The sequence below is a fragment of the Lysinibacillus capsici genome (assembly GCF_020217405.1).
Taxonomy (GTDB): domain Bacteria; phylum Bacillota; class Bacilli; order Bacillales_A; family Planococcaceae; genus Lysinibacillus; species Lysinibacillus capsici.
The window spans coordinates 3,690,978-3,806,320 of the sequence record NZ_CP084108.1; the positions used below are offsets into that span (position 1 = coordinate 3,690,978).

112 protein-coding genes, 5 pseudogenes and 1 riboswitch (2 of these 118 cut by a window edge) are annotated in these 115,343 nt (G+C 36.3%); of the genes and pseudogenes, 35 read left to right on the forward strand and 82 right to left on the reverse strand.

Annotation, left to right across the window (positions count from 1 at the left end):
- The 4 genes and pseudogenes from LCP48_RS18275 to LCP48_RS18290 form a co-directional block, all read left to right on the forward strand.
- Positions 1–953, forward strand: the 3' portion of a protein-coding gene (locus LCP48_RS18275) for a sulfate ABC transporter substrate-binding protein (protein ID WP_202342502.1). Its footprint begins 100 nt before the window's first position; the window shows 953 of its 1,053 coding nt (coding positions 101–1,053); its start codon lies beyond the left edge, outside the window; its stop codon occupies positions 951–953.
- 11 nt (positions 954–964) lie between these two features.
- Positions 965–1,798: a sulfate ABC transporter permease subunit CysT gene (gene cysT, locus LCP48_RS18280; RefSeq protein WP_004228356.1), complete on the forward strand. Its 834-nt coding sequence runs from the start codon at positions 965–967 to the stop codon at positions 1,796–1,798.
- A gap of 10 nt (positions 1,799–1,808) precedes the next feature.
- Complete coding sequence (cysW, locus tag LCP48_RS18285; protein ID WP_225340411.1) at positions 1,809–2,684, forward strand: sulfate ABC transporter permease subunit CysW; 876 nt, start codon at positions 1,809–1,811, stop codon at positions 2,682–2,684.
- A 15-nt stretch (positions 2,685–2,699) separates the two neighbouring features.
- Positions 2,700–3,769, forward strand: a pseudogene (locus LCP48_RS18290) (sulfate/molybdate ABC transporter ATP-binding protein).
- Between the two features lie 44 nt (positions 3,770–3,813).
- Here LCP48_RS18290 and cysI read toward each other — a convergent pair.
- From cysI to LCP48_RS18325, 7 genes are all read right to left on the reverse strand, one after another.
- The gene (cysI, locus tag LCP48_RS18295) at positions 3,814–5,529 is read right to left on the reverse strand and encodes an assimilatory sulfite reductase (NADPH) hemoprotein subunit (RefSeq protein ID WP_004228351.1); all 1,716 of its coding nucleotides are present in this window, start codon (positions 5,527–5,529) and stop codon (positions 3,814–3,816) included.
- 123 nt (positions 5,530–5,652) lie between these two features.
- The gene (locus LCP48_RS18300) at positions 5,653–7,446 is read right to left on the reverse strand and encodes an assimilatory sulfite reductase (NADPH) flavoprotein subunit (protein ID WP_225340412.1); all 1,794 of its coding nucleotides are present in this window, start codon (positions 7,444–7,446) and stop codon (positions 5,653–5,655) included.
- Positions 7,447–7,489: 43 nt separating this feature from the next.
- On the reverse strand, positions 7,490–7,639 hold the full coding sequence (locus tag LCP48_RS18305) for a YezD family protein (protein WP_004228347.1): 150 nt from the start codon (positions 7,637–7,639) through the stop codon (positions 7,490–7,492).
- Entirely contained in the window at positions 7,639–8,379 is a 741-nt protein-coding gene (locus tag LCP48_RS18310) for a sirohydrochlorin chelatase (protein WP_004228345.1), read from the reverse strand. The genes LCP48_RS18305 and LCP48_RS18310 overlap by 1 nt, the downstream gene beginning before the upstream one ends.
- A gap of 12 nt (positions 8,380–8,391) precedes the next feature.
- Complete coding sequence (cobA, locus tag LCP48_RS18315; protein WP_004228344.1) at positions 8,392–9,165, reverse strand: uroporphyrinogen-III C-methyltransferase; 774 nt, start codon at positions 9,163–9,165, stop codon at positions 8,392–8,394.
- 352 nt (positions 9,166–9,517) lie between these two features.
- Positions 9,518–9,721: a hypothetical protein gene (locus LCP48_RS18320; RefSeq protein ID WP_004228341.1), complete on the reverse strand. Its 204-nt coding sequence runs from the start codon at positions 9,719–9,721 to the stop codon at positions 9,518–9,520.
- Between the two features lie 135 nt (positions 9,722–9,856).
- Positions 9,857–11,365 carry a leucyl aminopeptidase gene (locus LCP48_RS18325; protein WP_225340413.1) on the reverse strand — a complete coding sequence of 503 codons (1,509 nt, stop codon included), beginning with the start codon at positions 11,363–11,365 and terminating at the stop codon, positions 9,857–9,859.
- 123 nt (positions 11,366–11,488) lie between these two features.
- Here LCP48_RS18325 and LCP48_RS18330 point away from each other — a divergent pair, with 123 nt between their 5' ends.
- Positions 11,489–11,971: a divergent PAP2 family protein gene (locus LCP48_RS18330; RefSeq protein WP_009371963.1), complete on the forward strand. Its 483-nt coding sequence runs from the start codon at positions 11,489–11,491 to the stop codon at positions 11,969–11,971.
- 90 nt (positions 11,972–12,061) lie between these two features.
- Here LCP48_RS18330 and LCP48_RS18335 read toward each other — a convergent pair whose 3' ends face one another.
- From LCP48_RS18335 to LCP48_RS18355, 5 genes are all read right to left on the reverse strand, one after another.
- Positions 12,062–12,391 (reverse strand): YuiB family protein, encoded by a 330-nt coding sequence (locus LCP48_RS18335; RefSeq protein ID WP_004228336.1) that lies wholly within the window; start codon positions 12,389–12,391, stop codon positions 12,062–12,064.
- A 244-nt stretch (positions 12,392–12,635) separates the two neighbouring features.
- Positions 12,636–14,429, reverse strand: coding sequence for a carbon starvation CstA family protein (cstA, locus tag LCP48_RS18340; protein WP_225340414.1), 1,794 nt, complete (start codon positions 14,427–14,429; stop codon positions 12,636–12,638).
- 117 nt (positions 14,430–14,546) lie between these two features.
- Positions 14,547–15,290, reverse strand: a complete 744-nt coding sequence (locus LCP48_RS18345; RefSeq protein ID WP_004228331.1) for a LytR/AlgR family response regulator transcription factor — start codon at positions 15,288–15,290, stop codon at positions 14,547–14,549.
- Positions 15,291–15,296: 6 nt separating this feature from the next.
- Entirely contained in the window at positions 15,297–17,048 is a 1,752-nt protein-coding gene (locus LCP48_RS18350) for a sensor histidine kinase (RefSeq protein ID WP_009371964.1), read from the reverse strand.
- Between the two features lie 25 nt (positions 17,049–17,073).
- The gene (locus LCP48_RS18355) at positions 17,074–17,571 is read right to left on the reverse strand and encodes an NUDIX hydrolase (RefSeq protein WP_009371965.1); all 498 of its coding nucleotides are present in this window, start codon (positions 17,569–17,571) and stop codon (positions 17,074–17,076) included.
- Between the two features lie 160 nt (positions 17,572–17,731).
- On the opposite strand from LCP48_RS18355, the gene LCP48_RS18360 reads away from it, so the two are divergent.
- A complete protein-coding gene (locus tag LCP48_RS18360; RefSeq protein ID WP_004228323.1) occupies positions 17,732–18,283 on the forward strand; it encodes a hypothetical protein in 552 nt (183 codons plus the stop codon).
- Here the strand turns inward: LCP48_RS18360 and LCP48_RS18365 are convergent.
- A complete protein-coding gene (locus LCP48_RS18365; protein ID WP_082431457.1) occupies positions 18,242–18,460 on the reverse strand; it encodes an NUDIX hydrolase in 219 nt (72 codons plus the stop codon). The two genes, LCP48_RS18360 and LCP48_RS18365, sit on opposite strands and share 42 nt — an antisense overlap.
- Positions 18,461–18,625: 165 nt before the next feature.
- On the opposite strand from LCP48_RS18365, the pseudogene LCP48_RS18370 reads away from it, so the two are divergent.
- From LCP48_RS18370 to LCP48_RS18385, 4 genes and pseudogenes are all read left to right on the forward strand, one after another.
- Positions 18,626–19,143, forward strand: a pseudogene (locus tag LCP48_RS18370) (GNAT family N-acetyltransferase).
- A 222-nt stretch (positions 19,144–19,365) separates the two neighbouring features.
- Complete coding sequence (locus LCP48_RS18375; protein ID WP_225340415.1) at positions 19,366–19,761, forward strand: hypothetical protein; 396 nt, start codon at positions 19,366–19,368, stop codon at positions 19,759–19,761.
- 218 nt (positions 19,762–19,979) lie between these two features.
- Positions 19,980–20,384, forward strand: coding sequence for an NUDIX hydrolase (locus LCP48_RS18380; protein ID WP_004228319.1), 405 nt, complete (start codon positions 19,980–19,982; stop codon positions 20,382–20,384).
- 506 nt (positions 20,385–20,890) lie between these two features.
- Positions 20,891–21,244, forward strand: a complete 354-nt coding sequence (locus LCP48_RS18385; RefSeq protein WP_263643101.1) for a DUF3139 domain-containing protein — start codon at positions 20,891–20,893, stop codon at positions 21,242–21,244.
- Positions 21,245–21,430: 186 nt separating this feature from the next.
- Here the strand turns inward: LCP48_RS18385 and LCP48_RS18390 are convergent, their stop codons facing one another.
- Entirely contained in the window at positions 21,431–21,805 is a 375-nt protein-coding gene (locus LCP48_RS18390) for a HesB/IscA family protein (RefSeq protein WP_009371985.1), read from the reverse strand.
- 186 nt (positions 21,806–21,991) lie between these two features.
- Between LCP48_RS18390 and LCP48_RS18395 the strand changes: the two genes are divergently transcribed.
- Positions 21,992–22,684: a DUF2225 domain-containing protein gene (locus LCP48_RS18395; RefSeq protein ID WP_004228303.1), complete on the forward strand. Its 693-nt coding sequence runs from the start codon at positions 21,992–21,994 to the stop codon at positions 22,682–22,684.
- Between the two features lie 47 nt (positions 22,685–22,731).
- Here the strand turns inward: LCP48_RS18395 and LCP48_RS18400 are convergent, their stop codons facing one another.
- Complete coding sequence (locus tag LCP48_RS18400) at positions 22,732–22,968, reverse strand: NifU family protein (RefSeq protein ID WP_004228295.1); 237 nt, start codon at positions 22,966–22,968, stop codon at positions 22,732–22,734.
- Between the two features lie 83 nt (positions 22,969–23,051).
- Here LCP48_RS18400 and LCP48_RS18405 point away from each other — a divergent pair, with 83 nt between their 5' ends.
- On the forward strand, positions 23,052–23,387 hold the full coding sequence (locus LCP48_RS18405; RefSeq protein WP_004228290.1) for a YuzD family protein: 336 nt from the start codon (positions 23,052–23,054) through the stop codon (positions 23,385–23,387).
- A 54-nt stretch (positions 23,388–23,441) separates the two neighbouring features.
- Here LCP48_RS18405 and LCP48_RS18410 read toward each other — a convergent pair whose 3' ends face one another.
- Complete coding sequence (locus LCP48_RS18410; RefSeq protein WP_004228288.1) at positions 23,442–24,506, reverse strand: NAD(P)/FAD-dependent oxidoreductase; 1,065 nt, start codon at positions 24,504–24,506, stop codon at positions 23,442–23,444.
- A gap of 269 nt (positions 24,507–24,775) precedes the next feature.
- On the opposite strand from LCP48_RS18410, the gene LCP48_RS18415 reads away from it, so the two are divergent.
- Positions 24,776–25,012: a YuzB family protein gene (locus LCP48_RS18415; RefSeq protein ID WP_004228286.1), complete on the forward strand. Its 237-nt coding sequence runs from the start codon at positions 24,776–24,778 to the stop codon at positions 25,010–25,012.
- 79 nt (positions 25,013–25,091) lie between these two features.
- Here the strand turns inward: LCP48_RS18415 and LCP48_RS18420 are convergent, their stop codons facing one another.
- A complete protein-coding gene (locus LCP48_RS18420; protein ID WP_004228283.1) occupies positions 25,092–25,844 on the reverse strand; it encodes a TIGR01457 family HAD-type hydrolase in 753 nt (250 codons plus the stop codon).
- The gene (locus tag LCP48_RS18425) at positions 25,841–26,293 is read right to left on the reverse strand and encodes a DUF86 domain-containing protein (protein WP_009371987.1); all 453 of its coding nucleotides are present in this window, start codon (positions 26,291–26,293) and stop codon (positions 25,841–25,843) included. Before LCP48_RS18425 ends, LCP48_RS18420 begins: the two co-directional genes overlap by 4 nt.
- 88 nt (positions 26,294–26,381) lie before the next feature.
- On the opposite strand from LCP48_RS18425, the gene LCP48_RS18430 reads away from it, so the two are divergent.
- Positions 26,382–26,648: a DUF3055 domain-containing protein gene (locus LCP48_RS18430; RefSeq protein WP_009371988.1), complete on the forward strand. Its 267-nt coding sequence runs from the start codon at positions 26,382–26,384 to the stop codon at positions 26,646–26,648.
- Positions 26,649–26,726: 78 nt separating this feature from the next.
- Here the strand turns inward: LCP48_RS18430 and LCP48_RS18435 are convergent, their stop codons facing one another.
- The 17 genes from LCP48_RS18435 to LCP48_RS18515 form a co-directional block, all read right to left on the reverse strand.
- Entirely contained in the window at positions 26,727–26,921 is a 195-nt protein-coding gene (locus LCP48_RS18435) for a hypothetical protein (protein ID WP_175400780.1), read from the reverse strand.
- Positions 26,922–26,972: 51 nt separating this feature from the next.
- On the reverse strand, positions 26,973–27,500 hold the full coding sequence (locus tag LCP48_RS18440) for a D-glycero-alpha-D-manno-heptose-1,7-bisphosphate 7-phosphatase (RefSeq protein WP_009371990.1): 528 nt from the start codon (positions 27,498–27,500) through the stop codon (positions 26,973–26,975).
- Between the two features lie 114 nt (positions 27,501–27,614).
- Positions 27,615–27,962, reverse strand: coding sequence for a YutD family protein (locus LCP48_RS18445; protein ID WP_004228271.1), 348 nt, complete (start codon positions 27,960–27,962; stop codon positions 27,615–27,617).
- A 33-nt stretch (positions 27,963–27,995) separates the two neighbouring features.
- Positions 27,996–28,913: a lipoyl synthase gene (lipA, locus tag LCP48_RS18450; RefSeq protein WP_004228269.1), complete on the reverse strand. Its 918-nt coding sequence runs from the start codon at positions 28,911–28,913 to the stop codon at positions 27,996–27,998.
- Positions 28,914–29,020: 107 nt separating this feature from the next.
- Positions 29,021–29,818 carry a sporulation protein YunB gene (gene yunB, locus LCP48_RS18455; protein WP_048394406.1) on the reverse strand — a complete coding sequence of 266 codons (798 nt, stop codon included), beginning with the start codon at positions 29,816–29,818 and terminating at the stop codon, positions 29,021–29,023.
- Between the two features lie 23 nt (positions 29,819–29,841).
- The gene (locus tag LCP48_RS18460) at positions 29,842–30,951 is read right to left on the reverse strand and encodes an HD-GYP domain-containing protein (protein ID WP_004228267.1); all 1,110 of its coding nucleotides are present in this window, start codon (positions 30,949–30,951) and stop codon (positions 29,842–29,844) included.
- Between the two features lie 33 nt (positions 30,952–30,984).
- Positions 30,985–32,352 (reverse strand): bifunctional metallophosphatase/5'-nucleotidase, encoded by a 1,368-nt coding sequence (locus LCP48_RS18465; RefSeq protein WP_004228265.1) that lies wholly within the window; start codon positions 32,350–32,352, stop codon positions 30,985–30,987.
- Between the two features lie 20 nt (positions 32,353–32,372).
- A complete protein-coding gene (locus tag LCP48_RS18470) occupies positions 32,373–33,197 on the reverse strand; it encodes a sulfite exporter TauE/SafE family protein (protein WP_009371993.1) in 825 nt (274 codons plus the stop codon).
- Positions 33,197–34,054, reverse strand: a complete 858-nt coding sequence (locus LCP48_RS18475; protein ID WP_225340416.1) for a DUF72 domain-containing protein — start codon at positions 34,052–34,054, stop codon at positions 33,197–33,199. Before LCP48_RS18475 ends, LCP48_RS18470 begins: the two co-directional genes overlap by 1 nt.
- A 181-nt stretch (positions 34,055–34,235) precedes the next feature.
- Positions 34,236–35,234 carry an ABC transporter substrate-binding protein gene (locus tag LCP48_RS18480; RefSeq protein ID WP_225340417.1) on the reverse strand — a complete coding sequence of 333 codons (999 nt, stop codon included), beginning with the start codon at positions 35,232–35,234 and terminating at the stop codon, positions 34,236–34,238.
- Between the two features lie 245 nt (positions 35,235–35,479).
- Complete coding sequence (gene sufB, locus LCP48_RS18485; protein WP_009371995.1) at positions 35,480–36,877, reverse strand: Fe-S cluster assembly protein SufB; 1,398 nt, start codon at positions 36,875–36,877, stop codon at positions 35,480–35,482.
- A 99-nt stretch (positions 36,878–36,976) separates the two neighbouring features.
- Entirely contained in the window at positions 36,977–37,402 is a 426-nt protein-coding gene (gene sufU, locus LCP48_RS18490; protein WP_004228252.1) for a Fe-S cluster assembly sulfur transfer protein SufU, read from the reverse strand.
- The gene (locus tag LCP48_RS18495; RefSeq protein WP_004228251.1) at positions 37,392–38,621 is read right to left on the reverse strand and encodes a cysteine desulfurase; all 1,230 of its coding nucleotides are present in this window, start codon (positions 38,619–38,621) and stop codon (positions 37,392–37,394) included. The genes sufU and LCP48_RS18495 overlap by 11 nt, the downstream gene beginning before the upstream one ends.
- Positions 38,621–39,928: a Fe-S cluster assembly protein SufD gene (gene sufD / locus LCP48_RS18500; RefSeq protein WP_009371996.1), complete on the reverse strand. Its 1,308-nt coding sequence runs from the start codon at positions 39,926–39,928 to the stop codon at positions 38,621–38,623. Before sufD ends, LCP48_RS18495 begins: the two co-directional genes overlap by 1 nt.
- 18 nt (positions 39,929–39,946) lie before the next feature.
- Positions 39,947–40,726 (reverse strand): Fe-S cluster assembly ATPase SufC, encoded by a 780-nt coding sequence (gene sufC / locus LCP48_RS18505; protein WP_004228249.1) that lies wholly within the window; start codon positions 40,724–40,726, stop codon positions 39,947–39,949.
- A gap of 477 nt (positions 40,727–41,203) precedes the next feature.
- Positions 41,204–41,968: a response regulator gene (locus LCP48_RS18510; RefSeq protein WP_004228246.1), complete on the reverse strand. Its 765-nt coding sequence runs from the start codon at positions 41,966–41,968 to the stop codon at positions 41,204–41,206.
- Positions 41,940–44,837 carry a histidine kinase gene (locus LCP48_RS18515; protein WP_225340418.1) on the reverse strand — a complete coding sequence of 966 codons (2,898 nt, stop codon included), beginning with the start codon at positions 44,835–44,837 and terminating at the stop codon, positions 41,940–41,942. The genes LCP48_RS18510 and LCP48_RS18515 overlap by 29 nt, the downstream gene beginning before the upstream one ends.
- Positions 44,838–45,039: 202 nt before the next feature.
- On the opposite strand from LCP48_RS18515, the gene LCP48_RS18520 reads away from it, so the two are divergent.
- A complete protein-coding gene (locus tag LCP48_RS18520; protein WP_004228242.1) occupies positions 45,040–45,942 on the forward strand; it encodes a glutamate biosynthesis transcriptional regulator GltC in 903 nt (300 codons plus the stop codon).
- 38 nt (positions 45,943–45,980) lie between these two features.
- Here the strand turns inward: LCP48_RS18520 and LCP48_RS18525 are convergent, their stop codons facing one another.
- From LCP48_RS18525 to LCP48_RS18590, 14 genes are all read right to left on the reverse strand, one after another.
- Complete coding sequence (locus tag LCP48_RS18525; RefSeq protein WP_009371997.1) at positions 45,981–49,160, reverse strand: hypothetical protein; 3,180 nt, start codon at positions 49,158–49,160, stop codon at positions 45,981–45,983.
- Positions 49,157–50,578 carry a glycosyltransferase family 2 protein gene (locus LCP48_RS18530; RefSeq protein ID WP_004228239.1) on the reverse strand — a complete coding sequence of 474 codons (1,422 nt, stop codon included), beginning with the start codon at positions 50,576–50,578 and terminating at the stop codon, positions 49,157–49,159. The genes LCP48_RS18525 and LCP48_RS18530 overlap by 4 nt, the downstream gene beginning before the upstream one ends.
- Entirely contained in the window at positions 50,579–51,622 is a 1,044-nt protein-coding gene (locus tag LCP48_RS18535) for a HEAT repeat domain-containing protein (RefSeq protein WP_004228238.1), read from the reverse strand.
- Positions 51,619–52,479, reverse strand: a complete 861-nt coding sequence (locus LCP48_RS18540) for a response regulator (RefSeq protein WP_004228237.1) — start codon at positions 52,477–52,479, stop codon at positions 51,619–51,621. Before LCP48_RS18540 ends, LCP48_RS18535 begins: the two co-directional genes overlap by 4 nt.
- Before the next feature lie 206 nt (positions 52,480–52,685).
- Entirely contained in the window at positions 52,686–53,537 is an 852-nt protein-coding gene (locus tag LCP48_RS18545) for a MetQ/NlpA family ABC transporter substrate-binding protein (RefSeq protein ID WP_004228236.1), read from the reverse strand.
- A 68-nt stretch (positions 53,538–53,605) separates the two neighbouring features.
- Positions 53,606–54,274, reverse strand: a complete 669-nt coding sequence (locus LCP48_RS18550) for a methionine ABC transporter permease (protein WP_004228234.1) — start codon at positions 54,272–54,274, stop codon at positions 53,606–53,608.
- Complete coding sequence (locus LCP48_RS18555; RefSeq protein ID WP_004228232.1) at positions 54,264–55,292, reverse strand: methionine ABC transporter ATP-binding protein; 1,029 nt, start codon at positions 55,290–55,292, stop codon at positions 54,264–54,266. The genes LCP48_RS18550 and LCP48_RS18555 overlap by 11 nt, the downstream gene beginning before the upstream one ends.
- 82 nt (positions 55,293–55,374) lie before the next feature.
- Positions 55,375–55,478, reverse strand: a riboswitch (SAM riboswitch).
- A gap of 56 nt (positions 55,479–55,534) precedes the next feature.
- Positions 55,535–55,846, reverse strand: a complete 312-nt coding sequence (locus LCP48_RS18560) for a thioredoxin family protein (protein ID WP_225340419.1) — start codon at positions 55,844–55,846, stop codon at positions 55,535–55,537.
- A 14-nt stretch (positions 55,847–55,860) separates the two neighbouring features.
- On the reverse strand, positions 55,861–56,202 hold the full coding sequence (locus LCP48_RS18565; RefSeq protein ID WP_004228229.1) for a toprim domain-containing protein: 342 nt from the start codon (positions 56,200–56,202) through the stop codon (positions 55,861–55,863).
- 91 nt (positions 56,203–56,293) lie between these two features.
- Positions 56,294–56,674, reverse strand: a complete 381-nt coding sequence (gene gcvH / locus LCP48_RS18570) for a glycine cleavage system protein GcvH (RefSeq protein WP_004228227.1) — start codon at positions 56,672–56,674, stop codon at positions 56,294–56,296.
- A gap of 81 nt (positions 56,675–56,755) precedes the next feature.
- Positions 56,756–57,112, reverse strand: a complete 357-nt coding sequence (locus tag LCP48_RS18575; RefSeq protein ID WP_004228225.1) for an arsenate reductase family protein — start codon at positions 57,110–57,112, stop codon at positions 56,756–56,758.
- Positions 57,113–57,293: 181 nt separating this feature from the next.
- The gene (locus LCP48_RS18580; RefSeq protein WP_004228223.1) at positions 57,294–59,078 is read right to left on the reverse strand and encodes an acyl-CoA dehydrogenase family protein; all 1,785 of its coding nucleotides are present in this window, start codon (positions 59,076–59,078) and stop codon (positions 57,294–57,296) included.
- Positions 59,079–59,204: 126 nt separating this feature from the next.
- Positions 59,205–60,377 (reverse strand): acetyl-CoA C-acetyltransferase, encoded by a 1,173-nt coding sequence (locus LCP48_RS18585; RefSeq protein WP_004228221.1) that lies wholly within the window; start codon positions 60,375–60,377, stop codon positions 59,205–59,207.
- Positions 60,378–60,426: 49 nt separating this feature from the next.
- Positions 60,427–62,811: a 3-hydroxyacyl-CoA dehydrogenase/enoyl-CoA hydratase family protein gene (locus LCP48_RS18590; RefSeq protein WP_225340420.1), complete on the reverse strand. Its 2,385-nt coding sequence runs from the start codon at positions 62,809–62,811 to the stop codon at positions 60,427–60,429.
- A gap of 380 nt (positions 62,812–63,191) precedes the next feature.
- Here LCP48_RS18590 and LCP48_RS18595 point away from each other — a divergent pair, with 380 nt between their 5' ends.
- Both LCP48_RS18595 and LCP48_RS18600 read left to right on the forward strand, forming a co-directional pair.
- Complete coding sequence (locus LCP48_RS18595; RefSeq protein ID WP_004228217.1) at positions 63,192–63,509, forward strand: thioredoxin family protein; 318 nt, start codon at positions 63,192–63,194, stop codon at positions 63,507–63,509.
- A gap of 56 nt (positions 63,510–63,565) precedes the next feature.
- A complete protein-coding gene (locus LCP48_RS18600) occupies positions 63,566–64,069 on the forward strand; it encodes a C39 family peptidase (RefSeq protein WP_009373110.1) in 504 nt (167 codons plus the stop codon).
- Between the two features lie 89 nt (positions 64,070–64,158).
- Here the strand turns inward: LCP48_RS18600 and LCP48_RS18605 are convergent, their stop codons facing one another.
- The 9 genes from LCP48_RS18605 to LCP48_RS18645 form a co-directional block, all read right to left on the reverse strand.
- Complete coding sequence (locus LCP48_RS18605; RefSeq protein ID WP_004228212.1) at positions 64,159–65,046, reverse strand: 5'-3' exonuclease; 888 nt, start codon at positions 65,044–65,046, stop codon at positions 64,159–64,161.
- Between the two features lie 115 nt (positions 65,047–65,161).
- The gene (locus LCP48_RS18610; protein WP_009373114.1) at positions 65,162–66,154 is read right to left on the reverse strand and encodes an agmatinase family protein; all 993 of its coding nucleotides are present in this window, start codon (positions 66,152–66,154) and stop codon (positions 65,162–65,164) included.
- 450 nt (positions 66,155–66,604) lie between these two features.
- Positions 66,605–67,597: a polysaccharide deacetylase family protein gene (locus tag LCP48_RS18615; protein ID WP_004228203.1), complete on the reverse strand. Its 993-nt coding sequence runs from the start codon at positions 67,595–67,597 to the stop codon at positions 66,605–66,607.
- A 4-nt stretch (positions 67,598–67,601) separates the two neighbouring features.
- Positions 67,602–68,348: a hypothetical protein gene (locus tag LCP48_RS18620; RefSeq protein WP_004228201.1), complete on the reverse strand. Its 747-nt coding sequence runs from the start codon at positions 68,346–68,348 to the stop codon at positions 67,602–67,604.
- A complete protein-coding gene (locus LCP48_RS18625) occupies positions 68,329–70,002 on the reverse strand; it encodes a GNAT family N-acetyltransferase (protein ID WP_004228199.1) in 1,674 nt (557 codons plus the stop codon). The genes LCP48_RS18620 and LCP48_RS18625 overlap by 20 nt, the downstream gene beginning before the upstream one ends.
- Before the next feature lies 1 nt (position 70,003).
- The gene (locus LCP48_RS18630) at positions 70,004–71,134 is read right to left on the reverse strand and encodes a glycosyltransferase family 4 protein (protein ID WP_225340421.1); all 1,131 of its coding nucleotides are present in this window, start codon (positions 71,132–71,134) and stop codon (positions 70,004–70,006) included.
- Positions 71,135–71,144: 10 nt separating this feature from the next.
- Complete coding sequence (locus tag LCP48_RS18635) at positions 71,145–71,780, reverse strand: sugar transferase (protein ID WP_004228197.1); 636 nt, start codon at positions 71,778–71,780, stop codon at positions 71,145–71,147.
- 141 nt (positions 71,781–71,921) lie between these two features.
- On the reverse strand, positions 71,922–72,371 hold the full coding sequence (locus LCP48_RS18640) for an SACOL1771 family peroxiredoxin (protein ID WP_225340422.1): 450 nt from the start codon (positions 72,369–72,371) through the stop codon (positions 71,922–71,924).
- A 68-nt stretch (positions 72,372–72,439) separates the two neighbouring features.
- A complete protein-coding gene (locus tag LCP48_RS18645) occupies positions 72,440–74,041 on the reverse strand; it encodes a Na/Pi cotransporter family protein (protein ID WP_225341049.1) in 1,602 nt (533 codons plus the stop codon).
- Between the two features lie 224 nt (positions 74,042–74,265).
- On the opposite strand from LCP48_RS18645, the gene LCP48_RS18650 reads away from it, so the two are divergent.
- Positions 74,266–74,883: a hypothetical protein gene (locus tag LCP48_RS18650; RefSeq protein ID WP_004228194.1), complete on the forward strand. Its 618-nt coding sequence runs from the start codon at positions 74,266–74,268 to the stop codon at positions 74,881–74,883.
- A 39-nt stretch (positions 74,884–74,922) separates the two neighbouring features.
- On the opposite strand, the gene LCP48_RS18655 is transcribed toward LCP48_RS18650, so the two are convergent.
- The 3 genes and pseudogenes from LCP48_RS18655 to LCP48_RS23550 form a co-directional block, all read right to left on the reverse strand.
- Positions 74,923–76,536 (reverse strand): GNAT family N-acetyltransferase, encoded by a 1,614-nt coding sequence (locus tag LCP48_RS18655; protein WP_225340423.1) that lies wholly within the window; start codon positions 76,534–76,536, stop codon positions 74,923–74,925.
- 133 nt (positions 76,537–76,669) lie between these two features.
- Positions 76,670–78,358 carry an FAD-dependent oxidoreductase gene (locus tag LCP48_RS18660; RefSeq protein WP_004228191.1) on the reverse strand — a complete coding sequence of 563 codons (1,689 nt, stop codon included), beginning with the start codon at positions 78,356–78,358 and terminating at the stop codon, positions 76,670–76,672.
- A 236-nt stretch (positions 78,359–78,594) separates the two neighbouring features.
- Positions 78,595–78,811: pseudogene (locus LCP48_RS23550) on the reverse strand (glutathione-dependent formaldehyde dehydrogenase); the annotation flags it as partial.
- Positions 78,812–79,018: 207 nt separating this feature from the next.
- On the opposite strand from LCP48_RS23550, the gene LCP48_RS18665 reads away from it, so the two are divergent.
- On the forward strand, positions 79,019–79,705 hold the full coding sequence (locus LCP48_RS18665) for a ZIP family metal transporter (RefSeq protein ID WP_225341050.1): 687 nt from the start codon (positions 79,019–79,021) through the stop codon (positions 79,703–79,705).
- Between the two features lie 40 nt (positions 79,706–79,745).
- Here the strand turns inward: LCP48_RS18665 and LCP48_RS18670 are convergent, their stop codons facing one another.
- Positions 79,746–80,807, reverse strand: coding sequence for an S-layer homology domain-containing protein (locus LCP48_RS18670; protein WP_004228189.1), 1,062 nt, complete (start codon positions 80,805–80,807; stop codon positions 79,746–79,748).
- 435 nt (positions 80,808–81,242) lie between these two features.
- Here LCP48_RS18670 and LCP48_RS18675 point away from each other — a divergent pair, with 435 nt between their 5' ends.
- A complete protein-coding gene (locus LCP48_RS18675; RefSeq protein WP_225340424.1) occupies positions 81,243–82,142 on the forward strand; it encodes a 3-hydroxyacyl-CoA dehydrogenase in 900 nt (299 codons plus the stop codon).
- A 50-nt stretch (positions 82,143–82,192) separates the two neighbouring features.
- On the opposite strand, the gene LCP48_RS18680 is transcribed toward LCP48_RS18675, so the two are convergent.
- Complete coding sequence (locus tag LCP48_RS18680) at positions 82,193–82,384, reverse strand: hypothetical protein (protein WP_004228187.1); 192 nt, start codon at positions 82,382–82,384, stop codon at positions 82,193–82,195.
- 3 nt (positions 82,385–82,387) lie between these two features.
- Positions 82,388–82,936 carry a sigma-70 family RNA polymerase sigma factor gene (locus LCP48_RS18685; protein ID WP_009373124.1) on the reverse strand — a complete coding sequence of 183 codons (549 nt, stop codon included), beginning with the start codon at positions 82,934–82,936 and terminating at the stop codon, positions 82,388–82,390.
- 173 nt (positions 82,937–83,109) lie between these two features.
- Between LCP48_RS18685 and LCP48_RS18690 the strand changes: the two genes are divergently transcribed.
- Positions 83,110–83,265, forward strand: a complete 156-nt coding sequence (locus LCP48_RS18690; RefSeq protein WP_004228185.1) for a YvrJ family protein — start codon at positions 83,110–83,112, stop codon at positions 83,263–83,265.
- 421 nt (positions 83,266–83,686) lie between these two features.
- On the opposite strand, the gene LCP48_RS18695 is transcribed toward LCP48_RS18690, so the two are convergent.
- Complete coding sequence (locus tag LCP48_RS18695; protein ID WP_225340425.1) at positions 83,687–84,184, reverse strand: GNAT family N-acetyltransferase; 498 nt, start codon at positions 84,182–84,184, stop codon at positions 83,687–83,689.
- Positions 84,185–84,292: 108 nt separating this feature from the next.
- Between LCP48_RS18695 and LCP48_RS18700 the strand changes: the two are divergent.
- Positions 84,293–84,839, forward strand: a pseudogene (locus LCP48_RS18700) (DinB family protein).
- 34 nt (positions 84,840–84,873) lie between these two features.
- Here LCP48_RS18700 and LCP48_RS18705 read toward each other — a convergent pair.
- Positions 84,874–85,722, reverse strand: a complete 849-nt coding sequence (locus tag LCP48_RS18705; protein WP_225341051.1) for a pyridoxamine kinase — start codon at positions 85,720–85,722, stop codon at positions 84,874–84,876.
- Between the two features lie 178 nt (positions 85,723–85,900).
- Between LCP48_RS18705 and LCP48_RS18710 the strand changes: the two genes are divergently transcribed.
- Together LCP48_RS18710 and LCP48_RS18715 are read left to right on the forward strand one after the other, a co-directional pair.
- Positions 85,901–86,455 carry an ECF transporter S component gene (locus tag LCP48_RS18710; RefSeq protein ID WP_004228177.1) on the forward strand — a complete coding sequence of 185 codons (555 nt, stop codon included), beginning with the start codon at positions 85,901–85,903 and terminating at the stop codon, positions 86,453–86,455.
- A gap of 132 nt (positions 86,456–86,587) precedes the next feature.
- Positions 86,588–87,028 (forward strand): cell wall hydrolase, encoded by a 441-nt coding sequence (locus LCP48_RS18715; RefSeq protein ID WP_004228176.1) that lies wholly within the window; start codon positions 86,588–86,590, stop codon positions 87,026–87,028.
- 71 nt (positions 87,029–87,099) lie between these two features.
- On the opposite strand, the gene LCP48_RS18720 is transcribed toward LCP48_RS18715, so the two are convergent.
- Together LCP48_RS18720 and LCP48_RS18725 are read right to left on the reverse strand one after the other, a co-directional pair.
- Positions 87,100–88,356, reverse strand: coding sequence for an MFS transporter (locus LCP48_RS18720; protein ID WP_225340426.1), 1,257 nt, complete (start codon positions 88,354–88,356; stop codon positions 87,100–87,102).
- A 133-nt stretch (positions 88,357–88,489) separates the two neighbouring features.
- Positions 88,490–89,950 (reverse strand): amidase, encoded by a 1,461-nt coding sequence (locus LCP48_RS18725; RefSeq protein WP_225340427.1) that lies wholly within the window; start codon positions 89,948–89,950, stop codon positions 88,490–88,492.
- A gap of 130 nt (positions 89,951–90,080) precedes the next feature.
- Between LCP48_RS18725 and LCP48_RS18730 the strand changes: the two genes are divergently transcribed.
- Entirely contained in the window at positions 90,081–90,812 is a 732-nt protein-coding gene (locus LCP48_RS18730) for a response regulator transcription factor (protein ID WP_004228171.1), read from the forward strand.
- A gap of 131 nt (positions 90,813–90,943) precedes the next feature.
- Here LCP48_RS18730 and LCP48_RS18735 read toward each other — a convergent pair whose 3' ends face one another.
- The 6 genes from LCP48_RS18735 to LCP48_RS18760 form a co-directional block, all read right to left on the reverse strand.
- Positions 90,944–91,840 (reverse strand): hydroxymethylglutaryl-CoA lyase, encoded by an 897-nt coding sequence (locus LCP48_RS18735; protein WP_004228170.1) that lies wholly within the window; start codon positions 91,838–91,840, stop codon positions 90,944–90,946.
- A 19-nt stretch (positions 91,841–91,859) separates the two neighbouring features.
- Positions 91,860–93,215: a tripartite tricarboxylate transporter permease gene (locus LCP48_RS18740; RefSeq protein ID WP_004228168.1), complete on the reverse strand. Its 1,356-nt coding sequence runs from the start codon at positions 93,213–93,215 to the stop codon at positions 91,860–91,862.
- Positions 93,212–93,652: a hypothetical protein gene (locus LCP48_RS18745; RefSeq protein WP_004228167.1), complete on the reverse strand. Its 441-nt coding sequence runs from the start codon at positions 93,650–93,652 to the stop codon at positions 93,212–93,214. The genes LCP48_RS18740 and LCP48_RS18745 overlap by 4 nt, the downstream gene beginning before the upstream one ends.
- A gap of 3 nt (positions 93,653–93,655) precedes the next feature.
- The gene (locus LCP48_RS18750; RefSeq protein WP_004228165.1) at positions 93,656–94,912 is read right to left on the reverse strand and encodes a hydroxymethylglutaryl-CoA reductase, degradative; all 1,257 of its coding nucleotides are present in this window, start codon (positions 94,910–94,912) and stop codon (positions 93,656–93,658) included.
- Positions 94,913–95,051: 139 nt separating this feature from the next.
- Complete coding sequence (locus LCP48_RS18755; RefSeq protein WP_004228161.1) at positions 95,052–95,600, reverse strand: helix-turn-helix domain-containing protein; 549 nt, start codon at positions 95,598–95,600, stop codon at positions 95,052–95,054.
- Between the two features lie 251 nt (positions 95,601–95,851).
- Positions 95,852–96,229 carry a DUF3221 domain-containing protein gene (locus LCP48_RS18760; protein ID WP_225340428.1) on the reverse strand — a complete coding sequence of 126 codons (378 nt, stop codon included), beginning with the start codon at positions 96,227–96,229 and terminating at the stop codon, positions 95,852–95,854.
- 393 nt (positions 96,230–96,622) lie between these two features.
- On the opposite strand from LCP48_RS18760, the pseudogene LCP48_RS18765 reads away from it, so the two are divergent.
- Positions 96,623–96,915: pseudogene (locus LCP48_RS18765) on the forward strand (IS3 family transposase); the annotation flags it as partial.
- 559 nt (positions 96,916–97,474) lie between these two features.
- On the opposite strand, the gene LCP48_RS18770 reads toward LCP48_RS18765, so the two are convergent.
- The 3 genes from LCP48_RS18770 to LCP48_RS18780 form a co-directional block, all read right to left on the reverse strand.
- The gene (locus tag LCP48_RS18770; protein ID WP_004228154.1) at positions 97,475–97,624 is read right to left on the reverse strand and encodes a hypothetical protein; all 150 of its coding nucleotides are present in this window, start codon (positions 97,622–97,624) and stop codon (positions 97,475–97,477) included.
- Positions 97,625–98,206: 582 nt separating this feature from the next.
- Entirely contained in the window at positions 98,207–99,430 is a 1,224-nt protein-coding gene (locus LCP48_RS18775; RefSeq protein WP_225340429.1) for a TOPRIM nucleotidyl transferase/hydrolase domain-containing protein, read from the reverse strand.
- Entirely contained in the window at positions 99,431–100,807 is a 1,377-nt protein-coding gene (locus LCP48_RS18780; protein ID WP_225340430.1) for a hypothetical protein, read from the reverse strand.
- A gap of 624 nt (positions 100,808–101,431) precedes the next feature.
- Between LCP48_RS18780 and LCP48_RS18785 the strand changes: the two genes are divergently transcribed.
- Positions 101,432–102,877, forward strand: coding sequence for a DNA sulfur modification protein DndB (locus tag LCP48_RS18785; protein ID WP_225340431.1), 1,446 nt, complete (start codon positions 101,432–101,434; stop codon positions 102,875–102,877).
- A gap of 338 nt (positions 102,878–103,215) precedes the next feature.
- On the opposite strand, the gene LCP48_RS18790 is transcribed toward LCP48_RS18785, so the two are convergent.
- The gene (locus LCP48_RS18790) at positions 103,216–104,061 is read right to left on the reverse strand and encodes a ParB N-terminal domain-containing protein (protein WP_225340432.1); all 846 of its coding nucleotides are present in this window, start codon (positions 104,059–104,061) and stop codon (positions 103,216–103,218) included.
- A gap of 219 nt (positions 104,062–104,280) precedes the next feature.
- The gene (locus tag LCP48_RS18795) at positions 104,281–105,516 is read right to left on the reverse strand and encodes a GTPase family protein (protein WP_225340433.1); all 1,236 of its coding nucleotides are present in this window, start codon (positions 105,514–105,516) and stop codon (positions 104,281–104,283) included.
- Between the two features lie 489 nt (positions 105,517–106,005).
- On the opposite strand from LCP48_RS18795, the gene LCP48_RS18800 reads away from it, so the two are divergent.
- Positions 106,006–106,362, forward strand: coding sequence for a hypothetical protein (locus LCP48_RS18800; RefSeq protein ID WP_225340434.1), 357 nt, complete (start codon positions 106,006–106,008; stop codon positions 106,360–106,362).
- A 272-nt stretch (positions 106,363–106,634) separates the two neighbouring features.
- On the opposite strand, the gene LCP48_RS18805 is transcribed toward LCP48_RS18800, so the two are convergent.
- Positions 106,635–107,108 carry a hypothetical protein gene (locus tag LCP48_RS18805; RefSeq protein WP_225340435.1) on the reverse strand — a complete coding sequence of 158 codons (474 nt, stop codon included), beginning with the start codon at positions 107,106–107,108 and terminating at the stop codon, positions 106,635–106,637.
- 533 nt (positions 107,109–107,641) lie between these two features.
- On the opposite strand from LCP48_RS18805, the gene LCP48_RS18810 reads away from it, so the two are divergent.
- From LCP48_RS18810 to LCP48_RS18830, 6 genes are all read left to right on the forward strand, one after another.
- Positions 107,642–108,010: a hypothetical protein gene (locus tag LCP48_RS18810; protein ID WP_225340436.1), complete on the forward strand. Its 369-nt coding sequence runs from the start codon at positions 107,642–107,644 to the stop codon at positions 108,008–108,010.
- Between the two features lie 14 nt (positions 108,011–108,024).
- Complete coding sequence (locus tag LCP48_RS18815; protein WP_225340437.1) at positions 108,025–108,993, forward strand: hypothetical protein; 969 nt, start codon at positions 108,025–108,027, stop codon at positions 108,991–108,993.
- Between the two features lie 74 nt (positions 108,994–109,067).
- Positions 109,068–109,358, forward strand: a complete 291-nt coding sequence (locus tag LCP48_RS18820; protein ID WP_225340438.1) for a hypothetical protein — start codon at positions 109,068–109,070, stop codon at positions 109,356–109,358.
- A 226-nt stretch (positions 109,359–109,584) separates the two neighbouring features.
- Positions 109,585–109,947: a helix-turn-helix domain-containing protein gene (locus tag LCP48_RS18825; RefSeq protein WP_225340439.1), complete on the forward strand. Its 363-nt coding sequence runs from the start codon at positions 109,585–109,587 to the stop codon at positions 109,945–109,947.
- A 90-nt stretch (positions 109,948–110,037) separates the two neighbouring features.
- Positions 110,038–110,169: a hypothetical protein gene (locus LCP48_RS23375; RefSeq protein WP_263643091.1), complete on the forward strand. Its 132-nt coding sequence runs from the start codon at positions 110,038–110,040 to the stop codon at positions 110,167–110,169.
- A 127-nt stretch (positions 110,170–110,296) separates the two neighbouring features.
- Positions 110,297–110,905 (forward strand): hypothetical protein, encoded by a 609-nt coding sequence (locus tag LCP48_RS18830; protein WP_225340440.1) that lies wholly within the window; start codon positions 110,297–110,299, stop codon positions 110,903–110,905.
- 55 nt (positions 110,906–110,960) lie between these two features.
- Here LCP48_RS18830 and LCP48_RS18835 read toward each other — a convergent pair whose 3' ends face one another.
- Entirely contained in the window at positions 110,961–112,775 is a 1,815-nt protein-coding gene (locus tag LCP48_RS18835) for a helix-turn-helix domain-containing protein (RefSeq protein WP_225340441.1), read from the reverse strand.
- A 433-nt stretch (positions 112,776–113,208) separates the two neighbouring features.
- Between LCP48_RS18835 and LCP48_RS18840 the strand changes: the two genes are divergently transcribed.
- Positions 113,209–113,934, forward strand: coding sequence for a M48 family metallopeptidase (locus LCP48_RS18840; protein WP_225340442.1), 726 nt, complete (start codon positions 113,209–113,211; stop codon positions 113,932–113,934).
- Positions 113,935–113,990: 56 nt separating this feature from the next.
- Here the strand turns inward: LCP48_RS18840 and LCP48_RS18845 are convergent, their stop codons facing one another.
- Positions 113,991–115,343 carry the 3' portion of a DUF262 domain-containing protein gene (locus LCP48_RS18845; RefSeq protein WP_225340443.1) on the reverse strand. The gene runs 588 nt beyond the window's last position, so the window shows 1,353 of its 1,941 coding nt (coding positions 589–1,941); its start codon lies off the right edge, out of view; the stop codon is at positions 113,991–113,993.

Sequence of the window (115,343 nt, forward strand, 5' to 3'; positions counted from 1 at the left end):
GCGGCCAGGAAGACAAGAAGTCTGTAGAGCTACTAAATGTATCCTACGATCCAACACGGGAGCTTTACGATGAGTTCAACAAAGATTTTATAAAAAAATGGAAGGATGATACTGGCCAAGACGTCACAATCAATCAATCACATGGTGGATCTGGCAAACAGGGACGTGCAGTTATAGATGGTCTTGAAGCCGACGTTGTGACACTCGCACTGGCTTACGATATTGATGAAATTGCTCAAACACGTGAGCTGCTGAATAAAGATTGGCAAACCGAATTTGATCATAATTCGACGCCCTATACATCTACAATTGTTTTTTTAGTTCGAAAGAGCAATCCAAAAAACATACAAGATTGGGATGATTTGATTCAAGATGATGTATCTGTCATTACACCTAATCCCAAAACATCTGGAGGTGCACGTTGGAACTACTTAGCTGCTTGGGCTTATGCCGGAAAGTTATATAACAATGATGAGACAAAAATAAAAGAATTTATGACATCACTTTACAGCAATGTAGAAGTACTTGATTCTGGCGCTCGTGGAGCTACAACAACATTCGTAGAACGTAAAATTGGAGATGTCTTAATTGCTTGGGAAAATGAAGCATACCTCTCTCTCAATGAATTAGGTAAGGATGAATTTGAAATCATCACGCCTTCATTAAGTATTTTAGCAGAGCCACCAGTTGCAGTTGTAGACAAAATCGTAGCTAAAAAAGGGACACGTGAAGTCGCTGAAGCTTACTTACAGCATTTATATAGTGATACAGGGCAAGAAATTGCGGCGAAAAATTATTATCGCCCACGTAGTGAAACGATTCTAGCAAAATATAAAGATCAATTCCCACAGCTTGAACTTGTTTCCATCGATGATTTTGGTGGTTGGTCACAAGCACAAGCAACCCATTTTAAAGATGGTGGTACCTTTGATGAAATATACGTACCACAATAAGGAGCGTTTTGATGAGCAGTTTAATCATTCCTAAAAAATCGCATCGAATTATTCCAGGCTTTCATTTATCTCTTGGTTATACAATGCTTTACGTAAGTTTACTAGTGTTATTACCACTTTCCATGATTTTCATTCATACTATGTCCTTAAGCTGGTCAGCATTTATCGATATCATTACAGATCCCCGTGCTGTTGCTTCCTACAAAGTGAGCTTCAGCACTGCACTGATTGCAGGCTTACTAAATGTTTTTTTCGGTACGACTATTGCATGGGTTCTCGTTCGCTATCAATTTCCCTTTAAACGAATCATTGATGGGCTTGTAGACTTACCTTTTGCATTGCCTACTGCTGTCGCTGGAATTGCTTTAACATCTCTTTATGCACCAAATGGTTGGATTGGTCAATTTTTTGATTTTAAAATTGCCTTTACACCTCTTGGCATCATTATTGCTTTAACCTTTATCGGGCTACCCTTTGTTGTACGAACGGTCCAGCCTGTCTTACAAAATATCAGTGCTGAGGTGGAGGAAGCTTCGGCAAGCCTTGGAGCCAATCGTTTACAAACCTTCCGTAAAGTCATCTTACCAGAGCTAGTACCAGCTATTTTAACTGGCTTTTCCTTGGCCTTTGCGCGCGCTTTAGGTGAATATGGCTCGGTTGTTTTTATTGCAGGAAATATGCCGATGAAAACGGAAATTACGCCGTTGATTATTATGACAAAGCTTGAGCAATATGATTATGCGGGGGCAACTGCCATAGCTGTTGTCATGCTTGTGACATCCTTTATTTTGTTGTTCACCATTAACTTGATACAATGGCTAGCCAATCGTCGGTTTGTACATTAGGAGGTACTATATGGAACAATCAACTTTTATTCAGCAGGCTAGTGCAGAAAAAAGGAAAGCAGCTACTCAGTCTGCTGCCTTACAGGAGCCTCGTATTATTCGCTATACGTTAACATTTATTGCCTTAGCTTTTTTAGCTTTCTTTATCGTACTACCTTTAGTATCTATTTTTATTACAGCCTTTCAAAAAGGAGCCGATGTTTACTTTGCTGCGATTACACATCCAGATGCATTAGCTGCTATTAAGCTTACTTTCATCGTCCTAGCCATTACTGTACCCCTCAATGCGATCTTTGGCGTAATGGCTGCCTGGGCACTTACAAAGTTTAATTTTAAGGGGAAAAATCTATTACTTACTATGGTCGATTTACCTTTTGCAGTTTCACCTGTTATCGCAGGTTTAGTGTTTATTTTATTGTTTGGCTCACAGGGACTATTTGGTGATTGGTTGTTTGCACATGATATTAAAATTGTTTTTGCACTACCTGGCATTGTCCTTGCCACAATTTTCGTCACATTGCCCTTTGTTGCACGTGAATTAATACCGCTGATGCAAACCCAAGGTATATCTGAGGAAGAAGCGTCCATTTCATTGGGGGCAAGTGGCTTTAAAACCTTTTGGTATGTCACATTACCCAATATTAAATGGGGACTATTCTATGGTTTGATTTTATGTAATGCACGAGCCATCGGAGAATTCGGGGCTGTGTCTGTGGTATCTGGTCATATCCGTGGCATGACAAATACGATGCCCCTTCATATTGAAATTCTCTATAATGAATATCAATTTGCAGCAGCCTTTGCAGTTGCTTCTTTAATGAGCGTAATGGCCATATTTACATTAATTGTAAAAGACATTATTGCTTGGAAATCAAAATCTAGTTAAAAGGAGATGGTCTGAATGAGTATACAAATTCAAAACGTATCCAAAAAATATGGGTCCTTTCAGGCACTAGAGGATATATCCGTACATATTCAGTCTGGGGAACTAGTAGCACTGCTTGGCCCTTCTGGATCAGGAAAAACCTCATTATTACGTGTGATTGCTGGGCTTGAAACAACGGATGTTGGCAATATTTTATTTGATGGTCAATCCATCACAGATCGCCATCCAAAGGAACGTAATGTGGGCTTTGTCTTTCAACATTATGCGCTTTTTCGCCATATGACGGTCTTTGACAATGTAGCTTATGGCTTGAAGGTACGTCCTCGAAAAAACAGACCTTCAAAACAACAAATCAAAAATAAAGTGATGGAATTATTACAACTTGTGAAGCTTGAAAATTTCTCAGATCGGTATCCAACACAGCTTTCGGGTGGGCAACGACAACGTGTCGCTCTGGCAAGAGCGCTTGCCGTAGAGCCAAAGGTACTGTTACTAGATGAACCATTTGGAGCTCTCGATGCAAAAGTACGTAAGGAGTTACGTCGTTGGCTTCGAAAGTTACATGATGAATTTCATATTACAAGTATTTTTGTGACACATGACCAGGAGGAAGCTCTCGATGTTGCAGATCGCATTGTGGTCATGAACAATGGCAAAATCGAGCAAATTGGTAGTCCAGACGAGGTCTTACAAATCCCAAAAGTCCATTTGTCTATGACTTCTTGGGTAATGTCAATTTATTTAAAGGTCGCTTACATAATGGTAAGCTCATGCAGGGCGAAATTGTACTTGATGTACCTGATGCCCTAACACATTCAGAGGACAATGCGATAGGCTATGTACGTCCACATGATATTCAGATTGAGAAAACAAGTATTCCAGGTACGGTTCCTGTTAAAATCAGCCACATTCATTTACTAGGCCCTATTGTCCAAATTGAGCTACGTCGTGAGGATCTTGATGAATTTTTAGAAGCGGAGTTATCAAAAGAACAATTTCATCTTCTTCAACTGAAGGTGGGCGATCAGGTATTTGTAAAGCCGAAACAATTAAAGGTGTTTATTCCTGAAGATTATTCTATATAAAAAAACCATGTAGCAAAGAAAAATTTGCTACATGGTTTTTATTTTTAATGAAATTCTCTTCCATCATAAACAGCTGTGACATACCCTACACGAATGACAAAGTCTCCAAAATGCTCGCCCTCTAAACGTTCCTTTGAAAAATGCAAAAGAATTGGTCGTAGCTCTGCTAAAATTTCCTCTTCACCAATATTTTCACGATAGATTTTATTTAAGCGATTGCCTGTAAAACTTGCACCAAGGTACATATTGTATTTCCCTGGCCCTTTGCCAATAAAGCCGATTTCACCCATTGCTGCACGTGAACAGCCATTTGGACAACCAGACATACGAATAACAATTTCTGTTTCATTTAAGCCAGCCTCATCAATAATGGTATCAATTTTTGTTATAAGAGAGGGTAAATAGCGTTCTGCTTCTGCCATGGCTAAGCCACATGTCGGTAAAGAAACACAGGCAATAGAATTGCGGCGTAAGGCAGAATAATGTGCACCGTCTGTTAGCTTGTATTGTTCAATAAGCGTATTTATTTTTTTCTTTTTCTGGGGGGCTACATTGCTAATCATTAAATTTTGGTTCGGTGTTAAACGAAAATCACCCGTGTGCACCTTAGCTATTTCACGTAAGCCAGTTAACAACTGATAATCCTCAAAGTCTTTTATACGGCCATTTTGAATAAATAACGTATAATGCCAATGACCATCTGCCCCTTTTACCCAGCCAAATTCATCACCTGTACGCTCAAAAGTATAAGGACGAGCCTGCTGAATTTCCCAGCCTAGACGACGCGTTAATTCTTCTTGGAACCATTCAAGTCCTCTCGCATCAATTGTGTATTTAAATCGTGCATTTTTACGGACAGAGCGATTCCCATAATCACGCTGTATCGTGATTATTTTTTCTGCTGTTTCTAGTAATTTATCTGGCGTTATAAAGCCAATCTCACGAGCAAGCTGTGGATAGGTTTCATGATCACCATGTGTCATGCCCATGCCTCCACCAACCGCTACGTTAAAACCAACAAGCTGATTGTCTTCAACGATGGCAATCAGTCCGATATCTTGTGAAAAAACATCTACATCATTACTTGGTGGAATCGCAATACCAATTTTAAATTTACGCGGCAAATATTGAGCTCCGTAAATCGGTTCAATTTCTACATCCTGACTATCTACTACCTTTTCTCCATCTAACCATAATTCATGATAAGCGCGTGTTCGCGGCAGTAAATGCTCACTTAGTTTCGCAGACCAATTATAAACCTCTTCATGTAATGCAGACTGGTTTGGATTGACATTACACATCACATTACGGTTCACATCTCCACATGCAGCAAGAGAATCCAATAACACCTCATTGATTTCCTGCATATATTTTTTAACATTCCATTTTAAAATGCCATGTACTTGAAATGCTTGGCGTGTTGTTAATTTTAAAGAGCCATTGCCATACTTTCGAGCCATTTCATCCATCACAAGCCATTGCGCTGGGGTAGCTGCTCCACCTGGTGTTCGTACACGTACCATAAATTGATAGGCCGGTTCCAGCTTTTGTTTCTGACGTTCATTCCGAAGATCTCGATCGTCCTGTAAGTAACTGCCATGAAATTTCATAAGGCGATTATCGTCCTCTGGAATACCAGAGCTTAATGGATTGTTCATGGTACGTTCGAGTGTTCCACGTAGGTAATTACTTTCGGTTTTAATACGCTCTACATCGCTTGGTTTCCCAGGCTGTGGAGGTAACACTATTTTTTCAGTCATTCTTTATCGCTCCTTTAATCCATTACACCTCAGCGTATTGGGCATACCTGAGGGTTTACTTGCTAACAAAGAGATCAACTCATTAATAAGGGAAGGATTTTTAGAAATTTGTGTTGAACTGCATTAATAAACGTCACGTTGGTAGCGTTTTTGCTGTTTTAATTCATTCACATAGGCTTTTGCTTCCTCTGGTGTTTTCTGTCCTTGCTGCTCAATGATCTGATGAATGGTTGCATCCACATCAGATGCCATTGATTTTTCGTCACCACATACATAAATGACAGCCCCCTGCTCCAGCCACTCATAAAAACTTGCGGCATTTTCTTGCAATTTATGTTGAACATAGATTTTTTTGTCTGTATCACGTGAAAAGGCTACATGCATGTGACTTAATGTGCCAGCAACGAGCCAACGTTGCCAATCCGTTTGATAGAGGAAATCCGTAACAAAATGCTGATCACCAAAGATGAGCCATGCTTTCCCCTCAATCCCTAACTCTTCTCGCTCCTCTAGAAAAGCTCGATATGGTGCAACACCTGTGCCTGCACCAATCATAATAATTGGCGTTTCATTATTCTCTGGCAATCTGAAATTCGGATTTTTATGAACATAGATTGGTAATGTATCACCTATTTTTAACCGTTCTGCCACACTTCCAGAGCAAACACCAAGGCGTTGTCTACCTGCTGTTTCATAGCTTACCTTGCCAATCGTTAAATGAACCTCTTCGCTATTGGCCTTTTGGCTACTAGCAATAGAATAAAGTCGAGCAGGAATTTTACGCAGTAACTCTACAAACTGCTGGGCATTCCAAGTAAATGGTGTAAATTCCTCTACTAGGTCAAGCAAGTCTCTTCCTTTGGCATAGTCCTTCCATGCTTGTGGTTCTTCAAATAGCTTAGAAAATTCTTTATGCTCTGTATAAGCAGCAATTTTTTCGAGTAACGGCTTAGATAACACTGTAATTTCTAATTTTTTCTGTAGTGCATCTTTTATTGTTATTGTTTCATCAAAAACAGTCACTTCTGTCTCCGAATCAAATTGAAGTGCTGTCAGTAATGCATTGACTAATTGTTCATCGTTCTCTGGCAGAATGCCAATGCTATCACCAGGTTCAAAATGAAAATTAGCCCCCTCAATCGATAATTCAAGATGACGTGTCTCTTTATTGGAGCCACGACCATTTAAATTTATATTTTCAAGTATTTCAGCGTAAAATGGATTTTTTCTTGAATATGTAGATTCTTCAAGTATTTGTGCCCCTTCGTTGTGTGCTGAAGTAGACGTTGCTGAAGTTGTGTGCTGAAGAAATTCCTGTTGAATCGCAGAAAACCACTGTGCAGCTGCGTCATCATAATCTACATCGCAATCTATACGAGGCACAATTCTTGTTGCACCTAATTGCGCAAATCGCTCATCGAAGTCCTTACCTGTCTTACAGAAAAATTCATAGGAGCTATCCCCTAAAGCAAGGATCGAATACTGTAGGTGTCCTAGTTTAGGCGCCCGTTTGCTATGCAAAAATTCATAGAATTGTATTGCTTGATCTGGTGGATCTCCCTCTCCATGTGTACTCACAATAAGTAATAGATTGGTGATCTTTTTTAAATTACTAGCTTTAAAATTCCCTAATGATGAGACAGTTACATCTACCTGCTGTGCTTTTAAAGCTGCTGCATACTTTTCAGCTAATCCTTGACTATTGCCTGTTTGGGAACCATATAAAATTGTTATTGTTTTTGTAATCGGTTGGGCTGCTGGTGGTGCCTGTTCAACAATTGCTTCAAGAGTTGCTTGGGGAGCACTTAGGTAACCGTTTAGCCAAAATTTTTGTTCAATTGTTAATTTAGGGAGAAGCTCGTTTAATAACTTCACCTGCTCTTCATTAAATGGACTGTTTATTACTTGTAATTTCAATCTTTGCCACCTCACGAATCATCATCATTTCATATTTTTTAATTTATCGAAGCCTTATTTTTTCCTTTTTCTCAATCTGAACCACATAGGAATTTTGAACAATCAATGTAATGGATCCGTGGTTCACAGTATTTAACATTTGGCGGACATTATCTAATGCTAGATTTACATTTTCAGTTCTTTTATCTACCATTACGAAACACCTTCCTCTTTAAAATGTAGTAATTCATCAATACGTTCCACTAATACTTTTTTCACATTGTCGTCATAGCCTAAGCTTTCACATAACAAAATGTTTTGACTGTCTAAGCCTTGTAATCGCTTGGCAATACTTTGTCTTAAAATGCCTGTAAATAATAAATAAGGGACAATAAAAACTTGCTGTTGCTTCCCTTTAGCTTGCAGTAACCAGTCTTCAAAGGTTGGTCCCATTCCGTATAAGAAGCATGTATCAACGGCTTTATAGTGATATTTAGTACGTAGCCTTTTGGCAATTTTGGCTAAATCCCTCTTGACGGCTGGATCACTACTCCCGCGTCCTATGAGTAAAACACTCGCATTGCTGTTAGGTTGCAGTTTTTCTATTATCCTAGCTTGTAACGTGTCAATTAATTGTTCATGAATGCCAAGAGGCTCACCATACGTAAACTTTACATATGGATATAGTTTTTGAGCTTTTGCCATTTCTTTCGGAATATCATACTTTGCGTGTTGAGCAGCTAGTAGGAGAATAGGCATTACGGCAATCGCTGTTGCCCCTTTTCGAATACAGCTAGCAATGCCTTCTGCAATGGTTGGTGTTGCCAGCTCTAAAAAGCATATTTCCTGAATAGGCACTGTCACTTCTTGTTGAACGCCTTGAAGAAAGTTTACGGCCTGCTCTACACCCTCCTTTACACGACTGCCATGTGCAATATATAAAATAGCCTGCATAATCCCACAACCTTATCCCGTTATTTGGATTGGCTGTGCTGGGTTTTGCTCAAACCAATGAATGGTTTCTCTTAAGGTCACAACCTTCCCTACTAATATGATGCTAGGGTTTTGAATCTTTTCCACACACACGATTTCCTCAATTGTAGCTAAAGTACCCGTAACAGTTCTTTGCTTAGCAGAAACTGTTCCCCAGTGAATAACAGCCACAGGCGTTTGTTCATCACGGCCATATTTGAGTAATTGTTGACGGATATACGGCAGATTACCAACACCCATATAAATAGCAATCGTATCAATCCCTTTTGCAAGACTTTCCCAACGAATAGCATCTTCTTTTCCGTCCTGCATATGCCCAGTAACCATAGCAAAGCTTGAGCCTAAATCACGATGTGTGACAGGAATACCTGCATATGCTGGAGCTGCTATACCTGACGTAATACCAGGCACAATTTCAAAGGGAATTTGATGCTTCGCTAGCACACCTGCCTCCTCTGCCCCTCTACCAAAAACAAATGGGTCTCCTCCTTTTAATCTTGTGACAACATATCCTTGTTGGGCATAATCAACAAGCGTTTGGTTAATTTGCTCCTGGATCATGGCATGTTGCTGAGGCAACTTCCCGCAAAAGATTAATTTAGCTTCTTTCTTAGCATAGGCTAATAGCTCTTTATTAATGAGTCTGTCATATAAAATGACATCTGCACATTCAATGCAACGTAATCCTTTTATTGTAAGGAGGTCAACATCTCCAGGACCTGCACCGACAATATAAACTTTCCCCATTTTATCTCACTCCTTCTGTCAATTACACCTCGTTGTCATGGCATTTCAGATTGATTAAACTTATTAATAAGAGTCCTCGATTTTCTAAACCTGACACTTTGCTTTCGGTACAAAAGCCTTTACTAAATTAAGATAAAGAAAAAAGGCTAATATTATCCTTAGGCACAAAAATGCCTATGAATAATAAAAGCCTCTAGTTTGCTAGTCAGCCACATATTTAATTCTTAGTAATATAATAAGAATAATAAATAATTTAGTATATTCTGTCAACACTAAATTTGATACTTCGTTAGGCACAATAAAAACCAGTTGTCGATATCAAGATCGACAACTGGCTGATCTAATTATGTGCTTACCATGGTCTACGATATCGCGGACCTGGTCGAAAATATGGACCTGGTGGATATGGTCGATAGTTTGGATAATATGGATTGTAAGGATATTGATTAAATTGAGAGCCAAGTAAACTGCCTAAAAAACCACCAAAAAATGGTGCGCCAAATGGCCAAATAAAGCCTCCAAATCCTCCGCCTGGATAACCTCCGAAATTGCGCATATGCTACCTCCCCTTTTTACTCTATCGTATGAAGGAAGATACATCTATCATATGTAGAATGCCTATACTATCGGGATTAGTGTGTAAATGACAAAAAATCAGCGAGAATAAACTCCCGCTGATTGACACAGTTTATTATTTTTCTTCCCCTAAACGTTGGACAAAATTCGCGAGTGTACGGACCATAACACCAGTACCACCCTTAGGTCCTAAATCATGTACAGCTACTGCATCAGATGTGCCTGCTATATCCAGGTGAATCCATGGTGTATCACCAACAAATTCGCCCACGAAACCGCCGCCGAAAATCATATGACCATCACGACCAGGTGAGTTATTTAAATCAGCTACATCTGATTTTCGAATTCGTTTTTTATCATTCTCTGTTAATGGCATACGCCAAACAAATTCATCTGTCTCTTTTGCAGCTTCCATAAATGCTTCAAAAAATGCATCATCATTTGCAAGTGCACCTGTTTTATCCATACCTAGTGCAGTAATAACACCTCCAGTTAAAGTAGCAACATCGATCAGTGATGTAGCCCCTTGCTGTTTAGCATATGTAGTTGCATCTGCCAGAACTAAACGCCCTTCTGCATCCGTATTTAATACTTCTACCGTTTTTCCACTGTACGTCGTAATCACATCATCTGGTTTAAATGCCGTATCCGACACCATATTATCTGTAGAACCGATAACGGCTACAACATTTTTATTTGGACGTAATTCACCGATAATTTTCATCGCACCTAGTACAGCAGCGGCACCGCCCATATCACCTTTCATACCAACCATAGAGTCCTTTGGTTTTAAAGAATAGCCGCCTGTATCATACGTTACACCCTTACCAACAAGACCAATCGGATCTTCAAAATCTTCAGTCGCTTTATATTTTAAGGTAATTAATCGTGGTTCTTCATAAGAGCCTTGGTTAACACTTAATATACCACCCATACCTAGTTCCTCTAATTGTGCTTTATCTAATATCTCTACTTCAAAATCGTATTCCACAGCTAGAGATTGTGCATAGTTAGCTAAATCCGTAGCTGTTAGTAGATTTGGAGGTAAATTAATTAAGCTACGAGCTTCATTGACAGCATCTGCATAAATCACACCTACCTCAAAGCTTGCTACCACTTCATCTAAATCCTCTGCTGTAGTCACAAGGTGAACAGCATCAATACGTTTATCTACTTCGTTTGAAGTTGTTTTATAATGTGGGACAGCATAATAGCCAAGGCCAATTCCTTCACCCGCTAAAAATGCTACATCTGCTGTTGAAATTGAATCTGTTGTAAATGATTCAAGCCAGATGGAATGCTCTTTTACTTTTAAAGATCTTAATTCTTTTCCCACTAAACCAAATGCTGTGCGAATATCACCTTCTGTGAGGTTTTTACGCTCATCTAAACCTACAAATACAATACGTTTCAGGTTAGCATGGTCTTTCACAAATGGTAATTTCGTTAGTTTCTTTAATTCAGTTGAGACGTCCCCTGCACTAATCCATGTATCAAGGGCTTCACCATAAAAAGATGAAAAGCTTGCCCAGTCCTGCATTTGTTCACGATGTTTTGTGACTCCTACCACTAATAGTTCCGTAGAAATCGTTTCAAATGTTTTTGCTTCTTTTACAATATGCATGTAAATTCCTCCATTCCATATACTATTATAACGAAGTTTCTGAAAAGCGCGTAATATTTGCCTATATCTTCTTTTAGAAAATAATGAATGTTATAATAAAAGCAATTATTTGCAAAGGTTGTGATGAAATTGAGTTTACTCCAAAATACCCCATTACTAATTGCCCTCTTTGCGGTTCTCTTTGCACAGTTTGTTAAAATCCCCATTCATTTTTTAATGACCAGACAAGTAAAATGGGGACTTTTTACGTCAACAGGTGGAATGCCTAGTTCTCACTCTGCTTCTGTCACTGGATTGGCAACCTCAATTGCCTATGAGACCGGATTGGAATCCCCCATTTTTGCGGTAGCCGCCATGTTTTCCATTATTGTGATGTATGATGCTAGTGGTGTTCGTTACCAAGCAGGGCAGCACGCAGCCATTTTAAACCAACTGCGTAAGGATTTCCAAACATTACTTCTTGATTTAAAAAAATGGCCACAGATGGACGGACAAGAAAAATTGGAGGAATTAAAAACATTATTAGGCCATAAACGAAGTGAAGTATTTTTTGGGGCTCTCACGGGTATTTTTATCGCCATCATAACCTACGAGTTTTTTATCTAACAGACATCAACACATCCTCTAGAGGGAGGCTGTGTTTTTTTGTATAAAAAAAGTATTCCCCCTTCAGTTGAAGAAAGAATACTAAGCACGTTAGAACATTCGATAGCCACTTTTACGTAAATAAATCATCACGATACCCGCCACAATAGAACCCGCAAAGCCACCTGATAAAATAGCAATATCCACAAACTGAAGTGCCTGTAATTTATCAATTAATGCTGGGAATGCAGAGCCTGGCTTAAAAATATAATCTAAGAAGCTTACTTCATCTACAATAAAGATGACAACAATTGGATACACAATTGCCATTAACCATGTCATCCGTAACAGCATATTTAACAAGAATCCGATACCAAAGAACATGACGAAAAATAACAAAATAGAAATGATTAACTGTACTAATGAAACTGGACCATCCATGTATGTATAACCTCCGTTTTCCTCTCATTAGTTTACATGATTACGACACCGCTTTCAATGAACATATCCTTGTTTTCGCTTGTTCGTCATATTTGGGAAAATCATTAATCGATCATCTATGGTTGATCTTTAAATTTAGGGGTATTTGCTTCTTCCTCGGGTATTTGCTTCTCCTTTACCGTAGATGCTTTTTCATCAAAAAACTATTGAAGACAAATGCTTATCTTCAATAGTTTCAATAACTTTATGAAGTTGATTGAGCTACTAAAAACTTTGATGATTTCCAAAGCTGTGCCCATTTTTTAAATGCTGTCAGCACAATTAAGAAGCCAAGCATTAGCATGATAACAGATAAAATCCCATTCAACATATTAAAACCTGCAGCGGCTGGATTCCAGTATACATTTTTAATCATCCAATAGCCTGCAACGTTGACAGTAATGTATAAATAAGCTAATGGGATAAAGCATGTCAATGCATAGATGCGTTTATCTGCGACCTTCAATACCATCGTTACTCCACATACTAGACCAATGGCTGCCATTAGCTGATTGGATACACCGAATAATACCCAGATAGAGCTAATATCCCCTGAATACAATAAATAGCCCCACATAAAGCAGGCAAGTGCACTAGCAAAAATTGTACCTGGTACCCAATTGGTACGCTTCAGTGGTTTATAAACATTGCCACCAAAGTCTTGTATTAAATAACGGGCTACCCTTGTTCCAGCATCAATGGCTGTAAGAATGAATACTGCCTCAAACATAATGACAAATTGATAGAAGTATGAAGATAACTCTGCGAACCAAGGAATACCTGTAAAGATATCTGTCATGCCCACTGCTAGCGTTACAGCACCTCCTGTTCGTCCTTCCAAGTCCATGCCGATACTTTGAGACAATGCTTGTAGATGAACAGGCTCCATTCCTAATGTAGCAAACACAGCTGGTGCTGAGTTAATCGCAAAATAGTCGGCTGGATGAAGAGCAGTAGCTGCGATTAAAGCCATCACACCTACTAGTGACTCTACTAACATAGCACCAAAGCCTACAATACGGATGTCCTCCCAACGATCAATCATCTTAGGTGTTGTTCCTGAGCCTACAAAAGCATGGAAGCCAGAAATGGCACCACAGGCAATTGTAATAGAGACAAACGGCCACACAGGACCGGCAATTACTGGCCCACCACCATGAATAAACTCTGTCAATGGAGGGAATTGAATAGCAGGATTAACAAAGAAAACGCCAATAATTAGTGCAATAAATACCCCAATCTTCATGAAACTACTTAAATAATCACGAGGTGCTAATAATAGCCACACAGGTAACGCAGCGGCGAAAAAGGCATAGATCGGTAAGATGATAGCTAATGTATCCCGATCAAATGTTAAAAAATCACCGAATGCTGTGCCTTGAATAAGCGGTCCGATAAATACCCCAATCATTAATAAAATAAAGCCTATAGTAGATGTAACAATTAAATTGCCTGTTTTACGATAGGCAATACCTACTAGCATGGCGATTGGTATCGTAATACCTACCGCAAACGTTCCCCATGGATTGCGCTCTAAAGCACCTAACACCACCATCGAAAGACCGGCCATTGTAATCGTAATAATGAATAGCATCGCAAGGCCTGTACAGAAACCTGCGATAGGGCCTAACTCCTCCTTCATCACTTCCGATAGGGATTTACCACCATGACGCATGGAAGCAAATAAAACAACAGCATCATGAACTGCTCCACCAATTACTGCTCCGATTAATAGCCATAGAAGTCCAGGTAAATATCCAAACTGTGCTGCTAGGATTGGTCCAACTAAAGGTCCTGCTGCTGCAATCGCTGCAAAATGATGCCCAAAGGTTACCCATTTATTCGTCGGAACATAGTCTTTACCATCTTCCAAAGCGTGGGCTGGGGTGGGCGTATCATCTTTTATTTTGAGTACCTTCTTTGTAAAGAAAATGCCATACAAACGATAGCTGATCATCAAAATACAAATAGACCCTATCACTATTGTAATCGCATTCATGCAAACACCTCTTTTACTTTTTCCTCATCATAGCAAAGGAATGTCCCTATTATTCTCAAAATAACTGAAATGTCAGAAATTAAAGTTGAAAGGTAGTATTTGTCCGTTGAAATGCAACTACTTCGATAGGTCAAAAATTTTCCGTACATCCTTCATATACAGCCTACTGACAGGAATGGCATGTCTGTTGTGCACGATTAAATTAAATTTCGAACTACTCCAAGGCTCAAGTTCCACAATATGCTCTAAATTGACAATATATGCACGATGGACACGTACAAAGCCTTTTAAGGTAAGTCTTTTTTCTAACGCAGCCAATGATTCGGAAGCAATAAAGCGCCCCTGCTCTGTCACAACAACCGTTTTACTATCCTCAGAGGTACAATACAAAATATCCTGTATTTTCAGTAACAAAATTCGATCGTTTGCATAAACCGTTAATTTATCGAGCTTGTCCAGCTGCGACACCTTTAACTCCTCCATTGTTTTTGCCTGAGCAGCTCTTTTTTTAGCTAACAGTTTTTCCACGGCCGTTTGTACCCTATGTGCCTCAAAGGGTTTCAATATATAATCGAATGCATTAACTTCAAATGCCTGCAAAGCATAGTCATCGTAGGCTGTAGCAAAAATAATTTCAGGTCTCTGTGCATTCAGTAATAATTGTTTAGCTAAGTCAAGTCCATTGTTCATGCCTAATTCAATATCTAAAAATATACAATCGACTTCTTCAAGCTGTGACGCTTTGCACAATTCCTCAAGATTTTCAGATTCACCACAAACATTCACTAATGCTGTTTGCTCTAATAAATAACGCAGTTCCGCGCGTGCTAAGGGTTCATCATCCACAATATATACATTCAAATTCTTCTACTCCCATCTAGTCGCCTTTAACGGCAGTTGAATCATAATTTTTGTGCCCACATCTAACGTACTTGTTATATGAAAATCCGCTTCAGAACCATAAATTTCATGGATCCTCTGATAAATATTCCAAAGAGCGGTTCCTGTCCCCTGTTCAGATTGCATTATACGCTTGCCAAGTTGTTTTACCTGCTCCTTCCTCATACCACAGCCGTTATCTTCCGTTAACAGGACCAGCTTATCATTCACACGTTGTACTTTGACATAGATTTTGCCTTCATTACGATTTTTAAAGGCATGATAAATAGCATTCTCGACAAGAGGCTGTAAGGTAAATGGAGGAATTTGCACATCAAAAAGTGTTTCATCCATGATAAATTCAACTTCGTAACGATTTGGAAACCGTGTTTGCTCAATAGATAAATAAGCTTCAACATGATCTATTTCATTTTTCAATGGAATGAGCATTTGCCGTGCGCCCTGCAAATTGCTTCTAAAAAATGTACTAAGCTTGATTAATAACGTTCTTGCCTCATCTGCATCTGTCCGAATCAAGCTTGAAATAGTATTTAGACTATTAAAGAAGAAATGTGGATGAACTTGGGCTTGTAAAGCCTTGATTTCAGCATCCTTTAATAATTTTCGCTGTTGCTCAATTTCAGCATATTCAAGCTGAGAGGAAAATAGTCTACTCAAACCCTCTGCTAGCTCCTTTTTCACCCCTGTCAAAGAATCCGCTTTAGTGAAATAAAGCTTTAAGCTTCCAACTGTTCGATGCTGTACCTTCAAGGGCAAGACAATGGCAGCACTTAATGGGCAGCTAGCGTGTGGACATTGAATTTCCTTTTGAGATGTAGCCATTAAAATTTTGCCTTCCTCTAATACTCGTTTTGTCAAAGCTGTCATAATTTCTCGATGAATTAAATGATGATCCTCACCAACGCCAATATGTGCAAGCACCCCATTTTTATCGGTAATAGCAACCGCATCTACTTTTATTTCTCTTTTAATAATTTCTGCAACCGTTTGACATGATTCTTCATTCAAGCCCTTACGAAAATGCTCAATTGTTTGTTGGGCAATTGAAAAAGCTTGATGGGTTTGTAACGCCTTTGTTCGCTCCTCTTCATCAATAAACGTTTTAATAATCATGAAAAATAAAAATATCCCAAAGGCATTCATTAAAATCATCGGCATTGCAATTAATGAGACTAACTGCAAGGCCTGCTCAAATGGCTTCGCAACTACTAAAATCACCAGCATTTGAATCGTTTCCGCACAGATGCCGATGATGACTGCTTTCTTATAGGAAAAAGTTTGACGTATTTTAAAGCGTTTACTTAAACCACCTGTAATAAAGCCAGCTAGAATCGTTGAAACACCGCAGGCTATCGCTGTAAAACCACCAAGTGTAATTCGGTGAATACCTGCAATAATTCCTACACATACACCAACAAGTGGTCCACCAAAAATTCCTGCAATGGCGACACCAATTAATCTCGTGTTAGCAATGGCCTCCTCCGCATTGATCGTACTATGTATCATCTGATTTAAAGGATGGATTGTCCCACTTTCAATTTTAATCCCTGTATAACTGCTGATAATACATAGGCTACTAAAGATAATAATGAGCCATATTTTCTCTTTCGTTCCTTGCTCCTGAAACAGCTTTTCTCGAAAGAGTCGCCATCTTGACATTAAAAAGGCAAACACAATGATCAGCCCAACTCGCTCTAACATAAATAAAAACAGCTCCATCAAAGGTCACCTCCAAAAGGTCATATTATTTTTTAAAGAATAAACGATAAGAGGTATAACCAAAAATATCACCTGGATTAATCCCTTCTATCGCCTCTAATTGATGTCTTTCAAATTGATTGGAAGCCATTTCCTTTAACATAACAGATGTTGATTCATCTTGGGCTAGCTCCTGAGGGTACAACCATTTAGCTTCTAAAATTTCATTTTCCTGAATACATACCTGCTGCTGCTCATCTAGCATTCGGCAATAAAAAATGGCCATATTATCACTGATGTCATCCCGGATGACACCTGTTCTAAATCCAATTAAGCCTGAGACTCTACAATCGATGCCTGTTTCTTCTTTGATTTCACGAATGACCGCCTCATCCACCGTTTCTCCTGCATTAACAAAACCTGCTGGCAATGACCAACGTCCTTTCAATCCGCTATAAGCCTTTTTCACAACTAACCATTGCCCAAGCTCATTCACCGTAACACCTGATACACCCAACCATATTTTCCCTCTATCTTTTCTCATAACCTTCACCTCTATCTACCTATTATACCTGCTCACTTTCTATGGAATGAAGCATTTATTCTGAATTTTACGACCAATTTTATAATATGTATGTAACCCTTTTTTTGTAAATATGTTACACTTAAAATAACTATAAATTCTTATTTAGGAGGTGAATTTTATGTTAAATGCATTCTCACCACGAGCAAAGTACTTTATAGCAGCACTTATGTTAGCGATATTAACTCCTTTTCTAGGCTTTTTTATGCCCTTAACTATATCCCATACATTTTATTTTAATAAAGATAATGTCGTACTAATTACTCCTCCTAGCAACTTTATTATGCTTTTAATAGCCTTCGGATTGATAGTATTAGCTTTGATTGTCCTCGGATTAAAAAGAAATCCATATATTTACGTCATTTCGTCTGCAATCACCTTAAGCAGCTTCGTATTAGGTTATTATTCTTTTTCAAGCTATAGCGCGATACAAAAGGATCAAATCGTTTTTCAACAGTATTACCATCAAACTATTTACAAATGGCAAGATATACATGAGGTTATCTATGAATATGAAATAGGTACAGTGGGAACATATTACTTTCAAACAACAAACAATGAAAAATTTGTAATCATGGAAAACGGACAATTTGGCCTCGACGAAAAAAGAGCAATTTATCAGCTAGCAATGCTAAATGGGGCAAAATTTACTGAGCGTGAAAAGTCTATTTAGCTTAATGGAAAAACGCCTTTTCTTAGAACCTAATACACATTTATCCTCTTTCATCTCTCGAATAGCCGCTTCTTTAAACGTTTCTTCCTTTTCTACACACCCCCCTGGCAACTCCCAACCTCTAGTAGAATCTTTCTTTAAAAGTACTTTATTTTGATGATCTATTATACTGCACACAGTTGTATGATTCTCATCTTCTCAATTGTTTAGAAAAAGTTATTTCCTCTGATAAATAATTACCATATTGCTCCCCTTATTCATTATAACCTGTTACAATTCACAATAGATTTAATATTCTGTTCTTAAAATCTTATTCTCACTTTCTATAGGAAGGAGACTAAAATGATCATTAAAATGAATCATCTAAATATGAAAGACTTTAATAAATGCAACGAGGGTTTCAAGGTCTTTGGAAGAAGTATACCGACCTATGAAAATAATGTTTGGACCTATACAGAAGAAATATTTTCTATACCATACTAAAAAAATATGAAGATGATGAAATAACATTAGTTATGTTGAAGATAAGGGGAAAGCTGTATTTTTTATAACGTTGATCACAACTGTTTTGGAAAAATTAAGCTCCGCTCGAATTGGAATGGATATGGACTTATTGAAGACATTGCTGTTGGAACAGCTTATAGGAAAAATGGTGTTGGAACAGCATTAATCAATCGAGCAATGGAATGGGCAAAGGTGAATAACATGTGTGGCCTGATGCTTGAAACACAAGATATTAATGTATCAGCTTGTAATTTTTATGCAAAAAAAATTTTGTTATAGGCACAGTTGATACGATGCTCTATTCAAACTTCCCTTCAGCTAATGAAATAGCGATTTTTTGGTATTATAAATTTTAAATATTCTGTCGTCATGAACAAAGAGGCTCGATAGTTATGTTGTTTTTCAAGTATTATACAAACATTTTTTTCTTCTATTTATCCCATAAAAAATAGCTCGAATGTAAACTAACCACCCTGGAATTTAAACAAATTTTATATTTTTCTTGAGAGAATTTTCTACCAAAGCATAGAGTAAACCTACAATTGGTGAAGAATTTTGGTGTCATTTAATTTAATGAGGTGATTTTTTTGAAACCACAAGATTCTCTTTTTTTAATTTTGATTGCAGTAATTATTTCAATACCTGTCGCTTTATTATTTATAGTTTTTCGAAAAAGAAAAAAGATTGCACGAATTATCGTTAGTATAATTGTCAGTAGTTATATTGTTTTTGTCGCAATCTATCCTACTATACTTTCAAACCTTCATGCAAAACGATATGATGAATTAGAGGAATATTTACAGAACACATATCCAAATGAAGAGTTTATTATTTATTCAAGAAACTACGACGATGCCATTCAATTAGGTGATTATGATGTAAGTAATAAGTCTACACCAAAAATAGGAGTGACTTATCGTGTAACAAAAGATGGAGAAATATTTCAACTTGATAGCAAATGGTATAGTAAATAATGTTTTAAGAAATAGTATCTTGTACTTTCTATACGACCACAATTGAATTACGTTCCCAAACCAAAGTTAGATAACAAAACTTTGTTTGGGGAGCATTTCTTGTTCAAACGGGGGCTTTACTTAAAGATTATTGAGTTGCATAAGCAGCTCTTTTTTTCTTATTGAACTAACGTGGCAGTTTAGTTCAAGATAGATAATGATATGGAGGTGGTGTTTCTATGAATCGATTTATTATTACATCAGGTGCGATAGTTCTTGATGAACATAAGAGGATTTTATTAAAAAAGGATCCTAATCGGGGTTGGGAGTTACCAGGTGGGATTGTAGAAGAAAATGAGAATATAAAGAGTGCAGTGATTAGAGAGGTTAAAGAAGAAACAGGAATAAACATTGATATTATTGGATTTTGTGGAGCCTCACAAGAGTTAGAAAGAAATATATGTAATATGTGGTGGTTAGGAACACCTATAAATGGACGTTTAAAAACAAGCAAAGAAAGTTTAGAGGTTGGTTTTTTTAGCATGGAAGAGGCACTAAAACTGATAAGAAATGATGACTTTAAAGAGGAACTTTTAATATGTTTAGATAAAAATAATCATCCATTTTTTATTACATTTAAATAGACTTTTTATTACGCTAACGAGGGGCTTTAGTTCAATAAGATTAGGACTTGTGTTTATGATTGAATTTTCATATATGCAAGTCCTTTTGTTATGCCCCTAGGCTTACTCCTGTAGTGCTTCACAAATGGCATTGTAGCACCAATAAACTAACACTCTTCTACTCTACTATCAACCCCTATAGGCTGTTAAATGTAGATAGAATTATAATTACCAATTGACTAAACACCGAAATGGTGTAAAATTACACAAAAAGAGATACTTTAGTTGGTAAATTGAGCAAATGGTTTGTAGCTTCAATTTCACTCGGAATAATAGGGGGTATTTTCATTTTTCAATAAGCGAAACAAAGTCTATCACATATCAATCAAGGACTTGTGCGTAAATCATGATTATTCCGTTATTAAAGAGAAGGAAAAAACAATTTTTAGGGGGATGTAAGATGAATAAAAAAAAAGATATTAATTATAACTAGTACCCTAATCGCTGTTATTGTCTTTGCACTGCCAATAGGTTTTATTTATGTTCTAAACAACGGTAATCCATATACAAAATACATTGCTAATAAGTATGTTCCAGAATATTTAGAAGAGAAGGGATATATAGACGAAGAAATTGAAGAATCACATTTTGTTGAACCCAAGCACTTAATAAATAAAGATTTTTATCACGGACATTATATGGTTATTTTTAAAGATGAACCTAATACAACCTATTATTACGGAATAACTAAAAAAGGAAAACAAGTTCAGCAATTTTGTGAAAAAGACAGACTTTCATTAGATGGTGTTACTGAAATATTTGAGGGTGAGACAAAATATAGTGAAAAGGAATGTAAAAATTCTCTTGATAATAGAGATTAATTTGCTTTGGACTATCAAAAAAGCCTCCTTAATTCGTAATGTTTTGCAACATACAAATCAAAAAGGCTTGGTATTCACAACCCTAAATACGCTAATTTAGAGTTGTGTTTACATATAATCGGGATTGTGACACTCAGGTTTTCACTGCAATTTACAATCCTTGTTCTACATTTATATTACGTTGAATTACTCACAAACCTCAGGTGTACCTTCACGTTTCGCCGTTTTGAAAGACGTGCCACAGCCACATGATGCGATAGCATTTGGATTGTCGATTGTGAAGCCACCGCCCATTAGCGATTGTTTATAATCAATTTTTGTTCCCATCAAAATCGGCGCATCTTCACGGGAAACAAGAATTGTTAAACCATGCTGTACATCTTCAAAATCATCCTCTTTTTTCTCTTTATCAAAATGCATGCCATAGGATAGCCCGCTACAGCCGCCACCATTCACCACTACACGTAAAAAAGAACCTTGTTCTTCATTATGCTCCATCATTTCATTAATATGAAAGCCAGCAGCCTGTGTCACTTCTATAATTTGCTTTGTACTTGTCATCCCAATCACCTTCCTTCTTACGTATTATCATAACAATTTTGACCATTGTATGACAAACATTCAGCTTCATGTCGATTTTATGTTATAATTCTCATATTTTTCACATTAATAGTATTTTTTATTCATGTTAATAAAAACATCATTGGTATAATAGTTACAACGAATTCTTGGCAGGGGGTAATATATATGGAGATTTCACCATATTACGAGAAAAAGATTCAATGTTTAAATTGCAAAAAAGAATTTCCAACATTAAAAGTGCGTTCAAAATTTATTAAAGTAGATCATACAGAAACAGATTTTCAACCTATTTATGCAGATGAAGTGAATGCTCTTTATTACAATGTTTTTGTATGTGAGCATTGTGGCTTTTCCTTTACAGAAGATTTTACAAAATATTTTGCACCAGGGATCCAAGATCATATACGAACACAAATTACAGAAAAATGGGTGCATCATGATTTCAAGGGTGAACGTACTGTATTTCAAGCCATTCAAGCCTATAAGTTAGCGTTTCTTTGTGGCACGATTAAAAAAGAAAAAAATGTAGCGATTGCTGGACTAACTTTACGTCTTGCATGGCTCTATCGTTCCTTGAACAATAGTGGACAAGAAGAGCGCTTTATGAAATTAGCACGTGATTATTATATGGAATCTTATTCAACCGAGGACTACAGCTCCACACAAATGTCAGCCGTCCGAATTATGTATATGATTGCTGAATTATCTAGACGTATTGGAGATATTGAAAATGCGACACGCTTCTTTTCTAGAGTCATTGAAAAACAAAGTGTCGGTGGTGAGGCAAAAATTATAGATATGGCGAAAGAACAGTGGGCCATTATTCGTGAAGAAAAAGAACATGCGCGTCATATATAGGGATATAAAAAAGTTCTAGCTTAACAGCTAGAACTTTTTAGAAAGGCTTAGAATACTTGCTCTACTTCTACAATACCTGGTACTTCTTCTAATAATGCTCGTTCAATACCAGCTTTTAATGTAATCGTAGAACTTGGGCAACTGCCACAAGCACCTAATAAACGTAATTTCACAACGCCATCCTCAACATCTACTAATTCACAGTCTCCACCGTCACGTAGTAAGAATGGACGTAATTTATCTAATACCTCTTGAACTTGGTCGTTAATTGTTGCTTCTGCCATTTATCTCGACTCCTTTCCTTATAATGATTATAATGTTAGCAACAGAAAAAATCCAATATTGAATCACAAGGAGAGAAAATACTATGCCATCAACAAAACCTATGATTGAAATTTATGGAACAGCTGTCATCTGTGCTAGCTGTGTCAATGCCCCATCTTCCAAGGATACATATGAATGGCTGCAAGCGGCCATCAATCGGAAATATCCAGATCAAGTATATGATATTCGCTATATCGATATTGAAGGGCCAATTGAGAATGAACGCGATCAAGAGTATGCATCACGTATTCAAGATGATGAATTTTTCTATCCTCTTGTCCTTATTAACAATGAGGTAGTTGGAGAGGGCTATGTCCAATTAAAGCCTGTATTTACAGCGCTTGAAAATTTAGGGTTTGTTCCAGACGAAACGGTTTAATGAAAATAAAGGGATTGTATCAAAATGATTTTTGAAACAATCCCTTTTAGCTAATTAATCATTTTGACGTTTGTAATACCATAATAATCCTGATTTCATTAAGCGAGCGATACGCCCAGTTACTGTTGTATCAGCTAAGTATACAAAGCCTTGTTTTTTACCAAGAGCCCCCATGAAGCCTTTTAATTTAATATCTGGCATCTTCTCTGGTAAATGTTCACCTTTCCAACGCATACGAAGTACTTTCACAATTTGCTCCGCTTGTTCCTCTGCTAATTGTGCTGTTGGGGCTAAATCTGATGAAGCACAATCTCCTACAACATAGACATGTTCATCATCCAGTAAATTAAAATACTGTGTGACAAGTGGACGGTCATGTTTATCTTTTTCAACATCCATATCACGAACAATTTTGACTGGCTGAACACCAGCAGTCCAAACCACTGCATCGAGTAAAATTTCATCATCATGGTTAAAAATTTTACCTGGCTCTACTCTTGTAATATTTGAATTGGCAACAACATCAACATTATGCTTAACAAACCAATCCTTTACATACTTACTTAGTTTTTCTGGAAAATCTTTCAATATACGTTGACCACGGTCAAATAGCTTGATTTTTAAATCTGAGCGACTTTCACGTAGCTCACTTGCAAGCTCGATTCCACTTAAGCCAGCCCCTATAATTCCAACTGTAGATCCAGCTGGTAACCCACAAAGTGCTTGGAATGTTGCACGTGATTTGCCCATTGTTTGAATGCTGTACGTATACTCTTCCGCACCTGGTACACCATGATATTTATCTTCACAGCCAAGCCCGATGACTAAATCATCATATTCTATACGTTGTCCGTCTTCAAGAATGACTACTTTTTCCGCACGATTAATTTCAACGACTTCTCCATATACGGCTGTTAAACGTTCATGCTCTGGGAAGCTTACACGAATTTCTTTATCTGTTGCTGTCCCTGCCGCCAATGCATAAAACTCTGTTTTTAAACTATGGAAAGGGGCTCTATCTACTATAACTACCTCTCTGTCTAACGGTAGGCTGTTTAATAGACGAAGCATGACACGCATATTGCCGTAGCCGCCACCTAAAAGTACTAATTTTCCCATAATAGTCTCCTTTTATATCTCTTTTAATAATTGTTCACAAAGTATCCACAAACGAGTATAACCGATTGTGAGAAGTTTCACAATATCAGAATGAAATTTTGTGAAAGATTTCACAAAATAAACGAGAACCTGTTCATTTCTATTGATTTTTAAGCCATTAATAACAAGTTCCCTTTATCTTTTATTAAAAAACGTTTCTTTTCTCTTAAACATAAATAATTGACGAAAATCGTAAAACCGAGTAGCATTACTTTGGTGAGGTGACATGGATGAATCCAATGGTTGAATTTTGTATAAGTAATTTGGCAAATGGCTCTCAAGCAACTTATGAAGTACTCGAACGCGATCCAAACATCGACGTTTTGGAATATGGCTGCCTCAGTTATTGTACAAAGTGCTCAGAATCCTTTTATGCAATTGTAAACGGTGAATTAGTAGAAGCTGATTCTCCTGATGAATTAACGAAAGCCATTTATCAATTTATCGAAGAAAATCCTTTATGGTAGTTTTCTAAAATGCCTATATGAATAAATTTGAACAAATAAAAAGGATGTTATGCTGAAAATTAGCATAAACATCCTTTTATTACTTTAGTACGTCCACTACATATGTAGGTTGGCATTCTTTTTCGAGGACAGTCTTTGTAGGCGTCACCCCAGTATTCACATGAATGGTGTCACAGCCAAAACGAATACCACACATAATGTCCGTATCATAATTATCACCGATCATTACCATGTCTTCTTTGGCAATCCCATGCTCGGTAGCAATTACTTCCAGCATGGCTGGCGATGGCTTACCAATATAGATTGGTTCAACATCTGCAACTTCTCCTACCAAGCGTGCAAAAGAACCATTGCCTGGTAAGAACCCGTATTCTGTTGGGAATTTAATATCCTGATTCGTGGCAATAAAGGTTGCTCCTTGCTGAACAAAAACCGTGGCCCTAGCAAGTGCCATATAATCAAGCGTACGATCAATCCCCATAACAAATACATCGGGCTCATCCTCAACAGGCACAATATTTTCATTTAGTAGTGCCTGACGAATACCATCTGTACCCATCATGGCTACTTTCTTGCTTGGAAAATGTAATGCCACATACTTTGCTGTGACCAATGCACTTGAATAAATATGCTCTAATGGCGCGTTCACACCAATAGACAGTAAAGCTTCTTGCAGTTGTTCTCGCGTCTTCGAAGAATTATTCGTTACATAGAATGGCTCAATTCCTGCATGCTGTAAACGATGAATAAAAGCTACCGCAGAAGGAATACCTTCCTTCCCACGGTAGACAGTTCCATCTAAATCAAAGCAATAGGCCTTATATTGTTTCATTGATGATCCTCTGGCAAAAATGCTGAAACCGGTCCTAATTCATTTGTTAAATAATTATGAACTGCTGGCGAGAACTGCTTTAAAGCTGTTAGATTAGCTGTTAGTACATGGATAACCTCTTGGATATCTACCTCTATAAACTCACGCACAAGCATTTTACGTAAGCCAACAACTGCTTTGTATGGTGCTTCCAAATCAGCAGCTACAACTTTTTCATCGACTAAAATATCAATAATATCCTCGTAGCTTCCTGGATCGCGCATAATGAAACCGTCAATCATTAAATTTCCTACATCCATCATTGACTCCATAATGTTGTGCCCAATTCGCTCGATAGCTAATTTTTTTATATCATTTTGAAGCCAGTTATCTTCTGTCTCCAAAATAGTTAATAGCCCATCTAAGTACTGTAAATTTTTTGTGATTTTATTACGATCTACAAAATACACAAGGAAAGCCCCCATTCAAATCTTTAAAAGTTGATAGTCTTTTCTCTTCTATAGTACCATAACTATAGGATTGGAAGGAGATTAAAAGATGGAACGTTTTTTTTTATATGATGATGTAGAAGATACGAAAACAAGATTTGTTAGTTTTGCTGGACAAAAGCTACGTTATGATTTAGCTATATTACAATCTGGCCGCTTCTTTGGAAAAGTGCTTGTCATGGATATCCAGTTCGGTCGCTTTGCTATTATTGGTCCTGATGATGTAGAAGAGCCTGGTTACTTAGAACATGTGTACAATCGCACAGAGGAAGAAACAATCGAATTACGGGAATACTTGCGTGAATTATTGAACTAACACCCATTTTATTGGGTGTTTTTTTATATAAAAAAATTCCGCTAGCCATGGGCGATTGCGAAATCTTTTTACGGATTGTTATTTATTTAAAGTGGATGGATTATCTTTATTATGGGGCTTGTCTTTATTTTCATTATCATTTTGCTTTTTCGCTTGCTGATTTTGACCAATCACAGCTAAATCGTCTACACTAATATCAAAACCATACCCATATTCCTCTCGATCTAATGGCTTTTTATTGCGTTTTTCTTTTGCCAACATCATCACCTCCATTCATAAATTATCCCTTTTTTAATGATTTATACTTCCTTTTTCTCAATACGTTTAAGCTGTTGCATCCTTGATAATCCACTGGGCAGCGCTTATTAAATCTGGAAAGACAGCATCTGCTAATGAATCTTGTTCCCCTAAGAAAACACCCTTTGATCCTGCCCGTTTCCCTGCAATAATATCCGTATCTGTATCGCCTACCATATAGGATTTTGATAAATCAATGTTATATTTCTTTCCTAAATCCACAATTAATTTGCTATTGGGCTTGCGGCAGGCACAACCTGACTTAGGTTTGTGCGGACAATAAACGACTTCATGGATCACTGCCCCTTTTTTCTTTAGCTCCTTCACCATATGTTCATGTATTTTCTGTAAGCCACTTTCCTTCATAAAGCCTAAACCAACCCCACCTTGATTTGTCACGACAAACACATAATCAAAATGCTTATTTAGCTTTCTGATTGCCTCAGGCACTTGCGGTAAAAAGTACAAATCCTTAGGCTTATTCACAAACTTCACACGATTGGTCAGTACTTCATTGATAACACCATCACGATCTAAAAATACGGCTCTTTTCATTTGCAACACACCTTCGATAAGCTGTTTTGTGCTTTAGTTTTCCCCAATTACACAAAAGCTAACAATGATGAAAAAAAACCTGATGCCTATCACATCAGGTTTTTGTATAAGAGTTTATTCTGCTAAAGGTTCATGGTCTGTTGGCTTTGTTACTTCACTCATATCCACTACTTCTGGCTGTTTCATAACTTTCCCCAATTTACGTAATACGAAATAAGCACAGCCAAAATTACAGTATTCGTATAGATAATCTTGAAGGGTACTTATTTTTGTATCAAAAGTGGATTTTTGATTTTTATCATCAAAAAAGCCCTTTAAACGTAACTGGTTATAGCCCCAATCACCTACAATATAATCGTATCTGGCTAAGATATCTGAGTATCTTTCCTGAAAAACTTCCTCCTGAAAGGCCTCGCGATAATCTTCTATTAGTTCATATTCTAATCCTTCAACTATGATCAAAGTGACACCACCCTTTTCGTTCAGCCTTGACGTTTACACTTCCGCTTGTAATTGACGTTCTTTCGTTGCAGCATTTACTTGTTCGTCTGCATGATAACTACTACGTACAAGTGGGCCAGCCTCACAATGCTTAAAGCCTTTCTCCATGGCAATCTTACGCAGTTTACCAAATTCTATTGGTGAATAGTATTTTTTAACTGGTAAATGCTTTTTCGTTGGCTGTAAATATTGACCGATCGTCATAATATCAACATTATTTGCACGTAAATCGTCCATGACTTCTAAGATTTCTTCATGTGTCTCGCCTAATCCAATCATTAGTGATGATTTCGTTGGAATTTCAGGCTGCATCTCTTTAGCTAAACGCAGGAACTCTAAAGAGCGTTCGTATTTTGCACGAGCGCGCACTCTTGGTGTTAAACGGCGTACTGTTTCAATATTATGATTTAAAATGTCTGGTTTTGCATCCATTAACATTTGAAGGTTCTCCTTCATCCCACCTAAATCTGATGGCAATACCTCAACAGATGTGAAAGGACTTTTACGACGAATTGCACGTACTGTTTCTGCTAAAACTTGCGCTCCGCCATCCTTTAAATCGTCACGTGCTACCATTGTAATAACAACGTGCTTTAAATTCATAATGGCTACTGAATCTGCAACGCGCTCTGGTTCTGCCAAATCTAGTTCATTTGGTAAACCTGTTTTCACTGCACAGAAACGACAAGCACGTGTACAAACGGAACCAAGAATCATCATGGTAGCAGTACGTCTCTCTCCCCAGCATTCATGGATGTTTGGACAACGAGCTTCTTCACATACTGTATGCAGATTTTTCTCACGCATCAGCTTTTTAAGCCCTTTATATTCATCATTCGTGTTTAGTTTTATTTTTAGCCAATCTGGTTTTCTTACATGTTCTTCTTTACTTGTAGGTTTACAAGATGTCATACGAATATCGCCCCTATCAAAAATATACATTTTTTAATATTAACTATCTTCACTGTTGTCAATGTAACATATTAAAGGCACTCCAACAACTATCACAACAAACATTTCTATTTATAAGGGACAGGTATTTCTATGGACGGTTGTGGCGCGTCACTACTATTGGTATAAATGTTTGGAACAGGTCCCCTTGTTAGGCCCATCGCTACAGGTATATCCTGTGCAACGGTAGAAGACTTACTAGCGAAAGGAACAATAATCTGAACATTTACCTCTAAATGAATACCTACCTCCACATAAGCACTATTGATTCCAAATTCTTGAATAGAGGATGTCACATTACTATGAACATTCCCAATCACATGGAAGCGTATCGGGATCTTTGGCCCCAAATTTCCAAGCAAAGGAATATTGGCTGCTTGACCAAGCGGTACAAAAAAGACAATGCCATCACCATCTTGGATCCTGTTAATATCATATTCAACATTATCTAATTCAGGTAAATGGGATAGCTCTCCTTGTTCAGCTTGCTCCAAATACATTTTAACAAGCTCTAATGTCTCTGCTCGAACACGATTAATGATTTCTGTATTAAACTTAGTGGTCATCATTTCAGACGTACCTGGAGGAATATCTTCAATGATATCATTTACATCTAATACATTAGAGGTACGTGAATTAATGGCTTTACTCACAACATATGAGGCAATCTTCGTAGTTTGTACTTCTGCATATTGCAAATAGGTTGGCATGAGCCGTTCATTTAAATAATAAATAAATAATATAAGGCAAACAACCATACTAACAATTAAAATCGTTAATTTATTAAGACGCATTCCCCTTCTACCATATGAGCGTAATTTCATTCTTTTTCGAGGGAAAAACAAAAAAATCTCCTCCTGTTCCATAACGTATGAACAGAAGGAGTAATTTATTCTACTTTTGCGGGAACCACATAATCCGTCTCAACATTCTCAACTGTTACCTCAGGATAATCCACTAAATTAATTTCATATGTAGCTGCAAGCAATTGATCTTGTTCTTCAAAAATACGAATCCATGGTAATGCCGCATCCAACGTGTTTTGTCTAGATACAATCCCACGGCGTCCATCTGATAATTTTAAAATAACACCATTTGGATAATGAACGACAGCTCTTTTTAAAGCTTTTACAATTCGAGCATCATAAAGAGTACCCGAGCCAGCTTCAACAATAGCTAGTCCTTGTGAAGGGAGCATCTTTTCCCGGTATACACGATTCGTCGTCACCGCATCAAAAACATCTGCAACGCCAATTATCTTGGCAAATGGATGAATTTCAAAGTCAACAAGTCCTCTTGGATAGCCACTTCCATCAATACGTTCATGGTGTTGGAAAGCACAGTGTGCCACAAGCAGAGAGATTGAATGTAAATTCCTCAATAAATCAAAACCGTAACGAGCATGCATCTTCATCATTTCAAACTCATCATTCGTTAAACGTCCTGGCTTTGTTAAAATATCTTTCGGTACCATTAGTTTACCGACATCGTGTAATAATGCACCGATTCCGATCAAACGTAAATCCTCAGCAGAGTAGCCAAGTTCTTTGGCAATGGCAATAGAATACAATGTCACTTGGAAAGAATGTTGATATAAATATTCATCAAATAAATAAGCATCTGTTAAAATGGTTAGAATTTCATTATTTCCAGTAACTGCAGAAAGTAATTCATCTACAATCGAAACAATTGTCTTAGATTGCTGATCTAATATATAAGAAGCATTTACTGGATTCAAACCATCAATGGACTGGAACGAATCCTTTATAGTTTTGATGACTTTATTTCGCATAGCAGGTGGAACGGTCTCTTCTACTTCTATACCCTCAGAAATCTCATCGTCAATATATAAATAATGTGTATTTAACTGTTGAAGTCTTTGAATAATACGGTCATTAATGACAACATCTTTCTTTAAAAGCGGATGACCTGCCTCATTCCAAATGGTTCTTCCTAATACCATTCCTTCTTTTAATACATCGATTGAAATTAATCGCATGACTTCTTCCCCATTCCATTCTTTAAACTCTCTCTATTGTTTAAAGAATCTTTGACCATAATCTATCATAATGTTTCGTAAAAATTCAGGTAAAATATATTGTTTTTTTGCATATTTAAAACTTGGATAAAAATAACCAAATGTAAACAGATCCAATGTGACCAGTTTATAAATGTGATTTTGATCTGCTAGCTTACCATTAATTAATAATTGCCGATTTTCATTCATGGAAAATCCATATGTCAATATTTTCCCAAAAATGACGCCTCTAAACCCTAATCCTTTTAGTTCGATATAGGGCCATTCTTCATTTTTGGATTGCATATAAATTTCTTTCATTTCAGCAACGGATAATTCAATTGTACATAAATTAATGGGATGTGGGAAAATTCGGTGCAAATCTAAGGCAGTCACTATTCCCTTAGGAAGACCATCTAAAAATATCCCTGCATTGAATAATGCACAGTCGGCACCACTTTTCTCCAAAATTGCATGTGCAAATAAATCAGATAGCTGTGAATAATGGAACCATTCCTTGTTGTAGGCTTTCTTTGTTGTAAAAACTGGAGTATCCAAAATTTTTTTACCCTCATCCTCCAAAAACTGCACCATGTTTTGTTCATTTTTAACAATTGGCAAATCCTTATTATGAATTAAAGTATCCTTTTTTTCAACAATTTTCCTCAATTTTTTATCATATTCTATGATAAGATGTCCAGTATATTGGCCAAACTTACCTCCACCTGTCAGTAAAACCCCATTAATCATTTTGCCCTCTGGTAGGACATGATGCGTATGAGAGCCGAATATAACATCAATTTCTGGACACTCATCCGCTAAGAGCTCATCCTCTGTAATGCCTAAATGGGATAAGCATACAACAATGTCTACTTCTTCACGTAGTTGATGCGCTAAACGTAGCAATGTACTACGAGCGTCGTCCATATGCCAATTTAATTCTTCATAATATACTTCAAACATGGCCGTGGCTGCAATGACACCCAGCTTCGTACCCATTGCTGTTGTTAATATTACATAAGGTTTCATCCATGCTGGCCTCTTCCCATGTGAGGCATATACATTTGCCACAACGACATCAAAATTAGCATTGTCATACAAGTGAAAGAGCTCTTCATGAGATAATGTAATGCCTTCATTGTTGCCGATTGTCACCACATCGTAACCTGCTTCATTGAGCAATCGCACATTGCCTTTCCCAACTGTTGCTTCTGTATAAATGTTGGACCGATCTAAATGATCTCCAACATCAAACAGATAGCTTGTTTCCCCGATATTCGCCAGATTATTTCTTTTCTCTTTCACATAGCTTTGCATTCGTGGCCAATACTTAAAATGACTATGCAAATCATTTGTGTGAAAAATATGGATCTTTTCAAGCATTAAAGCCACCTCACTTCAAATTAAGCTAATATGCCTTCTATAATAGATCGAATTCCTAATAATAATAGAATAATCCTTAAAGCTAGTACAAGTGTATCGGATTTAATTTTTTTATTTAACGCAGCACCTAGCTTTGCACCTAAGTAAGCACCCGGGATCACAGGGATTGTATAGAGCCAAGGGACATGTCCTAAAGCAATATGGCTTGCGGAATTAACGATGGACGTTAAAAATACCATAAACATCGATGTTGCCACCGCGACATGTGGCGGGAATAAGAATAAAATAATCATTGCTGGCACAATCATGGAGCCGCCACCTATTCCAAATAACCCAGAAGCAAAGCCAATACCAAATGTTAATGTAATGGCAAACCAAATGGGATAGCCATATACATAGGTTTTTCCCTCAGAGTCAGTAAATTCTTGCTGCATACCATTTTTTACAAACCATTTTACAGGCTTCAGTTTGTCCCGCACAAGCAAAATAATCGATAAAATAATAAGTAAAATACCAAAATATAAATTGAAGGATGGTAAATCTAACCCTTTATTGACACATGCGCCAAGAATCGTTCCAGGTATACTTCCAATAAAGAATATAAAGCCACTTTTATAATCCACCGTTTTAGATTTCATATAGCTTAGTGTGGAGGCAAGTCCCGTGAAAATCATCATCACAACTGATAAACCGACTACTTTTTGTGGTGTAATATCTGGGATCATTCCTAAATTTAAGCCGATGTATAATGTTGCTGGTACTAATACTACACCACCACCTAGCCCAACTAATGAGCCAATTAGACCAGCAAGCAATGCAATGATGACTAATAAAATAAACTCCATTATAGTTCCCCTTCAAATATGTTTAATTGTTTAGGTGCCAACCCGACATCGTTAATATTCAACATACCTTGTAGCTCCTTTGCGTTTTTCGCTGCATGATTACCTGAATTATTATTAAATAAAACGAAGAGTTCATTGACCTCTGTTTCAAGCTTTTTCATGCTATCCCCAAGCTGCTGTAATTCTTCTTTATTATAATCATATAAGAAGCGAACTTTACGCCAATTTTCTGCATTTCCTGTGTTCCGCCATCCATGTATATTGCGACCATGGAGACGAATCAACGCTTTATTTGCAGTCACTACAGGATAAAAAGGAACAGATCCTACACCAGCCTGTGGTTCATCACAAATCGTATGGATAAATTGTTGTTCTCGTAAAAAATCTATCGTCTGCTTGACAACACTTTCTGCATACCATGTTTGATTTCGAAATTCAATCGCTACTTCAAAATCCTTTAGCTGTTGTCGGATATACAATAAATATTGCACATTTTTTCCTTGGCAATCAAACCATGGTGGAAATTGTGCTAATACCATGGCTAGCTTTCCATAACGTTTAAATTCATTGGCACATTCAATAAATGCATTGAACATATCATTTTTTGATTCAAAGGGAATCTCTCCACGTAAATGCCCCGTCATGCCTTGGTAAGCTTTCACAACAAAACGGAAGTTTTCAGGTGTATCCTCACACCATTTCCGAACATGCTCTTTGGCTGGTATGGCATAAAAAGAAGTATCTACTTCAACCGTTAAAAAATGACCTGTGTAATCAAATAATTTATCCTTTGAAGTAGTCACTCCACTATAAAGTGAAGGGTGATCGCCCCAACCAGTTAATCCTACTACAATCATGTGACATCCTCCTCTATCTACATAATCATAGCACACAGTATGTCACTACAAATAAACATCATGTAAAAAATATACCTTCTTTTGTCTAAACTAATAGCAGATTGAGCATCTACTTAATTTTGCCAAAGAAAAAGCATGCGTCCATATTCCATTGAACTCATGCTACTTTAACAGGCTACATTTATTTCAAAAGATTTTGCTGAATCGCCTCTAAAAACTTAATCCGGCTGTATGCAGGGCCGCCTTCCATTAATGGATCTAATACATTAACAAATACTTGGTCATTTTTAAATGCAGTAATATTTTGGATGATTGGATTCTTTTTAAAGTCTACTAAAGCATTCGGCGCGTCCGCATTTTCATCTGTTGAAAACTGCACAAATAAATAATCAGGATTCATATCTGCAAGTTGCTCCACAGAAATGGCCTCTTGAGATTTAGCTTTAGCAACTTCATCAGGTACTGCTAAACCAAGCTCTCCATAAAGAACTGCATTTAAAAATACCTCTTTTGGATAAACATACGCTTGTCCCCCTCGAATACGAATAGCCGCCACTTTTTGATCTTGTAGTTTTTCAGTTAACGTGGATTTAGCAACTTCAATACCAGCCTTATATGTAGATAATATCTTCTCAGCATCTGCTTGCTTACCAGTTAGTTCTGCTAGTAAATTCAAATTAGATTCCCAGTTCGTCGAAATATGTGAAACCAAAATTGTAGGTGCAATTTTCTCTAATTTACTTTGTACCTCTTCTGGGAATTTTGTCGACCCTAAAATGATATCTGGATTTAATTCTAATATTTTTTCAAAGTTTGGTTTAATCTTCTCACCAATAGATTCTGCTTTGTCTGTTACAGAAGCATAGAGCTCAGGGAACTTGCCACCAATAGCAATAGCTCCTACTGGGTGAATATCCAGCACAACCATATCCTCCATCGCTTCCATAGCTCCTGTTACAACAATTCTTTCCACTTTTTCTGGCACTTCATAGCTTTCACCAAGATATTCAATCGTTCTTGTGCCATTTTCATTTGTTGATTCTTCTTTTGTCTGTGTCACTTCTTCTTCTTTTGGTGTATCAGTGGAAGATTCCTCTTCTACTGCCTTCTTCTCTCCACATGCGGCGAGAATGAGCATAAATAATGCTATGAAACTAATAAATAAAAACTTCTTTTTCATTTACATATTCTCCTTTGAAGATGATTAACTATCTCATCTGGCTTATTGAAGTACTGAACATCTTCTAGATTTATCAACCCCTTCTTAATTGATATTGATTCTCATTATCATTTTAGTGTGTAATCTTAAAAAAATCCAGTACTATTTCGATATATTCTAAATATCCACTTTCATTCTCAACGTAAAAACACAAAACAAAAAACCCCTAGTCACAATGTATGTTGTGACTAGGGATGACTAATAAATTAACCGATAGAACCTTCCATCTCAAATTTAATCAGACGGTTCATTTCTACTGCGTATTCCATTGGTAGTTCTTTTGTGAATGGCTCGATGAAGCCCATTACGATCATTTCTGTTGCTTCTTCTTCGGAAATTCCGCGAGACATTAAATAGAATAATTGTTCTTCAGATACTTTTGAAACTTTTGCTTCGTGCTCTAAAGATACATTATCATTAAGGATCTCGTTATAAGGAATTGTATCAGAAGTCGATTGATTATCCATAATCAGCGTATCACATTCGATGTTAGCACGTGCACCACTTGCTTTAGGACCGAAACGAACTTGTCCCATATACGTTACCTTACCACCTTGTTTAGCAATCGATTTAGAAACAATTGTTGAAGATGTATTCGGTGCCATATGGATCATTTTTGCGCCAGCATGTTGGTGTTGTCCTTTACCTGCTAATGCAATCGATAATGTCATACCACGAGCACCTTCACCTTTTAGGATACATGCTGGATATTTCATTGTTAATTTAGAACCGATGTTACCATCAATCCATTCCATTGTACCGTTTTCTTCTACAACTGTACGTTTCGTTACAAGATTGTAAACATTGTTCGCCCAGTTTTGAATTGTTGTATAACGGCAATATGCATCTTTACGTACAATGATTTCTACAACTGCTGAGTGTAAAGAGTTTGTTGTGTAAACAGGAGCTGTACAACCTTCAACATAGTGTACGTGAGCGCCTTCATCTACAATAATAAGTGTACGTTCGAATTGACCCATATTTTCTGAGTTAATACGGAAGTAAGCTTGTAACGGTGTTTCTACTTTAACACCTGGTGGCACATAAATAAATGATCCACCTGACCATACTGCTGAGTTTAAAGCAGCAAATTTATTGTCTGTGTAAGGAATCACTTTGCCCCAATATTGTTTAAAAATATCTTCGTTTTCACGTAGAGCAGAGTCAGTATCTTTGAACACAATACCAAGATCTTCAAGGTCTTTTTTCATGTTGTGATAAACTACCTCAGACTCATATTGTGCAGATACACCTGCAAGATATTTTTGTTCTGCTTCTGGGATACCTAATTTATCAAAAGTTGCTTTGATTTCATCAGGTACTTCATCCCATGATTTTTGAGTAGCTTCTGATGGTTTTACATAGTACGTAATTTCATCAAAATCTAAATCTCCAAGATCGCCACCCCATTGTGGCATCGGTTTTGTATAAAATGTTTCAAGAGCTTTTAAACGGTATTCTAGCATCCATTCTGGCTCTTGTTTCATATTTGAAATTTCACGGACGATTTCTTCAGTTAAACCGCGTTTTGAACGGAAAATTGATACGTCCTTGTCATGGAAACCGTATTTGTAATCGCCGATATCAGGCATTTTTTTAGCCATCGTTTCTCCTCCGTTCATTGAGATGTATTTTTCTAGGTAATCATCCCTTGCTTTGAGTGAAGCCATAGTAGCTTTCACTCAAGAACAAGGAAGTAAGATTTATTTCACACCTTTTTCCATTGCTTTCCAAGCCAATGTTGCACATTTAATTCGTGCTGGGAATTGTGAAACACCTTGCAGTGCCTCAACATCCTCAAGGTCATATTTATCACTGTACTCTTCACCCATCATCATTTTAGAAAAAATATCAGAAAGCTCAATAGCCTCTTCTACTTTCTTTCCTTTGATGAGCTGTGTCATCATTGATGCAGAGGACATAGAAATAGAACAGCCTTCACCATCAAATTTTGCATCCTCTACAACACCGTCTGTCACTTTCAATGTTAAGTGAATACGGTCGCCACAAGTCGGATTGTTCATATCGATCGTTACAGCATTCCCATCTAAAGATCCTTTATTACGAGGATTCTTATAGTGATCCATAATGACTGAACGATATAGTTGATCTAAATTATTAAAAGACATCGCCAAAATACTCCTTCGCAGAACGTAACCCTGCAACTAAACGGTCAATATCCTCCTCTGTATTGTACAGATAGAAGCTTGCTCGTGCTGTCGCTACTTGCTGAAGACATTTCATTAGTGGCTGTGCACAATGGTGTCCAGCACGAACAGCAATACCGTTCATATCAAGCACAGTTGCCACATCATGTGGATGTACATCATCGAGATTAAATGTCACTAATCCACAACGCTTCATAGGGTCACGTGGGCCAAAAATTTTCAAACCGTCAATTGTCTCAAGTTGATCCATTGCGTAGCCTGCAAGCTTATGCTCATGCTCTAGAATGTTATCTAACCCGATATCAGTTAAGAAATCAATAGCGGCTCCTAAACCTATTGCACCTGCAATAATAGGCGTTCCACCTTCAAATTTCCACGGTAATTCCTTCCACGTTGATTCATAAAGCCCAACAAAATCAATCATTTCGCCACCAAATTCAATTGGCTCCATCTTTTCAAGGTGTTCCTTTTTACCATATAGTACACCTATTCCAGTTGGTCCGCACATTTTATGCCCTGAGAAACCTAAGAAATCTACATCCAAATCTTGCACATCAATTTTCATATGTGGCGCAGCTTGTGCACCATCGGCTACCATGACAGCACCATTAGCATGTGCAATTTGCGCAATTTCTTTAATTGGATTTATTGTTCCAAGTACGTTTGATGCCATAGACACCGAAACAATTTTAGTTTTAGGTGTGACTATTGCACGTACTTTCTCTAGGCTAAGAGTGCCGTCAGCTTCAAGCTCAATGTATTTTAAAGTTGCATTTTTTTCTTTGGCTAATTGTTGCCAAGGAATAATATTGGAATGATGCTCCATATGAGTAATGACTATTTCATCACCCTCGACAACATTTGCACGTCCATAACTTGTCGCAACTGTATTTAAAGCGGTTGTTGTACCACGCGTAAAAATAATTTCCTGTGTTGATTGTGCATTAATAAACTTACGAACCTTTTCACGAGCACCTTCATATTTATCTGTTGCACGGTTTCCTAGTGTATGCACCCCACGGTGAACATTGGAATTATCAAATTCATAATAAGCTTTAATCGCTTCAATCACTTGAACAGGCTTCTGAGACGTCGCTGCACTATCAAGATATACAAGTCTATGACCATTTACATCCTGATTTAAAATTGGGAAATAGCTTTTAATGTCTTTATTCATCATTAGCGAACTTTCCTTTCAATAACCTCCGTCAGTTGCTTTTGAACGCCTTCAATTGGTAATTGCGTAACAACTGGCGCAAGGAATCCATGGATAACAAGGCGCTCTGCTTCTGCTTTCGAGATACCACGGCTCATTAAATAGTAAAGCTGTAATGGATCTACTCGACCAACAGATGCTGCGTGTCCTGCTGTTACATCATCTTCGTCAATTAATAAAATTGGGTTTGCATCCCCACGAGCTTTTTCTGACAGCATTAATACACGTGATTCTTGTTGTGCATCGGCTTTTGTTGCACCATGCTCGATATAGCCAATACCGTTAAAGATTGACTGAGCTGCATCTTTCATGACACCATGTTTTAAGATATGCCCGTTTGAGTTTTTACCCCAGTGACGAACCTCAGTAGTGAAGTTAAGTTTTTGTTCTCCACGACCAACTACGACTGTTTTTGTATCTGCATGAGAACCGTCACCAATTAGATGAGTAATATTTTCTGAGATTGTATCTGAGTCATTCATTAAACCAAGAGCCCAATCTACTTTTGCGTCACGTGCTAAACGTGCACGACGATTTACATATGTCGTAAAGCCTTTTGCAAGCACATCCACTGCTCCATATGTTACTTGCGCATTATCTTGGACAACTACTTCTGCAATAATATTTGCTTGGCCTTTTGCTTCTTCAACCGTTGAAATATATGTTTCCACGTATGTTACAGCAGAATTTGCTTCTGCTACTATTAAAACATGGTTATATAATGAAGCTTCCGCATTGTCATTAAGGAAAACAACTTGAAGTGGTTGCTCAATGATCACGTTTTTTGGTACGTATACAAACACTCCACCATTAACAAGTGCTGTATGAAGTGCTGTTAACTTATGCTCATCTACTTTAACAGCTTCTGTCATAAAGTATTTTTGTACAAGTTCGCCATATTCACGAACTGCTGTGAAAATATCAGTAAAAATAACACCTTTATCAGCAAGTTCTTGTGATGCCTTAATATATGCTGGTGTATTATTACGTTGAATATATAGGTTTTCTTGTGCTTCAAGGTCAATTAAACCTTTTGCTTCTTCAGGTAGAGCATCCAATGAAGGGAATGCCTCACTATGAACTGCCAACGCTGGGAAGTTCATGAAATCCCATTTTGTAATATTCGTTCTATCTGGTTTTGGCAAATCTAAACCAGTTACTTTGTCTAGTGCTGCCGCGCGAAGTTCTGTAAACCAAGTAGGTTCACCATTTGCTTCTGAGAACGAGCGCACGTCCTGTACTGTTACAGGCAAGTTAAGTTCCACTGTCATGCTAGTTCGTCCTCCTTTTTATGCTTCTTGTTCTTCTGTTTCTTCTTCGATTCCTAATTCTTTTTTAATCCAGTCATAACCTTCTGCTTCTAAGCGTTGTGCAAGCTCTGCACCACCTGATTTCACAACACGTCCTTGCATCATTACGTGTACATGGTCTGGTGTAATGTAGTTAAGAAGACGTTGATAGTGTGTAATCATTAAGCAGCCAAAGCCTTCACCGCGCATTGCGTTGATTCCTTTAGATACTACTTTAAGAGCATCAATATCAAGACCAGAGTCAATTTCGTCTAAAATAGCGATCGTTGGTTTAATCATCATTAATTGAAGAATTTCATTACGTTTTTTCTCACCGCCAGAGAAACCTTCATTTAAATAACGTTGTGCCATATCTTCGTTCATTTCTAGGAATTCCATGTTTTTATCTAATTCGCGGATAAATTTCATTAATGAAATTTCATCGCCTTCTTCACGACGCGCGTTAATTGCTGAACGTAGGAAATCAGCATTTGTAACACCAGCAATTTCAGAAGGATACTGCATAGCTAGGAATAAACCAGCTTGAGCACGCTCGTCTACTTCCATCTCAAGAACATCTTCGCCATCAAGCTCAACAGTACCTGAAGTTACTTCATATTTTGGATGACCCATAATAGCAGAAGCTAGTGTTGATTTACCAGTTCCGTTTGGTCCCATAATTGCGTGAATTTCGTTTGTATTAATTGTAAGATTTACGCCTTTTAAAATCTCTTTTCCGTCGATAGCAACGTGAAGATCTTTAATAACTAAAGTTGACATGAAAATACCTCCATAGTGTTCAGTGAATGGGTCAACCATTCCTTAATTATCATCATTCTAATCTTAACTGAAAATCGTTCTCTATGCAAACCATTTCAATTACTTTCCCATTCCTTAAATAAAATCTTTAAAAATAAAGACTTTGTAAGCATTTTCAGATTATTACTACTTCACCTAAACAATGAGAATAGACTTTCTTCATTTTCAATAAAATATCCCTAATTGAGAATTGATTTCATCTAGCTACATAGTGAAAACCTCGAGAAAAGTGCTAATTGTAGCTGTTTTGTGACAAATTAGCATAAACAACATATCTATACTATAACCTATTTCATTAAAATGGAATCAATTTAAGTTCATATTGGAAGAAAGAAATTTTGCTATAAAAATTAATGGATTGTATCCTCAGAAAAGTAAATTTAGTTAAATGAAAAGACAGAAACGTAGATTGTATCCAACATTTCTGCCATTTCTCCATTAATTTAGATGATATGCCCATAAATATCCTTTTGATTCCAGTAAAAAAGCATCTGACTCTGAGGTAGAAGTGATAACAATTGCATCATTTGTCTTCAGCTCATAGCCCTCATTCACGCGTTCTATTTGAATAGGTAAACCTAGCTCTATAAAAAGCTGACGTAGACGGTAAATCGTATTATAAAGATTAGCTAACGCTTTTTTCTCATCTATATTAGGCCAAATATCATCTAAAATACGATACTTCGATACTACGATTCCTTCATGGACTAATAAATAATAAAATAGCTCCTCCGTAACCTTTGTTCGCCATTTAATAGCTTTGTCATGTATCCTTGTTCCAACCTCACCTTTTAAACTAACTACCAACTTCGTAGTGTTTCGCTGTGTTTGACGCCCATAATATTTTGTAAGTCTTTCATTTACTTGTAGTACAATACTTGGTGTCATGGGCTTTAATACATAGTCTAATGCTTGTACTCGAAAAGCATCAACAGCATATTTTGCATAGGCTGTTGAAAAAATAATAGGGACATCAATGCCTTCTTCTACTAAAATAGCCGCAAGCTCTAATCCATTCATCTTAGGCATTTCTATATCTAAAATTAGCGCATCATATTCACCCTTAATGGACAAAATTTGAGTTATTGCTTCTAAAGGTGATGTAAAGGTGGCAATAACTTGAAAAAGTCCCTCTTTTTCAAGTAATAGCTTGTGCAAATCTAAAATTGGCTGTTCATCCTCTACCATAATAATTTTCCACATGTTGAAGCTCCTTTAAAGGTTGTATAAGTATCATTGTTGTACCTTCATCTTTTTTAGAAGTAATAGAAAGAGTAGCACTCGGCATTTCTTTTACTCGACGTAGAACATTAGTAAATCCGATGCCATTTGAAAATATATTTTCTCCATTGTTTAAAGCTTTTACCTGTTCCTCAGTCATACCAACGCCATCATCTCTCACTTGAATGCTAAGATTATTTTGCTGCCTTTTAATTTCAATAAAGACTGTCCCATTTCCATCCTTTTCAAAAATCCCATGACGAATTGCATTTTCAACTAAAGGCTGTATCAGTAAACTTGGAATTTCTACCTTGGCAGCATCTAATGTCTCTTCTACTGTCAAAATAACCGTTAACTTATCACCAAAGCGTGCTTGTTCAATCTCTACATAGGCATGTATAATTTCAAGCTCTTTCTCTAACGTTGCGCGTTGTCCATCCTTACCTGATTCTAATATATAACGTAAATAGGTAGAAAGCATCGTTAATAAATGCCCTGCTCGCTCTCCGTCTGTATAACAAAACGAAATAATACTGCTGAGTGCATTGTATAAAAAATGAGGATTGATTTGTGCCTGTAGAAAAGCCATTTCATGCTGTATCGCTTTGCCCATCGCATCTTTCGTTAATGCTATAGCCGATAAACGCGAAAGTAACATTTCTTTTGTAGCTGGCTTACGGATATAATCATTGGCTCCTGATTCCAGGATAAGTGAAATATTCGTTGGATATTCATTGGCTACTAACATCATAATCGGTAAATCTATATAGCTATAATACTGACGTATATACTTGGTTAGGGCAATGCCCCCCATTCCAGGCATCACTTCATCTATTAATAAAAAATCAGGTCTTTTTTGCTGAATAACGCTGAGTGCCTCCTCAGGAAAATGCACTACCTCTATCGCATATTGGCCTTGTAGTAATGTTTGTAAAACCTCTGCATGAATGACATCATCCTCAACTATGAGTAATCTTGGCAAATTTTCATTGAACAGTGGCTGATCATTCGTAATGATAAACTTCTCGTTGTCTTTTAGCACTTGCTCATAGCCCCCAAATGGCAAGGTGATGATAAATCGAATGCCATTATGTAATAAATCTATCGAATATGTACCACCCATCTGCTCAATGATGGCTTTCCCTATCGACTGTCCTGTCTCATCTGCTGCTTTTTGCTGTATAGGCTCAGGGCCAGCTCCTTCTACCAAGATCCTTACGTCTGTATCAAGATGTAAAACAGTTAGAATCACATCCCCATTCCCAGCGTGAGCAATAGCTGTTTCAAGTACCCTGTATAAGATTTGTCCTACACGCTGCTCATCAGCTTGAACTAATAATTTCGGATTCATGTGCTTGTATAAACGAATATGCGTTTTTTTTATTTTCTTTTCGTGCATAGTTAGTACATGCTGAATAATCATTTGTATATTAACTGGATGTACATCTATTTTGAAATCCTGAAATCTTATTCTAGTAAAATCTTTTAAGTCATTTACTAGATATAATAAGCGTTCTAATTGTTGTTCTAGTAGTTGTTGCTTATCCGTCATAGATTGATTTGATAAGGATTTTATTATATTTAATGCATGATAAAGAGGTTGTTCTAATTCATTTGTTGTCACTTCTAAAAAGGAATCCTTACCGATTGTCGCCTTTTCTAGACGTTGACTATATAATTCAGCGTCTCTTGTTCGATTAATTAGTCGCATTGCCAAATAAATATTCATACATACTACAAAGAATAGCAGACCAATACGATTAAAAACATTTCGTCCAGAGAAAAAAAGCTGATCAAAGGTTCCACTTATGCTAAAAATTAATAGAGATATAATTGTGGCACTTAATATTATCAGTTCATTTTTCGGAACATGAGCACTTTTCGTCATGATCAAATACAATAATCGTCCTATTATAAAAAATGCTAGGAAATTTATATAGGTAAAAAATATATATTGTAGCTCTGATAAGGATCTTGCTGGTAAAAGCAGTGTTCCAACACCATATAATAGTAGTGGTGACACAAATAATAAAGCTGTCCTACGCTTCATCATAGCTGTTACCGTATAGGCAAAGAACAGGAATAGCATCACTGCATTTATATATGTTATAAAATCTTGCAAACGAAAATAAAATTCAAATTCTATAGTAGGAAACTCTCTATAAAGAGTTCGTTCGCCTCTTGTACATACCAAAATTGCCAACGTAAAAAAATACATTGCACTATAAAAAAACGCTTTGTCTCTTATTCTTAATAAATACAAACTAAAATGAAAGATTGAAAATATTAATAACATGATAATCGTTGTTTTTTCTAAGTACACATCTTGAATGACATCTTTTGCAAGAGCATCCGCATCTCCAATATCTATAGGAAATATAATGCCATGCCTTGCATTATAAAAATCTGCAACTTGTATTGTTAGGATCACCGAATCTGAAGAAGGTGAAAAATACACTTCATAAACAGGATTACTTGGTTCCGATGCTTCTCGAGCAGTAGCAAGTTTACCATAGGAGGCAGCGATCTCATTATTTATAAAAAGTCGATGAGATGACCAAATATTTCGTACCCGAATACCTATTTTTTTGAAATGAGGGGGTAGCTTAATTTTAAGTTGATAAGTACCATACTCTGCATCGGCCTGCCATGGTCCAGGAACCTTTTCAATGGGAGCATGATCAGGAAAATTAGCGGGTTCAAGAAATTTATTGCCTATAAAACGCCATTCTCCAGACAATGCTACAATCTCTTCCTCTTTTGTTATTTCTGATAAATCTAATTGACCATCCACTGCCTGTAACTTAGTATTGCTTGTATCTTGATCGTTAAAAATTAAATAAGTTAGCATCGTGATGGCTATTAAAATAAATAACCAACTAAACTTTTTTTTATCATGAATCCCACCTCCTCCTCATCTTACAATAGCAAACTCTCAAATATCTAACAGCTTATAATTTTTATTTTGACATGAACAGTTATTTTTCATCTTAAATAATATATAATTAAGGTATAATCAATCTTATTTTTAGATTAATAGAGGTGAAATGTTAGTGGAGTTACGTCAATTACGCTATTTTGTAGAGGTTGCTGAACGTGAGCATATTTCAGAGGCAGCTGAGCATCTTCATGTAGCCCAATCTGCCATTAGTCGGCAAATCGCAAATCTTGAAGATGAGTTAGGCACCCCGTTATTTGAACGAGTGGGACGAAATGTCAAATTAACACCAATAGGGAAGACATTTCTTGAACATACCATTACGGCATTAAAGGCCATCGATTTTGCAGCAAAGCAAATAGAAGAATATCTTGATCCTGCAAAGGGCTCAATTAAAATCGGCTTTCCAACAAGTTTAGCTAGCTATGTTCTGCCAACCGTTATTTCAGCCTTTAAACGCGAATATCCTGATTTACAATTTCAACTACGTCAAGGGTCTTATCGATTTTTGATTGATGCAGTCAAAAATCGGGAGTTGAACCTCGCCTTTTTGGGACCCCTGCCCCCGAAGGACGAATCCATCCAATCAACCATTCTGTTCACTGAAAATATTGCTGCTCTTTTACCAGCCAATCATCCATTAGCTAAAAGAGAAAGCATACAGCTTGCAGAGTTGAGAAATGATCTATTTGTATTATTTCCAGATGGTTACATTTTGCATAAGGTAGCGATGGATGCTTGTCGAGCTGCAGGCTTTTTACCAAATGTCATTTCAGAGGGAGAAGATTTGGATGCACTAAAGGGCTTAGTCGCAGCTGGCATAGGTGTTAGTCTATTACCAGAGAGCTCTCTTTATGATTCAGCAGCTCGCTTTACCATTAAGGTCCCTATCGAATCTCCAACAATACCTAGAACAGTTGGTATTATTTCACCAGTTAATCGAGAAATCGCACCTTCAGAAGCTATATTTTTAGACTTTGTGAAAAACTTCTTTTCCCGCCTTTCTCAATTTCAATAAAAAAGAGCTAAGGGTAGAAGAATCAACCCTTAGCTCCTTTAATATGATTTAAATAATTTTTGTAAAATATAATAGGATTGTTTTAATCGCTCTTCATATTTGGGAACTTGCCATGTTTCCCATGTATAAGCAGACAGTGGTGGTAAAATACCATTAGTAGCTGCTGGCATAGATTGAACAACGTTGTTCTCTTTATCTACAAATAAAGCACCTATATAAATATTGTCTACTTTAACGGCCGCTTTATCGCCATCTTTATACAGGTTACCTATAAACTCACGCTGACTCGGATCTTTAGCTTGAATCAATAGCCAAGGGATGCGAAGTTCGATAACATTGTCATCGGTCCAAGTATAATCAACTAAAGAATCATAATCTTTTGCTTCTGGATTAGCATTTCCTTGAAGTAATTTCCCTGTTTCGTAGATACTAAAATCAGTCGTTCTATTTTGCTCAGGTAAAAATAGTTGTTTATTTAACACATAATAAATAGGAGAGAACTTTCCACTATTTTCAATAGCATTAGCCATTCGGGGAGCAACTAAATTTAAACGGTGGCCATATAAATAATCATAGAAATCGTAGTATTCATCAATAACAACTCTAGATTGACCATTTTTGTTGAGCTCAACTATAAAATCAACACCATTTGAAAACTTCATATTTTTTATAGATGTAGCAGACGTATTTCCTTGATCTGGTACAACATCTAATAAAATGCGAGGAGAGGTATTGGCTAACTTCTCACTTTTTAATTTAATGTACAAGTAGCGCTCATCATAGTCTACTGCAAAATCTGTTGGATTGTTTGGTGCAGTATCATATAGCTGTTTACCTGTCCATTCCGTTGTCTCTCCATCTACTTTTACCTTCAGTCTATCAAAGCTTAATAAACCAAATTGTTGCTCATTTGTTTGAGCATTGGACCAAAATGGTCGACGATTCGGATCATCATAATCCATCGTATTCCACGTTCGTTTAAACCACTCATCTTGCCATGTAAAAACAAGTCCTCCCATGAGCCCTTCATGCATAATATCCTCAAATAAATGTTGAAGTGTTTCTCCCTGTGCTTGTTCTGACATTTGCCCCTGATTCCAACCATATACATTATCATGTGTTTTCCCACGTGATGCTGGTATACCAAATTCCGCAATAAGAACAGGCATAGTATGAGCTTCATGGAGCTCATTTAAATAACCTGCATAGCTATTTTTGTTCCCACGGAAATCGACATAATTTAAATAATCTTTATCGAAATTAAAGAAGTCAGGGTAGTAAGGATACACATGATAGGAAGCAAATTGTCCCGGCGCAATCATCTCTCCTTTCGTATAAATAACATTTGGATTGACCCCTACTAAATCTTCTTCCTCAGATGGCTCTGACGGATGTTCAAGAATGTCCGTTGTGACCCAGTTCGTGAAACTCATTGGACGTAGCCAGTTATATTTTTCCTTTTCATAAACTGACACAACATCCATTTGTTCTGCTAGCCAATGCTCAAATGGAGAGGCATTCTTGGTTTCAAAAAAAGTACCATTGTACTGACCAATATTTGCATGTTTTTCATTCGTTCCAGCAACCATATGTGGATACCATTCAATTCCTAGTACCCATCCTATAACATATTTTGATACGTCTACATCATACAAGCCAGATGCATGTCCTGGTCGAGGCTCCACATAGATATTTCCATGAATGACATCTACCACTCGTTTCATTTCTAATTGAAAATCTTTTAACGTTTCTTTATCATAGGCGTCCAATGAATTTGCTAAACCTTCTTCATTAATCCAAACCCCATGTAAAACATATAATGGGTTAGTTGAATGTTCTTCATTATATTTAGCAAGTGCTCTATAAAAGCCAGGTGGATGTAATGTATAGACTCGTATCGTATTGGCATTCATTTCTGCTATTTGTTTAAACCATCGATAATATTCCTCTTCTGTAATTGCTGCTTCTCCAGGAAAGGCGCCAGGTTTCCCCATTCCGATATTGACACCCTTAAATACGATTGGTTCCCATTTGCCATCTCTTAGCACTTCAAAAGATTGTCCCTGAATCCTTGCATTATAGTTTAATTTTTCATAATTTACTGTTTCCTGAACCTCTTTGTGCTCAAATGAATCAAATATTTTATGCATTACTGGGATGTAAATGGACCAATAAAACGAACTGTCCGCATACTTCTCAGCATATTTATAGATTGTAGGTAACCCTTTTATTTTATAAATATTCGGTACCCGTGCGATATCATTAAAATCTCCTGCAAAATAATAACTAGATGTGTAGCTTTTATCTTGGCCTACAATTGCTGCAAATTGTTCTGGAATGCCATTATCCTTTAACAGTTCTGTTCCTTTTTTCGTTAAATCCCATTTATAATTTGCTAGAGCATCTTCAGCATATTTGGGTGTAATAATGTCAAACCAATAATTGTATTGCGCCCTTGCAGATGAATGAAAGAATTTTTCCCCATTTTCAGTAAACTGCACTTGAATACCTTCAGATTTAACATGCCTGTCCATTTCTAGAACAAGGAGCTCTTCAGTTATTTCGTTAAATAGTAAAAAGCCTCCACCTTTATATGACCAATTATCGCCATGTTCATCGATAACCCATTGCGGTATTTCTAAGTTTTTATGATAATCAAGCTCATCGAAATAACGCCCGATCCAGCCAGACCATGTGATTCCTAAATAATCCTGTAATTCTTTACGAACTTCCCCTGATGTTGGTGAAGCAAACGTGTTATACTCGGCAATTAACATACTCTTCTTTTTGCTGGCTAAGCGTTCGACGATTGCCTGCCATTCTTTTTGTTCAAGTCCTCCAACAATTTTTTCAGAACGCTCACCTAAACGTTTTGCTTGTTGTAAATCATCTTTATAAACTCCGTACGTATCTGCCAAATAAATGACATCATAGTCACTATAATCATTTGGCAAATTCTTTTCTACAACGCTTTTAGTTTCATCATTTGGAACGGTTCCATAGAAATTGCGTTCCACTTTATAAGGTTCATTATTCAATCTATATTTATAATGGTTTAAAAACCAATTCACCCCTAAGTGCTCTCGGTAAGATTCATTCGGAACCGTTTTATCTATAATGGCCACATTTAGCTGTTTTTCATCTTCCAAGTACCACCATGCAATAGGGATTATAATGAGGACTAGAACGACCATAATCCCTATATAGACTCGTTTCATACACTTTTCTCCTTTTCAGCAATGCCGACACGTTTCATATTACCCCAGTCACTTTTTCTTAAGACAAAACGAACTAATCCCTCACAGCGCCAGAATAATGTTAGTGGGCGATACCAAAAAATTTCTGTAAACGCTAAAAGAATCATGCGGAACAACTCTCGTTTTTTCGGATACGTATTCATACTCCACGATTCAAACAATACTGCCGCTATTGAAAAAATAACACCATAAATAACGAATAGTAGTAGCAGCATGAGTGCAACCTCATAATAAATTTTCCCTAAGAAAAAGGCTATGACAATATAAATATATCCACCTAACTCGACAAGAGGCCCTAGACATTCTACTAACCAAAAATACGGGAACGAAAGAAATCCAATCATGCCATACCTAGGATTCAAGGTCATTTTTTTATGCTTCCATAGACTTTCAAATAACCCTTGATGCCACCTTCTTCGTTGATTGCGCAGTACCCCCAATGTTTGAGGTGCTTCCGTCCAGCAAACTGGGTCAGGTACAAATTCAATACGTTTATTTTCCTTTTTTTCTTTTATAAGTCGATGAATATTCACTACAAGTTCCATATCTTCGCCAATAATATTGGTTGAATAGCCACCTGCTTCAACAGCCCATTTTTTAGAGAAAACACTAAATGCTCCTGAAATAATAAGGACTAAATTGAATTTACTTAAAGCTATTCGCCCCATTAAAAATGCCCGCAAATATTCGATTACTTGCATAATTACTAAGTAATTGCTAGGTAATTGAGTTTCATAAATAGAGCCAAACTGCATCTTTGCACCATTTGCAATACGAATATTACCTCCTGCTGCAATGACCTCACCATCAGATAAAATGATAGGCTTCATCACCCGCAGTAAGGATTTTTCATCTAAAATGGAGTCCCCATCAATAGAGCAAAAATACGGATATTGAGATACATTAATACCCACATTTAGTGCATCAGCCTTACCACCATTTTCTTTATCAACTAAAATACAATTTTTATAGATTTCAGATTCATATATTTGCTTAATGTCTTTTGTAGGGATGTTAGTTCGGACAATTTTATTGATTGGCTTCATTTGAAAATGTTCGATGACCGTTTGAAGGGTTTGATCTGTAGATCCATCGTTAATAATGATAATTTCAGTTTGAGGATAACGTAAATTCAATAATGAATAAACTGTATCTACAACCCCTACTTCTTCATTGTAAGCAGGAACAAGTAAGGACACGGGTTTTGAATAAAAGGCATCGATATGCGCATCATCATACTCTGATAGATCGAGACGATAGCGTTTTCTTAAATCTAGCATAGCAATGATGAACATTGTACAATATGACACGATAACGAACAGCATATAAAATAAAATGATGCCCCCAAAAAACATCATGCAATAGTCAATTATTTTCATTTACTTCCCCTCTTTTCTTGCTGCAATTTCCTGGGCCATTTCAATTGCATATTGGTCATTTGAGGATTCAATGAATTGCTGTAATTTGGCTATACCTTGTCGATCTTCTACAATCGTTTTTGCCGCTTGGGAACGTACCCACCAATTCTCATCTTGAAGAAGCTGCTCTAAATAACTATAAGTGTAAGTTAGCGGTACATGCTTAAAAATTTTAGCAACCATTAACCTGGCTTCCCACATTTCTGAAGTCACAAAAGGTATCAAGGGATCAATCTCATCAATAATACCAATTTCATAAAGCCCTTTTAATGCTCTGATGTTAATTTCCGGTGTATCATGATCTAATAATTTTTTTAATTCATCCAGATACTCCATCTTTCTTTTTACAGCAGCAGTATCAATAACAGCAAATTGCATATTGGCTGACAAACTATTAAAATCATGGAAAAATCGAATGAATACATTATCATCTAATAATACAAATAGTCTTCTATATTCACTTTCAGCGTAATTTACATTGGAATTTTTTATTTTCTCCATAAATAAATCTGGTTGGAAAAGGGAGTATATTTTTAATAACTGGAAATGTTCTTCATCTGTACTGTTATTTTTTTCGAAATCTTGGCACTTCGTTAGCAATTCCTCTATTTGTAAGTCCGCAATTCGATAGAGGGCATTCATTCGAATACTCCATCGTCTACTTGATAAATCTTTTTCGTAGAATGCTTTTAAATATTGATTGGAGAATTGTTTAATTTTTAGTTCCACCTGTTCATTCCTTATATTCTTTAAATAGGATGAAAAAATTTTTTCAATAGCTTCTACTTGGGCACTTCCTCGAGGTACCAATACGATACTAAATAATGCGCTATTGAATAAGTAATCATACCAAAGTTGAGAATAATTTTGTAAATAACGGTCACGAACTTTTTCAAAATAGCTTTCACGCTGTCGCTGAACAAGTAAATACATTAAAAAGATAAAGAGCACAACTAATAAGAAGAAAATTATTGTAAAAAGCGTCGAAATAGTCAGCTTGATCATAGCCAAAACCTCGCAAACGTTCTTTTAATTTTGGCTTCTAGCAAACGTAAATTAAATGGTTTGACAATATATTCATCAACACCGCCTTCATAAGCATTAAGCGCTGCCCCTTCAGAATTGCGTTCTGACATCATATAAATAATAAATTTCTTTTCATTGGGCATATGTCGTAAGATATGCAATATTTCTAAGCCATTTTTTAGAGGTAAAATATCATTCATAAGAATTAGATGCATATGCCCTGATTTATAATCATCCGATTGCAAAAAGCTATAGCCATCATCATAAACCTTCACATCTAAAGAAAAATAAGGGATATTTATTTGATTAAGCGTTGACTTTAATACTTGTCTAAAAATTGCATTTTGCTCAATAATACTAACTTTCACTAATTCAGTTGGTTGCTCACAGTAATCCTTTACCTCTGCTATACTCCATATCAATTGCTCATCCCTTAGTAACATCTGTTTATTTTTATTTAACAGCTCTTCAAAAATAACGTTATTATTTCTTATTTCTGTTATAGAGGCTTTTAATGTAATCTGTTGGAACTTCCGTTCTGCTTTTAAGATGGCAAATATTCGTTTTAAAAACGCCCTAGCTTCTACATCACTACTTTGTAAAAAGAAGATGCCCCAATGATCCCCATCGGCTAGTTGAAAAAGCAAGTCTGTCTTGCGTATTTTTGATTGTAAAAACGAGGTAACTTGATCATTTAGTGGTGTAGAATTAGCTGTTTTTAAAAAGACTGCTGTTATGGTAAGGCGTGATCTAATAACATTTTCTCGCCATATTTTAAAGTAACGTTCTACTTCATGTTCTTGCATGATATCATGGGTGAATTTTATATCATTCATTAGAATCACTCCATCTAGTTTTTTCTTATTATTACTTTCTATCATTTATTTCGTATATTAACAACATTACTATAGTAATAAATGTGACTAAACAATATCTAAACATAAATAGACGTCATAAAAAATACATAGTTTCTCATCAATTTAACTACAAATAAAAAAGAGTACATAAGTCGTTAAACTTATGTACCCTTTTTATTTGATTCTTATTTTACCGGTACTACTGCACCTTTCCACTCTTCTAAAATGAAGTCTTGGATTTCTTTAGATGTTAATACTTCTAATAATTTTTTAATTTCAGGTTTTGTTTCATCACCTGCACGTACAGCGATAATGTTAACATATGGAGATTCTTTATCTTCAAGAGAAATAGCATCTTCAATTGGGTTTAATCCGTTATCGATGGCAAAGTTAGAATTGATAAGCACTGCATCGCCTTCATCATTTTCGTACATTTGTACAAGCATTTCTGGTGCAGTGTTTGCATCGAATTTAAAGTTTTTAGGATTTTCTTCAATATCCTTTAATTCTGCTGCTGTTTTATCAATGCCTTCTTTTAATTTGATTAAGCCTTTAGCCTCTAATAATGACAGCATACGACCATGGTCAGATACTGAGTTAGAAAGTAAGATTGTTGCGCCTTCTGGCAGGTCTTCTAACGTTTTATATTTTTTTGAGTAAATACCGATTGGTTCAATGTGAACGCCACCTGCATTGACGAAATCATAGCCATTGTCTTTAATTTGTAGCTCTAAATAAGGGATGTGCTGGAAATAGTTTGCATCAATATCTTTTGACTCTAAATTTTGGTTTGGTAGAACATAATCTGTATACGTTTCAATTTCAAGGTCAATGCCTTCTTTAGCTAAGATCGGTTTTGCTTTATCTAAAATGACTGCGTGTGGTGTATTAGAAGCACCTACTTTTAATGTTACATTTTCTTTGCTATCTGTTTGATCACCTGATGCTGATTTTTCATCTTCTTTTTTATCTGTACCGCAAGCTGCTAATGCTAGTACAAGTATGGATAAAAATAATCCTGCTAATAACTTTTTCATTTATGACACTCCCTTTTATTTGTTTAAAATATGTTAGCGGTAAGAACCGAAATAACCTCTTTTTCTTGCTAGCGTTTATCAATTTTCTCGGTAATTAAATCACCAATCCATTGAATAATAAATACGACTACTAAGATCAAAATAGTTGCCATTAATGTCACATCTTGGCGATTTCGCTGGAAGCCGTCTAAGAAAGCTAAGTTACCAAGACCCCCTGCACCAATAATTCCTGCCATCGCAGTATAACCTACAAGAGCAACAGCCGTTACAGTGATACCAGAAATCAAGGCTGGTAATGATTCAGGAACCAATACTTTCCAAATAATTGTAGAAGTTTTCGCCCCCATTGAACGAGCTGCTTCAATCACACCTTTATCAATTTCACGTAACGCAATTAATACCATACGAGCATAAAACGGTGCTGCACCGATAATTAATGCAGGTAACGCCGCATTCGCTCCTCGAATTGTACCTAGTAAAAATTTCGTAAATGGAATTAATAAAATAATTAATACGATAAATGGAATGGAACGGAAAATATTTACGAGTGATCCTGTTAAAAAGTTAACGATTTTATTTGCCCATAACTGATTGGGACTAGTTAAAAATAGAACAATACCAATGACTAACCCAAGAATAAATGTCACAACCGTTGATATAGCTGTCATGTATAATGTTTCATACGTAGCTTGCCACATATTTTCCCAGTCTACATTCGGAAAGAGATTAGTTAGCATTTTCAATCACCTCCGTCTGTACTTCCACTGTATTTAAATAACGAAGGGCTTCAGTGACGTTTGTCTGAGAGCCATCAATTTGCACAATCAATGTACCATATGCACCATTTTTTGTTTGCGAAATATTTCCGTGAACAATACTTACTTCTACATCAAATTGTTTCACAAGATGTGAGATGACAGGCTGTTCTGTTTTTTCACCAACAAAAATAAGTTTGACAAGTTGCCCAGTTGGATAGTTTGTTTTAATTTGTGCTACCGTATCTTGTGTTTCCTTAGTGTCTGTAATTTGAGATACAAACTTCTTAGTAATAGCTGCCTGTGGGGCTTGGAAGACTTGCAATACCTCACCACGTTCCACAATTTCGCCTGCCTCCATCACCGCTACACGATGACAAATTTTGCGAATGACATGCATTTCGTGGGTAATCAGGACAATCGTTAAGCCTAAGCGTTCATTTATATCTACGAGTAAATCAAGAATAGCATCCGTTGTTTCAGGATCGAGTGCGGAAGTCGCCTCATCACATAGTAAAACCTCTGGATTATTCGCTAATGCACGTGCAATTCCAACACGCTGCTTTTGTCCACCAGAAAGCTGGGATGGATATGCCTTATCGCGCCCTTCTAAGCCTACAAGGGCAATCAATTCCTTCACACGTGCTTCACGTTGAGCCTTTGGGAAGCCTGCGATTTCTAGAGGGAATGCAATATTTTCGGCAACTGTTCTCGACCAAAGTAAATTGAAATGCTGGAAAATCATACTTACCTTTTGTCTAGCCGCTCTAAGCTTTTGCCCTTTTATCGATGAAAATTCTTGATTGTTCACCGTTACTGTTCCTGCTGTCGGTTTCTCTAAACCGTTTAATAAACGAATCATGGTACTTTTACCAGCACCACTATAGCCGATAATGCCAAAAATTTCACCTTTATTAATAGTAAGGTTGACGTCTTTGACTGCCGTTAATTCGCCATTTGCTGTTTTGTATTTCTTTGTAATATTTTGAAGCTGGATCATAGCGAATACTCCTTTTCTCATATAGAAAACCCCTTCACTCACAGACAAGTAGAAGGGGTCACGTATGATACGTTAAACCGTTCTCTCATCTTTCAAAGAAAAATCTTTGAGTGATTTGGCACCTTTTCACATTGTGATGGTTGCCGGGCTTCATAGGGCACTTCCCTCCGCCACTCTTCATAAGAGTTCGATATATTTAATGTTTTAGTAATATATTTGATACTTTACCACGCTAGTAAAGTTCAGTCAATTGATTTTTTTAACAATTCATATAAAAATGGTACGGATTGAAAGGCATAAATTTTTTCTGTCACTTTTCCGCCATCACTGATGAGTAGACATGGAACACTTTCAATTTGATGCTCATAGGCAATGTGTTCCAAAAAGTTGATATTTGCTTTCCCAATTTGTAGCTGTGGCAGTAATTGTTCAATAACGGACATCATTTTAGATGCCACTGCACATGTTCCACACATCGGTGTATATAAATAAAATGCAGTTCTCTCTCCCGACTGTTTAGCCGTTTCCCACTGCTCTGTTGACCATTCTTCCATTTACTCACGCAACCTTACAAAATATATTCATTATGGATTGAAAAATGTGCACGCAGTAAAATCATCGCTAGGACTTTTCTTGGTGTCGTTTCTACTTCCTTGTATGTTGGCATTGTGCGCAGATGCTCAGCTTCTGGATAATGTCTGTCCATTAATGCACGTAGCTTATCCCCAGAAGTATCTGCATCAAAAAAAGTAAATAGCTCACAGCCCTCATAGGGATCCAGTAGTTCTTCTAATTGATGCACACCAATTGTACCATTCGTACATAGTATTGTAACATTCTCATTCAAAATAGGCTCAATTTGTAGCTTATCTGAACGCCCTTCTACTATCAAGCATTTTCCCTCGAACATTACGCCACCTCCATTTAGAGATCCCCACTTATAAGTCATTATATAACAAAAAACGCCGGTAGTTGCCGACGTTTTTCGATTATGGCTTGTCTTATTCAGCGATCATTTCTTCGTATTGCTCTGCTGTCATTAGTTTCTCAACTTCTGATGCATCAGCAGGCTCAACAACGATCATCCATGCTTTTTCATATGGTGATTCATTAACGAATTCTGGGCTATCTTCTAAATCTGCATTTACTTCCACTACAGTACCTGAGATTGGTGCATATAATTCAGAAACAGTTTTTACTGATTCTACGCTACCGAATGGATCATCTGTTTTGATTTCGTCGCCAACTTGTGGAAGCTCAACGAATACGATATCTCCTAATTCAGATTGTGCGAAGTGAGTAATACCAATACGTACTTTTCCATCTTCTACTTTTACCCATTCATGTTCTTCAGAGTATCGTAAGTCTTTAGGTGTGCTCATGCAAAAAACCCCTCCATAAATATGTAATATATTCACTTTCAGTGTGCCATACTTCTCCTCTAAATACAAGGTTTAATACGGTTATTTCCAAGCTTGCTCAAAATCTACTTCTTTAAAACCTAAAGTAACTTTTTTTCCATCTGTGACGATGGGACGTTTAATTAACATACCATCTGAAGCTAATAACTCAAGCTGCTCATCCTCCGTCATTTCGGCTAACTTGTCCTTTAAGCCAAGCTCACGATATTTCATACCTGAGGTATTAAAAAATTTCTTCAAAGGCTGTCCGCTAGCCTGCCAAATAGCTGTTAATTCTTCTTTAGTGGGAGGTTGCTCTGCGATATGTACCTCTTCATAGGAAACCTCATGCTCATTTAACCACTTCTGTGCCTTTTTACATGTTGTACATTTCGGATAATGGAAAAATTGAATCGTCATTACAATGCTCCTCTTCTGTCTTTTTCTGTAGTATACCATCATAGTTGTTTTGAATGGTGAACTTCACTCTTTATTGTAAGTTTATCCACCAGTTGTGCAAATTTATCCGCTCCTTTTACGATTATCCATCTCATATAAAAAAACCTAGCTATCTTTTGCAGATAGCTAGGTTAAATTTGCACTAAACAATATATTTTTCAGCATCAATTAATTTAACGGAAGCCTCACGCTTCTTCACAATTAGATTGTATGGATTATTACGCGTTAGCTTACGCAGTGCAGATAATGTCATACGGGCTGCATCGCCATCTGCTGATGCAAGAATTGTGTCTTTTGCTTCCTTTTCGATTTCTGCGAATGCTTCTTGGCAGAAAATTTGTGTGTATAGCAATTTTTGATGTGCTTTTTCAACACCGTCACGAGCAATTGCCTTCTCTGTACGTAAGACAGCTGATTCCATTGCAAATAATTGGTTAGCTATATTCGCAATGTTTACCAATACTTCTTGCTCTTGATCAAGCTTTGCACCAAAGCGTTGGGCTGCTAAGCCTGCAGCTAAGACAGCAATTTTCTTGGCATTTTTCACTAAATATTTTTCTTGTGCTAACGGCTCTGTACCGATTTCCTCTGGCATTAGCATAAGCAGCTCTTGCTGTAAATTTTGAGCCACTTGTAATAATGGCAGCTCACCTTTTAGCGCCTTTTTCATAAATGTACCAGGTACAATCATGCGGTTAATTTCGTTTGTACCTTCAAAAATTCGATTAATACGAGAATCACGGTAAATACGCTCTACCTCATACTCAGCCATAAAGCCATAACCGCCATGAAGTTGGACAGCTTCATCAGCAATATAGTCTAATGTTTCTGAACCGAATACTTTGGCAATAGAGCATTCAATCGCATATTCGGCGATCGCACCTGCAATTACTTTTCCTTGCTTTTGCTCTTCCAGGCTTAACTGGCTTAAGCGATCCTCAAATAGTCCAACAGTACGATAGTTTAATGATTCAGAAGCATACAATTGAGAAGCCATTGTTGATAATTTTTCTTTTGTCAGATTGAAATCAGAAAGCTTTGTCTTAAACTGCTGACGTTGGTTTGTATACTGAATAGCTAACTCCAATGCACGCTTCGATCCGCCAATTGTGCCCACACCTAGTTTATAACGACCAATGTTTAAAATATTGAACGCAATGATATGCCCACGACCAATTTCGCCTAATAGATTTTCTACAGGTACTTCCGCATCTTCCAATACTAATGTACGAGTTGATGATGATTTAATCCCCATTTTCTTTTCTTCAGGACCAACTGAAACACCATTGTAGGCACGTTCTACGATAAAGGCAGAGAATTTATCGCCATCAATTTTTGCGTAGACCACAAATACATCAGCAAAGCCTGCATTCGTAATCCACTGTTTTTCACCATTTAAAATATAATGTGTGCCAGCTTCATTTAATTTTGCAGTCGTTTTTGCACCTAGAGCATCTGAACCTGAACCTGGCTCTGTTAATGCATAGGCAGCGATTAATTCACCTGAAGCAAGCTTAGGTAAATATTTTTTCTTTTGATCTTCATTACCAAATAGAACAATTGGTAATGACCCAATACCAACATGAGCACCATGTGTGATAGAGAAACCACCTGCAACAGACATTTTTTCAGCGATTAAAGCGGAAGAAACTTTGTCTAATCCAAGCCCTTCGTATTCTTCAGGCACATCTGCTCCAAGTAAACCTAATTCGCCTGCACTTTTTAGGAGACGCACTGAATGTTCAAATTCATGGTGCTCTAAATTTTCCACTACTGGTAAAACTTCATTTGTAACGTATTCCTCTGTTGTTTTAGCAATCATTTTATGCTCGTCAGTGAAATCTTCCGGTGTAAATACACGATCTAATTCCACATCTTCAATAAGAAATCCGCCGCCTTTAATGAAATCAGTTGTTTTTTCAGTCATGATTAATTCCTCCCAATATATCTTTTTGTTAGTTGATTCCCCTAATGATCATGTATAGAAAAGCTTGACGTATACAATGTTCGGAGGCAACCGTAAACAGTACACCTCAAGCTGATCTAGCAAAAATTATAGAATTTCAAATACACCAGCAGCACCCATGCCGCCACCAATACACATTGTCACTACGCCATATTTCTTCCCTTGACGCTTCAATTCATGAATTAGCTTTAATGTTAAAATAGCTCCCGTTGCGCCTAGTGGATGCCCTAATGCAATCGCTCCACCATTGACATTGACTTTCTCTTGGTCGATGCCTAAATGACGTACTACCTGTAATGACTGTGAAGCAAATGCTTCATTGATTTCCCATAAATCAATATCTTCGATGGATAAACCTGCAATTTCCAACGCTTTTGGCACTGCCACGATAGGCCCGATACCCATTACTTCAGGAGGTACACCGCCAACTGCAAAGCCTAGGAATTTTGCCATTGGTGTCAGTCCATGCTTGTCAGCTTCTTCACGATCCATTACTAGTACAGCTGCTGCACCATCGGAAGTTTGAGAGGCATTACCCGCCGTTACACTGCCTTTTACGTGGAAAGCTGGACGCAATTTTGCCAAACCTTCAACTGATGTACCTGGACGTACACCTTCATCCATACTAAATGTGAATTTTTTCACCTGTGGTTTATTGTTATCGTCTACGTAATGCTGTTCCACTTCGATTGGTACAATTTCATCATTGAATTTACCTTCTTTAATTGCCTTTTCAGCAAGCTCGTGCGAGCGAACAGCAAAAGCATCTTGATCTTCACGACTAACATTATATTGACGAGCTACTTCCTCAGCTGTATGCCCCATGCCCATATAATATTGTGGAGCCGTTTCTGCTAAAGTCGGATTTAAACGTGGTGTATTCCCTACCATCGGCACCATACTCATAGATTCTACACCACCAGCAAGAATTGCCTTTGAGTGTCCTAACATAATTCGCTCTGCTGCATAGGCAATTGCCTGTAAACCTGATGAGCAAAATCTGTTAATTGTCAGAGCAGGGGTTGTATCTGGTAATCCAGCAAGTGCCCCAATACTACGTGCTACATTCATTCCTTGCTCTGCTTCAGGCATTGCACAGCCTAAAATTAAATCATCAATTGGCCCTTCATAGCCTGCTCTTTTCAATGTTTCCTTGACTACAACAGCACCAAAATCATCTGGTCTTACTGTTGCTAAAGAACCTTTTTTTGCTTTTCCAATTGGAGTTCGTGCTCCTGCTACAATAACGGCTTCACGCATCGTATTAATCCCCCTTTGTTTCATGTGCAAGATTGATCTATTTCGTCAATTAGTTACGAAGTGGTTTACCTTTTAACAGCATGTGTTGCATTCTTTGCTGTGATAGCGGATCAGCAACAAGACTAAGGAATGCCTCACGCTCTAAGTTCAATAAATATTGCTCATCGACTAATGTGCCGTACGGAACTTTTCCACCTGCAATAACATAAGCTAATTTTTTAGCAATTTTTAAATCATGTTTGCTAATAAAGCCTGACTCAAACATCCCTTGCGCACCGATGAGTAATGTACCATAGCCTGATGCACCGACCACTGGCACTTTAGTTGGTACAGGTGGTTGATAGCCCGCTTCGTAAAGTGCTAAGGCCGCCTGCTTCGCATCATACAATTGATGATCTGGATTAACTGAAATACCATCCGCAAAGTTTAGGAAATTATTTTCACGTGCTTCCTCACCAGATGTTGAAACCTTCGCCATCGCAATTGTTTCAAATACTTTATTAGCAATATGTTGATAGTCTACCTCTACGCCGTTTGGTAAGCCCTTGAGGAATTTTTGATAGAGCGCTTTATTTCCGCCACCACCCGGGATTAATCCAACCCCTACTTCCACTAAGCCCATATATGTTTCCATTGTTGCTTGAATATGTGCTGCTGGTAAGCAAACCTCTGCTCCCCCGCCTAATGTCATGGCAAACGGTGCTGCTACAACAGGCTTACGTGAATATTTAATTTTCTGCATAGCATCTTGGAATGCCTTAATGACGAAATCTAGCTCAAATATATTATCATCCTGTGCTTCTACTAAAATCATTCCTAGATTAGCCCCAACACAGAAGTTTTTCCCCTGATTACCGATGACTAAGCCCTTATAGTTAGCCTCTACTTCATCTACCGCAAAGTTAATCATTTGGATAATATCCAAACCGATTGCATTGGATTGCGAATGGAACTCAAGTAATGCAATTCCATCCCCTAAATCTATTAAACTAGCACCTGTGTTTGATTTAATCACACCATGCTTTTTCTTATAACGTTTTAAATTAATCTCTTTTTCATTGACTGGCACTTTCACATATTGTGAACCATTATAGTAAGCTAAATCTCCGTCTAATTCTGTATAGAATGTCTCCACGCCATTTGCTAACATCTCTTTGACAAATGCAGGTACCTCTCGGCCCTCAGCCTCCATTTTCGCCACAGAATCTTTTACGCCTATAGCATCCCATATCTCAAATGGCCCTTGTTGCCAGCCGAAGCCCCATTTCATCGCGTTATCAATGGCTACGATATCATCTGCAATCTCCCCATGTAGCTGTGCAGAATAAAGGAGCGTTGGTGCAAAAATCCCCCATAATAGCTCGCCTGTACGATCCTTTGCATAGGTTAACGCCTTCACTTTATTGGCCAATCCACGAGTTTGTTTTGCCATTTCAATAGAAGGTGTTTTTAATTTTTTGGCTGGACTATACGTTAAGGTTGCTGGATCAATCTCATGTATCTCTTTTCCTTGTTTTAAGAAGAAACCTTGACCCGATTTTGCACCTAACCAACCGTTAGTGACCATTTTTTGTAAAAATTCAGGTACTGCAAATACTTGCTGCTCCTCACCTGTTGTTTGATCGTAAACATTTTTCGCTACATGAATGAATGTGTCTAAACCAACTACATCTAGCGTACGGAAAGTTGCAGACTTTGGACGGCCGATAAGCGGACCTGTTACAGAGTCTACCTCACCAACAGAGTAACCACCTTTTAACATTTCCTGTAAAGTGATAAGTAGACCATATGTTCCGATGCGGTTGGCAATAAAGTTTGGTGTATCTTTTGCAAGTACAACTCCTTTACCAAGCACATCTTCCCCAAACGTTTTCATGAAGCTAACTACTTCAGGAGCAGTTGTATTGGCAGGAATCACTTCTAATAATTTTAAATAGCGAGGTGGGTTGAAAAAGTGTGTGCCAAGAAAATGCTTTTGAAAATCAGCTGAACGTCCCTCTGCCATTGCATTAATGCTAATACCAGATGTATTTGAACTAATGATTGTTCCTGGTGAACGAACTGCGTCAATTTTTTCGTACAGACTTTGTTTAATTGATAAGTTTTCTACAACAACTTCAATAATCCAATCTACATCTTTTAGTTTCCCTAAATCATCCTCAAAGTTGCCAACTGATAGTAGTGATAAATTTTTCTTAGAAGTAAGTGGTGCTGGCTTTTGCTTTAATAACTTTTGCAAAGCTCCGTTTACAATACGATTTCTAACAGCTGGATGCTCTAAAGAAAGGCCCTTTACTTCTTCCTCTTGCGTTAGTTCCTTTGGTGCAATATCCAATAGTAATGTTGGTATACCGATATTTGCTAAATGTGCTGCAATTCCAGAGCCCATCACCCCAGAACCTAGAACAGCTGCTTTTTTAATGTTGTAAGTCACAAGCAATTCCCCCTTATTCTCCCATTGAATGAATAGCCATTCATTTTTTGGCCAAAAAAATATCAAGTGTACCTTAGTAAATTTTTTGTCCTTTTGTTGAAAGAGATTCCCTCCACTCAACCAAGCACGACTAAGGTTTATCTTCGTTCCAAAATGACACTTCTCAATGAATGAAGATAAAACTACTTTTCTGTTTTTAGTGTAGATTATTTTGTCTAATTTAGCAATCTTTTTTCAACAATTATTTTTGCAGTATACATCTTTTTTTGTTTTTAACGAGCTAAAAAAGGACAAGAGGTAGCGATCGAAACGGCCAAACAGAAAACTTTCAGATTGCGAGAAAAATGTGTAGAATGGAAAGCAAGGAGAGTGAATACTTAATGAAAACTATTACTACTACAGAACAATTTAACGAATTAATCGCTGGCGACCAAAAAGTTTTAGTGAAATTTTATGCTGGCTGGTGTCCTGATTGCACACGTATGAATATGTTCATCGATCCAATCATTGAAGAGTACAACCAATATGACTGGTATGAGCTAAACCGTGACGAGCTTCCAGAAATTGCTGATAAGTACGATGTTATGGGAATTCCAAGCCTATTGATTTTCCAAAATGGTGAAAAACTTGCACATTTACATAGTGCCAATGCAAAAACACCTCAGCAAGTAACAGAATTTTTATCTGCTCAACAATAATGGCGAGAGAGCTGCATTTCTTCTTGAAATGCAGCTCTTTTTGAAAGGAGTTTATTATGCGTCAACAATTGGCACTACGAGGGGCTTCACAATATGGGATTTCCATTGCACCAAGCTATCGCAATTCTGCCTGTGGACCTACTACGATTCATGTCATCTTAAATTTTTTAAATGAGTCAACTCCTTCCATTAATGAGCTTTATAAACTGCTTGGTGGTACAAAAATAGGCTTATTCAAATGGAGACTGATACACAATCTTCGTCAACTGCTTCCAAAGTGGGATATTCGAACTTGTTCATTAAAGGAAGCTCTACAGGAAATTGATGCAGGTCGACCAGTTGCTATGCGTTTTGATCGCTACTTTAGCCTTCAGTGGCGAGATACAAGATCAGCCTTTGCTTATCATTGGGTACCGCTTATTGGCTATGAGATAAAAAATGATGAGCTATGGCTAATATTCCATGATAATGGTGGTCCACAACGTGATAGCCAAATTCGTCAGGCTCTCTATAAAGACAACGACAAGGTTTTATCCTTCGTAAAAATGGTTCCTTACTAGAGCAAATATCGATTAGCCTTCTATTTGTTTTCTATTCTTTTCCTTACAATAAAAAAGCAGAGCATATGACTATACTCTGCGATGATTGATTAAATAAGCGAATACAAAGAACGGGCATGCTTGGCAATTAGCGTGTAGCCACGCTCTTCTATTGCTTTAAAAATATGTGGTTCGTAAGTTGGTAACACAAGGCTTGTAAAATCAGCGTCAATTGGTACATTGGTTTGAATCGTTGCAAGCTCATGTGATAGCTGCAACATATCTAAATTATCTTGAATTTTTGTTCTTTGACCTGGCTTTAATTCACCGAGAGATGCCAGGATTTTGTCTATTGAGCCATATGTTTGAATAAGCGTTAATGCTTGTTTAGGACCAATCCCTTTCACACCGGGGTAGCCATCACTTGAATCACCCATAAAGGCTTTCACCTGTGCAAACTGTGATGGTTCAATACAATATTCTTCTTTAAAGCGAGCGTGTGTATAAATATCATATTCTGTATAGCCCTTTTTCATAAACGCAATTTCTGTAGATGGTCTTAAAAGCTGAAGTAAATCCTTATCACCACTAATGACCGTAATATCTGCCTCGTCCTGCCATTTCGTTATCATGGAGCCAATTAAATCATCTGCCTCCATGCCCTTCACGCCGAAATTTTGCCAGCCCATTTGCTGCGATAAATTTTTCGCCATATCAAATTGTGGTAGCATTTCCTCTGGAGGTGCTGGGCGATTCGCTTTATAGCCATCAAATAAATCATTGCGGAATGTGTGTGCGCCCATATCCCAGCAAACAGCCATATGTGTTGGCTTCATAATAGTTTGTGCTGTTAGAACATGTCGCACAAACCCTTGGGCTCCATTCGTTGGTGTTCCATCTGCCAAGCGAATAAAATGCCCCATGGCAGCCGAAGCGAAAAAAGAACGGAATAACAGTGCCATACCGTCGACAATCAATAATCTTGGTTTTGTTGTCATCATAAATTTCCTCTCTATTACAATACAAAGTTTGTATTTATTTATTGTTTTCTACTTAAACATTATAGCAAACTTTTAAAAATCAGCATTGTTAATACTCGGAAATACACTTGCTTTACAACATAACCTTTCCCTTTTTCGAGATACGATTGCGATGATCTAGCTGAATGCCTGTTAACCATTGTAAAAATGCGGTTACACCGATTTTAACAGTTTCTGGACGTAGTATACCTTCTTTAGGATCAGCATAAACAAAATCAATATGACGCACACCTTCATTTTCACCAATAAGCTTGAGGATATCAAATAACTCATAAGCCGTTAAACCACCAGGTGAAGCTGCAGGAACATCACAGGCAAATACAATATCAAGTGCATCTAAATCCACTGATACATAAATGCGATCTACTTCATACATAAGCTGACGCAGCATTTCACGTATTGTGAGTTGAATACCATCACGTCGCATTTGCTTTAACGTAATCATATGGATGCCTTGTTCTTTAGCATAATGAATCATTTCGGGTGAATTGAAGAAGCCATGCAAACCGACATTATAGACATGTCTCCCCTCCACAACCCCTGCTGCAATTAACTGATGAATTGGAGAATCTTGCGCTAAACCAATTTCCTCTTGGTTCCTTGCATCTAAATGCGTATCAATCTGAATGATGCCAATGCGATCTTGTGGGAAGGCATTTTTTATACCTTTTATGGAGTGTGCGGTAATAGTATGATCTCCCCCTATCAAACAAGTAAAACTTCTTTGAAAGGCTATACTTAAATTTTCCGCAGCAGCCTCGATGGCAGATTCCGAAAGCATTCTATCATTTTCTAGAATCGCTACATCCCCGATATCCACAACTGAAAGGGCACGTAAATTCACCTGCTCATCTAAATTATACGATTGAAAACCTGGCCAAGCCTTACGAAAGGCTGTTGGGTATTGCGCTTTTGATGACGCACCATTGGCATATGATAAAAGAGCGCCATATACGACAATATCCACCTCATTCGGATTCGGATTTGTTTGTTGCTTTATCCACTGATGCATAGCTGATCCATTTTCCTGCTTCCATTGGCATTCTGACTGTGTAAACATATTCATCTACCACCTTCTTCTCTTTTCCTTCAAGTTCAATTGACCTAAATCAATTGGTGCTCCCCTGTAAATGTCCTAACATATTTTCTTTATAGTAATAGTACCATTCGTACAATGATTTTCGTCAAAGTTTTTCTTTTTTCCTCTTTTATTGAAAATATTCTTTTGATCAAATAAAAAAAGCAAACTTGAAATCAGTTTGCTCAGAAATTGCATGTTTCTTTTGTTAGGAGATTGTTGCTTTTCTCAACTTTTTGAGTGTTGTTCACCGACCTTGAGCGCTTTGACACTTTTAATGAGCGGGTACCACTCTTTTGTGATCACTTTGAGACTCTTAATGAGTGGCTTTCTCTCTTGTGCGAGTACTGTCAATACTCTTCAGAGAGCGAACCTCTTTTTTACCAACTCTTCGTCCAGAAATCTCTCTTACTCAAGCAGAGAACTCTTCCATTTCGTCTACTTCTGCTGTTTCGAAAGGCTATCGCAAAGTTCCGCTACCTCATACATGGAATAGCTTTGAAAATTATATTGACTACGCAGTTCTTGATGATAACTTAATAGTTCTTCTAGCATCGCCAAATTCTTATCAATATGCTTGCCAAAATTATGAGGATGCCACCATAAATGATAAAAGGCTTGTGCCTGTGCAGCCTTGAGCATGCCTTCCTTTATTCGCTTTACTTTTAAATTTTCGAATATACGCAATGGACTACAGTATGGTCTTAAAAAAGCACTTGATCGAATATTAATCAGTTGCTCCTCTTGCATTTCTTCCAGGGTGGCTATATGATGACCAGTTATATTCCAATAGCTATCTAACCACTTCTTAGCACCTAAAAGTCTTCCCTTTTTCGTAAACTTTTGCGCGTCATATAGCATATGATTTTCTGTGCCTCTATAACAAACATACCCCGCTTCTAAACATGCTGTAAAATAGTCTTTGTTTACTTGATTACGAGGAAAGACAATGGATTTCATTGGCGCAGTATAACCGTCACTAATTGTTTTGGTTGCATGTAAATCTGCACAAAAGGCAGCTTCTGTTTGGCCCTTCTCCAAGCAATAAAAATGAGAAAAGGTATGACTTCCTATTTCCTGATGTGGTGTACGTTTAATTTCCTCTATTAAGGATTTACCAAAATGCAGTAGATCTTCTTGTTCATTTTCGCCAACTTTTGCTAGCTGTGTATGTGCTGCAAAGCGCATATTTTCATATTTCACAGGGATACCTCGCAAATAATGAGCCATTTCTGCCTTTGATTCAGCAAACAATAATCCAACTGTAGCCCAAGTTGCATGGATGTCATATTGCTCAAATAACGCTAGTATCCTGGGCAAGGCTTTACGTACACCATATAGGTTTTTATTGTATTGGCCATAACGAAATACGTCATGGACACCCCAATTCAGCTCAAAATCTAATGAAATAACGAGACCCCCACCATTCATGTTGCTACTTCCTCCATTTTTGCACACCTAGTAGTAGTGCACGTATTTTTGATTGGATAATGTAGCCTGAGTAAACATGAACAACCTGGCCACCAAAGCTTAATTTAAAGGCTCGTACATTTCGATTGTCCGTTAATTCTCCCATATCATATAAGACAAAACCTTGCTCCTTTAGGTGTAGCAGATTATGCCAAATTAAAAACCGATTTGCATAACGGAAAGGACGTTTTAATTGTGCAGGCAATGCTGTTCCATGACATGTTGCCTCGAAATAAGACATCGCTTTTTTCTCATGCACAATATCTAATCGATAACATAATGTCTGTCCACAAAAACTCTGGATCTCTGATAATAATAATGCACCCTGTTCATTGAGGAGCAGAATCGTTTCCATTTGCGACTTGCTGATTGCTTCAATTTTTTTTCTTTTGGCAAATTGATTGTAAAATTGCTGAAAGGCTTTCAAATTTTCTATGGATGGCTCTTTATACAAAATGACTTGATAGGATTCTTTTTGGGCACGTCGTAAGATTTTACGATTCCCTTCAGACAGTGCTAAATACAATGAAAGCTCATGCTCTTGCAAAGAAATGTGAATCGTTTCGCTTTTTACAAGCTTCCGACTTGGTACTAATGAATGCGTATAGCCTACAACTTTCATAGACTTTCGAAAATTGGCTGGCTTTTCAAGAAAATAAAAATGCTGCATTGCGATATTCCATCGCTTACTTTTAATGGACAGAATGTACATCGCCCCCACTCTCTGTATATTTTTCTACACGGTGTCGCTCAAAACGAGCAATTTTATAATGTTTCATTCGAGAAATAGGTTTATAGCCTAGCTGTACTAAGCGCTTGCGCTTGCGCCATTGCCAAAATCTTACCGTTATCCACAATGTTTGTGCTGGTTTTATTTTCCGTAAAAAAGCTGTAATAATATCGATTTGTTTGAAAACATCATAGGCTAAAAAATAGGTTTGTTTCGGTAAGGCTTCTACAATTTGCATTGAATCTACTCGCCAGTTTGTGGCATGTAATGCAAACGCCAGCTTATTCGTTTCCGCAAAGGAGTCTTTATAAATCGTATAGCCCTTATAAAGGAGGGCCATGACTTCTTCCTGATCAAGTTGCATCGCTTCCTGAATCGACATCTCTTCAAATAAGTTTCCGACAGGTTGCTGCGGTGATACGTCCTCTGATGGGGATAATTCATACAGCTCCACTTGTTTCAAACGAATAAATTTTTCTACGAATTGTTGTCCATATTCTAGCCAATCTTTTACCTTTCCATACTTTACTAAGTATCGTAAATAGCCCAGTGTGTTACGCTTCCAATCTACGACTCGTTGGTTCCCTTTCATAAATTCTTTGAGCCTTTGCTTTAACAATAAAAAACCTGCCAGTAGATTTGTACGTTTCGTACCGCTGCTAGCAAGCATCTGTCTTGTAAAATCAATGTCTGAGCGCCAGTCAAATTTATAAGACTCATAGCCTATGCTCATATCATATAAGCGATAGTTAGCAGTAAACGTTCGCTGGATGGCTTCCTGAGTGACTATCCGACCAGCACCAAATAAATTAAATGTTGGCTCATGTGCAAGAGCATATGTTACATAGCGGCCACGACAGCATAATCCATAGGTAAAAGCAATCCACTGGTTTTCAAAGACAAGTGCATCGACCTCTACCTGTAACGCCTCACCTTTAAGCATCGTTAAACGCTCAAAAAAATCTCTTTTCTTGCCTTTTGTAAAGCCACTTGTATCTAGTTTTTTTGCCCAACGTCGATCAAATAACCGAAACATTTGCCAAAGCTCATCCTGTGAAGCCTCTCGTCTTTCTAAGGAGCCTAAATTTCTTAGTTTTCGTTCTCGTCGATCAACGCCATGCATTTTTCGACGTTGATTGAAATGGCGATGAAAATCAATTTCTGAAAAAGCAAGATAGGGTGTCACAACTCGGAACAGGCTTGTACGTAATTGTCTTTCTACAAAGTATTGCTCTAAGATCTTAGTAGACACCTTACTTTCTAATAACCCATGCAAGGAAAAAAGAATATGCCGATGCTTTTTGATTAGCTCATCAAATACAAAGGTTGTAACTTGCTGTAACCATTCCTTTTTAGCCACAACCCCTGTATAATTGGCGATGTTTTCTCCTGCAAAAGCATACACCCTTATCCCCCAACGAATAGACACTGTAAAAGGAAAAAAGGCCCTAATCGTCCCCTTATGTTCAATGGCGTAAAGCTCTACACGCTCTTTCCGTCCTACAATTTGCCACCAATTATAAAACCACGCAAATTCTATAAATGGATTATCATTGTTCTCTTCTTCTAAAATGGCGTCCCAAATTTCCTTGTACCACATAAGCTCATCATCAGTTCTAATACGAATTAATTGCAATTTAATCCCCTTTCTTCACTAGTTCTGAAATAGCCTGTTGATAAACCATTAATGTTTTTTGATACATGGGGGTGAAGGTGAAGTACTGTAAATAACGCTGCTCACTGGCCGCCCCCATTTCCCCTCTTAAAGGAGCATCCATTAATAATTGATGCAGCCTCTTCTTCAATAATTCATTATTCTCTCGCTCCACTAAAAACCCATTGTCATGATCAATAATAAGCTCTTTCACACCACCTACATTTGTTGCAATAATAGGAAGTCCTACCCGCATCGCTTCAATAATCGAAATCGGCAAGCCTTCCCAATCTGATAACAGAACAAATAGATGGCATTTCTCAAGATAAGAATGAACGTCTAATTGATTACCTAAAAATGTTACACGATTTGATAAACCATTCTGTTCAACAAGATGTTCTAAAGCTGGACGCAGAGAACCATCCCCAATCAATTGAAGATGCCAAGGGATATCTGTCAGTTCTGCTAAAGTCTTTAACAAGACATCTTGTCTTTTAGGCACTTCAAAACGAGCAACCATGACAATGACTGGCTGCTCCATGCATATCTTTTCAGTTGTCTCATTTCTCTCTATTGGGTCAATGCCGTTGTGAATAGTCAGCAATTTATGAGCAGGAGCGACCTTTTTCAGTAGTGCTAGTTCCCGATCATATTCAGACACCGTAATAATTTTTGTCGTAAATGGCTGAATGGATCTTTCCATCCGTTGATAGAACAGCTTTTTCTTGTAAGGAACGCCTTCTGTAAAGCTCCAGCTATGTGCCGTAAAAATAGTTGGAATTTGTAACAACCTACCCACTACGCGTCCAATCACACCAGCCTTAGAGGAGTGGGTGGCTATAACGTCTGGTTGTAGATGTTTGAAAACGGCTCTTAATTGCCAAAATGCTTGAAAATCTTTTGCCAGATGAATAGCCCGTTGAAGAGCAGATATACCAATAACTGGAATTTCATGTTCTTGTAAGTGCCACAGTGATGGTTGATAGGAGCCCGTCACTACTGTGATATCATGCCCATCCTGTTTTAAGTGGATAGCAAGTGCCTCCACATGTTTTTGCGCACCTCCAACTTTATCCATTCGTGTAATAAGCTGAACGATCTTCAGTATGGCCACTCCTTATGTTTTAATAAGCACCTGTGCGTGTAGCTACAACATAAATTGTCTTCAACAAAATTTGGACATCCAACCAAAAGGAATAATGATCAACGTATTCAATGTCATATGATATTTTTTGACCATGTGAAATATTCGACCTACCATTAATTTGAGCGAGGCCAGTTAATCCTGGCTTTACCTCCAAACGCCGAGCCTGTAAGGAATTATATGCATTCGTGATCGTTGGTACTTCAGGACGTGGACCTACAATGCTCATATCACCTTTTAACACATTTAAAAGTTGTGGAATTTCATCAATACTGAGTTTTCGAAGAATAGCGCCCACTTTTGTGATGCGTGTATCTTGCTCTGTTTTAAAATAATAATCATCCGGGATACCATCAGCACAAATAGTCGGCATATTGACTGGAACTGCCTGAATACACATTGTTCGTAGCTTCCAAATCACAAAGCGGTGATGATCGAGGCCAGTTCGGATTTGTTTAAAAAAAATGGGGCGACCTGTCGTTATGAGTAAAATGAGGAATATAGCTAGCATTAGAGGTATCGTTATAAAAAGCAAAAATAATGCCCCAATAATATCAAATATTCTTTTGCCGTACTGACCATAGAATGTGAGATTCTGAGCTGTCTGAACGTGCAATACATCATCCTTTGCATTTTTTTAGCACTTAACTCTATATATTCATTTTGAACATTTCTAGAACTCTTTTAGAAAAAGTGCTTATTTTATGAAAAAAAGAGTTATATCAGCGTTACTTGCTGAATAACTCTTGCTGTCTTATTATATGCTTGCTTCAAAAACTTGAACATCACATTCAATCACAACATTACCTTTCAATGCTTTACTGATCATACATGTTTGTTCTGCCTTGTGTGCTAAGCGTAGAAGTCTTTTTTCAAGATGTTCTGTTAGCTCTTGCACAATAATAGTCGGTTTATGCACAATTTTTTCATACGTAAAAATGCCATTTTCTACACTAACAAATCCGTGTGCCTGCATGGCTAATTCCAGCACATCGATTTCTGACCTTTCGAATAAAGCAGCTAGTGTAATTAAATAACAGGTTGCAGCTGCCCCTAAAAGCATTTCATCTGGATTTGTACCAATGCCAGGTCCATTCATTTCCCGAGGAATAGAAATTTGTGTTTGCAAATTACGAGCTTGGATATTTCCTGTACCGTTTCTTCCTTCTGACCAAGTTAAGTCCATTATAAATTTATGCTGAACCATTCTAGATCCTCCTTTATTTATGAAGCGAAGAAAGATGCCCGCTTACAAATGTAAGACGAGCATTCCTTTTATTCAACTGTTACTGTATTTTTTTCTGTCTCAATATGACGACCTTTCTTAGTCACGGTTTGGTACTCCGCAAGACGAGCCGTTGTACGCCAATAGTGATAGACAAGTCGATCAATCCACAGCAAAGTCTCCACTTTCGATACGGCTGTCTCTAACTCTACCACATTTTCAACAGTATGCTCAAAATATGCGTTTCGTTTATCACGACGCACCGCAGCCATTTCAGAGGAAGTAACCTCAAGCAAGGTAGCAATCTCAGGTAGACGTTCATCCTCATCAATGATTAATAGTACTTTTCCCAATACCTCTAACCACTTTTGGGTTAATGTCTCCTGTAATTGAAAGGCATTTGGATGTTGCTCACGTAATGCCTTTGACAAACGATATAAGTGGTCTAAAGCATGTAAAAGGGCAATATGCTTATACCGTTCTTTTTGAGAGGAAGATTGGATAGCATCCATAAATAAACGTGTTTTTTCGATTGCCTCATCTATTTGAGCCAATCTACTGTCTGTTTCAGCTGTGCGTTTTTTTCCTTGAATAAGTGAAACGAGTACAGTCGTCATTTCCTTAGTAATATCTTGCAATGTATTAAAGGATACCTCTACAGCAACCCCAGGTAGTTTGGCAACACTACTATCTAAATTACGAGTTAAATAATTTCCTTTTTCAGGTATCATTTTTTCAATGGTCTTTGCAAAAGGACGAACAAATGGTATAAAGAGTATCGCGCCAATCACACTAAATAATGTATGGAAAACAGCAATGCCCAGTGTTTCATCAAAGCTACCATTGATGGATTTCGTGACGAACTCTGTAAGAGCAAACATAAATCTTGCACCGAATGTCACTAGTATAGCCGTGACAACATTGAACATTACATGTGTCACAGCTGTTCGTTTTGCAGCTGTTGATGCACCAATCGCAGCAAATAACGCTGTAGCTGTCGTCCCGATATTTTGACCAATGACTAAATAAGCAGCCTGTTCAAAATCAATGGCACCTGCATATAAAGCTGTTAAAGTGGCTGCTATTGCAGCACTAGAAGCCTGCATAATAACCGTCATGATAAGACCCAAAACAATTAAAATTAGTTTTCCACTAATAGAATTTGGACTAAATGCATCGAATGGAATTTTATCTTGTACCGCAGCCATTCCTCCCTGAAGAACATCAATGCCTAAAAATAATAAGCCAAAACCAGTCACTAACCCTCCAATTGCTTTGTAATCTCGCGGTGCGAGCAATTGAACAAATACACCAAGCGCAATAAAAGGCAAGGACATTGTCTGCATATTGATCTTAAAGCCGATTAATGAAATAATCCAACCAGTACTCGTACTCCCGATATTGGCGCCAATAATAACGCCAATCGATTGGACAAATGTGAGAAGTCCAGCACTGACAAAACCTATCGTAATCAAGGTCGTGGCCGTGGAGGATTGTACAAGCATTGTCATAAATGTACCAGATAATACCGAGCTAATGGTCCCACCTGTAAAACGATTGAGCCATTTTTTCAATGCATCTCCTGCCAATTCCTTTAAACCGTTTGTTAGCATCGTCATTCCAAGTAAAAATAAACCGATGCCCCCAAGCACATTGATCAACCTATCAACACTCCCTACTAAAATTGTATCTCTATTGTGAAAGACTCCTTTTTAAAGGAGTTTTATTCCCCAAACATTCTTAATAGTACCATTATTAAATTTGAGAAAATAGGGATATTTCCCTGCATTGTACAAAATCAACCGTTATTTTACGAAAAACAATATGATAATTTTTATGGTAGAATAGAATAAATAATTCTTTAGGAGATTTTCAAATGATTTTAACAAAGCAAGAAGCAATACAGGCACTTAAAAAGAACAAATTCATCGGTTTTACTATTACAACTGGTAATATTATTATGAAAAAGATTAATAAAACCGAGTATAATATTTTTGTTTTCGAAGAAGGAAGAGAAAAACCATTACGCTATGTAGGCTCTATCATGAACGTGATGGCGACAATGAGCGATAAAGCTTCTAAGAAAGATTTTGTGATTGTTGAACAACTACCAGAAGGAAACAGTGCTAAAGAAACTCAATCTTCTGAACAGGAAGCAACGATAGAGGAAAAAGTAGCACCAAATGAAGAAAAGCCTTTAGTTGAAGGACAAGAAGAAAGCCGTGCGATTGCTGGCTATGAAGGCTTATATGAAATGACTGCAAGTGGTCGAATTATTACAGTAAGAGAAAACCGCCCATTGGCTCGCTGTAATGATGAATATGGCTTCCATATTGCGCGACTAACAAAGGACGGCAAAGCATCTAGCCATAATGTTTTTGAACTTTGGAAACAGACATTCCCAGAGCTGGAGCACACTCTTTTCAAAGGTGCCTTAAAAGCCAAGTATGGTACAGGCTGTATGCTAATTAATAAACCTGGTATTCATTTTTAATGAAACACCCTCAGCAAAATATGCTGAGGGTGTTGTTATTTAGATATGGTATATTTTTTGCCACTTGAAAATCTTTATTATATTAATTTTAGCTACTTTATGGAAGCCTGCCTGTATGAGCTTTCTTCGTCGGGATCTCTCATACCACGGAGCTATTGTACAGACTGCTCTCCCTTCCCGCTGCACATCTGCAACAATCTCCTCTAGTCGCAGGCTATCATATTCTTTTATAAACGACATATTGTCTGACAGCTCATAGGTATAGTTAACCGTTTCTTCCGCTACCGTTTTATCGTGTCGCTTATAGATGACATGATCGCTATCTGCAAAGAGTCGATAGCCCTTATAGACATCAGTAACATTTGTCGCTCGATCCTTCGTTGTCATGATGTCCTTCATTGATAATTCTTGAAACCTCACATTTTTATTATTCTGTTGTTGCTCTGCAATATAAACGTCTAAAATATGAATGGCTAGCATCCGTTGGAACATTTTCGTAACCGCTCTTAGCCAATCTTTCATGCTTGCATGCTTTAGAAAATAACGTAGTTCTCCTAATCGGTCTCGCTTCAATTTTACTAGCTGATGATTATTCGTTAACAGATCTTTTAGGCGATCACGTATGACCATCCATAATCGAATACTACGCTCTTTAACTCCTTTTGTACTCATCACAAATTTCCTAGTAAAATCAATATGTGTATACCATTCAAACTTATATGGCTCATAGCCACTCCCTAAGTCATAATAACGATAGCCAGCTTGATGTGCTTTTAGCATATTTTCTTTTTCAATCAGGCGTCCTGGACCAAATAGATTAAAATCTGGCTCATGGCCCATTGCCTGACAAAAATTGCGGTCTCTACAGCATAGGTCAATTGTAAAAGCAATCCACTGTCCTTCAAATTGTAAGCTATCGACTTCTACGCGAAGCTCCTTACTGTTGGTTTTAGCTAGCTGCTCATAAAATAGACGAGTTTGCTTTTCGGTAAAGCCACTTTTATCAATTTTCTTTTGCCATCTTCTCTTGAATAATGTAAACATGTCTTGTAGATGATTGTGATTTACTTCTTGAAAGACAACATGGCCAAGTGAATTTAATTTGTTTTCACGCCGTTTAAGACTTTTGAATTTCTTGCGATGCCTCTTTAGAAATGTTTCCATAGGAATGGTTTGAAAATCAATATAAGATGTGACAGTTCGAAAAATCGAATGAGGCATCTGATATTCAATCGCATATTTTTCTAATTCTTGAGAGGTATTTTTACTTTCTAGTAATCCATGTAACACGATTAAATAACGCTTATATTTTCGTGAAAACTCCTTCAAAAGAAACGTAATGGAAGGTTCTAACCACTCCTTGTCAGCGATCACTTCCATATAGGTCGCAAAACCTTGTCCTAAAAAGCTGAAATAATGGATTGTACCAAAACGTATAGAATGCACTAACGGAAAAAAGGCAACTGCTCTACCTTGATCTTCCACTATGTAAATCTTGACATTGTCATGAATCCCGAGCGTTGTCCACCAAGTTGAAATCCATTCGTACTCAATAAAAGGGTTATTATTATACTCTTTTTCCAAAATCTCTGACCAAGTGCTCCGATAGGGCTCTAACTCTTCGATAGTCGTTATGAGTTTATAAGCTAGCAATGAACTAAATCGCTCCTTTTCACGTGATCATCGCCATACATTTAGTAGCCACTATATTCCTAGCAAGAAAGTATTAGAACATTACACCAACGTAAAAACCCTTCCTTATTAGAAAGGAAGGGCTTCGTTTCATTTACACGTTTACAAGTGATGCCTCATCTTTTGTCACTGCATTGGCCATATGTGCTGCCGCCACAAAACTTAGTGTCATCCCAGGCCCAATGGTTGCGCCTGGGCCAGGATACGTTTCCCCCATGATAGATGCTGAACAATTGCCAGAAGCGTACAACCCTTCAATGGGTTCGCCATTCTCCTTTATTACACGAGCATATCTGTCCACTACGAGGCCCCCTTTTGTGCCGATGTCTCCAGGATAAAGACGCAATGCATAGAATGGTGCTTTCTTGATTTCTGCTAAATTTGGGTTTGGTAGTGTCGGGTCCCCGTAGTAATTATCATAGGCACTATCTCCTCGATAAAAATCATCATCGTGTCCGTTCCGCGCAAAGTCATTAAAACGATTCACCGTTGCTACTAGGCTCTCCGCTGGCACATCCATTTGTTTGGCAAGCTCTTCAATCGTATCCGCACTTTTGGCGACTCCATGCTCAAACCAACTTTTCGGGAATGCCTGTCCTGGGAACAATCCTGTAAAAATATAGCGACTTTTGGCTGAGGCATCAATTAATATCCAAGAAGGAATAGCCTGCTTTGTGACCTCTTGATGCTTATACATCGTATCCACGAATTCATGGTATGGAGCTGCTTCATTGACAAAACGGTGCCCTGCACTATCCACTACAATCATATTGGGCACGCCACGATCTGCCACAAGGAAGAATGGATGTCCTTGTGGATCAATAACAGAAGGGGCTCCCCATACTTTATCCATTAAATCCAACGTTGCACCAATTTTTACGCTAGGTTCAAGGATGTCACCTGTTTGACCTTCTGGAGAAGAAGTCCATGCAGCATTCGTAGGACTTGGTAAATACTTTTCCCGAAGTGTCTGATTATGTGAGAAGCCACCTGATGACAGAACAACACCTTTCTTTGCCTCAATTTTAAGTTCTTGTCCATCTCGTTCCACAATAATTCCAATTACTCTTCCTTTGCCCATAATGAAATCTTTAAAGGCCGTAGATAGCCAAAGCTCACCATTTGCTTCTGCAAGGGAGAGGCGTAAACGTGCAATTAAAGCTTCTCCTAATGCTACTGGATCGCTCTTAGTCACTTTTGACTTGACTAAACGCGCCCCTAATTTCAGTGCAGTAGTTTTACCTTCTAGCGTCCGTGTAATCATATTCACTTTATGAAACTCGTAGCTATTCATCGTGAAGCCTTTTGTTGATAGAGATGCACGACGCATAGAATTTGCTAAAGAGCCCATTTTTGTTAAATCGAAAATAAGTGGTTCAATGGAGCGTCCCTGTGACAAGCCACCTGGTTTTTCTGGATAATAATCCGAGTAGCCTTTTGCATATTGGAAGCGCATATGCTTTGTTTTATTGTATAAAAAACGTAACATTTCAGGCCCTCTCGTAATATAAGCTTCCTTTAGCTCTTCTGGCACACGATCACCGATTGTTGAATCAAGATATTGGCGTGCAAGTTCATGTGTATCTGGGACACCTGCACCTTTAATGATATGATTATTAGGAACCCATAAGGCACCGCCTGAAATAGCAGAAGCACCACCATAGCGATCTGTTTTTTCTATCACTAATGATTTCATTCCTTGTAACTTTGCTGTTAAACCTGCCGTCAATCCCGCTGCACCAGAGCCTACTACTACTACATCATAACTTGCATCCCATTTCATTCAACCATTCCTCCCTATATGAGCATAATCGATGAATCAGTCCTTTCTATTAAAAAGTATAGAATTAAACCAATATTCAGTCAATTTAAACCATTCCCTATTTTTCCACAAAAAAAGGCGCATACTTACTCTCCATTTAAGGTTTTAGAATCACCTTTATACAGTTATCTTCCCGTCCACCAAATATTTCATAGGCCTTATTTGCTTCTTCTAATGGCAATTGATGTGTAATGATACGATACATTAAAAGGCAAGAGGACACAGTCACCCTTTTTCACTTTTGTCACATGCTCTTACCTATTACATAATTCTTATGTGAAGAAATAGCGCCTTGGAAATATGCAAATCAGTTCCACGAAGAGCAGTAGAAGTGATTTTCACAATAATATCATCCTTCTTTTAACAGTTGGACCCTCTAATATCTTTATTTCCATGATAGGTTACAGCCTTCACGACAACACTCCCTTTGCATAGTATCATCACAAAAAGCATAGATTTTCGACTCTATTCTTTCCTTCGCTAACCTGCAGTATGCACATCTTTATCATTATCGTTTTTATGCAGGCAAATCAAGGTCAAGCATATTCATTTCTACTTAGCATATAGTTTGATAAAGACATTAAGTTGATGATGGGCGGAGGAATTTTACAGGTGAGTGCAATGATACTTGGCGGTTTTCTATTTTTCAGTGTGAGCATGGGGGGCGCGATTGCCTGGATTTTCTCTAAGCTATTTCAGCATACAACACAGGGATTATCATTATTGTGCGGAGGTTTTTTAGTAGGCTTACTTGTGCTAGATATCATCCCTTCTTCCTTTCAAATCTATCAATCATTTGGGATTATATTAGGTATTTTTATTGGTTATTTCATCTTCCAACTACTAGATACCTTATTTCATGCTTCTCATGCACAGAATCCCTCTGTCTCTCTATTAACACTAGCTATGATTATCCATACAATACCTATTAGTCTCACTGTTGGAAATTTACTTGGAAATGCTGCATTAAGTATTTCTCTCACAGCCTCCATTATTCTCCACCATGTTCCAGAGGGATTTGCATTATCTACTGCACTCATCTCTCAAGGTGAAAGGCTTTGGAGACTTTTCATTTATTTCTTCATCTTCTCTATTTTCTTTAGTATTTTCATCTGGTTTGGTCAGTATTGGGCTTTACCAGACAAAGCACAAGGGATCTTAATGGGCATTTCGATAGGATTGATTGCTACAGCTAGTATTTCTGAATTCATTTTGCATCAGCTACAGAGAGTCTCATTTAAAGCATTTTTTATGTATCTATTTCTAGGTTATTTCCTAAGCTATATTTTCCATATACTTGTTGAATAACAAAGGGATGTCTCCGCGCATGAGACATCCCTTTCCTCTTTTATTCTTCTTCACTAACTAGCATTAAAGTAAGCGTTAAAATTTTAGAAACCTCTGCCCGAGTAAGATTACCTTTTGGATTAAACTTACCATTCGTACCATTTAAAATACCTAGATGTTGCAATAGACCAATAGCCTCTACTGTTTCTTGACGCATTTGATTTTTATCTGTGAATGAATTGTTTTTGCTCACTTGCGCAACATCCACTTCCATACCTTCTAAATACCTAGCAGTAATATAGGCCATTTCCTCTCGTGTAACGGGCTTTTTCGGCTCAAATTTTTCACCATTGAAAATATCGATTAAGCCATACTCTTCAAGAATCGCTACTTCCTTAGCACCCCAGAAACCATTAAGATCCGTATAAGAAGCAGGACCTTCATAATCATCATTCACATTTAAGCCAGATGCACGGAAAATAATAGCCGCCAGTTCTCCACGCGTCACTTGTCCATTTGGATTAAACGTAGTAGCTGTTGTCCCATTAATGATATCTGTTTGATATAGTAACTGAATATAGCTTTCAGCCCAATGACCAATAGCATCCTTGAAATATCCACCTGATTTTAACTCAATGTCGGCACGAGCAAATACCTGTACCATATCATTTAAATCTTCTGCACTAACTGCTTCCCATTTGCCAGCTGTATATACTTCACTCTTATAGCCATTACTAGTTTGTGTAATTTTTATTTGAATTGCCTGCCCAAATAACTTCTTCAATTCTTCATAGTTTTCCTTAAACTCTTTTTCTCCCTCTGGATAGAGGTTTGTACCATCTTTGTACGATTGAAGAATCGCCTCTAATGAAATTTTTACTGTAATACTATTTTTTGTTGTAACAATCGACACTTCGTTATTTTCAAAGCCTATTTTAGATAACAAAAGCATTTTATAAATATCTTGATAGGGCATGGCTTGTAACTGACTAGTAGCTGCAACATTCTGCTTTGGATGAATTATATTTGCCACATTTACTACATCCTGTGCATACGCCTGTCCACCAAACCCTCCTGTAAAACATGCAATACTCAGTGCACCAGCTAACATTATTTTCTTCACTGTTATTCCCCCTTCGATTCATAGATTCAGTGTACTAAAACAACAGTTTGTAAATCTATAAAAATGTGGGAATTATACAATAATTATATAAAAGTCCTGTTATTAACACATTATAATTTTCCTATTTTACTTGTGAGTTTGAAACTAGTTTAACAGAAGAACAATTTACTTAATGCTATCTACAACCATTACATATGTAATTAGATATATCTCTTAAATGAGGGCAGCTCTTAAAGGCTGTTCTTTGTTATATTTCTTTAACAGTGGGTACATACTTGAAAAGAAACTTCTTTCAGATAACTTTATATTTATATAATATTAGAGGCTTTCATTTGATTTTTATTCAAGGGTAGAAGTAGTATGGAATTGTAACGAAGGATTATCTACATATCCACACTATTATATTAATGTAACAATTCCAAAGGAGGAATTTCGATGAATTATCAAAACATTACAGTTGCAGGTAGTGGTGTATTAGGAAGTCAAATTGCTTATCAATCTGCTTTCAAAGGTTTTAATGTAACAGTGTATGACATTAACGATGAGGCGTTAAAAAATGCACAGGATCGTATTACAAAATTAAAACCATTTTATCAACAAGATTTAGGTGCTACACAAGAAGAAGTGGATGCAGCCTATGCACGTCTTACATTTAATAGTGACTTGGCGCAAGCCGTTGCCAATGCTGACCTTGTTATAGAAGCAATCCCTGAAGTTGTAAGCATCAAAACAGAATTTTACACGAATCTTGGAAAAGTAGCACCAGCAAATACAATTTTTGCAACAAACTCGTCTACTTTACTACCAAGCCAATTTGCTGAAGCAACTGGCCGTCCTGAAAAATTTTTAGCTCTTCACTTTGCTAATACAATCTGGAAAAACAATACTGCGGAAATTATGAAACACCCTGGTACAGATATGAAAGTATTTGATGAAGTGATTGAATTTGCGCGCGCTATCGGCATGGTGCCACTACCATTGCATAAAGAGCAACCTGGCTATATTTTAAACTCATTGCTAGTGCCGTTTTTAGATGCAGCTGAATCCTTACTTGTAAAAGAAGTGGCTGATCCAGAAACAATCGATAAAACATGGATGATTGGTACAGGCGCTCCACTTGGACCATTTGCTATACTAGACATCGTTGGCATTAACACTGCCTATAACATTGTGGAAGCGAAAGCAACTGCCACTGGTGATGAAAACATGAAAAAATTGGCTAACCTCTTAAAAACAGAGTACATCGAAAAAGGTAAATTAGGTCGCGCAACAGGCGAGGGCTTCTACACATATCCAAACCCAAGCTTTGCAAAACCAGATTTCTTAAAGGGTTAATGATTAAAAAGAGCAATTGTCCTTCTTAAAAGGGCATTGCTCTTTTTTTATCATACAAAAAAATTCCAAAAACTAGGTGTGTTTTCAAATTCCTTCGTTGTCAGCTTTTCAATAATTTTCAGCTTAATCTCCTGCTCTAAGTCTTCTCTATCCTGGTAACTTGTTTGATGAAGACACTGCTTAATTTTTGGCGTAAAATTTTCAATAATTATTAGCATCTCCTCATTCATATTGTTCTGCATTGACTAAATCTCCTCCTTTCTAATAATATGATGAAGCTTCTTTAAAGCCTTTCGATGCAGGTTGGATATATTCTGTGGTGTTGTTTTTAATGTTTCAGCGATTACTTTTATAGAATAGTCTTTGACATAAATCATTTCTAAAATTTGCAGTTGCTTGTCTGTTAATTTTTGCAAGCCTTTAAAGAGCTGTTCATTTTCAATTTTTTCTAATAATCCTTCTTCTTCGCTCTCTTCGTCTCTTTTACCGTCGTCCATTAGACCACTATCTGCGACTAATAAAAAGCGATTTTGCAATCTTCTCTTTTTTTTATCGAAATCCAAGCTAAAGAAATAAATTAAATTGCTGATATATTTTATTTTCTGTACCCTTTGATAATGAGCTTGAAATGTTTCATCAACCATTTTCAAATTACAATCATTGGGATATAAGATTGCATGTTGTACCAAATAAAGATTTTGTGCATCTGCCAAAAAACTCCTGATAATTGGGTTTTTAACCTGTTCTCTATTTCTGTAAAAAAACTCTTCTATTATTTTGTACTCATTACACATTCGCATCACTCCTATATATTCGCCTTCTTGTTCATTAAAGTGAATATCATATATCTATTATAAACCAAAAACAGAACAAATGTTCTATATTTTATTCATTCATATTGATTTTATTATTCGTACGTTCACTTTTAAGAACTGTAAGCATCACAATAATGAGGGAGGAAGATGTTATGATACCAGTTGAAACTATACAAATGTGGGTTCACCTAATAGGTAATTCAGGTTTCCCTATTGCCATTACCATCTATCTCTTTATGCGTTTTGAGAAGAAAATAGAAAATTTGGAAGCGATCATCCTGAAGTTGTTAGATAAAAGGGAAAATTAATAAGCCTATAAAAAAATTTACGGCAGCATCCTTTTTAAAGGATGCTGCCGTGTGACTTAAAGATGCTTCTGCATACCATATATGTAAGAACAAATATGTAGATGGGGGGATTTTATGGAGCTTATATTGGCCATTTTTCTCATGCTAGATATTCCCTACAATTACTTTCAACATTCATTCCCCATTATGATTGAATACTTGGGGAATCTTGGATTTTGGCTGGCACTCCCATTATCGGTCCTTACTATCTTGCTAAGTCTATGGTTACTTATAAAAAAAGTGGGCATTGTTAGCTCTTTACTTATTCTTTTTATTACGGGGATTCTTTTATTCCTTGCTTTAATTTCATTGTTCCATTGTTACTCATCCTAATAAATTGAAGCCTTTGAAGATGGAATACTTCAAAGGCTTTTTAGCATTTTTAGAAATACAGCACCATATAATCCTCATCAAAATATTGCTGTCCTATTTTTAAGGCGTTTCGTTCTGTTCCAAAAACGTGAAAACCTAACGATGTGTATAATCCTTTTGCTGATTCATTGGAAGAAACAACTGTTAAATTAATTTGCTCGACGTCTACAAGTGTCTTTGCTTGATTGATGATCTCTACCATTAGTTGTTTTCCTATGCCCAATCCCCGCTTTTTTGAAGAAACATACACGGCAAAAATACTCGCTTTATGCTTTAGCTTCATTTTATTTGCTTGCACCAATGTCGCCACACCGAGTAAATCCTCCTGGTCAAATGCCCCAAATGTAAATGTTCCCTGTCCTTCGAGCCTATTTGCAAACGACTCAAGTGACAAATCCTTTTCTTCCTCGAAGCTAGCGCCAAAAGCTTCTGGATTTGTTTGCAATCCCTCTAATCTTAAATCTCTATATACCCCAGCATCTGCTGCTGTTAATTGTCTAATTTCCATGCCTTTTCCTCCTATCATACTTTTCCTATTTATCGGCCATAACAATTGGCATTTGATGTACTTTTACAACAGTAATCCTTAAAATGGAAATAAGGGAGCTGAAAATCTATGGAATCTACTAATATGTCAAAACACTTTCTTACATTACAGGCGCAACGAGCACACTATCTACCAGCAGATTCATTCACTTTCACAGGAAGAACTATGGCGAGTAACACGTGAGGGAAAATGGTCCATTGGTGAACACTTTTATCACCTTTATTTGATTCTCAAAATGCTCCACACAGCAACCAAATATTCTTTATTCCTCATGCCTATCGCTAAAAGGCGAAGAAACAAGCCATACTCTACTGAAATACATGATATTTATGAAGAATATCAATCCAAAAAAGGACATGGAATGCGAGCACCCAGTATTTTGATTCCACCTAAGAAAATACGCTTTGTATTAAACAGTTATGATATCGAGCAATTACTTATCAACGAGACACTTGCTTTGCAAAAGTTAGTACAAAATATAGACGAGGATGTTGCAGGACACATTGTTTTTCCTGATCCCATTGCGCATTATCCTAATCTCATTCAAGCTATTCAATTGTTGGCTATTCATGAGAGACATCACTATAAGATTGCTGTTAAAAGAAAAGTGACCTAAAATGATGCTAACATTTTAGGTCACTCTATAGTTTCTAAAGCAGCATACGTAAAAACTTTTCAAAATGCACGCCTGCCTCACGAGGTACTTGCTCCTTCGAAGTAGCTTCAATTGCAGCAGCTAAAAATGTTTCTGCTAGTGTCATTGACTCCATTAAATCTTGTCCGCGCATCATGCCACCCATTATGATGGATGCGAAGAGGTCGCCTGTGCCTGAATAGCTCTCACCATTATAGTTGCGGATATTATGAAAAGACCGCTCAGAATCGACAAACATATTGCCAACATAACGCTTGTCCGTATCACCTACTGGTGGATTCAAACCCGTAATAATGACATTTGCTCCAGTTGCTTGCTGTAACTGCTGACCTGCCTCTTTAAGGGCATGAATATAATCTGTATCATTTTGATAGCTCAATAGCCTTTCATAGGATAAACCTGTAAGCAAGCAGCATTCCGTAACATTTGGCGTAATAATATCAGCACACTTTACTAACGCTTTCATACGATCAAGCAAGTCACCAGTAAACATCTTATAGACCTCACCATGATCGCCCATTACTGGATCGACAAGTAACGTTGTCTTATCTGAGTGAAACACATCTAAAAAGCGAAATATATTATTGATTTGCTCCTTACCTGTAACAAAGCCTGTATGAATCCCATCAAAGGTAGCTCCAAGCTTACTCCACTCGTCTATAAAAGAGTCCATCTTTGACGTTAAATCTTCACAATAGAAGCTTGAATATCCTGTTTGTGCCGTTAAAATAGCTGTTGGTAGTGGGACTGCTTGCACACCCATCACAGAGAGTACAGGCATCGCAGCCGTCAATGAGCACTTACCAAAGGACGACATATCTTGAATTACAGCAACTTTTTTCATCATACATTCCACCTAACTCATCCTGCTTTTACTCTCCCCATCGTATCACAATTAGAAAGATGCGAAAATAACCTCAAACTGACCCTTAACTTTTTTATGAAATTGACACTTTTACAATAGTCAGTCCTTTGTTAAAGTAAAAATCATCAAAATATTCATCATAGTGAGGAAGAGACAAATGCAAAATATACAAAGGCCAACATCCTATACAAAATCACGCACAAAAACATTTGATTTAGTCATTACAGCGATTTTAGCAGCACTTGTTTTCGTTGCTACAATGTTTATCAATCTTAAGCTTCCGATTGGGCAAGGGGGCCTTATCCACTTAGGAACATCTATGCTGTTTATCTCCGCTATTCTATTCGGGCCTAAAAAAGGAGCACTTGCTGGAGCTATTGGAATGGGTTTATTCGATATCGTAGGTGGCTGGTTAATTTGGGCACCCACAACCATTATTTCACGCGCATTACAAGGCTTCATTGTCGGTAAAATTGCTTGGTCAAAAGGACATAAAGGTGATAATCTTGGGCTGAATATTTTAGGAGCAGTAGTATCAATGCCTGTGATGATTGCTGTTTACTATGTTGGGCAAGCCATTATGTTCAACAGCTGGATTGCCCCGCTGGCATCCATTCCTGGGGACGTCATTCAAAACATCGTAGGCTTAGTTATCGCCATCCCAGTATGTGTTGTACTGAAAAAAACGCCATACTTCAAAAACAATTTTTAATGAAAATACACCATCTTGCTGTTGAACAGTAAAGATGGTGTTTTTTATGGAGTGATATTCAAAAACAACGAATTTCAAGATAAAGTGAAACTAGCCTTGTTCTTTTTCATACTATAAGGTGGAGGTGGAAAAATGCCAAGAGTAAAATACCGTGATGCAGACGTTGCTTTAATGGCAAGGATGATGAGAGCAGAAGCAGAGGGTGAAGGTCAACAAGGTATGCTTTACGTGGGCAATGTCATTGTGAATCGTGCAGTGGCGTCCTGTTTAGACTTCAATGATGTAAGAACGATTGAGCAGGTTATTTACCAGGTACAAGGCGGAAACTATTCTTTCGAAGCTGTTCAAAAAGGCAATATGTTTTACCAAAGAGCAAGAGAAACGGAAAAAAGATTAGCGAAACAAAACTTAGATTTCTGGCGAGAACATCCAGCAAAATATGCACTCTGGTACTTCAATCCATATGCACCATGTCCCCCAACATGGTATGGTCAGCCGTTTACAGGACAATTTAAGAATCATTGCTTTTATGAACCTGCTCCAGATACTTGTGCCAGTGTATATATGGGATAATTCGTTCAATGTTAAAAAGGGAATACCTCTATTGCAGGTATCCCCTTTATGCTCATATTATATAGCATGGCTTAATCCATCACTCTTAAAAGCTTTTCCTTAAACATCATTACTCCAATCAAGCCAATGATAGAAAATATGACTGGCGAGATGAAGCCATAGTAGTACCCATCATTTATATTGCCTGTGGCAGCTTGAAAGTAATCTAAAATATAGCCAAAAATAATGGGCAGCAATACAGCACTTAGAAAGCCCCCTGTATTGGCAAACCCAGAAACAATACCTGATTCATTTAAAGGGAAAGTTTGACGAACTGCCGCAAAGGTTAAAGCACTTGCACCATAGCCAAAGCCGATGAGAAAGAACAGGACAATGAGCATGCAAATGGACGGATGTCCTTTCAATAAAAGAAAGGCAAACCAACTCGTTAAAACCGCAATATGCACAACAATATAGGGTCTCTTAATCGTACCTAACCAGCCAGCAATCCAGCTCATTAAAGGTGCTCCTATAAGCGCTCCGACTAGACCAATCATAATTAGCTGACTAGCCTCTGATCGTGACATCTCATACATATTGATCCCATATGGTACTGCCCACGAGCTAATAAAGCCAACATACCCGCCCACAACGCCAAAATGACAAAAAAATAAAGCCCATGCTTGACTGCTTGAAAATATTCTTCGTAATAATATGGCGCTTTTTTCACGTTTTATTTCTTTAGCTATGCTTACAGATTCCTTTGAAAAAATGCGTTTTGTGTTTTGTACAAGCACAAAATAAAGAAGTACACCACATAAGCATAGTAAAAGTCCTGTAGAGAAAAAGGTGATTCGCCAACCTAATAAAAGAATCAATGTAGCAAAAGGAACTGTTGCCAATAAGAAGCCTAAGCTCCCTGTCATACCAGCAAAGCCAATTAGTCGGACAAACTCCTTTTTATGAAACCATTGTGCCAAAATAAGCACCATATTCACCCATATGGTGGCATCTCCTACACCAGTAAGTATTCTAGAAAAGAATAGAATGAATTCATGTGTACCTAGACTGTAAAGAATGGTACCTATACCTGTAAGGGTGGCACCAATGATGAGGAAAACGTTTGGCCCAAATCGATCAGCTAAAATCCCCATTGGAATTTGTAAACTCGTGTACACAAAAAATTGAATACTCGTCAATAAGCCGATTGTCGATGCTGTTACCCCAAAATCCTCCATCAATTGATCTGTAATTAACCCTGGAGCAGTTCGCTGACTTGCCATTAACAAATAGGTAAACAATACAGCAACAAACACAATCCATCTGTACTTATGTTGTTGTTTGTCCAATAATCACTACTCCTATTAGCATTTATTTTATGTATATGAGTTCGAGGTCAGGATAAAACCTGCTTTTGAGGAAGCTTGAAAATTACGATCGCAAAAAACGCACCTAGTCTCTACTAAGTGCGTTCATGCTATATTATACTGCTGGCTGAGGCTGTTCACTGACATGTACTGCTGGTTGTCGGCCTTTCCAAGGCATGGCTTCCTCTAGCTGTCTACCTAGCTGTAATAACGTCCATTCATCTGCAAATTTACCCGTTATTTGTAGACCAATTGGTAGACCTGATTTACTTTCGGCTAAAGGCAATGATATAGAGGGCTGACCTGTAGCATTGAATAAATTTGTAAACGGTGCATACGTGAAAATTTGCTCTGTCCATTCAACAGCCGAAATATTAGGATTGTTGGCATTTAACTCACCAATTTTAGCAGGAAGTGTGCCAATAGTTGGACTCAATAAAATATCATAGTCTTCAAAGAATCCTGCTACTTGGCGTGAAACGACTGCATTTGTATGAATAGCTTCTAATAAATCAGCCGCCTTTAATTGGCCACCATATTCATAGCATTTCCAAATGGCTGCTTCAATATAGTCTGGAGAAACTGCCTTACCAGTTCCCGCTGCAGCCCCCTTAATCATGTGATAAATATTCGCTGTCCAAATAGCAACCGTCGCCTTTGTAAATGATGCTTGTTCATATTTCGGACGCGCTTCTACTACCTCGTGTCCTAGCTCCTTTAAAACTTGAACTGTTTTATGAACTGCTTCTATACATTCCGGATCGACAAATGCCCCAGAATTTGTTTCAGTTGTCCAAGCAATTTTTAGTGGGCGCACTGTTTCCTGGATAAGTTGTCCATAAGGTGCATGTGTTACTTCTAATTTGGAATAGCTCCCTAAGTCAGGGCCTGCTACTTGATCCAATAAAACAGCTGTATCACGAATTGTACGCGTCACAGCGAACTCAATGGCAATACCATTTAAAGGCTCGCTATTGAATGGACCAGCTGGAACTCTTCCCCGTGTCGGCTTTAATCCCACTAACCCACTACAGGAAGCGGGGATACGAATAGAACCTCCACCATCATTGGCATGAGCGATTGGCACAATACCACTTGCAACAGCCGCTGCTGACCCACCACTCGAACCGCCTGGACTATGAGTTAAATTCCACGGATTGCGCGTTGCACCATAAATAACCGCTTCAGTCGCTGCATTATAGCCAAACTCAGGCGTTGTCGTAGTCCCTGCTAAAATCAAGCCAGCCTTTCTAAAACGCGCCATTAATTCACTATCGACGGGTATAACCGTATTTTCTCCAATACGACTCCCCATACTATGCGAAACACCCTCTGCATGTAGCACAAGCTCTTTAATTAAAAACGGAACACCTGCAAACGGCGCATTTTCATCAACCTTTTCAATTGCCTTGTCAGCCTGCTCTTCTAACACACTAACAACTGCATTAATGGATGGATTGACTTTTTTTATTCCTTCTAACGCTAGCTCCTTTAACTCCTGTGGTGTTACCTCCTTTGATTTTACTAGCTCTGCTAACCCAATACCGTCATAGGATGCATACTCTTGTAAATTCATATCATCACCTCGTATAGTAGTAATCTTGCAACTATAATGTACTGAATATTCTAAATTTAAGATATTACCCGAAAGGATAATTCTGTTTTAAGTAGAATATAAATGCATAATAGAGAAACGAGGTGTTTTCATGTTTTTAGAAAATGATTTAGAAAACATTCTTAAAGCAAGCTATCATATTTCGAATATGAATGTGAAACAAAGCAATGAAGGTTTTAAACATGAACTATTGCAAACAATTAGTCAGCATCTCGGCTATCACCATATGTTATTTTGGGAAATAGCAAATAATGAGCTAACCGCCCCTGTGCTTTTTAATATAGAGCGTCACACGATTAATGACTATTTACAAAGATATAAAAACTTTGATCCATTGCACCCCCAAAATATAAACACACAGCCTTCCATTCAGCTAATGAGTAGGAATGAAGTGATGTGCCTGCAAAAACAAACCCACTATAAAGAAGTATTTTTGAAAGAAAATCGCTATGAAGATGAAATGGCCATGTATTTAAGAATAGACAATAGGCTCGTAGCCGTTATTGGCTTTTTAAGGAAAACAGGAGAGAAGCTATTTAATGAAAAAGATATTTTAAAGTTAGTATATTTGAAAAGAAATATCGAAAATATGTATTCCTTACATCACTTTTCACAGCCCTCCATCGTGTTGGAAATGACAGATCGAGAACGAGAAGTTTTAAAGTTTGTATTCAAAGGCTTAAAAAACATAGAAATCGCTAAGCAATTATTCGTCAGTGAAAATACAATCAAAAAACATCTTCAAAATCTATATAGAAAATTTCAAGTAACCAATCGTACCCAGCTACTGGCAAAGTGTTTAAAGTATATTGATCATATTTAGGAGGGTCATCTATTGAATTCAAAGGTAGTATGATTAATTGGCATAAAACTATTTTCCCTCAGTAAAAAATGTCCCACCAATTGGGTGGGACATTTCTAATTTTAATTCTAACTATAGAGGCGCTCTTTTACTTAATTACTTTGCACTTTATATACTTTACTATCAAGCTGTCTATCTATTGCCTGCTGTAAAAATCGCGTAGCGGTAAACAATTTTTCTTCATCAATATTCGTTTGCACACCTAAACGATGCAGGAAATTTACTAAATCATTTGTCGATACATTGCCGCTTGCACCAGGGGCATAGGGGCATCCCCCTAAACCTCCAATAGCACTGTCGTATTTTGTAATCCCCAGCTCAAGTGCTGCAAAGATATTGGCTAAAGCACGGCCATACGTATCATGAAAATGAAGGGCAAACAAATCACGATCGTATTGAGTGAGTAGCTCTGATAAAATAGCCTTTACTTGTACAGGATCCGCTACCCCAATTGTATCGCCGAGTGAAATTTCAGAAACGCCCATTGCTAGATAGGCATCAATGATATCCTTCACTGTTTGAAGCTTTACTTCATCACCAAACGGACTGCCAAATACAGTTGAAATATAGCCTCTTAACGATATACCTTCACGATTTGCTACTTCAGCTACAGCTTTTAAGTTTTGCAAAGATTGGTTGATTGAAGCGTTTACATTACTTTGATTATGCTCCTCAGAGGCGGAGATAAATAACGCAATTTCATCAACCTTTTGTTGAATGGCTCCTTCTACCCCTTTCAAATTAGGCACAAGCGCTGCATACGTTATTTTTTCATGACGTGCGATTTGCTCAAACACTTCATGATGATCGGCTAAAGCTGGTATCCATTTGGGACTAACAAAAGAGGATACTTCGATATGGCGGACACCTGTTTCACTGATTAAGTTAATCCATTGCACTTTCAAATCAGTTGGAATAAAAATTTTCTCATTTTGTAAGCCGTCACGAGGACCAACTTCTCTTATTTCCACTTGTTTTGGTAAAGTCATCAAGATACACTTCCTTTAATTAAATGCCGAACAGCTGTAGCATAATCCAGCTTGATGCGTAGAATACCATGAATTGCACACCGGCCCCTACACCTAAAATACGATTCAATAATCCACCCACAGTTGCGACTGTAAATGTTAACACTACTCCTAGTAATTGTGCCTCGTTATAGGCAAGCAAAAATGCTAATCCGATAAACATCGCTACGATTGCTTCCTGGCTAATATATTTCAATACTAATACAGATGCTTTACGTGCATAATTCATCGCAAATGGATAAGCAATTAAAGCCGCCACACTAATACCGATTAACCCAAAAATGAAAAAGTCCCATGAAGACATGAGCGTGTGTAAGTTGTTAACTGGATCTACTGTAAAAATCGGTGGTGCATTAAATAAAGGTGATGCTGGTCCAAGTGCTACTGGGCTTAACGGAATACCGAATGCAATTAATGGAATAATCGCTTCAGCTATATATGTCGATTCCGTTACACCATTCATGACAGTAAGACTCGTTGTTGATTTTTTATAGGCACCTTTTGTACGTGAGCCTACAATTTCTCCCATCAATGACGTCATCCCGACAGGACTGAAGACAAATGTAAGGGAGGAAAGAAACGTTGTAATGCTCGTAAAAATGGTCTGCCTTTTCGATAAAATTTTAAATGGATTCGGGAAATAGCCTTTCCATGATTTCGTTTCGGGAGCAAGATTATATTGATTTGGCTTACTGCGTGCTAGATCATTTTTAGCAACAGAAGAAGCCGCCATTAAAATATTACAAAACATCGGTCCAATGGCAATTCCTAAAAAGAATGTAATACTTAAATGTTTATCCAGCATCGCGAAGCTAACGCTATCTAAAGCTTTTATGAAAAATGCAAATGGAATAATAATTAAAATACTTGCCCATTTTCCCTTTGAAAAGAATGCGATTAAAATAGCGGCAAGTGTAAAAATGATGCCTGATGAAGATTTAAAAAAGTCGGCAAATTGACCTAAAAACTGACCTAATAATACAGCGGTTGGTAGGGCGATAAAGGCACCGATAACACCGCCAGAAATCATTTTACGTAGTGCAACGTGCGGCATGCCTAAACGGCGTAATGTATTGGCATGGTCGATTAACGGTACAGCCGTAGTATCCCCTGGAATGCCTAATAACGCAGTTGGGACAGCATGTGTTAAATGCTTAGCTAACACGCCTGCCATGAAAAAGGCGAATACCCCTTCAGGAGGCGCTCCCAGCAAAATAACTAACAATGTAATGGGTACCATAATTGCTGTTTCATCTGTACCTGAAATAAGTCCAATTATAGTAAAGATAGCTGCACCAAGAAGTGCAAATAAAAGAGCTATTACATAAATACTCATTTTTTATCCGCTCCTTTCAAGCCTTGTAAGCTAGAAAGAATTCCAAAATCCTCAAGCTCTTTTTTTGTCACCGGATCTTCCTCGATTAAGCGTATTTCCTCGTCTATATCAATTTGTAAATCCTCAAATGCTTCCTTTAAAGAATGACTGGATGCTTCATCTTCTACTAAAATACGCTTTGGTTTAAAAAGAATCGTATTAATAGCAACAACAATTAGAATACCCGTGATTCCTGTTAACAGTGAATAGGAGTTAATCATTTGAGGGTCTGCAAACTTCGGAAAAACCCACTGGCCAAACTGATAGCCTAAAAAGCTTGCGGCAACGCTTAAAATAATTGAAATAATTAATTGATTACCAGAAACCGTGTCTCCTAAAATTTCGATAAACTTCTTTTCCTCTACATTTTTTTGCCCATTGTATGGAGTATTCGCCATGTATTATTCACCTCGCAGAGAGTTTGTAATCTCTAAAACACGATCATAACGGAAATCCTTCTCTTCTACCGCCTGCTGCACAACACGATCAATAATATCGCCTGTTGCCCCAGCCATTACAGCCAAGTTTTTCGCATGCAGACGCATATGACCAGATTGAATACCCTCTGCTGAAAGTGCGCGTAAGCTTGCTAGATTTTCTACTAATCCTACTGCGGCAATGTAGCTTGCTAGCTCCTCTGCAGATTGCACATCCATAATTTTTAGCGCTGCTTTTGCAACAGGATGAGTCTTCGTAGCCCCTCCCACAATACCAACAGCTAATGGCAATTCCAACGTCCCAACAAGATTGCCTGCTTTATTCAGCTCCCATGTTGTTAAAGAACGATATCTACCAGAACGAGCAGCATAGGCATGAGCACCAGCCTCAACAGCACGTGTATCATTACCCGATGCTAATACCGCAGCTGTAATACCATTCATAACCCCTTTATTATGTGTGGCAGCCCGATACGGGTCAGCATCTGCAAATTCGTAAGCACTTACAATATTTTTCGCAATCTCTATCCCCCCGAGCATTTCTGTCGAGAATTCACCACGCGCACGAACAATACGCTTATCTGCTAAATTTGAAATAATCCGTAGCACAACTCGTCCATTTGTAATCCGTTCGATTAATGGTGACACAGATTCCGCCATCGTATTAACAGCGTTTGCCCCCATTGCATCCTTCGTATCTACGATTAAATGGACGACAACCATTGTTTCTTTTGCTGTGTCGATTAAGTGTACCTCGATATCCTTCACTCCGCCGCCTAACTTGACTAACGTTGGATCTTTTTCATTACAATGCTCGATGATCTCATTTTTATGTTCAAAAATTTTCGCCCTTGCTGCATGAGGGTCCTCAATATTTAATACCTGAATCTGTCCTCGCATAACTGTTCCAGAGCTGGAAGTAAAAATACCACCTAACTCATATGCTGCTCGTGCCGCATTACTAGCCGCAGCGATTACTGACGGCTCTTCCGTAGCCATCGGAATAAATACCTCTTTGCCATTCACCTTAAAGTTGGCCGCTACCCCTAGAGGCACTGAAATATGTCCAATAACATTTTCAACCATTGCATCTGCAAGCTCTAATGAAATTCCACTTTTTAAAGCTTCAACTTCCTCATTGGTTAAATTTGATTTTTCAGCGATTAACTTAACTCGCTCTTCTACTGAAAGTAAATAAAATCCCTTAATACGTGAAGTCATCCCCATACCCCCAAAATTTAAAAAAAGTGTAATATAATTCAACTTAGTTGAATAACATTACACCAATTGTAAATTGTCTGAATAGTATTGTAAACAAGAAATTTGTATTTTCGATAATATTTACGTTTAAAAGAAAGATTTAATCCTCAACATAAATCGTTAATACCTTTGAGTTTTCTGCAGAATTATTAATAAAGATATGCTCCTTTTTCCCAGAAAAATACGCAGAGTCCCCCTCTTCTAGATGGTAAAATTTATGATCGTATTTCAAGACGATACTACCCGAAATGACATAAATAAATTCATCATTATCGTGAGTATAAGGCGCTAAATTTTCCGCCCCATTATGTACAGTAACAATAGAAGGATTGATATTGCTCATATAGCTCTTATTCGCTAACAGCTCATATTGATAGCCAAGTTCATTCGTCTCAACCGTCTCATGGCGTTCTTTTTTCGAAACAATCGAAATGCCATCAAATTGATCCTGAATAACAAACCAAGCCATTGGCACATCAAATATTTCCGCAATCTTGGACAAGGTCACCAGACTCGGTGTCGCTTTGCCATTTTCTATTTTTGAAATATGACTTTTCGTTAAATTAATCTGCGAAGCTAAATCATCCTGAGACATTTTATTTTTCTTCCGCATCTGCTTTATTTTTACTCCAACTTCTAGTAAGTTCATTTCTTCCAGTCCCCTCGATCATTTCGGTTTTTACAATAACTATACTATATTTTTACATGATGGATCGAAAAATACGGGAGTATATTACTCCTTCATTGTCGTCTGTTCAATTAAATACAAAAGGGTGTGCTGAAAGTTTCTCGACTTTAAAATTAATTTTGAGAAGCAATAATCAGCTTAAACAAAGGAAATAAACGGAATTTTTATTTATAAATGGTATTAAATTATATTTAGTAAAAATGAAATGTTGGTCACAGTTTTTCTATACGAATAACTTTGATTTTTGCTGGATTTGACTCCAAAATTTCAGAATACCAAATCCTCACTTCATCTCCACTTTTAATTCCTTTCATAGAAAGTTTCGATTCATTAATTAAAATTGAAACTGATTCAAATTTATTTGAGAACAGGAGATTTTCACTAGAGAAACTCTCTATATCTGATTGTTGAACGTCCTTTCCTTGAATAAAATAGACTATTCCTTCATGCATTACTATATAACCAATTTCACTTTCGGTATTTTCTTTACTAGCAAATAGTTGGCTAACATTCCCTAAGAACCATAAAGCAACAAGAAAAAGTAACAATAAGACCGTGTTGAAAATAGGTTTGTGAATTCTGTTCTTCATTCAAACCACCACCTTATACATTTAATAATTTTCATATCATTTTAAATATACATAATATACCAAATAACCAAATACTGTGCTCACCTCTATTCTACAATACAAAAAAATACTTCACTTGTTATACTTCCTAAAGAAGGAATAGAGAAAATATTTTGAAGTTTTCAATGCAATTGGATGGAATTAGGAACATAAAAAACTTGTATTGAACTACCGAAGATAAATTACAAGCTGTTGAGCGCTGCTTAAGAGGAATGGAACGGAAAGCTCCTATGCTATAGCTAAATCTATGGGGACTAATAATAAAGCAATCCTTAAATGGATTAAGCAATATGAAATACAGTGTAGTTGAAGCTATTATTCAGCCGTATACAAATTAAACACTAGAGTTTACTCTACCAGTTACTTATGTATACCGATCAAGACTGGCATTATCAAATGAATAAATACTGTCGGGCCTTTGAATAAAGAGGGGTTGTTCAAAGGATGTCTCGTAAAGGAAATTGTTACGACACCTCTGTCATGGTGAATTTCTTTGGAAATCCGAATTCCTTTACATGAGAGAATTAGAAAGTATAGAGCATTAAAAATAGAATTAGAAAAATATATAAACTACTATAATATGAAACGGATCAAGGCAAAATTAAAAAACGAGTCCGGTGCAATACCGAACTCATTTACCCAAGTAGCCAAATGAAATAACGAAGCTAACATACTTCGAATTAACTATTTAATTCATTTATGTGTAACCTACTTAATTGCGCTCTGATTTTAGGAATGCTACAAATAAAGATAATTTTTATTAGAAAAACCTTAGTTACCTCTAAAGACATTACTCTCTATTATTGAAAGTAGATGCAAATAAAAAAAATACTAAGAGACTGAGACATTCAGATGTAAAAACAATTATATAAATTAATACCCAAAATAGAGCCTTTGAAGAGTTTGATATGCATATATTCACATGAATTCTTTCACATTTAACCAAAAACGATGGATATCAGTTTAAAGAGATAAACGGGTGGTTATCTCGCTTTATGACTACTCCCACTCAATCGTCGTTGGGGCTAAGATGTAGTTTTAAGATTATTATCAAAACAGAAAAATCCATTCAAATCATGTCATTTTTTGTCCTCAATTGTAGATGGTGATTCCCATTTATATGTCTTTGTCGTCTCAATGTCATTATTATCAATTTGAAAAGAGAAAACATAGGGAGATTTTAGTCTTCCTATGTTTTCATTCAAATTATTGATCTGTTTGTTCTTGCTTCTTTTTCAAATACTCCGCACGTATTTTCTCAAGTTGCTGCTTTTTATCAAATTTGGCTGGCTTGTTTTTTTCATGATACTTTGCCACAGCCACCTTACCTTTAGTATCCAATTGATATTTCCCCACTTTGGTTCACCTACTTTTCCTGACTTTAAAGCAATCTATTCAACAAATATAGTATACCTTATTTTGTTGATGTAAACCTTTTTCCTATATTGGTGTACTGCTTAACCTTAATTTCAGTAAAAGCTTAGTAAATAATTCATAGCCAAATGTATTTAAAATATCTGTATCCTCACTCTTTTCAGACGCTGGTACCTTTATTCTTATTTACCGCTACAATATTGCTCACCTTTATGTGTGGAGACGGCGGGAGTCGAACCACCGTCTTCTAAAAGTACTGTAATAGCAGTATTCTTAAAGGTTTTCAGCTACTTATGAAAATCTTTGACCAAGGTTTTGACCAAGGTTCTAAAAAATTTACGGAGGCAAGATTTTTAGATGGTGGTATTTTTTTCTTTATTACCTAACTCAATCACTTACAATCTAAAGAGCGTTGATATTTTTTAAAAATCTCTTTTTACATTTACTACCTTATTGATATTACGGTTAAGCATAACATCATAACTAACAAACAAAATACACATTTTAAATTACAAGTTTAGATAATCTTAGGCTGCTTCTTAATTTAAAGTAGCCTTTAGTTTTTTAGCTAAATTCATAGACACTATCTGTTGCTTCTATTATTTTTAAAAAGCTATTATATAATCTGTCCCTATTCTCTTCATTATCAAAATAAATCATAGCAACGATAGGCTTTAATTCACCAGTCAATCTCCCATTTTGTAACCCTACTTCATTAGCAATGGCTTCCCATGGTACATCATAATGCTTTTCAAAATCCGGACTATGTACCAACAACTTTAATTGTCCTTCGCTCTTTTCTTTTTCAAAATAACTCGTTAACATTTTAGGTAAAGTTTCATTTTCACTAAAATCATCGTCAATCACTACAATTACATCTTTACCTAATTCACTAAATAACTTTGTGAAAAATGGTAAATATACCTTACCATGAGGTGTAAAAAACTCTACTGAACTTTCAAACCTATGTTTAATAGACTTTAAAGCAACAATTTCTGAATCTCCCTCAACAAGAATCACTACTTTATTAAACAAACATTTATAAAAATCTTCATTTTCAATAGTTTGGGAAATCAAAGCTTTAAATAAAGAAGGCTTTTCATAAGATTTCAGCTTAGTTTTCATTTTCTCGTTAATTTGGTAGCTTCTATCTTCAAACGCTAATACATTTTCACTAACATTTCTCATCAATTGCTCAATTTTATTAATATCTACACGATATTCTACACTTTCTTTAGTGCCCCTCTTCAAAACAATTATTTTCTCTATACTTGCTCTACACTCTGTCAAAAGCCTTACATTATGCGTAGCAATCCTAACTTTAAGACCAGCTTCACACAATTTTAAAATTAATCTAGCAATTATTTTTATATAATCTTCATCTAAGAAATTTTCAGGTTCATCTAAACAGATATAATCCAAATTGTTAAAATTATATTCCGTAAATATAGATAATAAATTTGAAAATTTTTCTTGTCCCTTAGACATATTATCTTTAAACAAATCATTTTTAGATTTAAGTGTGATAGCTTCTTGCAATAATAAAATATATCTCTCATCTATGGGTTCTGAAGATAATTTATTTTGAGTATTGTTACCTCTTTCCAAATCATTAATATAATGATACATTTTGTTCTCTATATCTATTTTCACACGTGGCTTTTTAATCGAAAAGGTTGGTAAACCTTCCTCATTTACATAAAGGGAATTGAAATTTTTATTAGCTATTTTTCTTAATGCCGTTGATTTTCCAGCACCATTTTGCCCGACATAGAACTCAATATCCATTTATATGCCACCTTCTAATTTTTTTGAAATTGCATAACAATATTTTAGATAAAGTTCTACTATTTTTTCCGACTCAAGAGAACCTTCTAATCTTCCATCTCGGATTTTCAATAATGTATCAACATCACTAGCATTTGTATTAAAAACTTCTAGTTTAATATTCGTTAAATTTTCTATGGAATTTATAAACTCTTTTAGTTTATTTGTATTTTTAGGGTAAATAAAATTCAAATTAATATTAATAGCTTTATCAAACATTAAATTTTTTATATCATAACCTAATTTTTTATCTGGCTCTAATTCCTTATCCCAATTCCAAGAAGCTTCTAATTGCATAGTAAACATAGCCTTACTTATAAATCTGTCCTTACTCACATCAATAGTGATATTATACTTGTCTATTTTATCTTTAATTTTTTGAGATAATTTATTGTACTCGGCTTCCCAAAAAACTACCTTATCACCTAAATAATCAACTAGTAATGTATTTTCTACATTTTCCTTTTCTATCATTTCAATACCATAAAAGAAATAATAATCTTCTAATATAGAAATAACATCTGAAGAAAAAATAACAAAGCCTTCATCTGTATCACCATTATAGTTGTTAGGATTATGGTTTCGTATTTCATGTGTTCCTAAATCAATTACTTTGATGTTTCTAGGTTTGGAACTTTCCAGAATTAATGGTACCTTAATGCTACCTTTAACATATAGCCCATAACCTTCTGAATTTGAAAATTCTAATACCCCATTTGGATTTTCAACAAAATCATTTTCCATAAAGGCATGATTTTTATTTCTATATTCAAATTCTACTACTAATTCATAAACATTTTCCCATTCTTGTTGCTCATGGATTACGAATCCAGAAAGCATTTTTTTTAGAATATTTAAATACTCATCTTTTCCTTTTTTCTTATAAGTTAGTACTGACTCTCTATTATTTTGGTGATATTCCTCACTATAACTTCCTTCTACATATTTTAAATTTTTTACGCCTTCTTCTTGATAATAATCAGATGATGTTAGTAGTGGGTTAATTTGATAAATATTAGAGTTCTTATAATTTCTGTATACAATTAAATTATGAATATAAAGGTCATCTAATCTGGATTTATTTAGATTGTAGATATCTTTCTCTATAGGTAATCCATAATGTAAATTATTCATTAACCATGTTTTGTTAATATCGATTTCCTTGTGCTTAATAACTAACTTTAAATAGAAATCCGCTTCTAAATCTTTAATATAATTCCCTTCATTAATTAAAACTGGAATATATGCTTCTTGTGAATTTGAATAAATACTTCCTATATATTTCACTAATTCATTAGTTGAATTTAATGACATTATTTCATCTAAATAGATAAACAAATTATTTCCTCCTTTGCAAAAATGTTTACTCCAACATATACCATATTATGTTTTTGTTCAATATTCTATTGCGATTTTAAAATTTTATAAACTCTATTACGTCCAATCCCATACTCCTTTGCAATATGTTTAGCACATTATCCAGCTTCAAATAAGGCTCTAACCTTCTTTTTTACCTTTTCATCAGTTACAGGTCTTCCTCCCGTATTGCTTCGTTTACTAGCTGCTTCAAGCCTTGTTCCAAATATTCACTCTTCTTTCTATACTATAAAATTTATCTTAATTTCTATTTTATTGATATTTTTCTGACATGGGCTTTAATAACTCTAAATAGATAACCACATTTATTTTATAGCCCCTATCAACATATTTACCACCTATGTAATAAACTCGCCGGTCAATTATAAATTTATGTTAATTATGGACTATTACTTAATTAGTAAGTACAACATGAATTTTCTAATAAGCCTTCTTTATTCATTTTGATAAATTTTGAAAGCAATTTGGAGCGGTAATGAATTATAAAAATTCCCTGGGTATATTTTTTATATAATATCAAAAAGTTATTTACATCCTGGAACTTTTGATATATTATCAAATCATTCATTTAAAAGGAGCTTTATTATGAACTTAAACAAAACACCTAATTTAACCCCTAAACCCTTAAACACCTTAGTAAACAAAGCTCAAAGCTCGGATTTACAAGTTAAGGCACAAATTTCAAATAATCTAGGGAATGTAACTCTAGTTATGGAGTTACCTATGTACGACTTTTATCGAATGTCAGATGTTGCCAATGAAAGAGCTGAACGAGAAGGTGAGCCTATTGCTCAACGTAAATTAGATATGACCCATGCCACAAAATTGGCTAGTTTTATTTTGAAAGGCATAGTTTCAGCAGTGATTATGGAATTTGAAAAAAATAATACTAAAGCACCTGAAGTATATTATTCAATTCAAAAAATGCTAGGCGAACAACCATATATGGCTCTTCAACCTCTAGTAGCAAATCTTCGCACGGCAGGAAAAGACGGTAGTAATTTAAGGGCTATTGAAATAGTAACTAATGAAAATGAGGTTGTGGGTATACGCTTATGGTTAAGTCAGAGGGATATTCTATACATAGTGGATGGACAACATCGTCGTAAGGGAATACAGTTATTAATTGAATTTTTAGAGGAAATACGACAAGACCATAAATATCCACCTAAAAAGAATAAACTTTTTCCACACAATAGAGATGACAGAACTGTACCAAATGATGAAATGGAAGTATGGATACAATGTTATGAAATGATTCGTTCGGCTTGTAAAGTTACTTTAGAAGTCCATTTAGGACTGGATATTATTGAAGAACGTCAATTATTCCATGATTTAAATAACTTATCAAAAAAGGTAGAACGAAGCTTAGCATTAGATTTTGATAGTTCTAATCCCGTTAATGCGTATATTAAAGAAGAACTTGTTGAAACTGAACTTATTAAAATTTCTCTGAAGGATGTAATTGATTGGAATGAAGATGATGGTAGTATTACTCGTAAAGACATTGTTGCAGTAAATGCTCATCTTCTTTTAAACAAAACTAATATTACTGGTGCAACTCCAGCACAAGTAGAGCCAAAATTAGATATTGCTAGAGATTTTTGGGATAGAATCACAAAGATGCCTTTCTTTGGCCAAGAAGGTGCTAAAACTAAAACTTTGCTAGCTCAACCAGTTATGCTTAAAGCATTGGCAAAATTAACTTACGATTTCGCTTTTGGACGTTTTAAAAGCGAAGAATATTTAAAGCAATTATTAGATGGCATTGAAACTATAGACTTTAGTCATAACAATCCTATTTGGCGATATTATCAATTATCAGAAGAAGAAGTTGTTAAATATAATTTAAACAATTTAGACGAATATTTACCCGACAATTCAACTGGTAATCGTGATATTGGTCAATTTGAATCTCAAACTCAATGGATGCGACTAGGAAGCAAACATAACGATATTTTCCCGATTTTAGGCGATATGATTCGTTGGGAACTTCGGTTACCTAGCCGACATAACAAAAATAGAGGTTAAGCTTAAAGCCAGGAGAAGTAATACTTCTTTTGGCTTTATCGATTATAAAATAATAGATTTATAATCTACCATTTAGTCATTGTCGTATCTTTAATATAGAACAAGCACATATAATTCCAAAAGGGCGTAATTCATGTAAGCAAGGCTGCAAATTTAAGCATAGAGAGATACGCAATGAACAAGCCTGTGTTCTTGTCAATTGAGACCGAACTATAGCTATTGTTTCAATAGGTAGCGTGTTTGCTTATGAATTTTTATCAATTAACATTTTAACAACTTAATGGTTTATATGGAAAACGGTATAGCAGTATTATTTATGATGTCTAATTTAATGCAAACTAGAATTTTTTCGCTCGAGCTATGTCATTAAATAAAGCATATAACTCAAACTCATTTTCTTTTCGATTAGCATATACTTTCTCTAATAAAAAATTTACGAATTCTATCTTTTCTATTTCGAATATGCCAAATCGTTCAATTATTGTATTAATTCTTTCATCATTGGGCATTGTATTAAAAAAACATTTTTGCTCCACCTTATCCCAAATCGATAGTGCAATTCTTTTTACTTTTTTTGAATATTCATTTTTAGATTCCCAAAAACCTTTTTTAGGAATCTTAACGATTTCCTCTAATATATCTGATTTCGCTACCCAACGATGCCTCATATCAAAATCTTTTAATAAAATATATTTTGATATTTCATTTTCATAATCAAGCACATCAACATTCGCAGGAAACGTTTCTTGATTTAACAATAAATGTGCAGTATAGCGATGCTTCCCATCTATAATAAAATATTGGTTATCAATTTCAACTACATTTAAAGGCTCGCATTTCCCCTCTACTATATACCTAATAGAACGAAGTACTCGAGAAATGTTCGAATATATCACTTCTCTATGATATACCTCCGAACAATTATGCCCCTTAACTTGATTAATATTACAGTCCTTCTGAATCGTTCCTTTAGATTCATCCATAAAAAGACTGTAATATGGGTATCTTTTATCTATAGCCCATTCATCTTTTAACTTAAAACAAAGCAAGTATTCATTTTCAGATATAGTATCTATTATACGAGAAACCATAGTAGTATCTTTTGAATTTATTAATCCCTTAATTATTTCGTGTAGTTTCTTAAATTCTTCTTCATATTTAATATCAAAATTATTATAATCCATAAATCCTCCTCAAAATAACAACCTTCAATTTTCATCAATAGGAAATTAGATTATTTAAATAAAACATAGAAATTTAAAATAAATTTTTATGAACCATTCAATTTTTAAAAGAACACTTAATTTATCCTTTACATTTTCTACAGTTACACCAATATATTTTGGTGACAACACCTAGCGTATATAGCAAAAAATATCCTAAACCGCGCTTTTCAAAAAGAATCACATCTTCTCTTTATTTTTCTCAAGCTCTGAATTAAATTTCGCCTTAGCTTCTTCAAAAGATTGATTTTCAATAAAATAAGCAATGCAAGATTCACATAAGGCTAATGTTCCTGCAGCTGCTACTGCACCAGAAATTGCTGACCCTGCACCTGGTATCAATTTCGCTAATTGTCTAGCAACTTGTCTTAACGCAAATCCAATACCAACGTTAACCCCTAATGCACCTATAAATTCTTTAATTGAATCTTTATTTATTTTCCTTCCACTAATCGCAGCGATAATAAGTATCATCGTAGTTTGCAGACCGGTGATTACAGGTAAATCTGCTACCGGAATAGGCACAGCCCCTACTCCCCCACACAAAACAGAAATCCTTTTACCATATTTTCTTGCTAACTTTTTTTGTACAGATTTTATTTTAGACAATTTAGCCAACTGCAGTTGAGCATCATTGGGCAATTTTTCTATTAGATAATTTAATAATTCCTCTATATTCCATACTGTTTCTTCAACTAGTTCTTTAGTATTCTCATCGAACATTTTATACGCAGCCGTAGGAATTACTTTTACCTCATATGGTGTAATGTTATGTAATTTACGACTTAATTCAGAAACGGCCTCGTTTATATTATTTTGTTTAACAGTGCTAGTAAAAGGTGGTTCTTCTTTTTTAGGTGTCAACTCGTCAACTTGGGTAACAACACCAACTAACGGAATTTCATAGTCATGTAATTCTTTCACAATATTTATTAACGTTTTTACTTGCTCAATATCTTCATCTATTCTAGCCCCAACTTCTTTTGCTTTAGATAAAAACAATATTACATCAGGACATTTATCTTTTACAGCTCTTTCTAACTCTTCTATAGGAGTTTGTTCTTCTGCATACTCTTCCGGCTTGTCCGATTCACCTAGACCGCGTGTGTCTAAAATTTCTAAGTCCCCTAATTCCGATTTATAAGAATGCCAACTGCCTCTACCTGTTTGAGCTTTTACATCTCCTGTTTCAGCTACGTAGTTATTAAAAATTGCATTAATTAAACTAGATTTGCCCGAACCCCTTCTACCTACTATCATAATTCTTGGCGCACGTGAATCTAAAGCAAAACCTCTAATTTCATTTAACTCGTTTAATATCTCACCTTTAATTTTTTCTGGCATACTCGACTCTGTCAAAGCCTCAATTATACTTTTCAATAATTCCTCAAATTCAAGTTTGTTATCCTTATCCATAATAAATTCCACCTTAAATTGATATATAGGTAAATAATAACATTTACAACTTTGGAATAAAATATAAAAAAATAACAATTATTAAATTCCAAATATGCAACATTTTAGAACTTGAAATCTATTTAAAAGTACTGTAATAACTAATTCAGTATTATAAAAAATATATATTGTTAAATTAAAACGAAAATAGGAGACTGATTATGAGCACGTACAATGAATTATAGGCTGATAAAGAAGGGAGAGATTATAATGAACTTTAAAAATCAATTAATACAGGTATATAGATTAAGTGAAAAATCTGCTACTGACTATGTAGACCGATTTAATCGGTATATTATCTAAAGGGATTTATAAAGGGGAGTCACACATTACCGCTAATATGGAAATTTGGTTAAAGAATAATATGGAAAAACAAAAGGTCATTATATCCTTATTTTATACATTTCAAAAAACCTAATCAATAGTGAAAATATTAAGGAGGACATATAAATGAAAATTACAATGGAAATGAGTAGAGGCGCTTATGAAATAGCAAAAAAGATATTCTATGGACACATGACAAGAAATGAAGGAAAAAACGAAATTAATAGAGTTACAGGTATGAGTGAAGGTTCAGCACAGACTTTTATTACTATATTTCTAGCTATGATGGATGGCGAAGAATATAAAAGAGCGTTTAATAATAGTACAAATAAATTTTTGCTTGAGAGTATAAGACAAGATTTTGGTGAGGATAACTTTAAAAATGCTCTAAATGCTGTACAAAAACATATAGATTATTACTCAACTTTAAATAAAGGGAATTTGACTGGATTACAAAACATTGTAAATCAAATGAGAAACTAGAGTTCTAGTAGACTAATTGGTAAATGAATGTCATTTGTTGCATTTATGACACAAGAAAAATTTGCGAAGCTATGTAATTGAATGAACATGAGCTTATTGAGTATGAATTCTACTTATTTAGACCGGGTTATCTTGTTCATTCAGTTATTATTTAGTTTTAAATATGTTATTTGCAATGATTCTCATTTTGAATTTTTTCATTATATAAACGTTCAAAAGATGACAATCCAGTATAAACATACAGCTAAAAGTACAGATAATTACACTAATATTTACTTTTTGTACTTCTCTACAAAATCCAACATCATTTGCGTCATAACATCTTGCATCTTCCATTGATGAAATTTTGTTTTATATAATTCTTCAAATTCTTCGTATATATTATCTTGAACTTTGACACTCTTAGCCACATACTTTGCACCTATAGAACCTATTCTCTTATCCAGTTTTACATCTTGATTTACCTTAAAGCATTGCATTTCTACCAGCATTTGCAATTCAGCAAAATGTTCATGTAAATAAGCCATTATTTGCTTATCTTCGTCTATTTTATTTAATGTATCAATTACATACTGTTTAGCGGTTCTATCAAATTTAAAGCCTGCTGCCCGTATACCATTGGTTAGTGTACTGATAGACATACCTAATTCAGCTGCTATATTTTTTAACTCCTGCTTTCGCAATTCTTCATTTATCCAATTCACTTGTTCCTCTACTGGTAACTTTCTATATTCAAAACGATTCACATTTTCACCTCCACATCTAATTTGATTTTGTATCATACACAACTTCTTAACTAAATATTACTTTTGTGATACACAAATATGTTTAACCTCTATTAAAGTAAGAAAAATCATACTTAATCTTACTCTGCTATTTCCTCACTATTTTAGCTCTAAATACTTCTTAAACATAAAAAAATGAACTCTAAAAGTTATAACTCCCCCTATGCTCCCATACAATATGTTGCTATATCAGCAACAGGAACACAGGCACGAGATAACAGGTTAAAGATTTATTCTCGTTCTCGAAACACAGCATATGAAAGGAGGTGGCTTAAATAACAACTATCCAAGCAATTACTAAACATGAATTTGATTTACTACATGCATTCAAATCTTGCGGGTTGCTTCTTCAAGAATACATCCTTAACTACATTTCCAAGCATCGCCTATCCGTATTTATAAAAGGTGGGCTAATAAAAAAAGCCTCTACTTTTCTAAATGGCAATAGAAACTGTTTTGTTTATTTTCTAACTGCTAAAGGTAAAAAGTTAGCGTTGAAGGTTGGTATATCTGGACAATGGTATCGTTCTGCATCCGTAATGCATGATATTGAGATATTGAAGAAGTACATGTCTTTGCCATTGGAAGCAAGGCTAACATGGAAGACAGAAAAGGAGCTACAAAATGTTCTCTACCATACATTGCAAAGCTATGAACAACTAAAGGATTATGAAAAAGCAGATGAGATAGCTAGTCTAATAGAAGATAAAAAGATTGGTGCTACAGATGGAGCTTATAAAGCTAGCGGAAAGTTACAACTGTTTGAAGTAATTACTCGCAATTATACATTTGAGGACATTTTAGCAAAATTGCTTTTTGCTGATACCTTAAATTGCCAAATCGAAATGAAATATACAAGATGAAGGGAGGCGTCATTATGACATCAATAGCATATAAACAAAAGATTGCTAAGGAACATATAAACATTATTAAAATAATTCATCACCTAGGAAAAGGCGTTATGTGGAGAACGCAGTTAAAACAGTATTTGAAATATTTCTATCATTTGAAGGAGAAACAAATCGCTACTGCAATAGCAACATTAAAAGATGCAGACATTATCCATATTCATCGCTACTGTAATCGACAAGTTTTACGTCTTAAAAAGTTTGGTATTTACTTCTTAAGCGCACAATCAAGAGAAAACACCGCTAGTATTAAATTTACAACGACTAAAGCGCTAAAAAGTGCATTTATTAATGCCATTTTGCTTTATAACTTGAATCAACGTGAACTCGATATGGACATAGATGAGTATATCGAAATGATAAAAAGTTACACAACACTACTAGCTAAGGATAAAAGTAACCATCATATTTTAAAACCTTTGTTGCAAAACCCTTTCTACAAGAATGGATGGGAAAAAATTCGTTTAGAGCTAGAACTATTAGAAGAAATTAGACAGAACAACATTAACAGATTAAATCAGCGCCCCCTTACTAAAGAAAGCATATATTATTACGATTTTAACCTTAATGCCATCCAATCAAGAGACGTCTATATCGGAGGGTGGCGTTATTCTGATGCTTACACCGTTTTTGATAAAAGAGTAAAACTACATGGTCCCATCATTTATATAATTGATATTAATAACAAATATCGAAATGTCGCGAAACTTGAGAAACTATTAAAGGAAATTCGAGATTACTTTGATTCTCTTCTTAATACGCCACAGGGCTTTACCATTCATTTCAAAATCATTGTAGGGGATGCTAAAACAGAAATGTACTATTATAATAATTCTACATTTAACAATCTTTGCGAGAACTCGGTAATGAATGAAATTGACTTACTCAACCTCAACGTGCTACATGAGGTATTTGCTGGCGTAAATTTAATTAGATAACACTATCTATAGCGTTATATCTAATATATTTTTTTATATAATATAACATTCTAAAAAAATGGAGTTGTTACAACATGGCAAAAGGAGAAGAAATTAAAATTAAATTACTTGAGTCACATATTGCTCGTATCAAAAATATTCGCAATCAATTACTTGGAGAGATACAGATAGATTTAAGGGAATGTAAATGTAGTATTGAAAAGAAGCATTTACAAAATAGACTAGACTACTTTAATAGTTTAAGTATCGAACGATTAGCAACTCTCTGTTTCAGTTCAGTGCTAAATGCTGATGCATTAGTTCACAATTTAAAAAAGGCAATTTCCCTACATGTAATATTTAACAATATTTCAAATAGGTCTTAGTATTATTTAGCTACCGTTCAACGGTAGCTATTTATCATTTATATGAATCTTTTATAACTTAACAATAGGTAGTCATTAGCTTTTAATATCATCCTGATTTAAAACATATTAAATACTTTAATAAGTCTTTTATAGCAAATGAATAATTCATCAATATCTCAACTATAATAGTTTGATTTTAAGAACAGAGGATTCTCTATGTGAGAAATATAAGGAGGAAATGATGTTGACAGTAGAAGTAACAACAAAATTAAACCCTGGGACAATTATTAAAATTTTACGAAAGAACCGTGGCTACTCGCTTCACGAATTAGCAAATAAAGCAGGTATCACCGCCTCATTTTTATCAATGTTGGAAAATGACATCAATACTAATATTAGTTTAAATTTATTTTCAATTTTGTGTAGAACACTCAATGCAAGTCCTAAAATATTTTTAGACGAGGACCTACAATCAAAACTTATACAGCCTATGAACTTACACGATTTTTTCTTGATACAAGAACTGCATTATAATGGTTCAGCACTTACTTCTGAACAAAAAGAAGGAATATTAACTACAATAATTAATAGCTTAACGGATGCATAATTTACAAAAAGCAAGTAGATGATTCTGCTTGCTTTTTGTTTTATTATCTTATTACATTAAATACAACATTAAAAATGAGGTGATACTATCATGACCGAGGACAAAAAAGTAAATCAAGGTCTTCAACCAAAAACGAGCACTGATAAATCTACTAAAATTAAAGCAAGTATAAATAAAGCTTTAGAGAAAAATGGTGAAGCATTACGGAGGTTATCTAACTAAAGATAACCCCTTTCTAATGATATTCACACTTTACTAATTATTTATTAGCTATCCAAAGAAAAGTTGTTGAACCTTTAAAATTTCCGAGATAACTATTAAAATCTTGTTTTCAGAGGAGGAATTTAATTTGAAAAAAGTAGCAATTATTGATGAATTAATAAAAAGCCGAATATCTCAATCTTTTACTTTTGAAAATCAATTTACACATATCCGTGGCTTTCATGGTTGTCGTCCTTTAGACATACATACTTACTACTCCCAAGGCATTCAAATGATTAATAAGGAACGATTACTACATGAAACATTATTTCGTTTAAAAGATACCTTCGTGGCTAAAAAACGCATTATAGAGGTATTTGAAAAACATTGGCAGTCAGAAACTATTGAAGAAAAAAGTATTTGGTTCACTTCTTCAATGAAAGAATTACTATTAACAGCAGGGCATTATATGATTTATGGAAGTGAATTTATACAAGGTATTGCTGCAGATTTAACAATCCATCAACTATTAAAAAATCATGGCATACCTACAATTTTTTCAATTGATGTACCAATTGAAACTATTCCTACCGAGTATCTTAAATGTTTGGAAGATAACATTCAAAACAAAGACACTAGCGGTGGCTTTAAATCTACCTCTCCTATTTCTAAAAATAATGTAATAGCACACTTTCATCCTTTGAAAATTGTCGATTGGCATAATAACGGGGAATATTATCTCTCTCCAACACCGTAATAAATTATTAAGTATGAATAAATCATCCCCCATGAAATTTTCATACTTAATCTTATTAGCTCGCTTTCTCTTTTAAATCTATTAAGCGATAGATAGTATGTGGCACATTACGAACACATTTCGTCTCCTTATAAATAACGCCTTTGTCATGTAGCCTTTGAGTAAGCTTCGACATCGACGTTTGACTTTTCTTTCCTAAATGCTTAGCTAATTCTTTTTGACTTTCCCAGCATTCTCCTCCCAAGTTACCTGTTGCTCTAACTAAATATATATATAGCTTTAATTCGCTTCCAGAGAGTTTTTTTAACAGCCAATCAGCTATATCTATTGGAATCATTGTAAATCCATCAGCTGTATTAAAATACGGATTTACATAGTATTCGTAGCTATTTCCCTCTCTTCGATTCCTCCGTTTTTTTACTACTAATTGATTCTGTAGTAGAGGCTTTAAATTTTTTTGTAAAGTTGAAGTTGATACATCTATAATTTGCAATAATTTCGATAAATTGAAATTGGATAAACCATGTTTCTCTTTTGCAATATGCATCGCTAAATAGATGCGAATAGAGTTATCGGGTAAATTCGCATATTCAGTAAATAACATATTAGGTAAAATAACTTTTCCTTTTTTAGAAAAATTATCGAAATCTAAATAACCATATACTTCCACCATTTCTGGTGTATACTTTCCATATTTAGCCTCACTATTATAACGATATAATCTTTTCACTTCTGATTTAATTGTTGCTTCATCAATTATTGGATTACACATCTCTCCCCAAACTGTTAATATATTTATGATGCGTTCTAGGCTAAGCCCTAAAGTATTTTTGAAAAACGGAATGAGGAACATCAAAGTAGCGTTACGTATCCCTTCTTTTGTTCCCATCAGCATTTTTTGTATTGCTAAAGGTAATCTTGCAAAGGACACTGCAGGATATAAAGATGTACCTTTTTCAACAAGTTTATTTAATTTTGCTTGTTCCCGATAATATGCTAGTTCTTTTTTCTCTATTTCTTCTTGCTTTCTTTCGGAATTCAAAAGTGGCTTCTGTTCAATTCTCTCCACAGTTTGTAATTCTAATATATCTATTTGATTATCAACTACATCTAGCATGGTGTGTAGCTTATTAAATACTTCCACAACATCATATCGATTTTCAGTCCAATTACTAATACAAACCGGTATGACTTCTCTACTTCCTTCTTGATAATACTTATTTTTTTTATCAAGTGCTTTCGAGTTAAAAGTAAATGGTAATCTCATGACACGCGCGGCATCACTAATGGTACTATCAACTTTAAAGCCTTTTTGAATAAGGAGTTTAGTAAACTTTTTTAGAATTTTCGTATCGTACACGCCTTTTTCTAAGAGTATAATTGATTGAAAACCATGCCCAGTAAAAATGTCAATTGTTTCAATACCTAATCGTTGTAATTTTTCCTTTTCTTTCAGAAACTCGTCAGGAGTTATATCATCAAAATCCATCGGCAAAATACAAGTAAACACAGCATTTTGATTGTTTACTTTTCCTTTTTGCATTATCTTACCATCTATAGTTTTTACCTCTTTATGATATTGAAAGGCAAATGTACTGTAGTAGACACAATAACCTTGACCGTTGATACGTTGTAAAAACTTACGTAGCTCATCTTTATCTTTCTGCTGCAATCTCCAGGTATTATAACTTCTAATGTATCTGGCATTTACATCCCTCTTAAGAGGTCGCAACTCTTTGGCACACTTATTCCAAGCGTCCTCTTTTAAAAACGGATAAATAGATTGTAAAAATTTAGATATTCCTTTTAATTGCTTATCAATTTGTTTTTCATTAAAAATTGGGAGAGAAATTGGTTTAGTTGTTTTCATATTTTTTATACCTCAATTCATTTAGCTTTTCTGTTAAAGGTATAATAAAAAAAAAAATTACTTTTGCGGACAAAAAGTGGTCGTACCTTCTAAAAATTCGGTTGAACACTTCTTAGGTATAATTTTTAAATTAATCGACATTTGTTTAAGCCCCTCCTCCCTCCGCTCCCCCTTCTGTTTTATTATTATTATGAATTTTTAAGATTTAAAGTTTGAAAAACTAGTATTATCAAGCCTTGAAGCTTGTTCACACCTTATGAATTTTTAAGATTTAATAAAATGCCTAAATAGTTGCTTCAAAATTTTTCGGTAAATAATTCCCAAAAAGAACTACAATAAATTCTTCTCAAAGGTTATAAAAACATATTAGAGACCACTAAACGTCGCTTCATGATAAAATAAATTAATAATAACTCGGTTGGAGGGATACGCATTGCATAGTATTCAATTTGGCAACGCTATAATTCCCTATGAGGTAAAGTGGAGCAATCGAAGAAAGACCATAGCAATCGCGGTGAATAGTAACGGTGTCTATGTGACAGCTCCGACAGATACACCTCAAGAGAAAGTGGCTTCCGTTGTTTACCAAAAGGCGGAATGGATTCGTAAACAATTAGTGCATTTTAACGAAATGAACGATAGTATACACTATCGCTTATTTTTAGCAGGTGAAAAACTACCCTATTTAGGTCGACAATATCGTTTGAAAATCGAAAAAGGAAAGTCTATATTATATCCATCGTTTATATTTCAGCATGGTGTATTTATAGCAAAACTGCCCGAAGATACAGCGGAAGAAGACCATCGAAAAATTCTCTTACCACTTTATGAACATTGGGTGAAAGTAAAAGGCGAGGCATTCGTACGGAATCGCATCACGCGCTTTACAGTAAAGCTACAACAGGAACCGAGTGCGATTAAGATTAAAGACCAGCAACAGCGCTGGGGAAGTTGCACAGCAAATGGACAGGTTCTTATCAATTGGCGCATACTACTTGCACCCGTTTCAATTGTTGATTATGTATTAGCGCATGAACTAGCACATTTAAAATATATGGACCATTCCAAAGAATTTTGGATTACATTAGGGATGCTCATTGGGGATTACGAGGAACGGAAAGAATGGCTGCGGGTGAATGGCAAGACTTTATATATTTAAAAATACCGTGTCTACACTACGCTTATATATCGTTGTGTAGACACGGTATTTTAGGTTTATAACTTTGCTAATTGCTCAATAAAATCTAAATGTAATAGTCTTTCTTTATCTTCGATAATAATATCCCAGCGTTCTTCCATAAACTCTAATAATAAAATCCCACGTTCTAAAATAGTCTGTGGTGTCCATGATTTATACTGTGATACTGCAATTTCGCTGTACGAACCATTTATAAAACCGAAGTAACTACCATCTGTTCCTCGTCTTTTCTTTTTATCTTCAAAACATTTATTTTGTAAACTTGAATTTTTAGATTGGGAAATAATAACTAAATTACCGAGTGAGTGTAGTATATTGAACTTATGCTTCTCCGAATAGCCATGTAAAGTATCTGCCCAACATTTTTCTCCGCTTTCTTGAGGCAGGATATGTTCTATGCTGTCTTTTTTCGCAATACTATCCCAACTAACTTTTGCATCTCCTTGTGCAACAGCTTTTAAGTGTAACTCATATTCATATAAAAAATATTTTAAACCGTTCCAACTGTAGAACCCACTACCCTTTTTATATTGGTCAGAAATAAAATCTACAAATTTATCAATATCGAACCAGCCATAATAATATTCATCATCTTCTCCATCTGTTAAGTTATCAATATCTTCAATAATGGATTGGAGTATCAACGAATTTCTATCGTGATAAAAATCATTCGCCAATCGATAAAAATGATTATTTTTTGTATTCGATGTTCGTCTTGTTAACCTAAATACAAGAAACTGAAATCTTTCCATACTTTTCAAAAGTTGAATAATTTCATCTTCTTCAAACTCCTTATTTAAGGTTGCTAAAATTAATGGACCGAATGCTCCATAACCTAATCGATTTAATTTGAATAGCCATTCTTTCAACTCTATTCCATACGGTGATAATCCGGGATTAAAGATATAAAACCATTTTTGAATACTTTTATGAATACTGTCTATATAGTTTTTGATTTCACTAAAACCTATTGTAATATCACGATTTTGGTGCAAAATGTTTTTGGGTGTGAAATAATCATTTAATAAAAAATCTGCATAAGCTTCTGAAATACTTCTGTCATATTTAAAATACATCATCCAATGATTTCTTAAAAAATTGTCATCACTTAAAGGATTATATTTATTTTTCCCTAAATATTCGTACACAGTTTTCCAAACGTCATTAATTTCCCTACGTAATTTCGCTTTATCATCTTCATCTTCTTGTAAAAGTGTTGTTAAATAAATTAATCTATTTTTTAGAAGTTCTAATTTAGATAATGGTTTACCACGATTATTCATCGTCTCAAAAGTAATAAAGACATCTAAATCATCATCAATTTCATATAAGTTGAATTTAAGGTTATTTACTACTTTTCTATAAATTAA

Coding starts and splice junctions, on each gene's coding strand:
- cysT (WP_004228356.1), top strand. CDS start 965: ATGAGCAGTTTAATCATTCCTAAAAAATCGCATCGAATTATTCCAGGC.
- cysW (WP_225340411.1), top strand. CDS start 1,809: ATGGAACAATCAACTTTTATTCAGCAGGCTAGTGCAGAAAAAAGGAAA.
- cysI (WP_004228351.1), bottom strand. CDS start 5,529: ATGACTGAAAAAATAGTGTTACCTCCACAGCCTGGGAAACCAAGCGAT.
- LCP48_RS18305 (WP_004228347.1), bottom strand. CDS start 7,639: ATGGTAGATAAAAGAACTGAAAATGTAAATCTAGCATTAGATAATGTC.
- LCP48_RS18310 (WP_004228345.1), bottom strand. CDS start 8,379: ATGCAGGCTATTTTATATATTGCACATGGCAGTCGTGTAAAGGAGGGT.
- cobA (WP_004228344.1), bottom strand. CDS start 9,165: ATGGGGAAAGTTTATATTGTCGGTGCAGGTCCTGGAGATGTTGACCTC.
- LCP48_RS18320 (WP_004228341.1), bottom strand. CDS start 9,721: ATGCGCAATTTCGGAGGTTATCCAGGCGGAGGATTTGGAGGCTTTATT.
- LCP48_RS18325 (WP_225340413.1), bottom strand. CDS start 11,365: ATGCATATTGTAAAAGAAGCAAAAACATTTGAAACGATTTCTACGGAA.
- LCP48_RS18330 (WP_009371963.1), top strand. CDS start 11,489: ATGAAATTGAGTTTACTCCAAAATACCCCATTACTAATTGCCCTCTTT.
- LCP48_RS18335 (WP_004228336.1), bottom strand. CDS start 12,391: ATGGATGGTCCAGTTTCATTAGTACAGTTAATCATTTCTATTTTGTTA.
- cstA (WP_225340414.1), bottom strand. CDS start 14,429: ATGAATGCGATTACAATAGTGATAGGGTCTATTTGTATTTTGATGATC.
- LCP48_RS18350 (WP_009371964.1), bottom strand. CDS start 17,048: ATGGAGCTGTTTTTATTTATGTTAGAGCGAGTTGGGCTGATCATTGTG.
- LCP48_RS18355 (WP_009371965.1), bottom strand. CDS start 17,571: ATGAGAAAAGATAGAGGGAAAATATGGTTGGGTGTATCAGGTGTTACG.
- LCP48_RS18360 (WP_004228323.1), top strand. CDS start 17,732: ATGTTAAATGCATTCTCACCACGAGCAAAGTACTTTATAGCAGCACTT.
- LCP48_RS18380 (WP_004228319.1), top strand. CDS start 19,980: ATGAATCGATTTATTATTACATCAGGTGCGATAGTTCTTGATGAACAT.
- LCP48_RS18390 (WP_009371985.1), bottom strand. CDS start 21,805: ATGACAAGTACAAAGCAAATTATAGAAGTGACACAGGCTGCTGGCTTT.
- LCP48_RS18395 (WP_004228303.1), top strand. CDS start 21,992: ATGGAGATTTCACCATATTACGAGAAAAAGATTCAATGTTTAAATTGC.
- LCP48_RS18400 (WP_004228295.1), bottom strand. CDS start 22,968: ATGGCAGAAGCAACAATTAACGACCAAGTTCAAGAGGTATTAGATAAA.
- LCP48_RS18405 (WP_004228290.1), top strand. CDS start 23,052: ATGCCATCAACAAAACCTATGATTGAAATTTATGGAACAGCTGTCATC.
- LCP48_RS18410 (WP_004228288.1), bottom strand. CDS start 24,506: ATGGGAAAATTAGTACTTTTAGGTGGCGGCTACGGCAATATGCGTGTC.
- LCP48_RS18415 (WP_004228286.1), top strand. CDS start 24,776: ATGAATCCAATGGTTGAATTTTGTATAAGTAATTTGGCAAATGGCTCT.
- LCP48_RS18420 (WP_004228283.1), bottom strand. CDS start 25,844: ATGAAACAATATAAGGCCTATTGCTTTGATTTAGATGGAACTGTCTAC.
- LCP48_RS18430 (WP_009371988.1), top strand. CDS start 26,382: ATGGAACGTTTTTTTTTATATGATGATGTAGAAGATACGAAAACAAGA.
- LCP48_RS18435 (WP_175400780.1), bottom strand. CDS start 26,921: ATGGAGGTGATGATGTTGGCAAAAGAAAAACGCAATAAAAAGCCATTA.
- LCP48_RS18440 (WP_009371990.1), bottom strand. CDS start 27,500: ATGAAAAGAGCCGTATTTTTAGATCGTGATGGTGTTATCAATGAAGTA.
- lipA (WP_004228269.1), bottom strand. CDS start 28,913: ATGACATCTTGTAAACCTACAAGTAAAGAAGAACATGTAAGAAAACCA.
- yunB (WP_048394406.1), bottom strand. CDS start 29,818: ATGGAACAGGAGGAGATTTTTTTGTTTTTCCCTCGAAAAAGAATGAAA.
- LCP48_RS18460 (WP_004228267.1), bottom strand. CDS start 30,951: ATGCGATTAATTTCAATCGATGTATTAAAAGAAGGAATGGTATTAGGA.
- LCP48_RS18465 (WP_004228265.1), bottom strand. CDS start 32,352: ATGCTTGAAAAGATCCATATTTTTCACACAAATGATTTGCATAGTCAT.
- LCP48_RS18470 (WP_009371993.1), bottom strand. CDS start 33,197: ATGGAGTTTATTTTATTAGTCATCATTGCATTGCTTGCTGGTCTAATT.
- LCP48_RS18475 (WP_225340416.1), bottom strand. CDS start 34,054: ATGATTGTAGTAGGATTAACTGGTTGGGGCGATCACCCTTCACTTTAT.
- LCP48_RS18480 (WP_225340417.1), bottom strand. CDS start 35,234: ATGAAAAAGAAGTTTTTATTTATTAGTTTCATAGCATTATTTATGCTC.
- sufB (WP_009371995.1), bottom strand. CDS start 36,877: ATGGCTAAAAAAATGCCTGATATCGGCGATTACAAATACGGTTTCCAT.
- sufU (WP_004228252.1), bottom strand. CDS start 37,402: ATGTCTTTTAATAATTTAGATCAACTATATCGTTCAGTCATTATGGAT.
- LCP48_RS18495 (WP_004228251.1), bottom strand. CDS start 38,621: ATGATGAATAAAGACATTAAAAGCTATTTCCCAATTTTAAATCAGGAT.
- sufD (WP_009371996.1), bottom strand. CDS start 39,928: ATGACAGTGGAACTTAACTTGCCTGTAACAGTACAGGACGTGCGCTCG.
- sufC (WP_004228249.1), bottom strand. CDS start 40,726: ATGTCAACTTTAGTTATTAAAGATCTTCACGTTGCTATCGACGGAAAA.
- LCP48_RS18510 (WP_004228246.1), bottom strand. CDS start 41,968: ATGTGGAAAATTATTATGGTAGAGGATGAACAGCCAATTTTAGATTTG.
- LCP48_RS18515 (WP_225340418.1), bottom strand. CDS start 44,837: ATGCTAACTTATTTAATTTTTAACGATCAAGATACAAGCAATACTAAG.
- LCP48_RS18525 (WP_009371997.1), bottom strand. CDS start 49,160: ATGAAACGAGTCTATATAGGGATTATGGTCGTTCTAGTCCTCATTATA.
- LCP48_RS18530 (WP_004228239.1), bottom strand. CDS start 50,578: ATGAAAATAATTGACTATTGCATGATGTTTTTTGGGGGCATCATTTTA.
- LCP48_RS18535 (WP_004228238.1), bottom strand. CDS start 51,622: ATGATCAAGCTGACTATTTCGACGCTTTTTACAATAATTTTCTTCTTA.
- LCP48_RS18540 (WP_004228237.1), bottom strand. CDS start 52,479: ATGAATGATATAAAATTCACCCATGATATCATGCAAGAACATGAAGTA.
- LCP48_RS18545 (WP_004228236.1), bottom strand. CDS start 53,537: ATGAAAAAGTTATTAGCAGGATTATTTTTATCCATACTTGTACTAGCA.
- LCP48_RS18550 (WP_004228234.1), bottom strand. CDS start 54,274: ATGCTAACTAATCTCTTTCCGAATGTAGACTGGGAAAATATGTGGCAA.
- LCP48_RS18555 (WP_004228232.1), bottom strand. CDS start 55,292: ATGATCCAGCTTCAAAATATTACAAAGAAATACAAAACAGCAAATGGC.
- LCP48_RS18560 (WP_225340419.1), bottom strand. CDS start 55,846: ATGGAAGAATGGTCAACAGAGCAGTGGGAAACGGCTAAACAGTCGGGA.
- LCP48_RS18565 (WP_004228229.1), bottom strand. CDS start 56,202: ATGTTCGAGGGAAAATGCTTGATAGTAGAAGGGCGTTCAGATAAGCTA.
- gcvH (WP_004228227.1), bottom strand. CDS start 56,674: ATGAGCACACCTAAAGACTTACGATACTCTGAAGAACATGAATGGGTA.
- LCP48_RS18575 (WP_004228225.1), bottom strand. CDS start 57,112: ATGACGATTCAATTTTTCCATTATCCGAAATGTACAACATGTAAAAAG.
- LCP48_RS18580 (WP_004228223.1), bottom strand. CDS start 59,078: ATGACTGAAAAAACAACTGATTTCATTAAAGGCGGCGGATTTCTTATT.
- LCP48_RS18585 (WP_004228221.1), bottom strand. CDS start 60,377: ATGCGTGAAGCCGTTATTGTAGCAGGAGCACGAACTCCAATTGGAAAA.
- LCP48_RS18595 (WP_004228217.1), top strand. CDS start 63,192: ATGAAAACTATTACTACTACAGAACAATTTAACGAATTAATCGCTGGC.
- LCP48_RS18600 (WP_009373110.1), top strand. CDS start 63,566: ATGCGTCAACAATTGGCACTACGAGGGGCTTCACAATATGGGATTTCC.
- LCP48_RS18605 (WP_004228212.1), bottom strand. CDS start 65,046: ATGACAACAAAACCAAGATTATTGATTGTCGACGGTATGGCACTGTTA.
- LCP48_RS18610 (WP_009373114.1), bottom strand. CDS start 66,154: ATGAATATGTTTACACAGTCAGAATGCCAATGGAAGCAGGAAAATGGA.
- LCP48_RS18615 (WP_004228203.1), bottom strand. CDS start 67,597: ATGAATGGTGGGGGTCTCGTTATTTCATTAGATTTTGAGCTGAATTGG.
- LCP48_RS18620 (WP_004228201.1), bottom strand. CDS start 68,348: ATGTACATTCTGTCCATTAAAAGTAAGCGATGGAATATCGCAATGCAG.
- LCP48_RS18640 (WP_225340422.1), bottom strand. CDS start 72,371: ATGGTTCAGCATAAATTTATAATGGACTTAACTTGGTCAGAAGGAAGA.
- LCP48_RS18650 (WP_004228194.1), top strand. CDS start 74,266: ATGATTTTAACAAAGCAAGAAGCAATACAGGCACTTAAAAAGAACAAA.
- LCP48_RS18660 (WP_004228191.1), bottom strand. CDS start 78,358: ATGAAATGGGATGCAAGTTATGATGTAGTAGTAGTAGGCTCTGGTGCA.
- LCP48_RS18665 (WP_225341050.1), top strand. CDS start 79,019: ATGATACTTGGCGGTTTTCTATTTTTCAGTGTGAGCATGGGGGGCGCG.
- LCP48_RS18675 (WP_225340424.1), top strand. CDS start 81,243: ATGAATTATCAAAACATTACAGTTGCAGGTAGTGGTGTATTAGGAAGT.
- LCP48_RS18680 (WP_004228187.1), bottom strand. CDS start 82,384: ATGCAGAACAATATGAATGAGGAGATGCTAATAATTATTGAAAATTTT.
- LCP48_RS18685 (WP_009373124.1), bottom strand. CDS start 82,936: ATGTGTAATGAGTACAAAATAATAGAAGAGTTTTTTTACAGAAATAGA.
- LCP48_RS18690 (WP_004228185.1), top strand. CDS start 83,110: ATGATACCAGTTGAAACTATACAAATGTGGGTTCACCTAATAGGTAAT.
- LCP48_RS18695 (WP_225340425.1), bottom strand. CDS start 84,184: ATGGAAATTAGACAATTAACAGCAGCAGATGCTGGGGTATATAGAGAT.
- LCP48_RS18705 (WP_225341051.1), bottom strand. CDS start 85,722: ATGAAAAAAGTTGCTGTAATTCAAGATATGTCGTCCTTTGGTAAGTGC.
- LCP48_RS18710 (WP_004228177.1), top strand. CDS start 85,901: ATGCAAAATATACAAAGGCCAACATCCTATACAAAATCACGCACAAAA.
- LCP48_RS18715 (WP_004228176.1), top strand. CDS start 86,588: ATGCCAAGAGTAAAATACCGTGATGCAGACGTTGCTTTAATGGCAAGG.
- LCP48_RS18725 (WP_225340427.1), bottom strand. CDS start 89,950: ATGAATTTACAAGAGTATGCATCCTATGACGGTATTGGGTTAGCAGAG.
- LCP48_RS18730 (WP_004228171.1), top strand. CDS start 90,081: ATGTTTTTAGAAAATGATTTAGAAAACATTCTTAAAGCAAGCTATCAT.
- LCP48_RS18735 (WP_004228170.1), bottom strand. CDS start 91,840: ATGACTTTACCAAAACAAGTGGAAATAAGAGAAGTTGGTCCTCGTGAC.
- LCP48_RS18740 (WP_004228168.1), bottom strand. CDS start 93,215: ATGAGTATTTATGTAATAGCTCTTTTATTTGCACTTCTTGGTGCAGCT.
- LCP48_RS18745 (WP_004228167.1), bottom strand. CDS start 93,652: ATGGCGAATACTCCATACAATGGGCAAAAAAATGTAGAGGAAAAGAAG.
- LCP48_RS18750 (WP_004228165.1), bottom strand. CDS start 94,912: ATGACTTCACGTATTAAGGGATTTTATTTACTTTCAGTAGAAGAGCGA.
- LCP48_RS18755 (WP_004228161.1), bottom strand. CDS start 95,600: ATGAACTTACTAGAAGTTGGAGTAAAAATAAAGCAGATGCGGAAGAAA.
- LCP48_RS18760 (WP_225340428.1), bottom strand. CDS start 96,229: ATGAAGAACAGAATTCACAAACCTATTTTCAACACGGTCTTATTGTTA.
- LCP48_RS18775 (WP_225340429.1), bottom strand. CDS start 99,430: ATGGATATTGAGTTCTATGTCGGGCAAAATGGTGCTGGAAAATCAACG.
- LCP48_RS18785 (WP_225340431.1), top strand. CDS start 101,432: ATGAACTTAAACAAAACACCTAATTTAACCCCTAAACCCTTAAACACC.
- LCP48_RS18790 (WP_225340432.1), bottom strand. CDS start 104,061: ATGGATTATAATAATTTTGATATTAAATATGAAGAAGAATTTAAGAAA.
- LCP48_RS18795 (WP_225340433.1), bottom strand. CDS start 105,516: ATGGATAAGGATAACAAACTTGAATTTGAGGAATTATTGAAAAGTATA.
- LCP48_RS18800 (WP_225340434.1), top strand. CDS start 106,006: ATGAAAATTACAATGGAAATGAGTAGAGGCGCTTATGAAATAGCAAAA.
- LCP48_RS18815 (WP_225340437.1), top strand. CDS start 108,025: ATGACATCAATAGCATATAAACAAAAGATTGCTAAGGAACATATAAAC.
- LCP48_RS18820 (WP_225340438.1), top strand. CDS start 109,068: ATGGCAAAAGGAGAAGAAATTAAAATTAAATTACTTGAGTCACATATT.
- LCP48_RS23375 (WP_263643091.1), top strand. CDS start 110,038: ATGACCGAGGACAAAAAAGTAAATCAAGGTCTTCAACCAAAAACGAGC.
- LCP48_RS18835 (WP_225340441.1), bottom strand. CDS start 112,775: ATGAAAACAACTAAACCAATTTCTCTCCCAATTTTTAATGAAAAACAA.